Origin of the sequence: Chryseobacterium amylolyticum (assembly GCF_051011775.1) — a bacterium.
Taxonomy (GTDB): domain Bacteria; phylum Bacteroidota; class Bacteroidia; order Flavobacteriales; family Weeksellaceae; genus Chryseobacterium.
The window spans coordinates 634,388-749,730 of the sequence record NZ_JBPCHX010000002.1; the positions used below are offsets into that span (position 1 = coordinate 634,388).

The 115,343-nt window shown below is 35.3% G+C and carries 107 protein-coding genes and 1 pseudogene (2 of these 108 running past the window's edge); 74 read left to right on the forward strand and 34 right to left on the reverse strand.

Going from position 1 to position 115,343, the window contains the following annotated elements:
- The 31 genes from ACR1PO_RS08025 to ACR1PO_RS08175 all read left to right on the forward strand — a co-directional run.
- Nucleotides 1-2, forward strand: partial view of a polysaccharide biosynthesis/export family protein gene (locus ACR1PO_RS08025; RefSeq protein WP_433986419.1) — a 2-nt sliver only. It extends 823 nt beyond the left edge of the window; just 2 of its 825 coding nucleotides fall inside the window; its start codon lies off the left edge, out of view; the stop codon is cut by the window's left edge — 2 of its three bases fall inside, at nucleotides 1-2.
- 6 nt (nucleotides 3-8) lie between these two features.
- Nucleotides 9-2,417 carry a GumC family protein gene (locus tag ACR1PO_RS08030; protein ID WP_433986509.1) on the forward strand — a complete coding sequence of 803 codons (2,409 nt, stop codon included), beginning with the start codon at nucleotides 9-11 and terminating at the stop codon, nucleotides 2,415-2,417.
- Complete coding sequence (locus ACR1PO_RS08035) at nucleotides 2,401-3,696, forward strand: nucleotide sugar dehydrogenase (protein ID WP_433986420.1); 1,296 nt, start codon at nucleotides 2,401-2,403, stop codon at nucleotides 3,694-3,696. The genes ACR1PO_RS08030 and ACR1PO_RS08035 overlap by 17 nt, the downstream gene beginning before the upstream one ends.
- Before the next feature lie 6 nt (nucleotides 3,697-3,702).
- A complete protein-coding gene (gene lhgO, locus ACR1PO_RS08040) occupies nucleotides 3,703-4,893 on the forward strand; it encodes an L-2-hydroxyglutarate oxidase (RefSeq protein ID WP_433986421.1) in 1,191 nt (396 codons plus the stop codon).
- Nucleotides 4,894-4,927: 34 nt separating this feature from the next.
- A complete protein-coding gene (locus ACR1PO_RS08045) occupies nucleotides 4,928-6,052 on the forward strand; it encodes a DegT/DnrJ/EryC1/StrS family aminotransferase (RefSeq protein ID WP_433986422.1) in 1,125 nt (374 codons plus the stop codon).
- 12 nt (nucleotides 6,053-6,064) lie between these two features.
- Nucleotides 6,065-6,637, forward strand: a complete 573-nt coding sequence (locus tag ACR1PO_RS08050; protein ID WP_433986423.1) for an acyltransferase — start codon at nucleotides 6,065-6,067, stop codon at nucleotides 6,635-6,637.
- Between the two features lie 9 nt (nucleotides 6,638-6,646).
- Entirely contained in the window at nucleotides 6,647-7,657 is a 1,011-nt protein-coding gene (locus ACR1PO_RS08055; RefSeq protein ID WP_433986424.1) for a Gfo/Idh/MocA family protein, read from the forward strand.
- A 15-nt stretch (nucleotides 7,658-7,672) separates the two neighbouring features.
- Nucleotides 7,673-8,938, forward strand: a complete 1,266-nt coding sequence (locus ACR1PO_RS08060) for a lipopolysaccharide biosynthesis protein (protein WP_433986425.1) — start codon at nucleotides 7,673-7,675, stop codon at nucleotides 8,936-8,938.
- On the forward strand, nucleotides 8,935-10,248 hold the full coding sequence (locus ACR1PO_RS08065; RefSeq protein WP_433986426.1) for a hypothetical protein: 1,314 nt from the start codon (nucleotides 8,935-8,937) through the stop codon (nucleotides 10,246-10,248). Before ACR1PO_RS08060 ends, ACR1PO_RS08065 begins: the two co-directional genes overlap by 4 nt.
- The gene (wecB, locus tag ACR1PO_RS08070) at nucleotides 10,220-11,296 is read left to right on the forward strand and encodes a non-hydrolyzing UDP-N-acetylglucosamine 2-epimerase (RefSeq protein ID WP_433986427.1); all 1,077 of its coding nucleotides are present in this window, start codon (nucleotides 10,220-10,222) and stop codon (nucleotides 11,294-11,296) included. Before ACR1PO_RS08065 ends, wecB (ACR1PO_RS08070) begins: the two co-directional genes overlap by 29 nt.
- 2 nt (nucleotides 11,297-11,298) lie before the next feature.
- The gene (locus ACR1PO_RS08075) at nucleotides 11,299-12,498 is read left to right on the forward strand and encodes a glycosyltransferase family 4 protein (RefSeq protein ID WP_433986428.1); all 1,200 of its coding nucleotides are present in this window, start codon (nucleotides 11,299-11,301) and stop codon (nucleotides 12,496-12,498) included.
- 2 nt (nucleotides 12,499-12,500) lie between these two features.
- The gene (locus ACR1PO_RS08080) at nucleotides 12,501-13,715 is read left to right on the forward strand and encodes a glycosyltransferase (protein WP_433986429.1); all 1,215 of its coding nucleotides are present in this window, start codon (nucleotides 12,501-12,503) and stop codon (nucleotides 13,713-13,715) included.
- A 156-nt stretch (nucleotides 13,716-13,871) separates the two neighbouring features.
- Nucleotides 13,872-15,248, forward strand: coding sequence for a right-handed parallel beta-helix repeat-containing protein (locus tag ACR1PO_RS08085; RefSeq protein WP_433986430.1), 1,377 nt, complete (start codon nucleotides 13,872-13,874; stop codon nucleotides 15,246-15,248).
- Nucleotides 15,248-16,393: an N-acetyl sugar amidotransferase gene (locus ACR1PO_RS08090; protein ID WP_233333921.1), complete on the forward strand. Its 1,146-nt coding sequence runs from the start codon at nucleotides 15,248-15,250 to the stop codon at nucleotides 16,391-16,393. The genes ACR1PO_RS08085 and ACR1PO_RS08090 overlap by 1 nt, the downstream gene beginning before the upstream one ends.
- On the forward strand, nucleotides 16,390-17,004 hold the full coding sequence (gene hisH, locus ACR1PO_RS08095; protein WP_433986431.1) for an imidazole glycerol phosphate synthase subunit HisH: 615 nt from the start codon (nucleotides 16,390-16,392) through the stop codon (nucleotides 17,002-17,004). The genes ACR1PO_RS08090 and hisH overlap by 4 nt, the downstream gene beginning before the upstream one ends.
- A gap of 6 nt (nucleotides 17,005-17,010) precedes the next feature.
- Complete coding sequence (locus ACR1PO_RS08100) at nucleotides 17,011-17,775, forward strand: AglZ/HisF2 family acetamidino modification protein (RefSeq protein WP_433986432.1); 765 nt, start codon at nucleotides 17,011-17,013, stop codon at nucleotides 17,773-17,775.
- Between the two features lie 96 nt (nucleotides 17,776-17,871).
- Nucleotides 17,872-18,906, forward strand: coding sequence for a polysaccharide biosynthesis protein (locus tag ACR1PO_RS08105; protein WP_433986433.1), 1,035 nt, complete (start codon nucleotides 17,872-17,874; stop codon nucleotides 18,904-18,906).
- 16 nt (nucleotides 18,907-18,922) lie between these two features.
- Entirely contained in the window at nucleotides 18,923-19,345 is a 423-nt protein-coding gene (locus ACR1PO_RS08110; RefSeq protein ID WP_433986434.1) for a WxcM-like domain-containing protein, read from the forward strand.
- Nucleotide 19,346: 1 nt separating this feature from the next.
- Nucleotides 19,347-20,465 (forward strand): polysaccharide biosynthesis C-terminal domain-containing protein, encoded by a 1,119-nt coding sequence (locus ACR1PO_RS08115; RefSeq protein ID WP_433986435.1) that lies wholly within the window; start codon nucleotides 19,347-19,349, stop codon nucleotides 20,463-20,465.
- A 1-nt stretch (nucleotide 20,466) separates the two neighbouring features.
- Entirely contained in the window at nucleotides 20,467-21,681 is a 1,215-nt protein-coding gene (locus tag ACR1PO_RS08120; protein WP_433986436.1) for an O-antigen ligase family protein, read from the forward strand.
- Nucleotides 21,629-22,762, forward strand: coding sequence for a non-hydrolyzing UDP-N-acetylglucosamine 2-epimerase (wecB, locus tag ACR1PO_RS08125; RefSeq protein ID WP_433986510.1), 1,134 nt, complete (start codon nucleotides 21,629-21,631; stop codon nucleotides 22,760-22,762). The genes ACR1PO_RS08120 and wecB (ACR1PO_RS08125) overlap by 53 nt, the downstream gene beginning before the upstream one ends.
- A 4-nt stretch (nucleotides 22,763-22,766) precedes the next feature.
- Nucleotides 22,767-24,011, forward strand: a complete 1,245-nt coding sequence (locus tag ACR1PO_RS08130; protein WP_433986437.1) for a glycosyltransferase family 4 protein — start codon at nucleotides 22,767-22,769, stop codon at nucleotides 24,009-24,011.
- Between the two features lie 13 nt (nucleotides 24,012-24,024).
- Nucleotides 24,025-24,807 carry a methionyl-tRNA formyltransferase gene (locus ACR1PO_RS08135; protein ID WP_433986438.1) on the forward strand — a complete coding sequence of 261 codons (783 nt, stop codon included), beginning with the start codon at nucleotides 24,025-24,027 and terminating at the stop codon, nucleotides 24,805-24,807.
- The gene (locus ACR1PO_RS08140; RefSeq protein WP_433986439.1) at nucleotides 24,804-25,649 is read left to right on the forward strand and encodes a polysaccharide deacetylase family protein; all 846 of its coding nucleotides are present in this window, start codon (nucleotides 24,804-24,806) and stop codon (nucleotides 25,647-25,649) included. Before ACR1PO_RS08135 ends, ACR1PO_RS08140 begins: the two co-directional genes overlap by 4 nt.
- Complete coding sequence (locus tag ACR1PO_RS08145) at nucleotides 25,639-26,472, forward strand: NAD-dependent epimerase/dehydratase family protein (protein WP_433986440.1); 834 nt, start codon at nucleotides 25,639-25,641, stop codon at nucleotides 26,470-26,472. The genes ACR1PO_RS08140 and ACR1PO_RS08145 overlap by 11 nt, the downstream gene beginning before the upstream one ends.
- A 38-nt stretch (nucleotides 26,473-26,510) precedes the next feature.
- A complete protein-coding gene (locus ACR1PO_RS08150) occupies nucleotides 26,511-27,455 on the forward strand; it encodes an MraY family glycosyltransferase (protein ID WP_433986441.1) in 945 nt (314 codons plus the stop codon).
- 19 nt (nucleotides 27,456-27,474) lie between these two features.
- Nucleotides 27,475-28,020 (forward strand): dTDP-4-dehydrorhamnose 3,5-epimerase, encoded by a 546-nt coding sequence (rfbC, locus tag ACR1PO_RS08155; protein ID WP_374465091.1) that lies wholly within the window; start codon nucleotides 27,475-27,477, stop codon nucleotides 28,018-28,020.
- A 95-nt stretch (nucleotides 28,021-28,115) separates the two neighbouring features.
- On the forward strand, nucleotides 28,116-29,417 hold the full coding sequence (rimO, locus tag ACR1PO_RS08160) for a 30S ribosomal protein S12 methylthiotransferase RimO (protein ID WP_433986442.1): 1,302 nt from the start codon (nucleotides 28,116-28,118) through the stop codon (nucleotides 29,415-29,417).
- Nucleotides 29,418-29,860: 443 nt separating this feature from the next.
- Nucleotides 29,861-30,463, forward strand: a complete 603-nt coding sequence (locus ACR1PO_RS08165; RefSeq protein WP_433986443.1) for a phage tail-like protein — start codon at nucleotides 29,861-29,863, stop codon at nucleotides 30,461-30,463.
- A gap of 33 nt (nucleotides 30,464-30,496) precedes the next feature.
- Nucleotides 30,497-31,204, forward strand: coding sequence for a phage tail-like protein (locus tag ACR1PO_RS08170; protein WP_433986444.1), 708 nt, complete (start codon nucleotides 30,497-30,499; stop codon nucleotides 31,202-31,204).
- A 553-nt stretch (nucleotides 31,205-31,757) separates the two neighbouring features.
- The gene (locus tag ACR1PO_RS08175) at nucleotides 31,758-32,129 is read left to right on the forward strand and encodes a septal ring lytic transglycosylase RlpA family protein (RefSeq protein ID WP_433986445.1); all 372 of its coding nucleotides are present in this window, start codon (nucleotides 31,758-31,760) and stop codon (nucleotides 32,127-32,129) included.
- Nucleotides 32,130-32,198: 69 nt separating this feature from the next.
- Here the strand turns inward: ACR1PO_RS08175 and ACR1PO_RS08180 are convergent, their stop codons facing one another.
- From ACR1PO_RS08180 to ACR1PO_RS08190, 3 genes are all read right to left on the reverse strand, one after another.
- Nucleotides 32,199-32,963 (reverse strand): exodeoxyribonuclease III, encoded by a 765-nt coding sequence (locus ACR1PO_RS08180; protein ID WP_433986446.1) that lies wholly within the window; start codon nucleotides 32,961-32,963, stop codon nucleotides 32,199-32,201.
- Nucleotides 32,963-33,253 carry a YciI family protein gene (locus ACR1PO_RS08185; RefSeq protein ID WP_433986447.1) on the reverse strand — a complete coding sequence of 97 codons (291 nt, stop codon included), beginning with the start codon at nucleotides 33,251-33,253 and terminating at the stop codon, nucleotides 32,963-32,965. The genes ACR1PO_RS08180 and ACR1PO_RS08185 overlap by 1 nt, the downstream gene beginning before the upstream one ends.
- A 109-nt stretch (nucleotides 33,254-33,362) precedes the next feature.
- Nucleotides 33,363-33,536, reverse strand: a complete 174-nt coding sequence (locus tag ACR1PO_RS08190) for an MliC family protein (RefSeq protein ID WP_433986448.1) — start codon at nucleotides 33,534-33,536, stop codon at nucleotides 33,363-33,365.
- Nucleotides 33,537-33,988: 452 nt separating this feature from the next.
- Between ACR1PO_RS08190 and ACR1PO_RS08195 the strand changes: the two genes are divergently transcribed.
- The gene (locus tag ACR1PO_RS08195) at nucleotides 33,989-35,662 is read left to right on the forward strand and encodes a hypothetical protein (protein WP_433986449.1); all 1,674 of its coding nucleotides are present in this window, start codon (nucleotides 33,989-33,991) and stop codon (nucleotides 35,660-35,662) included.
- 355 nt (nucleotides 35,663-36,017) lie between these two features.
- On the opposite strand, the gene porX is transcribed toward ACR1PO_RS08195, so the two are convergent.
- Nucleotides 36,018-37,562, reverse strand: a complete 1,545-nt coding sequence (porX, locus tag ACR1PO_RS08200) for a T9SS response regulator signal transducer PorX (protein ID WP_002977126.1) — start codon at nucleotides 37,560-37,562, stop codon at nucleotides 36,018-36,020.
- Between the two features lie 410 nt (nucleotides 37,563-37,972).
- On the opposite strand from porX, the gene ACR1PO_RS08205 reads away from it, so the two are divergent.
- From ACR1PO_RS08205 to ACR1PO_RS08245, 9 genes are all read left to right on the forward strand, one after another.
- The gene (locus ACR1PO_RS08205; protein WP_433986450.1) at nucleotides 37,973-39,199 is read left to right on the forward strand and encodes an HD domain-containing protein; all 1,227 of its coding nucleotides are present in this window, start codon (nucleotides 37,973-37,975) and stop codon (nucleotides 39,197-39,199) included.
- 71 nt (nucleotides 39,200-39,270) lie between these two features.
- Nucleotides 39,271-40,302: a UDP-3-O-(3-hydroxymyristoyl)glucosamine N-acyltransferase gene (gene lpxD / locus ACR1PO_RS08210; RefSeq protein WP_374465666.1), complete on the forward strand. Its 1,032-nt coding sequence runs from the start codon at nucleotides 39,271-39,273 to the stop codon at nucleotides 40,300-40,302.
- Nucleotides 40,295-41,692, forward strand: coding sequence for a bifunctional UDP-3-O-[3-hydroxymyristoyl] N-acetylglucosamine deacetylase/3-hydroxyacyl-ACP dehydratase (locus ACR1PO_RS08215; RefSeq protein WP_002977133.1), 1,398 nt, complete (start codon nucleotides 40,295-40,297; stop codon nucleotides 41,690-41,692). Before lpxD ends, ACR1PO_RS08215 begins: the two co-directional genes overlap by 8 nt.
- On the forward strand, nucleotides 41,693-42,487 hold the full coding sequence (lpxA, locus tag ACR1PO_RS08220) for an acyl-ACP--UDP-N-acetylglucosamine O-acyltransferase (protein WP_002977135.1): 795 nt from the start codon (nucleotides 41,693-41,695) through the stop codon (nucleotides 42,485-42,487).
- Between the two features lie 22 nt (nucleotides 42,488-42,509).
- Entirely contained in the window at nucleotides 42,510-42,845 is a 336-nt protein-coding gene (locus ACR1PO_RS08225; RefSeq protein ID WP_332385085.1) for a hypothetical protein, read from the forward strand.
- A gap of 15 nt (nucleotides 42,846-42,860) precedes the next feature.
- The gene (efp, locus tag ACR1PO_RS08230) at nucleotides 42,861-43,427 is read left to right on the forward strand and encodes an elongation factor P (RefSeq protein ID WP_002977139.1); all 567 of its coding nucleotides are present in this window, start codon (nucleotides 42,861-42,863) and stop codon (nucleotides 43,425-43,427) included.
- A gap of 67 nt (nucleotides 43,428-43,494) precedes the next feature.
- Complete coding sequence (locus ACR1PO_RS08235; RefSeq protein ID WP_433986451.1) at nucleotides 43,495-44,397, forward strand: UDP-3-O-(3-hydroxymyristoyl)glucosamine N-acyltransferase; 903 nt, start codon at nucleotides 43,495-43,497, stop codon at nucleotides 44,395-44,397.
- 90 nt (nucleotides 44,398-44,487) lie between these two features.
- Nucleotides 44,488-45,360: a succinate--CoA ligase subunit alpha gene (sucD, locus tag ACR1PO_RS08240; protein ID WP_034735515.1), complete on the forward strand. Its 873-nt coding sequence runs from the start codon at nucleotides 44,488-44,490 to the stop codon at nucleotides 45,358-45,360.
- A 23-nt stretch (nucleotides 45,361-45,383) separates the two neighbouring features.
- Complete coding sequence (locus ACR1PO_RS08245) at nucleotides 45,384-46,055, forward strand: porin family protein (RefSeq protein ID WP_433986452.1); 672 nt, start codon at nucleotides 45,384-45,386, stop codon at nucleotides 46,053-46,055.
- 123 nt (nucleotides 46,056-46,178) lie between these two features.
- On the opposite strand, the gene ACR1PO_RS08250 is transcribed toward ACR1PO_RS08245, so the two are convergent.
- The 3 genes from ACR1PO_RS08250 to ACR1PO_RS08260 all read right to left on the reverse strand — a co-directional run bounded on the left by ACR1PO_RS08250 (nucleotide 46,179) and on the right by ACR1PO_RS08260 (nucleotide 48,863).
- Nucleotides 46,179-47,489 carry an ABC transporter permease gene (locus ACR1PO_RS08250; RefSeq protein ID WP_433986453.1) on the reverse strand — a complete coding sequence of 437 codons (1,311 nt, stop codon included), beginning with the start codon at nucleotides 47,487-47,489 and terminating at the stop codon, nucleotides 46,179-46,181.
- Nucleotides 47,490-47,493: 4 nt separating this feature from the next.
- Nucleotides 47,494-48,405, reverse strand: a complete 912-nt coding sequence (locus tag ACR1PO_RS08255; protein ID WP_433986454.1) for an ABC transporter ATP-binding protein — start codon at nucleotides 48,403-48,405, stop codon at nucleotides 47,494-47,496.
- A gap of 107 nt (nucleotides 48,406-48,512) precedes the next feature.
- Nucleotides 48,513-48,863 carry a T9SS type A sorting domain-containing protein gene (locus ACR1PO_RS08260; RefSeq protein WP_002977152.1) on the reverse strand — a complete coding sequence of 117 codons (351 nt, stop codon included), beginning with the start codon at nucleotides 48,861-48,863 and terminating at the stop codon, nucleotides 48,513-48,515.
- Between the two features lie 118 nt (nucleotides 48,864-48,981).
- Here ACR1PO_RS08260 and hemB point away from each other — a divergent pair, with 118 nt between their 5' ends.
- A complete protein-coding gene (hemB, locus tag ACR1PO_RS08265) occupies nucleotides 48,982-49,971 on the forward strand; it encodes a porphobilinogen synthase (RefSeq protein ID WP_433986455.1) in 990 nt (329 codons plus the stop codon).
- Between the two features lie 76 nt (nucleotides 49,972-50,047).
- Here the strand turns inward: hemB and ACR1PO_RS08270 are convergent, their stop codons facing one another.
- Nucleotides 50,048-50,341, reverse strand: coding sequence for a TM2 domain-containing protein (locus ACR1PO_RS08270; protein WP_332385088.1), 294 nt, complete (start codon nucleotides 50,339-50,341; stop codon nucleotides 50,048-50,050).
- A 187-nt stretch (nucleotides 50,342-50,528) separates the two neighbouring features.
- Between ACR1PO_RS08270 and lptB the strand changes: the two are divergent.
- Together lptB and ACR1PO_RS08280 are read left to right on the forward strand one after the other, a co-directional pair.
- A pseudogene (lptB, locus tag ACR1PO_RS08275) lies at nucleotides 50,529-51,254 on the forward strand (LPS export ABC transporter ATP-binding protein); the annotation flags it as partial.
- Nucleotides 51,255-51,758: 504 nt separating this feature from the next.
- The gene (locus ACR1PO_RS08280) at nucleotides 51,759-53,486 is read left to right on the forward strand and encodes an ABC transporter ATP-binding protein (protein WP_433986511.1); all 1,728 of its coding nucleotides are present in this window, start codon (nucleotides 51,759-51,761) and stop codon (nucleotides 53,484-53,486) included.
- A gap of 53 nt (nucleotides 53,487-53,539) precedes the next feature.
- On the opposite strand, the gene ACR1PO_RS08285 is transcribed toward ACR1PO_RS08280, so the two are convergent.
- The gene (locus ACR1PO_RS08285) at nucleotides 53,540-54,004 is read right to left on the reverse strand and encodes a carboxymuconolactone decarboxylase family protein (protein WP_332385090.1); all 465 of its coding nucleotides are present in this window, start codon (nucleotides 54,002-54,004) and stop codon (nucleotides 53,540-53,542) included.
- A gap of 178 nt (nucleotides 54,005-54,182) precedes the next feature.
- Nucleotides 54,183-54,755 (reverse strand): Crp/Fnr family transcriptional regulator, encoded by a 573-nt coding sequence (locus tag ACR1PO_RS08290; RefSeq protein ID WP_433986456.1) that lies wholly within the window; start codon nucleotides 54,753-54,755, stop codon nucleotides 54,183-54,185.
- A gap of 89 nt (nucleotides 54,756-54,844) precedes the next feature.
- On the opposite strand from ACR1PO_RS08290, the gene ACR1PO_RS08295 reads away from it, so the two are divergent.
- Entirely contained in the window at nucleotides 54,845-55,798 is a 954-nt protein-coding gene (locus ACR1PO_RS08295) for a helix-turn-helix transcriptional regulator (RefSeq protein ID WP_433986457.1), read from the forward strand.
- Nucleotides 55,799-55,863: 65 nt separating this feature from the next.
- On the opposite strand, the gene ACR1PO_RS08300 is transcribed toward ACR1PO_RS08295, so the two are convergent.
- Nucleotides 55,864-56,355, reverse strand: a complete 492-nt coding sequence (locus ACR1PO_RS08300) for a DinB family protein (RefSeq protein WP_332385095.1) — start codon at nucleotides 56,353-56,355, stop codon at nucleotides 55,864-55,866.
- Between the two features lie 170 nt (nucleotides 56,356-56,525).
- On the opposite strand from ACR1PO_RS08300, the gene ACR1PO_RS08305 reads away from it, so the two are divergent.
- From ACR1PO_RS08305 to ACR1PO_RS08330, 6 genes are all read left to right on the forward strand, one after another.
- Nucleotides 56,526-57,110 carry a hypothetical protein gene (locus ACR1PO_RS08305; RefSeq protein ID WP_433986458.1) on the forward strand — a complete coding sequence of 195 codons (585 nt, stop codon included), beginning with the start codon at nucleotides 56,526-56,528 and terminating at the stop codon, nucleotides 57,108-57,110.
- A 335-nt stretch (nucleotides 57,111-57,445) separates the two neighbouring features.
- A complete protein-coding gene (locus tag ACR1PO_RS08310) occupies nucleotides 57,446-59,866 on the forward strand; it encodes a TonB-dependent receptor plug domain-containing protein (protein WP_433986459.1) in 2,421 nt (806 codons plus the stop codon).
- A gap of 152 nt (nucleotides 59,867-60,018) precedes the next feature.
- The gene (locus ACR1PO_RS08315; protein ID WP_034699206.1) at nucleotides 60,019-60,588 is read left to right on the forward strand and encodes a cob(I)yrinic acid a,c-diamide adenosyltransferase; all 570 of its coding nucleotides are present in this window, start codon (nucleotides 60,019-60,021) and stop codon (nucleotides 60,586-60,588) included.
- Nucleotides 60,578-61,207 carry a thiamine diphosphokinase gene (locus ACR1PO_RS08320; RefSeq protein ID WP_433986460.1) on the forward strand — a complete coding sequence of 210 codons (630 nt, stop codon included), beginning with the start codon at nucleotides 60,578-60,580 and terminating at the stop codon, nucleotides 61,205-61,207. The genes ACR1PO_RS08315 and ACR1PO_RS08320 overlap by 11 nt, the downstream gene beginning before the upstream one ends.
- 91 nt (nucleotides 61,208-61,298) lie before the next feature.
- On the forward strand, nucleotides 61,299-62,174 hold the full coding sequence (locus ACR1PO_RS08325; RefSeq protein ID WP_433986461.1) for a tyrosine-protein phosphatase: 876 nt from the start codon (nucleotides 61,299-61,301) through the stop codon (nucleotides 62,172-62,174).
- 122 nt (nucleotides 62,175-62,296) lie between these two features.
- The gene (locus ACR1PO_RS08330; RefSeq protein WP_142724824.1) at nucleotides 62,297-63,691 is read left to right on the forward strand and encodes a type III PLP-dependent enzyme domain-containing protein; all 1,395 of its coding nucleotides are present in this window, start codon (nucleotides 62,297-62,299) and stop codon (nucleotides 63,689-63,691) included.
- A gap of 113 nt (nucleotides 63,692-63,804) precedes the next feature.
- Here ACR1PO_RS08330 and ACR1PO_RS08335 read toward each other — a convergent pair whose 3' ends face one another.
- The gene (locus tag ACR1PO_RS08335) at nucleotides 63,805-64,464 is read right to left on the reverse strand and encodes an HAD family hydrolase (protein WP_433986462.1); all 660 of its coding nucleotides are present in this window, start codon (nucleotides 64,462-64,464) and stop codon (nucleotides 63,805-63,807) included.
- A gap of 184 nt (nucleotides 64,465-64,648) precedes the next feature.
- Here ACR1PO_RS08335 and speB point away from each other — a divergent pair, with 184 nt between their 5' ends.
- From speB to ACR1PO_RS08350, 3 genes are all read left to right on the forward strand, one after another.
- The gene (speB, locus tag ACR1PO_RS08340) at nucleotides 64,649-65,506 is read left to right on the forward strand and encodes an agmatinase (RefSeq protein WP_002977181.1); all 858 of its coding nucleotides are present in this window, start codon (nucleotides 64,649-64,651) and stop codon (nucleotides 65,504-65,506) included.
- A gap of 69 nt (nucleotides 65,507-65,575) precedes the next feature.
- A complete protein-coding gene (locus tag ACR1PO_RS08345; RefSeq protein ID WP_332385101.1) occupies nucleotides 65,576-66,418 on the forward strand; it encodes a bifunctional helix-turn-helix domain-containing protein/methylated-DNA--[protein]-cysteine S-methyltransferase in 843 nt (280 codons plus the stop codon).
- A 386-nt stretch (nucleotides 66,419-66,804) separates the two neighbouring features.
- A complete protein-coding gene (locus ACR1PO_RS08350; RefSeq protein ID WP_433986512.1) occupies nucleotides 66,805-67,413 on the forward strand; it encodes an alpha-ketoglutarate-dependent dioxygenase AlkB family protein in 609 nt (202 codons plus the stop codon).
- Between the two features lie 235 nt (nucleotides 67,414-67,648).
- On the opposite strand, the gene ACR1PO_RS08355 is transcribed toward ACR1PO_RS08350, so the two are convergent.
- From ACR1PO_RS08355 to ACR1PO_RS08370, 4 genes are all read right to left on the reverse strand, one after another.
- Nucleotides 67,649-69,508 (reverse strand): CocE/NonD family hydrolase, encoded by a 1,860-nt coding sequence (locus ACR1PO_RS08355; protein ID WP_433986463.1) that lies wholly within the window; start codon nucleotides 69,506-69,508, stop codon nucleotides 67,649-67,651.
- Between the two features lie 234 nt (nucleotides 69,509-69,742).
- Entirely contained in the window at nucleotides 69,743-72,511 is a 2,769-nt protein-coding gene (locus ACR1PO_RS08360) for an outer membrane beta-barrel protein (protein WP_433986464.1), read from the reverse strand.
- 96 nt (nucleotides 72,512-72,607) lie between these two features.
- Nucleotides 72,608-73,027, reverse strand: a complete 420-nt coding sequence (locus ACR1PO_RS08365) for an SH3 domain-containing protein (RefSeq protein WP_202838807.1) — start codon at nucleotides 73,025-73,027, stop codon at nucleotides 72,608-72,610.
- 6 nt (nucleotides 73,028-73,033) lie between these two features.
- A complete protein-coding gene (locus ACR1PO_RS08370) occupies nucleotides 73,034-73,522 on the reverse strand; it encodes a BON domain-containing protein (protein ID WP_332385106.1) in 489 nt (162 codons plus the stop codon).
- 229 nt (nucleotides 73,523-73,751) lie between these two features.
- Here ACR1PO_RS08370 and ACR1PO_RS08375 point away from each other — a divergent pair, with 229 nt between their 5' ends.
- Nucleotides 73,752-75,002, forward strand: coding sequence for a dicarboxylate/amino acid:cation symporter (locus tag ACR1PO_RS08375; RefSeq protein WP_433986465.1), 1,251 nt, complete (start codon nucleotides 73,752-73,754; stop codon nucleotides 75,000-75,002).
- An 8-nt stretch (nucleotides 75,003-75,010) separates the two neighbouring features.
- Nucleotides 75,011-75,736, forward strand: coding sequence for a phytanoyl-CoA dioxygenase family protein (locus ACR1PO_RS08380; protein WP_433986466.1), 726 nt, complete (start codon nucleotides 75,011-75,013; stop codon nucleotides 75,734-75,736).
- A gap of 191 nt (nucleotides 75,737-75,927) precedes the next feature.
- Here ACR1PO_RS08380 and ACR1PO_RS08385 read toward each other — a convergent pair whose 3' ends face one another.
- Both ACR1PO_RS08385 and ACR1PO_RS08390 read right to left on the reverse strand, forming a co-directional pair.
- Nucleotides 75,928-78,729 carry a GH92 family glycosyl hydrolase gene (locus tag ACR1PO_RS08385; RefSeq protein WP_433986467.1) on the reverse strand — a complete coding sequence of 934 codons (2,802 nt, stop codon included), beginning with the start codon at nucleotides 78,727-78,729 and terminating at the stop codon, nucleotides 75,928-75,930.
- A 194-nt stretch (nucleotides 78,730-78,923) separates the two neighbouring features.
- A complete protein-coding gene (locus ACR1PO_RS08390) occupies nucleotides 78,924-79,379 on the reverse strand; it encodes a hypothetical protein (protein WP_332385109.1) in 456 nt (151 codons plus the stop codon).
- Nucleotides 79,380-79,530: 151 nt separating this feature from the next.
- Here ACR1PO_RS08390 and ACR1PO_RS08395 point away from each other — a divergent pair, with 151 nt between their 5' ends.
- Together ACR1PO_RS08395 and ACR1PO_RS08400 are read left to right on the forward strand one after the other, a co-directional pair.
- Entirely contained in the window at nucleotides 79,531-80,637 is a 1,107-nt protein-coding gene (locus ACR1PO_RS08395; RefSeq protein ID WP_002977210.1) for an Mrp/NBP35 family ATP-binding protein, read from the forward strand.
- Nucleotides 80,638-80,684: 47 nt separating this feature from the next.
- A complete protein-coding gene (locus ACR1PO_RS08400; protein WP_002977212.1) occupies nucleotides 80,685-80,933 on the forward strand; it encodes a NifU family protein in 249 nt (82 codons plus the stop codon).
- A gap of 163 nt (nucleotides 80,934-81,096) precedes the next feature.
- Here the strand turns inward: ACR1PO_RS08400 and ACR1PO_RS08405 are convergent, their stop codons facing one another.
- The 6 genes from ACR1PO_RS08405 to ppk1 form a co-directional block, all read right to left on the reverse strand.
- Nucleotides 81,097-81,489 carry a DUF3060 domain-containing protein gene (locus ACR1PO_RS08405; protein WP_433986468.1) on the reverse strand — a complete coding sequence of 131 codons (393 nt, stop codon included), beginning with the start codon at nucleotides 81,487-81,489 and terminating at the stop codon, nucleotides 81,097-81,099.
- A gap of 170 nt (nucleotides 81,490-81,659) precedes the next feature.
- Nucleotides 81,660-84,698, reverse strand: a complete 3,039-nt coding sequence (locus ACR1PO_RS08410) for a choice-of-anchor I family protein (RefSeq protein ID WP_433986469.1) — start codon at nucleotides 84,696-84,698, stop codon at nucleotides 81,660-81,662.
- A gap of 137 nt (nucleotides 84,699-84,835) precedes the next feature.
- Complete coding sequence (locus ACR1PO_RS08415) at nucleotides 84,836-84,985, reverse strand: hypothetical protein (protein WP_433986470.1); 150 nt, start codon at nucleotides 84,983-84,985, stop codon at nucleotides 84,836-84,838.
- On the reverse strand, nucleotides 84,982-85,635 hold the full coding sequence (locus ACR1PO_RS08420; RefSeq protein ID WP_433986471.1) for an NAD-dependent epimerase/dehydratase family protein: 654 nt from the start codon (nucleotides 85,633-85,635) through the stop codon (nucleotides 84,982-84,984). The genes ACR1PO_RS08415 and ACR1PO_RS08420 overlap by 4 nt, the downstream gene beginning before the upstream one ends.
- Before the next feature lie 302 nt (nucleotides 85,636-85,937).
- A complete protein-coding gene (locus ACR1PO_RS08425; RefSeq protein WP_374463842.1) occupies nucleotides 85,938-86,822 on the reverse strand; it encodes a Ppx/GppA phosphatase family protein in 885 nt (294 codons plus the stop codon).
- A complete protein-coding gene (gene ppk1 / locus ACR1PO_RS08430) occupies nucleotides 86,819-88,891 on the reverse strand; it encodes a polyphosphate kinase 1 (RefSeq protein WP_433986472.1) in 2,073 nt (690 codons plus the stop codon). The genes ACR1PO_RS08425 and ppk1 overlap by 4 nt, the downstream gene beginning before the upstream one ends.
- A gap of 232 nt (nucleotides 88,892-89,123) precedes the next feature.
- Here ppk1 and ACR1PO_RS08435 point away from each other — a divergent pair, with 232 nt between their 5' ends.
- Both ACR1PO_RS08435 and dnaK read left to right on the forward strand, forming a co-directional pair.
- The gene (locus ACR1PO_RS08435; protein WP_433986473.1) at nucleotides 89,124-89,828 is read left to right on the forward strand and encodes a hypothetical protein; all 705 of its coding nucleotides are present in this window, start codon (nucleotides 89,124-89,126) and stop codon (nucleotides 89,826-89,828) included.
- Between the two features lie 200 nt (nucleotides 89,829-90,028).
- Nucleotides 90,029-91,927, forward strand: coding sequence for a molecular chaperone DnaK (gene dnaK / locus ACR1PO_RS08440; protein ID WP_374463845.1), 1,899 nt, complete (start codon nucleotides 90,029-90,031; stop codon nucleotides 91,925-91,927).
- 309 nt (nucleotides 91,928-92,236) lie between these two features.
- Here dnaK and ACR1PO_RS08445 read toward each other — a convergent pair whose 3' ends face one another.
- The gene (locus ACR1PO_RS08445) at nucleotides 92,237-94,432 is read right to left on the reverse strand and encodes a prolyl oligopeptidase family serine peptidase (RefSeq protein ID WP_433986474.1); all 2,196 of its coding nucleotides are present in this window, start codon (nucleotides 94,430-94,432) and stop codon (nucleotides 92,237-92,239) included.
- A gap of 136 nt (nucleotides 94,433-94,568) precedes the next feature.
- Complete coding sequence (locus tag ACR1PO_RS08450) at nucleotides 94,569-94,739, reverse strand: hypothetical protein (protein WP_433986475.1); 171 nt, start codon at nucleotides 94,737-94,739, stop codon at nucleotides 94,569-94,571.
- A 255-nt stretch (nucleotides 94,740-94,994) separates the two neighbouring features.
- On the opposite strand from ACR1PO_RS08450, the gene ACR1PO_RS08455 reads away from it, so the two are divergent.
- From ACR1PO_RS08455 to ACR1PO_RS08505, 11 genes are all read left to right on the forward strand, one after another.
- Nucleotides 94,995-96,719 (forward strand): helix-turn-helix domain-containing protein, encoded by a 1,725-nt coding sequence (locus ACR1PO_RS08455; protein WP_433986476.1) that lies wholly within the window; start codon nucleotides 94,995-94,997, stop codon nucleotides 96,717-96,719.
- Between the two features lie 241 nt (nucleotides 96,720-96,960).
- Entirely contained in the window at nucleotides 96,961-98,136 is a 1,176-nt protein-coding gene (locus ACR1PO_RS08460; RefSeq protein WP_433986477.1) for a peptidase associated/transthyretin-like domain-containing protein, read from the forward strand.
- Nucleotides 98,114-98,953, forward strand: coding sequence for a GLPGLI family protein (locus ACR1PO_RS08465; RefSeq protein ID WP_433986478.1), 840 nt, complete (start codon nucleotides 98,114-98,116; stop codon nucleotides 98,951-98,953). The genes ACR1PO_RS08460 and ACR1PO_RS08465 overlap by 23 nt, the downstream gene beginning before the upstream one ends.
- Nucleotides 98,954-99,025: 72 nt before the next feature.
- Nucleotides 99,026-99,220, forward strand: coding sequence for a class I lanthipeptide (locus ACR1PO_RS08470; protein WP_332385127.1), 195 nt, complete (start codon nucleotides 99,026-99,028; stop codon nucleotides 99,218-99,220).
- Nucleotides 99,221-99,259: 39 nt separating this feature from the next.
- A complete protein-coding gene (locus ACR1PO_RS08475; RefSeq protein ID WP_255816415.1) occupies nucleotides 99,260-99,445 on the forward strand; it encodes a class I lanthipeptide in 186 nt (61 codons plus the stop codon).
- 66 nt (nucleotides 99,446-99,511) lie between these two features.
- Nucleotides 99,512-100,753, forward strand: a complete 1,242-nt coding sequence (locus ACR1PO_RS08480) for a lanthionine synthetase C family protein (protein WP_433986479.1) — start codon at nucleotides 99,512-99,514, stop codon at nucleotides 100,751-100,753.
- Between the two features lie 14 nt (nucleotides 100,754-100,767).
- Nucleotides 100,768-102,996 (forward strand): lantibiotic dehydratase family protein, encoded by a 2,229-nt coding sequence (locus ACR1PO_RS08485; protein WP_433986480.1) that lies wholly within the window; start codon nucleotides 100,768-100,770, stop codon nucleotides 102,994-102,996.
- A gap of 4 nt (nucleotides 102,997-103,000) precedes the next feature.
- Nucleotides 103,001-103,879 (forward strand): thiopeptide-type bacteriocin biosynthesis protein, encoded by an 879-nt coding sequence (locus ACR1PO_RS08490; protein ID WP_433986481.1) that lies wholly within the window; start codon nucleotides 103,001-103,003, stop codon nucleotides 103,877-103,879.
- A 9-nt stretch (nucleotides 103,880-103,888) separates the two neighbouring features.
- Nucleotides 103,889-106,075 carry a peptidase domain-containing ABC transporter gene (locus tag ACR1PO_RS08495; RefSeq protein ID WP_433986482.1) on the forward strand — a complete coding sequence of 729 codons (2,187 nt, stop codon included), beginning with the start codon at nucleotides 103,889-103,891 and terminating at the stop codon, nucleotides 106,073-106,075.
- A complete protein-coding gene (locus tag ACR1PO_RS08500; RefSeq protein ID WP_433986483.1) occupies nucleotides 106,065-107,369 on the forward strand; it encodes an HlyD family secretion protein in 1,305 nt (434 codons plus the stop codon). The genes ACR1PO_RS08495 and ACR1PO_RS08500 overlap by 11 nt, the downstream gene beginning before the upstream one ends.
- A gap of 112 nt (nucleotides 107,370-107,481) precedes the next feature.
- Nucleotides 107,482-108,717, forward strand: coding sequence for an erythromycin esterase family protein (locus tag ACR1PO_RS08505; protein WP_433986484.1), 1,236 nt, complete (start codon nucleotides 107,482-107,484; stop codon nucleotides 108,715-108,717).
- 150 nt (nucleotides 108,718-108,867) lie between these two features.
- On the opposite strand, the gene ACR1PO_RS08510 is transcribed toward ACR1PO_RS08505, so the two are convergent.
- On the reverse strand, nucleotides 108,868-109,236 hold the full coding sequence (locus ACR1PO_RS08510) for a winged helix-turn-helix transcriptional regulator (RefSeq protein ID WP_332385141.1): 369 nt from the start codon (nucleotides 109,234-109,236) through the stop codon (nucleotides 108,868-108,870).
- Between the two features lie 93 nt (nucleotides 109,237-109,329).
- Here ACR1PO_RS08510 and ACR1PO_RS08515 point away from each other — a divergent pair, with 93 nt between their 5' ends.
- Nucleotides 109,330-109,773: a DUF3291 domain-containing protein gene (locus ACR1PO_RS08515; protein WP_332385142.1), complete on the forward strand. Its 444-nt coding sequence runs from the start codon at nucleotides 109,330-109,332 to the stop codon at nucleotides 109,771-109,773.
- 113 nt (nucleotides 109,774-109,886) lie between these two features.
- Nucleotides 109,887-111,029: a cytochrome-c peroxidase gene (locus tag ACR1PO_RS08520; protein ID WP_433986485.1), complete on the forward strand. Its 1,143-nt coding sequence runs from the start codon at nucleotides 109,887-109,889 to the stop codon at nucleotides 111,027-111,029.
- A gap of 37 nt (nucleotides 111,030-111,066) precedes the next feature.
- Here the strand turns inward: ACR1PO_RS08520 and ACR1PO_RS08525 are convergent, their stop codons facing one another.
- From ACR1PO_RS08525 to ACR1PO_RS08540, 4 genes are all read right to left on the reverse strand, one after another.
- Nucleotides 111,067-111,420 (reverse strand): cupin domain-containing protein, encoded by a 354-nt coding sequence (locus ACR1PO_RS08525; protein ID WP_433986486.1) that lies wholly within the window; start codon nucleotides 111,418-111,420, stop codon nucleotides 111,067-111,069.
- 12 nt (nucleotides 111,421-111,432) lie between these two features.
- Nucleotides 111,433-111,858 (reverse strand): DoxX family membrane protein, encoded by a 426-nt coding sequence (locus ACR1PO_RS08530; RefSeq protein WP_433986487.1) that lies wholly within the window; start codon nucleotides 111,856-111,858, stop codon nucleotides 111,433-111,435.
- Nucleotides 111,859-112,023: 165 nt separating this feature from the next.
- Complete coding sequence (locus tag ACR1PO_RS08535; RefSeq protein ID WP_433986488.1) at nucleotides 112,024-112,815, reverse strand: helix-turn-helix domain-containing protein; 792 nt, start codon at nucleotides 112,813-112,815, stop codon at nucleotides 112,024-112,026.
- A 45-nt stretch (nucleotides 112,816-112,860) separates the two neighbouring features.
- Complete coding sequence (locus tag ACR1PO_RS08540) at nucleotides 112,861-113,436, reverse strand: hypothetical protein (RefSeq protein WP_433986489.1); 576 nt, start codon at nucleotides 113,434-113,436, stop codon at nucleotides 112,861-112,863.
- Nucleotides 113,437-113,517: 81 nt separating this feature from the next.
- Between ACR1PO_RS08540 and ACR1PO_RS08545 the strand changes: the two genes are divergently transcribed.
- Nucleotides 113,518-114,030 (forward strand): thioredoxin family protein, encoded by a 513-nt coding sequence (locus ACR1PO_RS08545; RefSeq protein WP_433986490.1) that lies wholly within the window; start codon nucleotides 113,518-113,520, stop codon nucleotides 114,028-114,030.
- 72 nt (nucleotides 114,031-114,102) lie between these two features.
- Here the strand turns inward: ACR1PO_RS08545 and ACR1PO_RS08550 are convergent, their stop codons facing one another.
- From ACR1PO_RS08550 to ACR1PO_RS08560, 3 genes are all read right to left on the reverse strand, one after another.
- A complete protein-coding gene (locus ACR1PO_RS08550; protein WP_433986491.1) occupies nucleotides 114,103-114,693 on the reverse strand; it encodes a hypothetical protein in 591 nt (196 codons plus the stop codon).
- 134 nt (nucleotides 114,694-114,827) lie between these two features.
- On the reverse strand, nucleotides 114,828-115,223 hold the full coding sequence (locus tag ACR1PO_RS08555) for a DUF7674 family protein (protein WP_332385153.1): 396 nt from the start codon (nucleotides 115,221-115,223) through the stop codon (nucleotides 114,828-114,830).
- Between the two features lie 51 nt (nucleotides 115,224-115,274).
- Nucleotides 115,275-115,343 carry the 3' portion of a hypothetical protein gene (locus ACR1PO_RS08560; RefSeq protein ID WP_332385154.1) on the reverse strand. It continues 63 nt past the right edge of the window, so 69 of the gene's 132 nt are visible here — the last part of the coding sequence; its start codon lies beyond the right edge, outside the window; the stop codon is at nucleotides 115,275-115,277.

A 115,343-nucleotide genomic window follows, 5' to 3' on the forward strand; every position in this document is an offset into this window, starting at 1 on the left:
AAAGATTGATGGATAACCAGCGAACTTCACAATTTTCAGAAACAGAAAATAGCTCAAATAATATTAACATAAGTGAAATTATAAAGCCATATTTGAGAAAATGGCCTTGGTTTATTATAAGTGCATTTATAGTTTTGGTAATAGGTTATATATCGCTCAAGTTTATGACACGGATATATAATGTTCAAACTACAGTTCTGATTAAAGATGCGAGAAACAATTCTTCACCTATATCAGGAAGTGATTTGGGCGTATTGCCTGATTTATCTGGGTTAGGAGGTCTCAAAACGAATAGTATTGCAAATGAAATAGAGATACTGAAATCTAAAAAGATGATGCGTGAGGTTGTTATCAACCAAAACTTACAGGTAAATGTTATAGGAAAAGGCAGGGTTACTAAAATAGAGTTATATAAAAAAACTAATCCTATAGATGTCAAGGTTATTGAAGAAAAGAAAACTGATAAACCTTCCGGTCCTATAAATCTTACCATTGATAAGGATAAACTTATACTTGACTCAAAAAGCCTGTCAAAGGAAATTATTACAACATACGGAAAAACAATAAGTTTACCATTTGCTAATATAATCATAACAAAAAATAAAGAATTCGATCCGGGTAATCTAGGCATTAATATGAAGAACCTGGAGCTGCAGATTTCTACGGTAGATGCAAAAGTAAATGATTTACAAGGAGGATTAAGTGTAGATCTGGTTAATAAAGAAGCTACTGTACTAAAATTAGGGCTAAATTATCCACAGATAGTCAAAGCCCAGGATATTCTGAATAATTTAGTTGTGGCATATAATAATGATGCCATATCTGATAAAAATTTAGAATCCAAGAAGACACTGGATTTTATTGAAGACAGAATCAAAAAATTATCGGGAGAACTTGGAGAAGTTGAAAATCAGAAAGAAAGCTTTAAATCCAAAAATAATATTATCGATATAGAAACTGAGGCTAAAATAGGTTTAGAAAGTTCTGCAGCTGCGAGAGCCAAGCAATTGGAGATAGATGGGCAATTAGAGCTTACAAACTCTTTGATCAATTATGTTTCAAACCAAGGTCAGTATCAGGTTCTTCCGGTCAATGTTGGACTTAATAATGCGGAAGCAACAAATGGAATTTCTGCATATAATCAATTGGTATTACAAAGAAACAGACTTTTGGAGTCTGCAACCCCGGAAAACCCAACAGTTGTAGATGTTACTAAACAGATTAATGCTATGCGTAGTTCTATTATGCAAAGCCTTCAGAAAAACAAAACAGGACTTCAACTGGCAAGAAATGAATATTTAGGAGAACAAAATATAGTTTCTGGAAAGATATCAAAACTTCCTTCCATTGAGAAAATGTTCAGAAGTATTGAAAGGCAGCAGCAGATTAAAGAAAATCTATATTTATTATTACTTCAAAAAAGAGAAGAAACTGCTATCGCCCAATCTATTAGCGCACCAAAGGCAAAAATAGTTGATGCAGCTTATTCTTCCGGAGCACCTGTCTCACCAAAGCGCGGGGCTATTCTGGCAATTTCTTTCATTTTAGGATTATTAATTCCTTTTGCTTTTATTTATTTAAAGCAATTATTCAATAATAAAGTGGTTACAAAACATGATCTTGAAAAATTAGTACATGCACCAATAATTGCCGAATTGCCAAGTCTTGAAAAAGGAGATTCCGAAATCGTTAAAATGAACGATATTACTCCTATGGCGGAAGCATTCAGAATTCTTATCACCAATATGAATTTCATGCTTTCAAAAGAGAAAAAAGGAAAGGTTGTATTTGTTACTTCTACAGTAAAAGGAGAAGGGAAAACATTTACGTCTGTGAATCTGGCTCTTACACTGGCAAACCCCAAGAAAAAAGCAATCATCATAGGATCTGATATCAGAAACCCCCAGCTTCAGAGATATAATCCAGCAAGAAAAGGACTTGCAGGACTTACAGAGTATCTTTACAATGATGAGACAAAACTTGAAGATATCATTCATGTATCTTCCTTTAACCCGTACTTGGATGTAATTTATTCAGGAATGATTCCTCCTAATCCAACAGAACTATTATCCAACGGTCGTTATGAGACTCTTCTGGATCAACTGAAGGAAAAATATGAATACATTATTCTGGATACAGCACCATTGCTGCTTGTTACAGATACCTTCCTTATTGCGGAACTTTCTGATATTACTATCTATGTATCCAGATCTAAGTATACTGAAAAGGCATTGTTAGACTTTGCCAACAGCAATATTGATCAGAAAAAAATCACAAATGTAGGGTTTGTACTTAATGATGTAAGCAGGGAAAATTTAGGATATAGCAATAAATATGGTTATGGCTATAACCACCATGCAGAACAATCATGGTTTCAAAAAATAAAAAATAAATTTAGCAATGACAACAACATATAAAATAGCGATAATTGGTCAGGGTTATGTAGGCCTTCCTTTGTCTCTGGAATTTGCAGATCATTATCCTGTCTTTGGATTTGATATTAATGCACAACGTGTTGATCAGCTTAATAACGGAAAGGATATAACGCTTGAAGCAGATATTGATAAATTAAATAAAGGACTGAAAAAATATAACGAATCCAATGGTTATTTAGGCTATAAGGCTACAAGCCGGTTATCTGATATTGCGGAAGCCAATATATTCATCGTAACTGTTCCTACTCCTATTGATAAATATAATGCCCCGGACCTGACTCCATTGATTTCTGCATCAAAAATGTTGGGAGAAATTATAAAGAAAGGGGATATTGTTATTTATGAATCCACAGTTTTTCCCGGTTGTACAGAAGAAGAATGTGTGCCGGTTCTTGAAAAATATTCAGGACTTAAATTTAACGAAGACTTTTTTGTAGGATATTCTCCGGAAAGAATTAATCCGGGAGATAAAGTAAATACACTTACAAATGTTAAAAAAGTAACTTCAGGTTCTACAGAAGAGATTGCTGAACAAGTAGACCTATTATATAAAAAAATTATCACAGCTGGAACTTATAAAGCACCCAGCATCAAAGTTGCAGAAGCCTCAAAAGCTATTGAAAATGCACAAAGAGATGTTAATATCTCCTTTGTTAACGAATTGGCCTTAATTTTCGACAGAGTGGGAATTGATACCAATGACGTATTGGAAGCAGCAGGTACGAAATATAACTTTCTTAAATATAAACCCGGATTGGTAGGGGGGCATTGTATTTCAGTAGACCCTTATTATCTTGCGCACAAAGCAGAACAGCTGGGATATCACCCTGATGTTATTCTATCCGGCAGACGTGTCAATGATTCTATTGCAAAATTTGTTGCTGCTAAAGTAGTGAAGCTACTTATCGCAAAAGGCGGAGTGATTAAAAATTCTAATGCACTGATTTTAGGAGTCACATTCAAAGAAAACTGTCCGGATGTCAGAAATACCAAGGTCGTGGATATCTACCGGGAACTTGCTGATTATGGGGTAAATGTGGATATTTATGACCCATGGGCAAGCAAAGATGAAGTAAAGCACGAATATGGAATTGATATTCTGGATACCCTTCAGGAAGGGAAAAAGTATGATTCCTTAGTGATTGCAGTATCTCATAATGAATTTCTGGAAATGGATCTGGATCAGCTTAAAAAAGAAAATGCTGTGGTTTTTGATACCAAAGCATGTCTAGACAGAAATCTGGTAGATGCAAGATTATAAAAGATCATGAGTTATGATATCATCATCATTGGTGCAGGTTTGGTAGGATTGGCTACAGCCTATCAGACTAAACTGAAAAATCCTGATTCTAAGATTCTGATTTTAGAAAAAGAAAACGATGTGGCATTACATCAATCGGGACATAACAGTGGTGTGATCCATAGCGGGATTTATTATAAACCGGGTAGCCTTAAAGCTAAAAATTGTATTGAAGGATACAATTCGGTGATTAATTTTGCTGAAAAATATGGAATAAGATATGATCTTTGCGGAAAAATAATTGTAGCTACCTCACAGGAAGAGTTACCACTTTTAGATAATATCTATAAAAGAGGAGTCGAAAACGGACTACAGAATTTAAAGTACCTTTCAAGAGACGAATTCCGTGAAATTGAACCCCATTGTGAAGGCGTAAGAGCCATCAGAGTCCCTCAAACCGGAATCATTGACTATCCTGGAATAGCCCAAAAAATAAAAGAACTTTTTGAGGAATTAGGAGGAGAAGTAAGATTTAACAATGAAGTAAAAAATATCCTTGATAAAGGATCGGAAATTATTGTCACTACCAATATTTCCGAATTTAAGACCAAGAAACTGATTTCCTGCGCAGGATTGTATTCTGATAAGGTAACTAAAATGACCAACGAACAAAATGACGTGGTCATTATTCCTTTCAGAGGAGAATATTATAAAATCAAGGATGAAAAAAAATACCTGGTAAAACATCTTATTTATCCGGTACCTGACCCTAGCTTTCCGTTTCTTGGCGTCCACTTTACCAGAATGATTGATGGAAATATCGAAGCCGGTCCCAATGCCGTTCTGGCTTTCAAAAAGGAAGGATACCATTTTTTTGATTTCAATTTCAGCGAAGCCATGCAGACCATGTTATGGCCGGGATTCAGAAAAATTGTTGCAAAATACGGAAAAACAGGAATGGGAGAAATGCATCGTTCACTTTCCAAATCTGCTTTTACAAAAGCACTCCAAAAACTTTTACCGGAAATACAGGAAAATGACCTTGTGCCAGGAGGCGCAGGGGTAAGAGCCCAGGCTTGCGACCGAAACGGAGGGTTGATCGATGATTTTGATATAGTGAAAAATAGGAATATCATTCATGTTAGAAATGCACCTTCTCCGGCCGCCACTTCCTGCCTTTCTATAGGAAATAAAATAAGTGAGCTTATCACAAGTTAAAAAGACACCTGTAAATACACTCAAAAACTAAAAGATGAAAATTCAAATGGTTGATCTTAAAGGTCAATATCAGAAAATAAAAGAAGACATAGATGTCGGTATTCAGGAATGCATAGACAGTACAGCATTTATTAACGGCCCTGCTGTAAAAGAATTTCAACACGATTTCGAAAGATATCTTGGGGTAAACCATGTTATTCCTTGTGCCAATGGAACAGATGCTCTTCAAATTGCCATGATGGCCCTCAACCTACAGCCCGGTGACGAAATAATCTGCCCTGCCTTCACTTATGTAGCAACTGCAGAAGTCATAGGTCTTTTAGGATTAAAACCTGTAATGGTAGACGTAAATGAAAATACTTTTGATATACAGCTGGAAGGTCTTGAAAAATATCTTACCCCCAACACCAAAGCGATAGTTCCTGTTCATTTGTACGGCCAAAGTGCTGATATGGAACAAATTCTTAAATTTGCAGAAAAATACAACCTTTTTGTTATAGAAGATAATGCTCAGGCAATCGGCTCTGATTATATATTTTCAGATGGGAAAGTAAAGAAGACCGGAACTATCGGACATATCGGCTGCACTTCATTTTTTCCATCAAAAAACCTTGGATGTTATGGTGATGGAGGAGCTTTGATGACAAATGATGATGAATTAGCCTTCAAAATCAGAATGATTGCCAACCATGGCCAGGAAAAAAAATACTATCACAAAGTTTTAGGTTGTAACTCAAGATTAGATACCATTCAGGCTGCTGTATTGAAAGTTAAGCTTAAGCATCTGGATGAATATTCAGCTGCCCGAAACAGAATGGCAGATTATTATGATAAAAACCTTACGGGTATTGCTGAAATTCAGATTCCTGAGAGAGCAGGAAATTCTACACATGTATTTCATCAGTATACCCTTAGAGTGAAAAACGGACAAAGAGACGGATTACAAAAGTATTTGGCAGAAAAGAATATTCCAAGTATGATATACTATCCTTTGCCTCTTTATAAACAGGAAGCTTTTCTTCAATATGTGGATGAAAGCTTTAGCCTTCCGGTTACAGAACAGCTTTGCAAAGAAGTTCTCTCTCTTCCTGTTCATACAGAATTTGACCAGGAAGTACTGGATGTTATTATTATGGAAATTAAGAATTATTTTAACTAATATAAAGCAGATATGTCTGATTTTTTTGCACACGAAACTGCCGTTATTGACGAAGGATGTCAAATAGGAAACGGAACCAAAATCTGGCACTTTTCACATCTTATGACAGGTTGCATTTTGGGAGAAAAATGTAATATTGGACAGAATGTTGTTATTTCACCTAAAGTAGTTTTGGGGAAAAACGTGAAAGTTCAGAATAATGTTTCTATCTATGAAGGAGTAACATGTGAAGATGATGTGTTTTTAGGACCTTCAATGGTTTTTACCAATGTAATAAATCCAAGAAGTGCAGTGAACAGAAAAAATGAATATCTGAAAACACATGTTGGAAAAGGCGCCTCCATAGGAGCTAATGCCACTATTGTTTGTGGGCATAATATAGGTCAGTATGCTTTTATTGGCGCAGGAGCTGTGGTTACCAAAGAAGTTCCTGACTATGCATTGGTAGTAGGAAACCCTGCCAGACAGATGGGATGGATGAGCGAATTCGGGCACAGACTTCAGTTTGACGCAGAAAATATTGCCGTTTGTGAAGAAAGCGGAGAAAAATACAAATTAGAAAATAATAAAGTTTCAAAAATTTAAAACATACAAATGAGTGAAAAAATAAAATTTGCAGTAGTGGGCTGCGGGCATATCGGAAAAAGACATGCCGAAATGATCTCAAGGAATGACGAATGTGAACTAGTAGGATTAATTGATGTTAAAGATAAATCTGTCCTTGGAATTGAAAATTATAATGTTCCCTTTTTTGCTTCACTGGATGAATTCCTGACTTCCGGGATTGATGTGGATGTTGTTAATATTGCTTCTCCAAACGGATTCCATTTTGAGCAGTCTTATAAAGTAATAGACGCTGGAAAGCATGTAGTAGTAGAAAAGCCAATGGCTCTTAAAAAACAACATGCTGAAAAACTTATTTTTCAGGCTCTGCACAAGCATAAACAGGTTTTTGCAGTAATGCAAAACAGATACTCACCACCTTCTGCATGGATAAAAGAAATGGTAGAGAGCGGAAAACTTGGTAAAATATACATGGTTCAGCTTAATTGCTACTGGAACCGTGATGAAAGATATTATAAACCTGAATCATGGCATGGGAAGCTTGATCTGGATGGAGGAACGCTATTCACACAATTTTCGCATTTTATCGATATTATGTACTGGTTGTTTGGTGATATTACCAATATTCAGGCAAAATTTGCAGATTTTAACCACACAAATCTTACTGACTTCGAAGATTCAGGCTTTGTGAACTTTGATTTTGTAAACGGTGGGATGGGGTCTCTAAACTATTCTACTTCAGTATGGAATCAGAATCTTGAAAGTTCTATGACCATTATTGCTGAAAATGGCGCCGTAAAAATAGGTGGCCAATATATGGATAAAGTGGAAATCTGTAAAGTGAAAGATTATATAATGCCGGAGTTACCCCCTACAAACCCGGGGAATGATTATGGAGCATATAAAGGATCTGCAGCCAATCATCATTATATTATTGAAAATGTAGTAGATGTATTAAAAGGAAGGAATACTATTACAACCAATGCACTTGAAGGGATGAAAGTTGTAGATATTATTGAACGAATCTATCAGTTAAAATAAGAATTTTATTAAATCTTGAAAGCTTTATTCAATACAATATTAAATAATCCTTTTTTTAGGAATGTTACAACATTAGCTTTAGGTACAGTTGTTAGTCAGGCAATTGTTCTAGCAACTTCACCACTATTATCCAGATTGTTTTCTGTTGCAGATTTTGGTGTGTTATCTGTATTTACTAGTATTTCAGTTTTTTTTGCAGTACTATCGACAGGCAGATATGAATTTGCAATCGGTTTACCAGAGAATGATGCAAAAGCAAAGCTAATTTTTTTACTTATTGTTAAATTAGGTTTTACTATATCAATATGCTATTTTGGAGTTATTTTTCTTTTGAAAGACATTTTTAATATCCAAGATAGTGCTGGGTTTTTAAAAGAAAGAACAGCATGGTTATCGCCGGTATATATCTTCTTTATTGCGGTTTATTCAGGATTGGGATATTGGTTTCAAAGATTTAAAAAATATAAGGAAATAACATTCGCTAATGCAATTCAAGTTTGTTGTACAGCATTATTTAGTTTAATATTTGGATATCTGCATGTTAAATCAGGAATGATTTTTTCTCTAATTATAGGAGTAATTTTATCTTGTTTATTTTTAGTAATACGATCACACGAAATTTTTTGGAAGGACTTTTTTAAACTGTCTACTTTTGCTATAGCTAAAGAATATAGTTCTTTTCCTCGATACATGATTCTTTCAGATTTGTCTCTTACTGCAAGCCAGCAATTTATCCCCATTGTATTTTCAGTACTTTATAACACAACAATAGTAGGTTTTTTTGCTATGGCAAATAGAATGCTTAGATTACCTAATATTATTATTACAAGTTCAATAGCCAATGTCTTTAGAAATGAAGCTATAGATGAATTAAGAGACAAAGGTAATTGTAAGAATCTGTATATATCTACTTTTAAAAAGTTAGCAGTTATGTCTTTTCCTATATATCTAATAATATTTATATTTTCACCATTTCTTTTTGAATGGTTTTTTGGGAAAGATTGGTTGCAGGCAGGTTATTTTGCAAGAATTTTATCTGCATTGCTTATGGTAGAATTTATAGCAACTCCATTAAATAGTATTTTTTATATAGTTGAAAAACAGAAACTTTTGATGTGGATTCAGATTTTACTAGCATTAGGTGGAATTTTTATGATATATTTAGGATATTCAATTTTCAAAGACCCATACTATTCCTTAATACTTTTTTGTATTAATTCTTTATTCTTTAATATAGTATTGTTATATTACTCTTATAACTTCTCAAAAAAAGGATTATGAAGATATTTGAAAAAAGAACGGCATATTATTTAATAGCCTTGTTATATGCAATACTTTTTTATCAGGGATATATGATATTTCTGAACCCTTTTTTTGGTTATGCGGGGTTTGAAGTAAATGAATCAAGATTGACAAACTATTCTTTTATGATTTATAGCTTTGCCTTGTCTATCTTACCTATCTATTTATTTCGTGGGGTGAGTACAATCTCTGCTTTTATTTGTATTTTTATATTTTTTTTATTATATATCCCTATACAGATAACTTTTTATATTGATTATGATGGTGATGATTCCTATGTAGCCTATCTTCAGTTTTTATATTGTTTTGGGATGTGCTTATTGTTTTATGCAGACCGCGTGACATTTAAAACGAAAATTGTTATCCCTTCTAATATAGATTTTTTTAAAGTATTGCTTATAGCTACTATTTTATCCACGTTATATATGATTGTCAAATTTGGAAGTAGTTTAAAATTAGTAGCTTTTGAAGATGTCTATGAGCAGCGTTCTGCAACATCAGAATTAGGGGCTGATGTTTTTACAGCATATATTTCCTCATGGCTGGCGTATATGTTTATTCCTGTTTGTTTAGCTTATGGCTTATTTTCTAAAAAGAAAATATACATTATTGTAGGGCTGTTAGCAAGTATAATTATTTATATGGCATTTGCCTCTAAAACGGCGCTTGTGTTTCCTTTTGTAATCTTTATTATGTATAAAACCCTTAAAAATAGAAGCTTAAAATCTTCTTTTACTTTTATGGGATTAGGCCTAATTATAATTATGACTATTACATTAGTACTTGATTTTAATTCAATTACAGCCTTATTTTGGATGAGAACCATTGGAAATAGTGGTTCATTAACACTTCATTACCATTATTTTTTTACGGATCATCCTCATACATATTTTAGTCACATTAATATTATTAATTTTCTTAGTCAGTCCTATCCTTATCCTGGAAAGGCTTTGGGGCAGGCAGTCGGAAATTATTATTGGGGAGATGAAATGAACGCTAATGCTAACTTTTGGGCAACTGATGGAATAGCAGCTGTAGGAGATTTGGGAATTGTAGTATCAAGTGTTATATTATTTATAATTTTTATTTTTTTTAACAGGATTAGTAAAAATTATAATTTACTTTTTTTAATATTAACATTAATCCCCTATATAATTTCTGTTCTTAATACGTCATTATTCTCTTCTTTATTTACAGGAGGAGCTTTATTCTTATTTTTAATATTAATGTTTAATACATCAATAAATAACCCATATATTAATGAAAATCCTAACAATAATAGGGGCTAGGCCTCAATTTGTAAAAGCTGCTGTGCTTAGCCGTCTAATTGCCGGGCAAGAAGGTGTAGAAGAAGTTCTTATCCATACAGGACAACACTATGACAGCAATATGTCTGATATTTTCTTTGAAGAGATGAATATTCCAAAACCTAATTATAATCTGCAGGTGAAAAGCAAATTTCATGGTGAAATGACGGGGAAAATGATGGCTGAGATCGAAAAAGTGGTACAACAAGAAAACCCAGATTGGATTTTAGTATATGGCGATACAAATTCTACTTTGGCAGGAGCATTAGTAGCTTCAAAAATGCATATAAAACTAGCACATGTTGAGGCAGGGCTTAGATCATTTAATAATAGAATGCCAGAAGAGATCAACAGGATATTAACAGACAGGGTAAGCAATATTCTGTTTTGCTCTACAGACAATGCAGTGAACAACTTAGTTAATGAAGGATTTGAAAAGTTTGAAGATAAAAAAATATTTAAAACTGGCGATATCATGTTAGATGCATCTATTTATTATGCACATAAAAGTCGTAAGCCAGATTTTAATTTGCCTGAACAATTTAATCTTTGTACGATTCATAGAGCCGATAATACTGATAATGCCCGAAGGTTATCAACTATTTTTGAATCTTTAAATGAAATTGGCTCTGAAACAAAAATAGTATTACCAATACATCCGCGTACTAGATTACTTTTATCAGAGTTAAATGCCGATTATGAAAAAGAGTATGCTAATATTTTATTTTTTGAACCTTTTGGGTATTTCCAAATGATTTGGTGTCTTCAGCATGCAAAATTTGTAATTACTGATAGCGGAGGGTTGCAAAAAGAAGCTTATTTCTTCAAAAAGCCTTGTCTGATATTGCGTGATCAAACAGAATGGGTTGAATTGGTGGATTATGGCTATAATGTATTATCCAAAATCAACAAAAAGGATATTTTAGAAAACTACCATCAAATTAAAACTATCAAAAAAGATTTTAATGATCAGCTTTATGGTGATGGAAAAACGGGAGAATTAATTTTAAAAGAACTTCAAAATTATTGAAAATGAAATTTGTACATGTTGAGGATTTTGTACATCCGGACGCAGGCTATCAGCTTAATCTATTAGGTAGATTGCAAGTGAAACAGGGTCATGAAGTCATTATTGTAACATCTGAACTGGATAATGTACCCGATTTTTTAGTTAGTTTTTTTGGTAAAGAAAATATAAAAGAAAGAGACGAGAAATATTATCAAGAGACTGGAGTAAAGATATTGAGATATCCGACTTATTGTTGGTATAGTAGCAGAGCAATATTTAAAAAAGGACTTAATAAATATATTAAGTCTTTGAATCCTGATGTCTTATTTATTCATGGCGAAGACACATTAACTGGGATGAATTTGTTATGGAACTATAAAAAAATGAATGTTCCATATGTACTGGATTGTCATATGTTAGAGATGGCTTCTAAAAATAAATTAAGAGAAGCCTTTAGGACTTTTTTTAGAACATTTATTACTCCCATAATTTTAAAAAATCAAATCCCACTCATTAGGGTTGTGGATTCGGATTTTGTTGAAAAACATTTTAGGATTCCATTAGAAAAAACGCATTTGCTTTCTTTTGGTACAGATACAGATTATTTTAAACCTGATGCTGAAAAAAAAGCAATTTACAGAAAAGAAATGGGGTTGTCTGATGATGATTTTGTTGTATTATATGCGGGAAAACTTGATGTTTATAAAGGAGGCTTATTTTTAGCAAATAGTTTAAAACATAAATTTAAACTAAAAACTAATAAAACTTTAAAAATTATAATCGTTGGAACTACAGCTAATGATGATTATGGACATTCAGTAGAAAAAGTACTTTCAGAATCTGAAAATGATATATTAAGATTTCCTACGCAGACTTATGCTAATCTTGAGAAATTTTATAAGGTTGCAGATATAGCTGTTTTTCCAAAACAATGTAGTATGAGCTATTTTGAAGTTCAATCTAGTGGAGTTCCAGTTGTTTTAGAAAAGAATGAAATTAATGTAGACAGAGTTTCTAATAACAAAGGACTTATTTTTGAGGAGGGAAATATCGAAGACTTCAGAAATAAAATTATTCAATTTGCAGAGATGGATCCTAATCTTTTCGAACAAAGCCAAAAGAATGCTAGAGCAAATATTTTGGAATATTACAATTATGTGCCAATAGCTCAGAGTTTTACAGATGTTATGGTCAATGAATATAATAAGTTTCATAGAAAATAAATATGTCTATAAAAGTCTTTCAGATCAGTAGTGAGTTAAATGTAGGTTCTGTTGGACGAATAGCAGAGCAAATTGGAGAAGCAGTTTTAGTTAATGGCTGGGAAAGTTATATTGCTTATGCAAGAGATCATCAGCCCAGCAGTTCTGTTTCTTATAAAATAGGTTCAGCGAAAGATCTTTACTATCATGTAATTTATACCCGATTAACAGATAAGCACGGGTTTGCTTCTAAAAAGGCTACAAAAAAACTTATTGATAAAATAAAAGAAGTTGATCCGGATATTATTCATTTACAGCATGTTCATGGATATTTTATAAACATTGATATTCTATTTAATTTTCTTAAACAGGCAGATTTACCTGTTATTTGGACCTTTCACGATTGTTGGTCATTTACTGGCCACTGCGCACACTATGAGTTTGTAGGTTGTCAAAAATGGCAATCTCAATGCAAGGAGTGCCCACAGATTTCTGAATATCCGAAATCTTATAAGGATAATTCATATCAAAATTATATTGATAAAAAAAGACTATTTAATTCTGTCAAAAATTTAACAATTGTTCCGGTATCCAATTGGTTAGGGGACGAAACCAAAAAATCTTTTTTACAGAAAAATCATATTGAAGTAATTCAGAATGGCATTGATATCGATACATTTTTCTACAGAGACAGTAGTTTATTAAAGGAAAAGCATTTGTCTTCAGGAAAATTTGTTATACTTGGTGTAGCAAGTCCATGGACTGAAAAAAAAGGATTACAATATTTTGTAGAGCTTGCAGGAAAACTGAATTCTGATTTTCAAATTATTTTAATAGGACTGAGTAAAAATCAAATTAGAAAACTTCCTTCCAATGTTATTGGGTTGGAACGTACGGAGAATATTCAGGAACTTGTCGGGTATTATTCCTTAGCGGATGTCTTTCTAAATCCGACATTAGAAGATACTTTTCCCACTACAAATTTAGAAGCTCAGGCATGTGGTACACCTGTGATTACATTTAGATCGGGAGGGTCTCCGGAAGCTGTGAATGAAAAAACAGGTATTGTTGTAGATAAGCAGAATGCTGATCAGCTTATAGAGGCTATTTATGAAATTAAAAGTAAAACAAAAAAATATTATTCAATTCACTGTCGTTCAAGGGCTGAAGAGTTATTTGATAAAAGAAAAAATTTTACAAAATATATTGATTTATACAAGAGAAAACTAGGAATTTAAAATATCATCATATCTTTTGAAGTTTTAATTAATGAATTTATGAGAGTAAACAGAAATTATAAAAAAACGCATACACACAGATTTTGCAAAATCATATTAAGTATTCTCTTTTGTGGAGTTATTCTGTTGGTTCAGGGGCAAACTAATCAAGAGGTATTGAAAATTGTTGTTAAACCCGGAGCTAATGATTTTCAAGCTATTCAAAATGCTATGGATAACAATACTTCAAAAAATCTAACCATTATTTTAGATGGGAATTTTGTAGTAAATCAAACATTAGTTTCTAAAAGAAATAATACTACCATAGAATTTACCAAAGGATCACAGATCACCACAACATCCAACGAAAATGGAATCTTACTTTTTATTCATAATAACTGTGTCGTGCAGAATGGTAAATTTATAGGAAATGGAAAGTCTGCAACAACCTATTATACAGGATTTGGAGTCCAGTTAGCAGATACCGATAATTGTAAAGTAGTCAACTGTTCTTTCGAAAATATAAGCGGTCTTTCAATATTTCTGTCATACAGTAAAAAAGGATGTAAAAATAATCTGATAAAAGGAAATCACATTTCTAAACCTGCCATGTATATGAAAGAAATTGGAGATGAAGCAGGGATTATGCTTGGATATTCTGGAGATGGATACTTTCATGAAAATAATCTTATTACTCTCAATGAAATAGATGGAAACAATGTTTTAAAAATAGGAGCAGGTATTATTGGACATGGTAAGAATAATACATTTTCTTTGAATAAGATTTCCAACTGTTTGAATTATGGAATTATTTCGTATGAATCAGTCTATACAGATATTTCCCTTACAGGAAGTAAAATATTGGATAATGAGATAAGAAACATAGGAGAAACAGGGAACAGACTCACTGTAAAAGGAATGGGAATCTATTTGATGAAATCGATGAACTCTCTTGTAAAGGGAAATAAGGTTTACAATACACTACGAAATTCAGATAAAAGCGAAAGTCTTCCTGCAGGTGCTATCTCAACAAGTGGATCAGTGAATACAACTGTTGAAAATAACATAATAGACGGATCTTACATGTATGGATTTGTGAATGACTATAGCTTTAATTCTAATTTTAATTCTAATTTTGTAAAAAATACAAGACGTTCAGGAGCATATTTTGTGAATGTAAACGATGTAACGGTAAAAGATAATCATTTTGAAAATATTGGGGAAGTTGTATTTAAAGGTTATTTTGAAAATACTGGACTTCAGTACATCAAGGATCAATGGAAAATAAAAGACTATTTGAATCAATCTACCGGAAGTAATATAAGAATAGAAAATAATTATATTGTTTCTGATAAAGATTTATTGTTTTTTAGAGGAACAGGAAAAAAAGAAAAACAAATAGAAAATAAAATTAAAAATAATACTTTTGTGAATAACATTATTAAAAGAAGTTCAGGGATATCTGTGACAGATGAAAGTATAGCATTTCGAGAAGTTGATGGAAATACCAATGTTATTTCAAACAATAAAATTGAAAAAAATAATCACAAATAATGGAACAAACGAGACCATATCAGATCTGTACAAAAACTATAATGGACACTACAGACCCTAATATTATTTTTAATGAAAAGGGAGAAAGTGATTATTATACCAATTTTAAAGAAAATATAGAACCCAACTGGCATACAGATCAGCAAGGATACGATGAGTTGATGAAAATTGCTGATAGAATCAAAAAAACATCTAAAAATAAAGATTTTGATTGTATTATCGGTCTAAGTGGAGGATTAGACAGTTCTTATGCGGCTTATATAGCAAAAGAAGTTATGGGGATTCGTCCTTTGATTTTTCATGTTGATGCAGGATGGAATACAGATAAAGCAGTGGGGAATATTGAAAAACTGATCAATGGTCTGAATCTGGATTTATATACTGAAGTAATCAATTGGGAAGAAATGAAAGACCTGCAGGTTGCATTTCTGAAATCTCAAATCTCTGATCAGGATTTACCGCAGGATTATGCTTTCTTTTCTGCCTTATATAAATTTGCAAAAAAAAATAAAATCAATTACGTACTTACAGGAAGTAATTTTTCTACAGAATGCTGCAGAGAGCCTGAAGAATGGGGAGGCTTTCCCGGGATTGACACCACCTTAGTAAAAGATATTCATTCGAAGTTTGGTAAAAGACCTCTTAAAACATTTCCGTTGGTTGATATTCTTTCCTATAAAATTCTCTACAAATATGTATATGGAATGGAAGTATTCAAACCTCTGAATCTTGTTCCGTTTCATAAAAAGGAAGCCGAATCTCTTTTAGTGGAAAAGTTTGGTTGGGAACCTTTCCAGCATAAGCACCACGAATCAAGATTTACCCGTTTTTATGAAGATTATTGGTTGCCGAGAAAATTCGGTTACGAAAAAAGAAAAGCACACTTTTCTTCACTGATTCTTACGGGACAGATGACCAGGGAAGAAGCTTTGGACAGAGTTTCAAGACCCGAACTTTCAGAAGAATTCTTGCAGAAAGAATTTGAATATGTTGCGAATAAGCTGGACCTTACGAAAGAAGAACTGCAACAGATCTTCGAAGGAAAAAATAAAACATATAAAGACTATAAAAATAAGATGGGCATTATCAAATTTGGTGCTCAGACTATGCAGAAGTTGGGCTTAGAAAAGAGATTATTCAGATGATTACAATTATCGATTACGGGGTAGGAAACATTAATGCTTTTGTAAATGTTTACAAAAGAGTAGACGTGCCCGTTAAAGTTGCCAAAACAAAAGAAGATTTAGAAGGAGCTCAAAAATTGATTTTGCCGGGCGTAGGGCATTTTGATCATGCAATGACCCAGCTGAATAATTCGGGAATGAGGGAAAAGCTTGATGAGCTGGTACTCAATCAAAAAGTACCTGTTATTGGCATCTGTGTAGGAATGCAGATGATGGCAAACAGAAGTGATGAAGGAATCATGGAAGGCCTTAAATGGATTGATGCTACTGTTAAGAAATTTGACGAAACAAAAATTCAGCAGGTAACCAGATTACCTCATATGGGCTGGAATGACGTGAAGCCTGTGAAAGATGTAGGGCTTTTTGAAGGATTACAAGATAATTCAATATTTTATTTCCTTCATACCTATTATTTTGAATGTAATAATAGCGAAGATATCATGGCGGTTACAGAATATGGAGGAGAATTTGCTTCTGCTGCCCATCATGAAAATAAATTCGGAATACAATTTCATCCGGAAAAAAGTCACCATTATGGTGAGATTTTGTTACACAATTTTGCAAAACTTTAAGAGTCCATGTTAAGACCCAGAATTATACCTTCCCTTCTGATACAAGATAACGGACTTGTAAAAACCGTCAATTTTAAGAATCCCAAATATGTAGGAGATCCCATCAATGCAGTAAGAATTTTCAATGAAAAAGAAGTTGATGAACTTGCTATATTTGACATAGACGCTACTGTAAAAGGGCTGGAACCTAACTATAGTCTGATTGAAAGAATTGCCAATCAATCCAGAATGCCCCTTTGCTATGGAGGTGGGGTAAGAACTGTAGAGCAAGCCCAGAAAATTTTTGGACTTGGAATAGAAAAAATTGCACTTTCTTCTGCTGTTCTTCAAAATCCTCAGTTGATCACTCAGATTGCAGAAAGAGTAGGTTCACAAAGTGTTATCGTTGTTTTGGATGTAAAGAAAAAATTATTTGGCGGATACGAGGTTTACACTCACAATGGCAAAAAATCCACTGGAATTAATCCTTTTAAATTTGCAGAAGAAGCTCAGAAACTGGGAGCCGGAGAAATTATCATCAATTCAATTGATCAGGACGGTGTAATGAAAGGATATGACATGGGATTAATAGATAAAATAAGAGAGAAAATTTCATTGCCTCTTACGGTTTTAGGAGGAGCGGGATCTTTAAATGATATAAAGCAGATAATAGATAAGCATGGTATCATTGGTGTTGCCGCGGGAAGCTTATTCGTATTTAAAGGAGTGTATAAAGCTGTACTCATTAATTATCCTTCCTTTGAAGAAAAAGAAAAATTAAGACACAAATAACTAATCATCATATGAAATAATTCTTCTGAGATCGATGCTTGTTTCCCTCAAAGCTTTCTTGAAAATTATCAATATGATAAGGAAAAAAATATTACTATGCATATAAAAGATAAAATACTTCTTATTACAGGCGGAACAGGCTCATTTGGGACAGCTGTTTTAAGAAAGTTCATCAATACAGACCACTTTAAGGAGATCAGGATTTTTTCTCGTGATGAGAAAAAACAGGATGATATGAGAAATCAGTTTAAAAATGATAAACTCAAATTTTATATAGGGGATGTAAGAGATTATAACAGTATTGAACCAGCAATGAGAGGTGTGGACTATGTTTTTCATGCAGCAGCACTGAAGCAGGTTCCATCATGTGAATTTTTTCCGATGCAGGCCGTAAAAACAAATGTAGAAGGAACACAAAATGTTATTGATGCAGCTGCAAGGAATAAGGTGAAAAAAGTGATCTGTTTAAGTACAGATAAGGCTGCCTATCCAATTAATGCAATGGGGATTTCCAAAGCTATGATGGAAAAAGTTGCCGTAGCAGCATCCAGAAATCTTGAAGAAACCGTCGTTTGTCTTACAAGATACGGAAATGTAATGGCTTCAAGAGGATCTGTGATTCCTTTGTTTATCAAACAAATCAAAAGCGGAGATCCGATAACTGTTACGGATCCTAATATGACCAGATTTTTGATGTCTCTTGAAGAGGCGGTGGAGCTTGTATTATTTGCATTTGAACATGGTAACTCCGGAGACCTGTTTGTCAACAAAGCCCCGGCAGGAACTATCGGTGATCTGGCACAGGCTTTAAAAGAAATGTTTAAGGCTGAAAATCAGATTAAAATAATAGGAACAAGACATGGTGAAAAACTGTATGAAACGCTATGTACCCGTGAGGAAATGTTAAAAGCCGAAGATATGGGAAATTTCTATAGAATTCCTGCTGATAACAGAGATCTGAATTATGCACAGTTTTTTTCAGAAGGGGTAGAGGACATCTCAAAAATAGAAGACTATCATTCCCATAATACGGAACAGCAGGATGTGGAAGGGATGAAGAAACTGTTATTAAAATTACCTCTGATCCGTAAAGAAGTTTTAGGAGAAGATTTATTACAATACCCTGATTAATAAAATATAATATCTAATGAATGTACCTGAGGTTTTCATAGGAGGGAAATATTCGGATGAAAGAGGAAGTCTTTTCTTTAATAATAGCTTTGATGCATCTGAAATTAAAAGAATTTACTATATAGAAAATACTGATCCGCAGTTTATCAGAGGATGGACAGGACATAAGGTTGAGCAACGTTGGTTTTCGGCTTTGTCAGGAAGTTTTACTATAAGGTTAATCAAAATTGATGACTGGTCTATGCCTTCCAAAGGATTAGAAATTTTAGAATATCAGTTAGATGCCGGCAAATTGGATGTGCTCCACGTTCCCGCAGGCTATGCAAGTGCTATTCAGTCCGGAGAAAAAGCATCAAAATTATTAGTAATGGCAAATTATTCTTTAGGGGAAATACATGATGATTATCGTTTCCCTATAGATTATTTCGAAAATTTATAAAATGAAAAGAATAGGAATTACGGGACAGAATGGGTTTGTAGGATCCCATTTATATAATACATTAGGGTTAAAACCGGAAGAATTTGAAAGAATCGAATTTAAAAAGGAATTTTTCAATAACCCTGAGAAATTAGATCATTTTGTGGAGCAATGTGATGTTGTGGTACATCTGGCGGCCATGAATCGTTATCCGGATCCAGAAGTTATTTTTGAAAATAATATCAATTTAGTTAAAGAATTGATCGCTTCTTTAGAAAGAACAGGATCAAAAGCTCATGTTCTGTTTTCATCCTCTTCTCAGGAAGAAAAAGATAATTTATATGGAAAGTCTAAGAAAGAAGGAAGAGAGCTATTTTCAGAATGGGCAAAAAAATCCGGAGGCATCTTTACAGGACTGGTAATTCCGAATGTTTTCGGACCTTTTGGGAAACCAAATTATAATTCCTTCATTGCAACTTTCTGCCATAAACTTACTCACGGTGAAACTCCGGGTATTGATATTGACGGAGAAGTCAGACTTATTTATGTAGGAGAACTTGTTCAGGAAATTATAAATAATATCTATACAGGGCAAACCAATGAATTGTACGAAGTTTCCCATACTTCTGTCAATAAAGTTTCAGAAGTACTGGAAAAATTAAATCACTATAAGCATCTTTATTTTGAAAACGGAGAAATTCCGGAACTAAAAACCAAATTTGATTTAAACCTGTTCAATACTTTCAGATGTTATTTTGATGTTAAAAATCATTATCCTGTAAAATTTACACAGCATGTAGATCCAAGAGGTGCTTTTGTAGAAGTAATTCGTTTAGGAATCGGGGGGCAGTGTTCTTTCTCTACAACAGTTCCCGGAATTACAAGGGGAAATCATTTCCATACCAGAAAAATAGAAAGATTTGCAGTGATTAAGGGACAGGCTTTAATACAGTTAAGAAAAATAGACACAGAGGAAGTGCTGGATTTTTATCTGGATGGTAATGAGCCTGCTTACGTAGATATGCCTATCTGGTATACCCACAATATTAAGAATATAGGCAATGAAGAGCTCTATACTATTTTTTGGATCAATGAACCATTCAATCCGGAAGATGCGGATACTTACTTTTTAAATGTCTAATATGATCACGATAAAGAAAAATTATATTGAGTATATTTTTATTTTTTTTCTGACTTTTGGGTATATCTTTTTCTACTCACTCGCAGTTCCTTTTAATGCCCCGAATACACTCTTTTCGGTTCCTTTTCGTGTTATTCTGCTCTTTATAAGTTTTTATCTTATTTACGTAAATTTTGACACGATAAAGAAAAGGAAGACCACCGTTGTTTTTACGATTCTTTTTTGGCTGTTTTATTTTATAAAAGCAGTTTATAGTTTTAAAACAGATACTTATTTACAGAAAACATTAAATAATGAACAGCAGATTTATATCAGAATTATTTGTCTGAATCTTATACCTTATATTGCTGTTTTAAGTATCAGTTTTTCAAAAGAGATTGTCGTAAGGCTGAACAGTTTAATATTTAATTTCTTATTAATTATATTAGGAATAAGCTGTATATATACCATAATAGTCTTCCAGGCTTTTGAAAAATCAAGTGGGATATTTGCCGGATATTATATTAGTACCGGACATTATGGCTTATCTTTATTGATAATATCTGTATATTATTATTTTCTTTCACCACAAAAGATTAAACCTGTTTTAGGGATACTTATAGGGGCCTTTACTGTATTTAGTTCCTCCGCAAGAAGCCCTATGCTGGCTGCCTTCATTATTTTATTTATAATACTATTGTATGTTAACAAATTAAAATACTGGTTGGCATTAATTCTTGCTACACTTCTTTTTATTATAGGTATATATGTTTTAAATAAGACATATTTAGCTAATTTTGAATTTGTTGAAAGAATGTATAGTGCTATTTTTGAAGGAGGAGGATCCGGAAGATCATATTACTTAGCAAAAGGCTGGGATGTTTTTAAAAATAATATACCTTTTGGGGGACGTATTTTATTTGAAGATGGACTGTATCCGCATAATATTTTTGTGGAAATTCTGATGAGTATGGGAATGGTCGGAATTATTCTGTTCTTTTTTTATTTTAAGGATCTATGGAAGTTCAGGTTAACTTTTATTAATAAGAATAGATACTACTTGCCGTTTATTTTGTTTTTTATACAATATTTTGTTCTTGTCCTGACTTCCTACAGTCTCTTTGCCAATTTGGAATTCTGGACTTTTTCAACGGTATTTATATCAATAATTTTATTTTGTAATGATGAAAAAACTAAAAGTAATGACCGTCGTGGGAACACGGCCGGAAATCATTAGATTATCAAGAGTATTATCAGCATTGGATACATCCGAAGCTGTAGAACATATCATTGTCCATACAGGGCAGAATTACGACTATGAGCTTAACCAGATTTTCTTTGAAGATCTTGGATTAAGAAAGCCCGATTATTTTCTGGAAGCAGCCGGGAAATCAGCTACAGAAACAGTTGGGAATATCCTGATCAAGATTGATCCGCTTTTAGAAGAATTGCAGCCAGATGCTTTCCTTGTTTTAGGAGATACCAACTCATGCCTCTGCGCAATTCCGGCTAAAAAAAGACAAATTCCTATTTTCCATATGGAAGCCGGTAACAGGTGCTTTGACCAGAGAGTGCCGGAGGAAACTAACCGTAAAATTGTTGACCATACATCAGATATCAACCTTACCTATTCTGATATAGCGCGTGAATATTTGTTAAAAGAAGGATTGCCTGCAGACAGAATTATCAAAACAGGATCTCCGATGTTTGAGGTGTTAAATCATTATTTACCACAGATAGAAAGTTCTGATGTGCTGAAAAGATTAAATCTGGAAGAAGGAAAATATTTTGTAGTTTCATCGCACAGAGAAGAAAACATAAATTCTGAAAAGAATTTTCTGGGATTGATGGAAAGCCTTAATGCAATTGCAGAAAAATTCGGATATCCGATCATTGTTTCTACTCATCCAAGAACGAGAAATATGATTGATAAAATGAAGATATCTGTAAGACCTGAAATACAGTTTCTAAAACCTCTGGGTTTTCATGATTATAATGCACTTCAAATGAGAAGTTATGCGGTATTATCAGATTCAGGTACGATCTCGGAGGAATCTTCGATTCTTAATTTCAGAGCGCTTAATATCAGAGAAGCACATGAAAGACCTGAAGCAATGGAAGAAGCATCGGTGATGATGGTAGGCTTATCTCCCGAAAGAATTTTACAGGGACTGGTTCAGCTTCAGCAGCAAAAAACAGGTAATGAAAGAAATTACAGACCGGTATCAGATTATTCTATGCCGAATGTTTCTGAAAAGATGGTAAGAATCATCCTTAGTTATACCGATTATGTAAACAGAGTGGTCTGGAGAAAATAGAGTTATGGCTAAAAAAGTACTCATCCACAGTATTGTTTTTGCTCCTGATGCTGTTTCTACCGCTTATCTTTATAATGATATTGCATATAATTTAAAAAAGAACGGCTTTGAAGTAGAAGTTCTTTCAACAATGCCGCATTATAACAAGGTTGATCAGGGCAAAACAAAATTTAAAAAAAGATTTCTAGGCCTTTATTATTCCAGTAATTATAAAGGTATCAAAGTATATCATGTGCCTCAGAAAAAATATGAGAGTGTTCTTTTAAGAGGCTTTATTATGATTTACTGGCATTTGCTATCTTTTTTTCTTGGAATGCGAATTAAAAATGTTGATGTTATTATCAGCCCTTCACCACCTCTTACTATTGCAGTAGTATCTATTGCATTGGCAAAACTAAAAAAGGCGAAGTTTATCTATAACGTTCAGGAAATTTATCCCGACTTTTTTGTGAACCAGGGTAAAATGAAATCTCAGTTTGTTTTAAATATTCTTAAAAAGCTTGAAAAGTTTGTTTATAAACACTCAGATTCATTGGTAACGATTGATCAGAATTTTAAAAATACATTGATTCCAAGAGTTGAGAACCCTGATAAGATTGAGATTATTGCTAATTTTGTAGATACGGAACTTTATCATCCAATAGAACATCCGGTAGTTGACGCTCAATTATTTCCCGTTAGCGATAATTTGAAAGTAATGTATGCCGGAAATATTGGTTTTGCCCAGGATTGGATTCCACTTATAGAAATTGCAAAAAAAACAAAAGCAATGCCTGTCAGTTATTTTGTTATTGGAGATGGAGCCTGTAGATCATGGCTTAAGGCACAAATTGAAACACATAAACTGGATAATATAAGTTTAATTGATTATCAGGCGAGAGAGACGATACCTCATATGATTAATTATGCAGATCTGCATTTTATTTTTATGAATAAAAAATTGGAAAAAGATGGTCTTCCCTCCAAAGTCTATACAATTATGGCCTGTAAAAAACCTTTACTGGTAATCAGTAATAAGAATACACCTCTATATGATCTGCTGGAAAATACAGATGCTGCGTTTTTGATTGAAAATTCGTCGAATAATGTTAATGAAGAATTGTTTAATGTACTGCAGGACGCCTTGAATCACAGAAATAAGCTAAAACAAATGGGGGAGAAAGGATTTAATATGGTACAAAAAGATTATACCAAAGAAAAGGTTACTGAAAAATATTATAAACACATCAATAGTATAATAAATAATTAATCAAAAAACAACGATGAAAATAATAATTATTACTCAGGAGGATTCCTTTGTTGTTCCCAAAAATATTGAAAAGATTCTGCGTCTGGAAAACGTAGAACTTTTAAAAGTAGTGGATATAGATTCTAATTACAGTCTCGTTAACAAGAAATCCTACTTTATTAAAGGTTTTGGATTACTGCAGACTGTAAAAATGGGCCTGAAAGTAATCTCGGCAAAAGTCTTGAATAGTATCGATATCTCTACCTCTTACAAACTTGCTATCAAACCCAAAAGTCTGAAAGCGGTTTCGGGACGATACAATATACAATTTGAAAGGATAAAAAATCCTAATTCAGCAGAATTTTTAGAAGAAGTAAAAACTTTACAGCCGGACCTTATTGTGTCCTACTCTGCACCTGTGGTATTTAAAGAACCTTTATTGAAGATTCCTAAACACGGATGTATCAATTTGCACTGTTCATACTTACCTCAATATGCAGGAGTAATGCCCAGCTTCTGGACACTGTACAAAAAAGAAAAAACAACAGGAGCTACAGTACATTATATGGATTCAAAAATTGACAATGGTGCCATCTTAAAACAACAGGAAATCCAGATTTCGCCTAATGAAACTATGTTTTCCTTAATTTTAAAAAGCAAAGAAATCGGTGGAAATCTAATGTGTGAAACCATTCGTGATATTCAAAATTCTAATGTCAGAATTAAAGAGAATTTTGCTGAGAAAGGCAGTTATTTTACCTGGCCTACGATTGACCAATTTCAGGACTTTACTAAAAACGGAGGAAAATTAATATGAATAAGTATGCTGTGCTTAGTATGGATGTGGAAGAATGGTATCATCTGGACTATTTTACAAAAGAAGAATGTGAGTTGAGTCAGTCAACTTTAGATGGATTAGATATTTACCTGGATATTTTAGATCAATATGATATTAAAACTACCTTTTTTATTGTAGGAGAACTTGTAGAAGTTTTAAAAGATAAAATTAAATACATAAAATCTAAAGGACATGAAATCTGTCTTCATTCATATGCCCATAAAAGACCTCTTCAGCTTAGTCTTGATGGGTTTAGAGAAGACACAATAAAAGGGATTGATTCGTTCAGAGAATTTACAGGACTTGAAGTAGATGGATACAGAGCTCCATGTTTTAGTTTAGACAGGCCCCGGCTGGAGATTTTAAGGGAATTGGGATTCTCATTTGACTCCAGTAAAATAAAATTTGATGCCCATGACTTATATGGAAGTATTAATCTCGATGATTTTGAGGAATTTCACCCAACAATATATAAAAAAGAATCATTTTATGAGTTTGAGGCTTCTACTGTAGAAGTGCTGGGAAAAAATCTGCCGGTTTCAGGTGGAGGATATTTAAGAATTTTTCCCTGGGCACTGACGAAAATGCTCCTGAAAAAATATTTTAAAAAAAATCAACATTATTTCTTTTATATCCACCCATTTGAATTTTCTAAAAATTATAATATTACTGTTCCGGAAAATACAGATTTTAAAACAAGAATCAGATTTAATCAGGGAAGGAAGAGCGTTGAAAATAAAATGCATAAACTGATTAAATTGTTGAAAGAGAATAACTATAAGTTTGTTACATTTAACCAAATTATAAAAAATGAAGGCTAAGTTGCTTTTGACAGGAGCAAGCGGATTTATAGGCTCACAAATATATAAAGCGCTGAAAGAAGACTTTGATGTTACTGCTATTTCTTCTTCTTTGGGAGCGGAATATACAACGCTTAATCTTTTGAATGAAAATGACTGCAAAAATTTTTTCAGAAATAAAAAGTTTGATTTTATTATTCATGCAGCAGCAATAGCCCACGGCAAAAATAAAAATGATATAATGAAGGTGGGGGAAGCCAATATTGTAATGACAAAAAATATTTTTGATTCTCTTGATGTAAAAAATACAAAGGTTATTTTTTTAAGTTCGGTTTCGGTATACAGCTTCAAAAACAAGAAAGAAATAATTTCAGTAAAGGATCAGCCATTACCGGTTACAGAATATGGAAAAAGTAAATTGATATGTGAAAATTTGTTAAAAGAGAAAAAACCTGTATCATTGCATATTTTACGGTTGACCCCTGTTTATACAGAAAATAATTTAAAAGATTTAGGAAAAAGAGTCTTCCTGCCTGTATTGAAGTTCCCTTTCATTACAAAGCAAGCAAGAACTTATTCATTATGTCACGTTGATGTGGTAGTTAATGAAGTAATCAATTCGATGAATGCAGATCAGGACTCATTAAAGATTGTAAAAGATTCTGAAGATCATACTCAGGAAGAACTGTTGTCATTTTTTAAAATTGAAAAACCACAAATGATTATTAATCAAAGTATTGTAAAACCATTGTTTTTTGTATTAAGATTAATCCCCGTTTCGAAGTCGAATATTATAAGGGATATGTTTACTAAGTTATTTTATTCGGCCGTATATATTAATTAATTTTACTTTTGATGAAAGAATTTATTTATTTAGTGATAATGTTATTACTTTTTTGGGCTGAATTGATTTATTTCAAAATAGCTGATCAGTATAATATTATAGATAAGCCTAACCATAGAAGCGCCCATACGCAGGTTACTTTAAGAGGCGGGGGAATTATATTTCCAATTGCTTTCATACTTTTTAGCCTTTTCAATTTTTGTGAAGCAGTTAAAGATTACTGGGCTTTTGGTTTAGGAATGCTTGCTATCTGTACCATTAGTTTTATAGATGATGTTAAGCCATTATCAAATAAAATAAGACTTACGGTTCAGTTTATTTCTGTTGTTTTACTTTTGGACTTTGTCAATGCATTCGCTTTGATGCCGTTCTGGATATGGCCCATCATGTTTATTGTGATTGTGGGAACCTTGAATGCCTATAACTTTATGGACGGAATCAATGGTATGACAGGGTTATACAGCTTGGTTACAATTTGTTCTCTTATTTATATTAATAGGAATATTTTTCAATTTACCGATAATAAATTTATATACTATGCGGCTCTGGCATGTATTGTATTTCTTTTTTTCAATTTTAGGAAAAAGGCAAAATGTTTTGCAGGAGACGTTGGGAGTATGGGAATTGGTTTCTGGATAATAGGGCTTATTACTTTACTGATCATGAAAACTCAGGATTATAAATACATACTATTATTATCTGTTTACGGAATTGAAGTCGTTCTGACAATCATTGAAAGAATTATGCTGAAAGAAAATATTTTTGAAGCACACAGGAGACATCTGTATCAGCTTCTTGCCAATGAGAAAAAAATTCCCCATTTATTAATAAGTTTTGTATATTCCTTTTTCCAACTGCTAATAACTGTTTTTTTAATACATTCCTCTTCCCCGTTATGGATCGTTGCTCTCATTGTGTTTTTACCTGTTGGAGGACTGTATCTGTTATTAAAATGGAGCATTAAGAAACAATATAATCTCTAAACTTTTTTAGAAATAAATTATGAAAATTAAAGAAACACCGCTTAAAGACTGCTACATCATAGAGCCTACTATATTTGAAGATGAAAGAGGCTACTTCTTTGAAAAGTTCAACGAAAAAAAATTCGAGGAACTTACCGGAATGAACGGGCACTTTGTACAGGATAACATTTCTAAATCTTCTTATGGAGTATTGAGAGGATTGCACCTTCAGAAAGGAGAGCATGCCCAGGCGAAATTAGTTTCCTGTCTTGAAGGAAGTGTTTGGGATGTGGCTGTAGACCTTAGAGAAGATTCTCCTACATTCGGTAAATGGTTTGGAATAGAGCTTACCGCTGAAAATAAATTACAGCTGTATGTACCGAGAGGTTTCGGACATGGTTTTTCTGTATTGAGTACCCATGCGGTATTTTCTTATAAATGTGATAATTTTTATAACAAAGAATCAGAAGGCAGCGTAAAATTCAATGATCCTGATCTTAATATCGACTGGAAGCTGGATGAAAAAGATGCCATACTTTCAGAAAAAGACCGGAATGCTCCTGGATTTAAAGAAAAAAACTTCTAAAGTATATTCCTGAAAACCACTTTTATAAAGTGGTTTTTATTTTTTAATTCTAACTCTCTAATATTTTGTATCTTTGCAGACTCAAAATCAAAACGATGCGTACAAAATCTGTAGGGAAGAAGAAAATCAATGTAGTCACTCTTGGATGTTCCAAGAATGTATATGATTCTGAAGTATTAATGAGCCAGCTGAAAGCCAATGGCAAAGAAGTGGTTCATGAAGACCGTGGGGACATTGTTGTGATCAATACCTGCGGATTTATTGATAATGCAAAGGAAGAATCTATCAATACTATTCTTGATTATGTTGAGGCTAAAAACAGAGGTGAGGTTGAGAAAGTATTTGTTACCGGATGTTTATCCGAAAGATATAAACCGGACCTGATAAAAGAAATTCCGGATGTAGATCAGTATTTCGGGACAAGAGACCTTCCGGTACTCTTAAAACATCTTGGAGCAGATTATAAACATGAGCTGGTAGGAGAAAGATTAACGACAACACCGAAACATTACGCATACCTTAAAATTTCTGAAGGCTGTGACAGGCCGTGTTCTTTCTGTGCTATTCCATTGATGAGAGGAGGACATGTTTCAACCCCTATCGAAAAACTGGTTTCAGAAGCTCAGAAACTGGCAAAAAAAGGAACAAAGGAATTAATTCTTATTGCCCAGGACCTTACTTACTATGGTCTGGATCTTTACAAAAAAAGAGCATTGGGAGATCTTTTAAAAGAACTGGTAAAAGTAGAAGGAGTAGAATGGATTCGTCTTCACTATGCTTTCCCAAGCGGTTTCCCGGAAGATGTTCTTGATATTATCCGTGAAGAGCCTAAAGTATGTAATTATATAGATATTCCTCTTCAGCACATCAATTCAGATTTGTTGAAATCAATGAAGAGAGGAACTACCCATGAAAAAACTGATGCTCTTTTAGGAAAATTCAGAGAAAAGGTTCCAGATATGGCAATCAGAACAACGCTTATTGTTGGATATCCGGGAGAAACAGAAGAAAGATTCCAGGAGCTTAAAGACTGGGTAAGAGAGCAGAAATTTGACAGATTGGGATGCTTTACCTATTCTCATGAGGAGAATACAACTGCTTATGTTTTGGAAGACGATATTCCACAGGAGGTAAAAGAGGCAAGAGTAGAAGAAATTATGGAATTGCAGTCTCAGATTTCTTGGGAAAAGAACCAGGAAAAAGTAGGCAAAGTATTCAGATGTATTTTCGACCGTAAAGAAGGGAATTATTTCATCGGAAGAACAGAGTATGATTCACCGGATGTGGATAATACAGTTCTAGTTTCTGCAGAAGATACTTACATTTCTATCGGTGAATTTGCGGATGTCAAAATAACTTCCGCTGAGGAGTTTGACTTATATGGAGAATTGGTATAGTTAAATGCTTATTAATCATTTGAAAATAAGGCCGGTGGAATTAATTTATTAATTAAAATTAACATAGAATTTTTTCGGCAGCTTATTCTTATGATTCTGAAAATCAGATAATTAATATTATATATAATTAAGAATTTTTAATTTTTTATTTATAAAGCATATAAAATCAAAAATTATATCTTAAATTTGCGCAGGAAGCAATATTTTTAAATGATGTACTTTCAACAAGTTAATCATTAAAATGAGACTAAAAGTCTATTGAAATAATTATTTGATCGTTTTAGTTTCATTTATAATATTCACAAGTTGGGATACATGTTCCTTTTTGGAAATATTGATGAAAAAATGTAATTAAAAATCTTTAAAAACTTATGAAAAAATTTTTATTAACAGCAACTATGCTTGTTGGCCTTTCGGCCCTTTCTAAGGCTCAAGAGGGGCGAGTGGGGATTAACACAACCACACCAGCCGCAACCCTAGATGTAGTAGCAAATACTACTGATAATGCTAGACCTGACGCCTTATTAGTCCCTCGTTTGACAAGAGCACAATTATTGGCTAAAGATGCAGCTTATACTGCTGCCCAAAATGGAGCACTTGCTTTTGTTACTACAATTGATGGTACAGCAACTCCTAAAACAACCAATGTTACTACAACAGGTTTTTATTATTATGATGCCCCAAATTCAGTATGGAAAGGTGTAGGTGGGGGAACATCTACTCCTAATTTCCAGATTCAAAAGGGAAGACTTCATTCAGCTAACGCTCCTATTGTATGGGCTTCTGATGACTATTCTGTTGTTACAACAGCAATGGGAGGAACAAGCCAGTTATTACTACCTAACGCAACAGGATTACCTCTTAACTCTGTAAGATGTGTGTCTGCTAACGGACCTGGAAATGTGGGATGGGATCCTGCAGCAGTTGCTGGTGCTACAAGACCTATTAACAATTTACCAAGTACAATTACTTCAGGAGGATCTTTCTGCTTTATTGTAGTTGATCAGGCAGGTACAAATGTTTGGGCTATGCTTTCCGGTAGATAATAGAATTTAGTTGTAATATTTAATTTAAAACAAATGAAAAAAATAATATTTGCGCTTTTTATAGCTTCAGGTACATTAGTAAGTGCTCAGGTTTTATCCAATGGTGCTATTGCCAATCAGTTCCCAAATGAGAATGTATTTTTAGATGCTTCTACAAATAACAATGCTACAGTTAGTGATGGTAAAGGTTTATTATTCCCTTCCACTGATTTAACTCAATTTACTTTTAAAACGGCTAGTCTTGATGGGATTAACTTTCCGTCTGCTTACGATGGTATGGTAGTCTATAATACTGCTACTGGTAATACTGTAACAGGAAATGGCGTAGTAACTGCTGTAGTTCCGGGATTTTATTACTTTTCAAACCCTGGTCAGTCTACAAGTGTAGCTTCAGGTAGATGGGTACCTGTGGGAGGAACAAGTAAAGTAACGATCGGTACTGCTGAGACAACAACTAATACTATTATTAATACTACAACTGGAGACAAGCAGCTTTATGCTATTAAAGGAACTTTTACGGCAAGTGGTACTTCTACAGCTGTAAATATCCCAGCTCCTACTGGAATGTCTGCAATGTACGGAATTACGATCTATAAAGCTGGTACAAATACAGTATATGATAGAAGCCTGTATTCTTATACAATTGCTACAACTGCAGGTAATGCAATTACTGGTTCTCCAAGCATGTCTGTGGTTTATCCTTCCGGAACATATGATTATGTACTGGAATATTTAAAATAGAAAAGTATTAATTACATAATGAAAACCAATGAGAAATCATTGGTTTTTTATTTTTTATAGAGGAGCGTTCTTTTTACTTATTTGATATAAAATAATTTGATTTGATTTGATTTTTCAGTTATAATATTATATGATTAGATCAACCCAAAAATTTAACAATATATCAGGCTGTTAAAATTTTCTTCAGAATAATGACATAGCTGGCTTAAACAGGTTCTGAAAGTCGTTTTCTTACATTTATAATTTAAGAATTTTAATTTCAAAATGTATTTTTTTAATTCGGCTCTTAACATTGCTTGTTTTTTAATCTGCTGATTATCAGGTTGTTTTAAATTGTGTTTTTTTAAATTATGCATGAATTAGTTAATTATATTAACTTTTTAAATCTTTTTTTAACATTTTTTAACAGTATAGCTTAAAATCCCTATTTATAGGGTGTTGCAAGGATTGTTAACATTTTATTAGTGTTTTGTTAACTGTTTTTAACGTATGGAGTAGGGTTTTATAAAGATTCCTGATACATTTGCTCCGTCAAAACCAATAAAAGTTCAAAATGATGAAAAGATTCATTCTCGTAATCATAATGATGATTTCAACCCTGGGTGTTTACTCTTTTACGAATAACACCTTAGATGCGAAAAAAACAAGTTATGCATCGTACTACCACGATAAATTTAACGGTAGAAAAACCGCTAGCGGAGAAATCTTTGATAATTCAAAGTTTACTGCAGCAAACAGAACGCTTCCATTTGGAACAAACGTTAAGGTAACAAACCTTAGAAATGGTAAAGAAGTAATAGTGAGAATTAATGACAGAGGACCTTACCATTCATCAAGATCTTTAGACATGTCTAAAGCAGCGTTCGATGAGATCGGAGATATCAATCGTGGTACCATTCCGGTCGAATATGAAATTGTCGATTAAATTTTATGATTTAAATTAAAAAAAGCCAGCTGAGTCAGCTGGCTTTTTGTATGGGCAATATCTGTTTGATTATAGGTCCAGTTCCAATAAGGCAGGACAATGATCAGAATGTACAGCTTCCTTTAAAATAACGGCTCTGCTGAGCTTATCTTTTAAACTATAGGAAGTGAAGTTATAATCCAGTCTCCAGCCTTTATTCCTTTCCCTTGAGTTTTGTCTGTAGCTCCACCAAGTGTAATTATCGGGTTCATTGTTGAAGAACCTGAAACTGTCAATAAGTTCACATTCATTAATGAAATTGGTCATCCATTCCCTTTCCATAGGAAGGAATCCTGAAACATTTTTCAGCCCAACCGGATTGTGAATATCAATAGCCTCGTGGCAGATATTGAAATCACCCGATATAATCAGGTTGGGGATTTCTTTTTTTAAATTCTTGATGTATTCAAGGAAATCATAGCAGAACTGCATTTTAAAATCCAGTCTTTCAATATTGGATGCGGAAGGTACATATACAGAAATAGCGGAATAGCCGTCAAAATCTGCGCGGATGATTCTTCCTTCATTATCATAGCTTTCTATCCCACAGCCATACTCTACATGGCTGGGTTTTATTTTTGAAGCAATTCCGACTCCGCTGTAACCTTTTCTTACTGCCGAGTGCCAATAACTATGGTATCCTAATTTTTCAAGGCTTTCGATGTCAATCTGGTCGTTTCCGGCTTTGCTTTCCTGAATACAGATGATGTCCGGATCTGCAGTCTTCAGCCAGCCCAGAAAATCTTTTGTGAAAGCTGCCCTGATTCCATTGACATTGTAGGTAATTAATCTCATTAGTTTTCTATAAAAATTTTAAAGTTTTCATTATACTTTGACGGGATAAATTCTGTGATAGTGTAGTCAGCAACTCCATGAATATAAAAAGGATCTTCAGAGATGATCTGCTCTGCTTCTTTTTTAGACTCTGCGTTGGTGATAATAATCCCTCCCGTTCTGGGTTCTTTTCTTCCCGAGGCAATAAAACGCCCGGCTTTATAATGTTTGTCAAGGAAAATATTATGCTGTGGAATAAGCTGTTCTACCTTTTCAATAGAACTTTTATAAGTAAGCGAAATAATAAACATGATTTATTTTTTACGAAGATATGAACTATAAAAAAGAGGCGGAAATAAAAAAGCCGGTTTTGAATTTCAAAGCTGACTTTTTATAGTTTAAGTAAGTGATTTTATTTTTTTAAAACTGTTTTACCATCTTTTGTAAGCCTATTTCTTTGCCCTTACCTCTTAGCTCATAATGATCATGCCTGTACCATATTCCTGATGCGGGTTTTTGTCCCTGCAGTTCAATTGTTTTATTATTGAAAACTACTGTAGCTGTATTTTTGGTATTATTGAAAGTCATATCCAACGTTTTTCCACTGCTGTCTTTTGAAGTACTTTTTACAATTTCATCCTGAGCTCCTGAACAGCTGCTGAATCTGACAGCTTAGAAGCAACAAGATTATATTTATTAAGGTTGTCTTCTGGTATACAGAATGAGTGCCTTAAAATAAAAGTAAATCCATTAGCTATGATAGCAATATCGTTCCTTCTCTCCGGATTACAATACTAAATGAATAGTTGTGCGGTAAATATATTTACAAATTTCTATGAAACAGAATGAAACAAGCATAGCTCATTCACTACAGTCTATTTAGATTTAATACTATATTATTCATTATTTATTCCTACAATTAATAATTTTTCACAGACCGGATTTATTGGATATTTGCAGAGCAAAAACTGAAAGTAAATCAGAAAATTTTTTGTAATAGATCTCCGAGGATGAAATTATCTAATTAAAAAATACCAGTTTATACCATGTTTAAATATATAGTACTTCTGGTAACAGGGACATCCTATATTCCTATTAACGGGCAGGTAGGAGTCAATAATCCATCTCCTAACGTTACGTTGGAAATTACCGCAAAGAAAACAGATGGCAGCCGTCCTGAAGGAGTGATTTATACCTGCCTATCGGGAGACGCACTTTATGATGCCGGCCAAAATGGAGTGTATGGCCAGAAGCAGGATGGAGCGATGACTTTTGTGACGGCTGCTCCTTTACCAGAAAAAAGGGTGGGACAGACCATTGATATCGATGCCCGTGGATATTATTATTATGATTATCCTGCCAATAAATGGATTAAAATGCATGGTTTCAATACGGCTGCTGCCGCAGCAACTACCCTTAATTGTACTGAAGTTACAAGAATAGGAAACCTTAGGTATGGAATCGCTACATCAGGAGTGAGCTTTGAACTTCCCTACAGCGGAGGAAACGGATCAAATTATAATGCACAGGAAATCGTATCCACAGGAGTTATGGGGCTTAAAGCTACTTTGCCTGCCGGTACCATTGCTGTTGGCAGTGGCAAGCTTACCTTTACCATAAGCGGAACACCAGATCGTGCAGGAACTGCAACCTTTCCCATTGATTTTGGAGGAAAGCATTGCGAAATTACAATGGTGGTAGCCAATCCTAACCCAGTAGCGACAGGTCTCAATTGTGCTGGAGTAATTAAACGAGGTTACCTTACCGAAGAGATCGCAGCGTCCGGAGTGAGTTTTGAACTTCCTTACAGCGGAGGAAACGGAGCAGATTATAGTATGCAGGAAATCGTATCTGCGGGAGTTATGGGGCTTAAGGCTACCTTACCTGCCGGCACTATGGCTGTTGGCAATGGTAAGCTTACCTTTATCATAAGCGGTACACCACAACCCAACAGCACAGGCGTCGCAAAGTTCCTGATTAATTTTGCAGGCAAGAGTTGTGAAATCAGCCTAAATGTATGGTTGAATGCAAGACTGGGGCATCTCAATTGCAAGAACATCGCTATTACAGGTACTTTGACCGCAGGAGTCGCAGCATCAGCCGTAAGTGTCAGTCTTCCATATGTAATGGGTGATGCAGGAAACGCCGGAACTTACAAAGGGGAAAGCATACCTTCTACAGGAGTGACCGGACTTACAGCTACATTAGCCGATGGCTTGATTTATCAGGCGCAGAATCTTCCCTATTGGGGAGATTTCACCTATACCATAAGCGGAACACCTGCAGGTGCGGGAATAGCCAACTTTCCGATCACTGTTGCAGGACAAAGCTGTACAATGGCTGTTCCGGTAGGAAATCCTAATACTACTGCTGAAGTGAGCAATCTTAATTGTACAGGATCAGTTATAACTGGTACTATTACTGATGGAATTCCCGTTGCCGCAGGAGTGAAATTCGAAATTCCTTATAGTGGAGGGAATGGAAAAAGTTATCCCGAGCAAAGTATTCTATCTTCTACTATTGTGCTTTATCCTCAGGGGCTTACTGCCAAATTAGCTGCCGGCACAATTGCGGCAAACGGGATTCTTACTTATACCATAACTGGAACAACATTAATTTCAAGGCCTCTCGTCGGTAATTTTTTTCCGGTTAATTTCGGAGGAAAAAATTGTCGGGTTCCTTTTACGGTAACCCCGAGGCGGCCTGGAGATGGCTTCTGATGTTGGACTTTATCCTCAAGGACTTACTGCCAAATTAGCTGCCGCACAATTGCGACAAACGGGATTCTTACTTATACCAACTGGAACAACATTATCTTTAAGGCCTGTCATCGGTAATTCTTCCCTGTTAATTTCGGAGGGAAAAATTGCCGGGTTTATGTTTCGGTAAGCCGGAGGCGGCCAGGAGATGTTTATAACCTGACAAAGAATGAAGATAAACCCGATGGCTACTCTTTGAGCGTTCCGTAAACCCTTAGAAGTTTTCTAAGCATCCTTGTACTTTATAAAAAAAGCGGAAAAAATCGCAAGATTTTTTCCGCCTTTAAACCCAAAATTAAATAAACTATGAAAAAAACTACTTGGGTTCTAAAATACTGATAGGAATAATACACTCTTCCAGTGAAATTCCCCCATGCTGATAAGTTTCTTTATAGTAATTAACAAAATGATTGTAATTCTTAGGATAAGCCAGGAAAGTATTGTTTTTAGCAAAAATATACTTCGAGCTCAGGTTTCCTTTTGGAAGGAAAAGTTTTTCAGGGTTGGTAATTGCCCATACATCACTGTCGTCATATGTTAAGCTTTTACCGGTTTTATATCTGATATTGGTAGAGGTTTCTCTGTCTCCCACCACTTTACTTGGTTTTTTTACGTACACCGTTCCATGGTCAGTTGTAATGACCAGTTTGTACCCGTTTTCTGCAGCGGCTTTTATAATCTTCATTAATGAAGAGTTTTCAAACCAGTTGAAAGTAAGGGAACGGAAAGTCTTATCATCACGGATCAGCTGATCTACAATATGGTTGTCTGTTTTCGCATGGGAAAGGATATCAATAAAGTTGTAAACAATTACCAGCAGGTCATTATTTTTATGCTGGTTAAAATCATCATAGATCTTTCTTTCAAAATCCGCATTCAGTACTTTAAGGTATTTCATAGATTTTGATCCAAGACCAATTCTCTTCATCTGATCCTCAAGAAAATCACGCTCAAACTCATTTTTGTTTCCTTCTTCATTGTCGTTAAACCATTTGTCCGGGAAACGTTTTTCAATTTCAGATGGCATTAATCCTGCAAAGAAAGAATTTCTTGCATACTGTGTTGCCGTAGGAAGGATACTGTAATAATAGTCTTCCGATATTTTATTGTAATATTTTGTAAATAAAGGTTCGATAACCTTCCACTGATCATAGCGAAGATTGTCTACCATCAGAAGAAGAACTTTTTCTTTTTCAACTTCAGGTTTTACTTTCTCCTTGAAAAGCGTGTGGCTCATCATCGGTTTATCTGAATCTGTAAGCCAGTTTTCATAATTCTTCTCAATAAACTTTGCAAACTGAATATTGGCTTCTTCTTTCTGAGACTGCAGCAGATCGGCAAATTCATTATCTGCCACTTTATCAAACTTGATTTCCCAGCTCAGGATTTTTTTATAGTATTCAGCCCATTCCTGATACGTTCTCAAATAAGAAAGTTCCATAGAAAGGTTTCTGAATTCTTGCTGGTACTGTAAAATAGTTTTCTGTTCAACAAGATTATCCTGCTGAAGGTTTTTCTTTAAGGAAAGTAATATCTGATTAGGATTTACAGGCTTTAATATATAGTCGGCAATCTGGGAACCGATAGCCTCTTCCATAATGTGTTCTTCTTCGCTTTTGGTAACCATAACGATTTTTAAGGCATTATCTTTTTCCTTAATCATAGGAATGGCCTCCAGACCGGAGATCCCTGGCATATTTTCGTCAATTAACGTTAAAGCGAATTTCTCTGAATCCATAAGTTCCAAAGCCTCGTTCACATTGTTAACAGGCGTTACCTGGTAACCTTTCTTTTCTAAAAATACGATATGAGGTTTAAGTAAATCTATTTCATCATCAATCCATAATATCTTTTCTGACATAATTTATTTTTTACATGGTTATTGTATCAAAATGTTGACCAAATCCTTTTAAAATCTCACAAAATCGAAATATTAAAAGTTAAATATTAGTTAAATGGAAATACTAGGGTTGATTTCACATTTTGCCCCATTTAATCACGGGTTTGTAAATACTTCAAAGCCTTCCAATACTTTATCTTTATTAAGGATCGTGCTTTCTCTCAAAGGTAATCCTTTAATACAAGAGCTGCAAACCGTTTGTAAAGAAAATCTGAATTGATGGGTAAATAACTCAGAAAATTTTTATGGCTGCCTGAAGATGTTTGGTTAAATACAAAGTATTAGGGATGCTTGGCGCAATTTTTTAATGGTAATTTAATAAAAGGCTCAATTTTAAAATGCCTAACTTTGTTTACTAATATTGAAGTTCAATGCAGAATAAGCTAAAAATCATCAACGATCCTGTTCACGGATTTATCAAAATTCCACACGAAATTTTATTTGATATCATTGAGCATCCTTATTTTCAAAGGTTGAGGAGAATCGGGCAGACCGGTCTTTTGAACCTGATATTTCCCGGCGCTACCCATACAAGATTTCACCATGCTCTGGGAGCAATGCATTTAATGTTTACAGCCCTGGAAACACTAAAACAGAAAGGAGTGAAGATTTCTGAAGAGGAGGAAAAAGGAGCGATGCTGGCTATTCTGATGCATGATATTGGTCATGGTCCGTTTTCCCATGCGCTGGAAAGTATGCTGATGGACGACTGGCACCATGAAACTCTTTCTTTACTGCTGATGAATAAGCTGAATGAAGAGTTTAAAGGACAGCTTTCCATGGCTATTGAAATGTTTCAGGGAAAATACCACAGAAAGTTTTTCAACCAGCTGATCTCTTCCCAGCTGGATGTTGACCGTCTGGATTACCTTAAAAGAGACAGCTTTTTTACCGGAGTATCTGAAGGAAATATTAATACCCAAAGAATAATTTCTATGATGAATGTCTGTGAAGAAGGCGAGCTGGTAATTGATGCAAAAGGAATTTATTCCATTGAAAATTTCCTGACTGCCAGAATGTTTATGTACTGGCAGGTGTATTATCATAAAACGTCGGCTTTGGCAGAGTTTCTTTTGGTGAAAATCCTTGAAAGAGCAAAATATCTGGTTTCCCAGGGTATAGAACTCCCTGCAACCGATAATCTCAGATATTTTTTATATCGGGAAAAAAGTGCTGCAACGGATGAAGATATAGAAAGATTTACCAGACTTGATGACAATGACGTGATTCAGGCAATGAAAGAATGGCAGCATTCAGATGATTTTGTGTTGTCATACTGGTGTAAATGTGTAATTCAGAGAAATTTGCCTAAAACTATTATTTCGTCACATCCGTTTGACCAGAAAATAATTGATGAAAAAATAAAAAAGAGCAATGAATTTTTCGGAATCAATAATGGTAATGAATTGGTTCATGAAATTAAAAGAAAACTGCTCCCTTATCATGCCGAGAAACAGCCGATCTATCTGCTGCAAAAAAATGGTAAAAGAACAAGGCTGCATGAGTCAGAGGATCAGCTTTTATCAGGGTTGATGGTGAATAAGACAACCCGCTATATCCTTATGTTTCCAAGAGATATCTCCGGAATGGATTCTTAAAGAATATTAAAATTTACGATCTGAAACTAAAACGTGTTTGCAAATTATAGAATTTCTTATCTTTGCAGAATATGGAATTCACAGCTTCGCAAATTGCAAGTTTTATTGACGGAAAAATAATAGGTGACGAGAATGCGCTTATTACAGGAGTTTCACCAATTGAAAATGGGGAATCAGGACATCTTTCTTTTATAGCACAAGATCGGTTTTCTCATTTTTTGGATAGCTCAAAATGTTCTGTTATCATCGTTTCGGAAAAACTTCTGGAGAAAAATCATTATAATCCTACCCTAATCGTTGTAAAAGATGCCTATCTTTCTTTTCAGATTCTGATGAATTTATATCAGGAAATGCAGGGGAGAAAAGAAGGTATTGAAAATGGTTCTTCCATTCACGATACAGCTGTCATAGGAGATAAGGCCTATATCGGAGCATTTACTTATGTTTCCGAGAAAGCCAAAATAGGGGAAGGGTCACAGATCTATCCGCATGTATATATAGGAAAAGGAGTAAAAATCGGTAAAAACTGTAAGATAGACAGTGGTGCCAGGATTTATGACTATTGTATTATCGGGGATAACTGTGTAATTCATTCGAATACGGTAATTGGCGGAGACGGATTTGGTTTCCAGCCAACAGCCGAAGGCTTCAAAAAAATACCGCAGCTTGGGAATGTTATTATTGAAGACGATGTTGAAATCGGTTCAAACTGTAGTATTGACAGGGCTACAATAGGTTCTACCATTATCGGTAAAGGAACCAAAATTGATAACCTTATTCAGATTGCCCACAATGTGAAAATTGGTCAGAACAACGTAATTGCAGCCCAGGCAGGAATTGCAGGTTCTACCACAATTGGTGACTGGAACCAGATTGGCGGCCAGGTAGGCGTTGTAGGACATATTAAAATAGGAAATCAGGTAAAAATCCAGGCTCAGAGCGGTGTAAATTCCAGTGTTAACGACAGGGAAACATTGTATGGTTCGCCGGCAATCAGTTATAATGACTATTTGAGAAGCTATGTTCATTTCAGAAACCTGCCTGGAATAGTAAGTAGAATAAATAATCTTGAGAATAACTCAAAAGATAATACTAATGAGTGATATGCAAAAAACACTTCAGCAAGAGGTAACTCTTTCTGGAATTGGTCTTCACACGGGTAAAGAAGTAAAACTTACCATTAAACCTGCCAAAGAGAATACAGGTTTTGTTTTTGTAAGAACAGACTTGGAGGGACATCCTCAGGTAGAAGCAGATGTAAATTATGTTGTAGCAACAGAAAGAGGAACTACATTAGAAAAATTAGGGGTAAAAATTACCACTTGCGAACACCTTTTAGCAGCCCTTGTTGGTTGTGATATTGATAACGCAATCTTAGAAATGGATGCCTCTGAACCTCCTATTTTGGATGGATCTTCAAAATACTTTGTGGAAGCTATCGAAAGTGTTGGAGTTGCAGAACAGAGCGTAGCAAGAGAGTATCTTGTTGTAAAAGAAGTTCTTACTTACAGTGATCCGGCTACAGGTTCGGAAATCACAATCATTCCTTCAGATACTTATGAAGTAACTACAATGGTAGATTTTGGGACTAAAGTATTAGGGACTCAAAATGCCACTCTTAAAAATATTTCAGAATTTAAAGACGAAATCTCATCAGCAAGAACATTCAGCTTCCTGCACGAGTTGGAAATGCTTTTAGATCACGGTTTGATCAAAGGTGGAGATATTTCCAATGCCATCGTATATGTAGATAAAGATCTTACTCCTGAAACTACAGAAAAATTAAAGAAAGCCTTTGGAAAAGATAATGTATCCATCAGACCAAACGGTATTCTTGACAATCTTAATTTAAACTATCCTAACGAAGCTGCTAGACACAAATTACTGGACGTAATCGGTGACCTTGCTTTGGCAGGTGTAAAAATAAAAGGTAAAGTTATCGCAAACAAGCCTGGGCACTATGTGAATACTCAGTTTGCGAAAAAACTAAACCGCCAGTGGAAATTGCAGAAAAAGAAAAACGTTCCGGATTTTGACCTTACCAAGGAGCCGGTATTCGATATCAACGGAATCATGAAGCTTATGCCTCACAGACCTCCGTTCTTATTGATTGATAAAGTTCTTGAACTTTCAGACTCACATGTAGTAGGCCTGAAAAATGTGACAATGAATGAGCCGTTCTTCGTTGGACATTTCCCTAAAGAACCTGTAATGCCTGGAGTTCTTCAGGTAGAAGCATTAGCACAGACAGGAGGAATTCTTGTACTGGCCAGCGTTCCGGATCCTGAAAACTACTCTACCTATTTCATCAAAATTGATAAGGTGAAATTCAAAAGAAAAGTAATTCCGGGAGATACGCTGATATTCAAAATTGAATTAATAGAGCCTATCAGAAGAGGAATTGTTCATATGCAGGGGTATGGATATGTAGGAGACACTGTAGCAGTAGAAGCAGAGCTTATGGCTCAAGTTGCAAAAAATAAAGTTGATTAAATGATTCATCAATTAGCAGCCGTTGATAAACGTGCGAAAATCAGCAAAAATGTAATCGTAGAACCTTTCACTACCATTGCAGGGGACGTAGAAATTGGAGAAGGAACATGGATTGGTCCGAATGTTACCATCATGGATGGAGCAAGAATAGGGAAAAACTGCAGGATTTTTCCCGGGACAGTAATCTCTGCAATTCCTCAGGATCTGAAGTTTGACGGTGAAGATACCCAGGTGATTATCGGTGATGATACAACCATCAGAGAGTGCGTTACCGTAAACAGAGGGACAAAGGCTCTGGGATATACTAAGATAGGTGCTAACTGCCTTATTATGGCTACTTCGCATATAGCCCATGATTGTGTTATCGGAGATCACGTTATCATTGTAAACGGTTGCGGTATTGCAGGACATGTGGAGATCGGAGATTATACGGTAATGGGAGGATTATCAGCCGTTCACCAGTTTGGTAAAATCGGAAAGCACGTAATGATTTCCGGAGGTACTTTGGTGAGAAAAGATATCCCGCCTTATGTAAAAGTAGCAAGAGAACCTATGTCTTATGCAGGGATCAATTCTGTTGGTTTAAGAAGAAGAGGATTTACCAATGAGAAAATCTTCGAAATCCAGAAAATCTACAGAGCTATTTTCCAGATGAAGATGAACGTTTCTCAGGCTATTTCACATATTGAAAAAGAAATGCTTCCAACGGCTGAAAGGGATGAAATCTTACAGTTTATTCAAAATTCACCAAGAGGTATTGTAAAAGGGTACGGTACCGGAAAGGACAGGGAATAATGTAACCTAATACTATCAGACAATGAAAAGCTTAATTCTACTTACTGCACTTTCTGCGACATCTTTTTTGTTCGGACAACAGACAGAAAAAACTGAAACAGTAAAAAAAGAAAAGCCTTTTACCATAGAAAGAAAGCTTTCCGGAGAGTCTAATGATAGTATTGCAAAGAATAATTTAAAGGGTATTCTGAAACAGAAAAATACAGGAAATTCCATTTTCGGAACAGCCGATCAGTATAAATCTGATATTCAGATGAATGTAAACAGATTGAATAACAATGTGAATACGTTCAATAATAATATATTTAACAGAATGATGCCTCAGGGGCAGGGAATACAGTTTAATAAAAGAAAATAAATATTTACATAATTAATGGCAACAAGTAACGATATCAGAAAAGGGCTGTGCATAGAGTATAGCAATGATATTTATAAAGTAATCGAGTTTCTTCACGTAAAACCGGGAAAAGGACCTGCTTTCGTAAGAACAAAATTAAAGTCAGTAACTAATGGTAAAGTAATTGATAATACTTTCTCAGCTGGACACAAAATTGATGAAGTAAAAGTAATCACCAGAAAATTCCAGTATCTGTATGATGATGAGAACGGATTCCACTTTATGAACAATGATGATTTCTCTCAGCTATACATCAACAAAGAAATGATTGAGAACTCTCAGTTTATGAAAGCTGGTGAAGAAGTAACCATTATTCTGAAAGAAGCTGATGAGACTCCGCTTTCTGCTGAACTTCCACAGTCTGTATACCTTGATGTTATTGAAGCTGATCCGGGAGTAAAAGGAAACACTGCAACAAACGCTCTTAAAAACGCAATCGTTGAAACCGGAGCAAGAGTAATGGTTCCTTTGTTCATTGAACCGGGAGACAGAATTAAAGTAAGCACTGAAGACGGAAGCTACTTAGAAAGAGTAAAAGAATAAATAAAATTTACATAAATTCGGTTTGCATCAGCACTCCGAATTTTGTTTTATAAGAAAATCTATTGTTATGAGATTCCATTCTCCGCAAAAGCTTAAAACCATTGCAGATTTAATAGGCTCAGCATTTGTAGGGCCTGAAGATTTTGAAGTATTGGGAACCAATGAAATTCACATGGTAAAACCAGGTGATATCGTTTTTGTGAATCACCCTAAATATTATGACAAAGCATTAAACTCGGCAGCGACTATTATTTTAATTGATAAAGAAGTAGAATGCCCGGAAGGCAAAGCGCTTTTGGTTTCTGAGGATCCTTTCAGGGACTTTAATAAAATCAATACTCATTTCACCAGAATATATAACTTTACAGAAGAACTTCACGATGTTGAAATAGGAGAAGGAACAAAAATTCATCCTTCTGCAGTAATTGGAAACAATGTGAAAATTGGAAAAAATACCCTTATTTTTCCAAATGTTGTTATTGGAGACCGTACGGAAATCGGTGATAATGTGATCATCCAGTCCAATACCGTTTTAGGAGGTGATGCATTTTATTACAGAAAATTAAACGGAAATTTTGACCGACTGATTTCTGTTGGAAATGTTGTTATTGAAAACAACGTGGAAATCGGAAACGGCTGTACCATTGACAGAGGAGTTACAGACTCAACCATCATTGGAGAAGGCTCCGTTTTGGATAACCAGATTCAGATAGGACATGATACCGTTATCGGAAAAAAATGTCTGATTGCTTCTCAGGTGGGAATTGCAGGTTGCTGCATCATCGGTGATGAAGTGACATTATGGGGGCAGGTAGGAATTGCTTCCGGCAATAAAATTGAGTCTGGATCAGTGCTTTTGGGAAAAACAGGAGTCAACAGAGATCTGGAAAAAGGAACCTATATCGGGATGTTTGCAGAAGATTTCAAGACTTATCTGAAAAAAGAAGTAAAGCTGAGAAATCTCAAATAAACAATTCCAAAGGTTTTATCCGAAATCAAAGAAATTTAAGTAAATTTGTGAGCATTAATAAAATAATAAATAAATTAAAACAACAATAAAATGTCAATTTTAGTAAACAAAGATTCTAAAGTAATTGTACAAGGATTTACAGGGAACGAAGGAACTTTCCATGCTGGTCAGATGATTGAATACGGAACAAACGTAGTAGGTGGTGTTACTCCGGGAAAAGGAGGTAGCGAGCACTTGGGAAAACCGGTATTCAATACAGTAGCTGACGCTGTTGAAAAAGCAGGAGCAAACGTAAGTATCATTTTCGTACCACCGGCATTTGCAGCAGACGCTATTATGGAAGCTGCTGAAGCAGGAATCAAAGTAATTGTATGTATTACTGAAGGTATTCCTGTAGCTGATATGGTAAAAGTAAAATCTTATATCGCTGACAGAGACTGCAGATTAATCGGACCAAACTGCCCTGGAATCATTACTTCTGAAGAAGCTAAAATTGGTATTATGCCAGGTTTCGTTTTCAAAAAAGGAAAAGTAGGTATCGTTTCAAAATCAGGTACTCTTACTTACGAAGCTGCTGATCAGGTTGTAAGAGCAGGTTACGGTATTTCTACTGCAATCGGTATCGGTGGTGACCCAATCATCGGAACTACTACCAGAGAAGCATTAGAACTGTTTATCAACGATCCTGAAACTGAAGCTGTTGTAATGATCGGTGAAATCGGTGGAGGTCTTGAAGCTGAAGCTGCTAGATGGTACAAAGCAAGCGGATCTACTAAGCCGGTTGTAGGTTTCATTGCCGGACAAACGGCTCCGAAAGGAAGAACAATGGGACACGCTGGTGCTATCGTAGGTGGTGCTGAAGATACAGCTCAGGCAAAAATGGAAATCATGAGAGAAAACGGTATCAACGTAGTAGATTCTCCAGCTGATATCGGTGCTACTGTAGCAAAAGTTCTAGGATAACATAAAAATTAAAATCACAGCATATGAAAAAACTTTTATTAGCCTCAACTTTGACCCTTTCTGCTTTATCTTTTGCACAAGTGCAATGGAATAACACAAGATTCGGTGTTACAGGAGGTTTAAACTACTCCAGAGTATCCAATGCCCATAACCCTTCAGGGCCGAGATATACTTTCCAGGCTGGAGCTTTGGCAATGATTCCCGTAGGAAAGGCTAACCAGTTCTTTATTCAACCTGAAGTTCAGTACTATGGTGCAGGAGAAACAGGAAAAGATAAAGATGCTAAAGGAGTAAGCGGTTATGATGCAGTATATGCAAATAACTACCTGAGCGTGCCTCTTTATTTCAAAGGATATTTTTCTGAAGCAGAATCAGAATTCTTTGGATTGATAGGACCAAGATTTAACTTTTTGCTAAGTCAGAACGTTAAAGATGTTCCTGTAAGCAGACCTTATTATGACCCGGATGTTACCGATCCTAATCAGCCGGCAGGCGTAAACGGAAAGGCAAACAGCTTTAACTGGGGACTAGGACTGGGAGTAGGATATAGCTACAAAAGACAACTGGAGGTCGCTTTAAAATATGACTTAGGTCTGGGAGACACTTATCCTGGTCTTGCTAAAGAAACCAAAGGTACTGATAAGAAAAAATCAGAGCAGGTAATTGCCCTTACTTTAAGCTATATATTCAAATAGAAATATTTCAGAATAAAAAAATCCCGGAAACGAAGTTTCCGGGATTTTTATTTTATATATCTTTTGGACAATCGAATAATTTTCTCAGCCTTTTCGCTGTTACGATTTCACCATTTAGCATAATTACCCTTTAATCCACTTCCAAAGCTCTTTTAAAGTAGCCTTATTTCCGTACATCAAAATACCCACACGATAAATTTTTCCTGCCAGAAAGATCATAAAAATAGTGGTTGCCAGCAATAGTACAATAGATAATACTATTTGCCAGACAGGGACTCCAAACGGGATTCTGGCAATCATAGCCACCGGTGAAGTAAACGGAATAATTGACAGCCAGAAACCTAACGGACCATCAGGATTATTCATCAAAGAAAAACTTCCATACATCCCTAAGGTCAAAGGTAAAATCGCAAATAAGGTAAATTGCTGCGTCTCTGTTTCGTTATCCACAGCAGAACCGATTGCAGCATAAATAGAACTGTAGAAGATATACCCTAAAAGGAAGAAAACGATGAATACAAAGATGATTAGCGGGAAGTTCAGCTCCAGTAAGCTATGAGAAATCTGGGTAGCAAGCTGTCCTACATCCAGTTTGCTTGCAAGTTCTTCATTTCCTCCCGGAATATTTTTCTGAATAGGAGAAAAACCTGTATTTAATACCAGTGCACCAATTACTGACATTGTAATCCAGATTATAAATTGTGTCAGTGCAACCATCGTTACCCCTAGAATTTTGCCCATCATCAGTTCAAAAGGCTTTACAGAAGAAATAATGATTTCCACAACACGGTTATTCTTTTCCTCAAGCACACTTCTCATTACCCTTACCCCATAAATAATGATGAACATGAAAGTGACATACATCAGCACCATGCTCAGCCCGGATTTAACTCCAAAGACAAGATCAGAGTCCTCTTTATTGTTATCTGTAACATTGATGGTTTTTAAGGTAAAGCTTTTATCCAGATTATTCAATTGAACTTCCTGGATACCCAGCTGCTTGATTTTTTCTTTTCTGACAACATTGCTGATGTCAGATACAATTCTCTGTTTCGTATCAAATCCTATTTTGCTGTTGATGATCAGTCTGGTATCATTTTCAAGCTCGTCAAAATTCTGGTTTTTCAGTTCCGGGAGAATCAGGATGCCATCCAGAGATTCATTGCCTTTTAAATTGTTAATTTTGGATTTTTCGTCGGCTGCAGAAACAAAAACGTAATTTAATTTATCATTGGATTTCAGCTGGTTGGTAAACAGTCCGCTCTTGTCAACCACCTCTATAATACTATGTGACTCGTTTGCCTTAAACATTAATCCGATCACAGCCCCGAAAGCAATGATCATGATAGGAGCAAGCAGGGTCAATATAATGAAAGATTTTTTCTTAACCTGTGTCAGAAATTCTCTTTTGGTAATTAAAAAAATATTATTCATAAAATTAAGAATGGTTACTTACAGCATTAATAAACACTTCATTCATACTTGGGATTCTTTCGTCGAATGATCTTACTTTACCTACCTGTACAAGGTCAAGGAGAATACTATTCTGGCTTTCTTCATTTTTCAGGTCAAAGGAAACAAGATTGTTTTCATTTGATACATTGAAAATCTCATATTTGTTTCTGAAATTTTCAAACTGATCATTACTGACTTCAGAAAGAGTAATACCGAAGATATTTTTCTTGAATTTTTCTCTTACATCAAAAACCCTTCCGTCAATGATTTTTTTCGAATTGTTGATCAAAGCCACATAATCACACATTTCCTCCACACTTTCCATCCTGTGGGTAGAAAGAATGATGGTTGTACCGTTATTTTTAAGATCAATGATCTGATCTTTGATTAAATTGGCATTTACCGGATCAAAACCTGAAAAAGGCTCATCAAGAATCAAAAGGTGCGGTCTGTGAAGAACCGTAACTACAAACTGAATTTTTTGCGCCATCCCTTTAGAAAGTTCTGAAAGCTTTTTCTTCCACCATTGGTCAATATTCAGTTTTTCAAACCATTTTTTGGCTTCATTCAAAGCATCACTTTTGGTCATGCCTTTCAGTTCACCGAAATAAAGGATCTGATCTCCAACCGTCATGTTTTTATACAGCCCTCTTTCTTCAGGCATGTAGCCAATATCTTTAATATGGCTTGGGTTCAGTTTCTGTCCGTTAATAAAAATATCGCCTGAGTCTGCCTGAGTAATTTGGTTAATGATACGGATAAAAGAAGTTTTTCCGGCTCCGTTAGGACCTAAAAGGCCGTAAATACTGGCTTTTGGTACATGGATGCTGAAATCATCCAGAGCGACCTTTTTTCCGGCATTATAGGTCTTTTTAATATGTTCAGCTTTTAGCATTAAATTGTTCTTTTTACAATTAGTATAAAAAAGTTCCGAAAGTTACGGAAATATTAAAACAGAATTAATGTAAAAGAAAAAATCCTGATGATTATCAGGATTTTAATTTATTGTTTCACGATTTGAGTAACTTTCTGCGTGTTGTCACTTAATATATAACGGATCATATACTTTCCGGGTTTCAATTTTTCAATATTGATCTCTCCGGAATTCATGTTCACAGTATAATTGGCAACCTGCATACCCAAAATTGAATAGAAAGTCACACTTTTGATCCTTAAAGAAGAATCTTTTGCCTTAATAATAAGGAAATCCTTTGCAGGATTTGGATAAGCAAGCAATACACCATCATCCGCCTTTTGAGTGATGGAACCCGGCTCCCTAAGCTGAGCTTTAAAATTGTTGGAAAATCCAACAAAAGTGCCTACAAATAGAAATAAAAGTAAAAGTTTTTTCATCAAATTTATAATTTCTCGAATATATATAACAAATGTAATACATTCTGCAATTTCATACAATAGTTTTTTGCAGAACTTATATTAAATTTGTAGAAACTTATTCAAAAAGTATTCCAAAATGATACATTCAAGAAATAGAAGACTTAGAGTTAATGAATCTATCAGAAGTCTGGTAAGAGAAAGTGTGCTTACAACTGATGATTTTGTAATGCCGATCTTCGTAATGGAGGGCGAAAACAAGCAGGAGGCAATCCCGTCTATGCCGGGAATTTTCAGGCGCAGTGTAGATTTAACAGTGAAGGAATGTAAGGAATTATTTTCTTTGGGAGTAAAAGCTGTCAATTTGTACATGAAAGTGTCAGAACATGTGAAAGACAATACAGGAAAAGAAGCATGGAACAAAGACGGATTGATGCAGAACACGATCAAGGCCATTAAAGATGCCGTTCCGGGGATGGTAGTTATGCCTGACGTAGCGCTGGATCCTTACTCGATCTATGGACATGACGGAATCATTGAGAACGGAAAAGTCCTGAATGATGCCACCAATGATGCACTGGCAAGAATGTCAGTATCTCACGCAGAAGCAGGAGCTGATCTTGTGGCACCAAGTGATATGATGGATGGAAGGGTACAGGTTATCCGTGAAGCATTGGAAGAAAACGGATTTACAGACGTAGGAATTGTAAGCTATGCTGCCAAATATGCTAGCTCTTTCTATGGGCCTTTCAGAAGTGCTTTAGACAGTGCCCCGAAAGACAACATGGAAATTCCGAAAGATAAAAAAACCTATCAGATGGATTTTCACAATACCCGTGAAGCATTGAATGAGGTATTTAAAGATATTGACGAAGGGGCAGATGTTATCATGATCAAGCCGGGATTGCCCTATCTGGATATTGTTTCCAAAGTGCGTGAAGCCATTGATCTTCCGATCGCAGTATACAATGTAAGTGGTGAATATGCCATGGTAAAGGCAGCTGCTCAAAACGGCTGGCTGGATAACGACAAAACAATCATTGAAAGCTTAACGTGCTTCAAAAGAGCAGGGGCAGATATGATCTTTACCTATTTTGCAAAAGAAGCGGCGGTCTTATTAAACAAATAAGATGATATTCATTCAAATAAAAAGCCGGCTGTTCTGATCAGAACAGCCGGCTTTTTATTATTAAGTTCATTATTTCTTATAACCATCCTTTTTTGCCATACACATACGTGTCATCGAATTGCTTGTCACTCATAAAGAGGTATAAAATACCTTCAATAAAAGGGATAACAGAGGCTGCTCCAAAAGTGACAATGTTAAGGACCAGCTGAATAACAGCTTCTTTCTTATAGCCCAGGTAAAATTTATTTAAAGCCAGCCAGCCTACGAGAATTCCCAACAGAGCAGCAGGGATTTTCTTTTCCGAACGGTAAGGGACACCGCTTTGCTGGTTTTGTACATCTTCTGTTTTTGTGTAACCGTAATTTTCCATTGCTTAGTATTTTGTAATTGATTGATATGTTTTATAATAAGTAGTTTAAAATGATAAAAAGTTACAGGAAGCAAAAGAATGGAAAGCCGAAATTGCCAATTCACTTAATTCCCCCTCTGCTATTTGTCTTTTAGCCTTTTTGTTTTTTCGCCTATCTGCGAGTTTATATTTTTGATATATTTGCCCTATGATTTTACGAGGAGAAAACTTAATCAAGGAATACGGTCCTAAAAAAGTTGTAAAAGGCGTTTCTGTACAGGTTCAACAGGGAGAAATTGTTGGTTTGCTGGGTCCTAACGGAGCAGGAAAAACCACATCGTTTTATATGATCGTAGGGTTGGTTAAGCCAACTTCAGGAAAGATTTTCCTGGATAAACAGGAGATCACTACGGATGCTATGTACCGAAGAGCTCAAAAGGGAATCGGGTACCTTGCTCAGGAAGCTTCAGTGTTCAGAAAGCTTTCTGTGGAGGAAAATATTATGGGAGTATTGCAGCTGACCAAGCTTTCAAAACGTGAGCAGCAGATCAAATGTGATGAACTGATAGAAGAATTCTCTTTGCAGCATGTTCGTAAAAACAGGGGAGATCTTCTTTCCGGAGGAGAAAGGCGTAGAACAGAAATTGCACGCTGTCTTGCCACAAGTCCGAACTTTATCCTTCTGGATGAGCCTTTCGCCGGAGTAGACCCTATTGCTGTGGAAGATATCCAGAAAATTGTAAGAAGTCTTGTTGATAAAAACATCGGAATCCTGATTACCGATCACAACGTACAGCAGACCCTGGCAATTACCAATAAAACGTACATTATGTTTGAAGGAAAGATCCTTAAAGAAGGGCTTCCTGAAGACCTAGCGAACGACCCGCAGGTAAGAGAGGCTTATCTGGGTGAAAACTTCGTATATCAGAGTATTTTAGATAAGCCTAAAAAGAAAAAATATGCCTATAACATCTGGGCAGGAAACTTTGATTCAAAAGCACAGCTGCAGGGATTTGTGGATGAAAATTTCAAACAGTTTGATGATCTGAGGCTCATGTATGGCTTCGAGGATATCAGTTTTGCTTCATTAGCCAACTCTGAAATTGAACATATCTTTAATGATGTTGTAGATAAGAATGCCAACAACTCCTTTGTTTTCCAGAAAAAAGAAATCAACAGCCAATATTCTCTTGAACAGGCGGAAGCAGAATCTAAAGAAGCCAGCAGAAAAGAACTGCATTACCTTACGACTTATATGTATGAAGGATAAAATATAAAGCATTTATTTGCTGAACATGATAATAAAACGTACCTTTTTCTTTTGAAAGCGGTACGTTTTTCATTTAAAATGATTTCTATGGCTAAACCTTTTAACAGAACCGTTACCTTATTCGGAATTTATAAGCAGCTTGTCCCGTTCATCAGACCTTACCGATTAATGATCTACGGAACCCTGTTTCTTACTTTTCTCGGCGCTCTGGCCGCACAGGTCAACCCGATTGTTTTAAAATACACGGTAGATGAGGTTACCAAGCTTACGCATCTCCCACATCCGATGTCGGAAGGGATTCATATTCTTATCATTATTTCCGTTATTTTATTGGGAAAGGAACTTTTGAATATTTTTATCAATTTCGGACAGAAATTTTATGGGGAAAAGATCAGGATCAATGTCAGTTCTGTGCTGGCACAATCGGCGATTGATAAAATTTTGACTTACAGAGTTGCCTATTTTAATGACGAAAACCATGAATCCGGAAAATTACAGATCAGGATAGACCGTGGAATAGAAAGCCTTACGAGACTGGTACAGAATTTTTTTATTGATATTTTACCATTATTTTCCAATGCCATCATAGCGCTGGTTATTATGTACATGCAGAATGTGTATGTGGGGCTTGTTTCCACTATTATTGTTCCTATCTATTTCTACATCAGCTCTCTGCAGGCTAAAAAACTGAGCGGGGTCCGCCGTCAGCTTAGAAATCAAAGGGAAAGAAAAACGTCAGGACTTCTGAACCTGATCAATTCGATTATGGTGATTAAAAGTTTTGTCCGTGAAAAATTTGAAGGAAAGAAACAATATGATCTTCAGATGGAGCTCATGGAAAGCCAGATGGTGACAAGAAGAACCAACTTTATTTATGATGGGTTGAAAACCTTTATTGAGCAGTTCGGGGTGGTTTTGATCATTCTTTTAACCGTTTATCTGGTTCTTGATCAGCAAATGACTATTGGTGCTATTATGCTTCATATCATGCTTTTTAACAATGTTTCGGCACCCATCCGCCAGCTGCACAGGATTTATGATGATATGAATGATGCCATGATTTATGCCGAAGGTTATTTCGATATTTTAAATGCTGATGACGAAGCTGAACCGAATGGAAATTTTGCAGAAAGAGAAATCAAAGGAACTTTTGAATTGAAAAATGTTGATTTTACCTATCCCAACGGTACAAAGGCTTTACATAATGTTTCCATGAAAATTGAAAACGGGAAAACAACAGCTTTGGTAGGGCTGAGTGGCGCAGGAAAATCAACAGTCATCAATCTTTTGTGTAAATTTTACCTTCCCGATTCGGGAGAGATTGTATTGGATGGAGTAAACCTTAATGAATATGACAATACTTTCCTGAGAAGTGACCTGGGGCTTGTTCTTCAGAAAAATCATATTTTCCAGGGAAGTATTGAAGATAATATCCGGTATGGAGATATGAATGCAAGTTTTGAAGAAATTCAGGAAGCCGCAAAAAAAGCTTATCTGCACGAGCAGATTATGGATCTTCCCGAGAAGTATCAGCATGATGCAACGCAACTTTCCGGAGGACAGCAGCAGAGAATTGCCATTGCAAGGCTGTTCCTTAAAAATCCTCCTATCATCTTTCTGGATGAACCGACCGCCAGCCTGGACGCCATTGCTACGGAACAGATTAAAAATTCTCTGGATGCGATAAAAGAAGGAAGAACAGTTATCATTATTTCTCATTCCCTGTCACAGATACTGGATTCTGATATCATTTATGTAATGAAAAAAGGAAGAGTAGTAGAGAACGGAACGCATGATGAACTCTACAATAAAGAAGGTACTTACCGTGAAATTTTTGATGCTTCCGCCCGCAGCCTGAATCTGGATAAACTGGTCAATACTTTTAAAGAAAATTAAAAAAACTCAGCGGTCAGGCTGAGTTTTTACATTTTTTAGATTTTTAGAATTGTTTACTGGGCTTTTTCAGAAACCTGATAGGCTCCTACATCCGCTCCAAAGGCAATATTGATTCTGTTGTAGCTGTTAATCGCAATGACAGCCATGGTTAAATCTACCATTTCGGTTTCGGAAAAGTAATGACTTACTTTTGTATAGATTTCATCACTCACTTCTTTACCATTTAAAGCCGTTAAAGTTTCTGCCCATAATAATCCGGCTTTTTCTTTATCAGTATAAAATGAGCACTCTCTCCATGCACTTACCAGAAATATTCTCTGTTCCGTTTCTCCTTTCGCTCTTAATTCTTTGGAATGCATATCCAGGCAAAAAGCACATCCGTTCATTTGGGAAACCCTGAAATACACCAGTTCAAGAAATGAATTATCCAGTGAAGAGTTCTGTACCTGAAATCCCATGTTGTGAAGGGCATTTACAGCTTTGTTTCCTACCGCAAATGCGTTGATTCTTTGTGACATAATATTTGTTTTTTTGATTAATTATGTGACAAATGTAGAACTGTATTTTCCTGAATTTTTTTACAAATGATAAATTTTAAAAAGAAAGATTTTAAAAACTGGATGTTAGAAGTTACTATTAGGTAGATGATATATATTCGGTTCAATAACTTTCCTCTTCCTGCCTCCAGCTTCCTTTCTAAAACTTCTGTGCCCTGATCCTGCTCAAAGAAACCTGAGTGATTCCGATATAATCTGCAAGATCTCCAAGGCTGATGCGCCGGATAAGATCAGGTCTTTGTTTCAGAAAATTATGATAGCGTTTTTTTCCGTCATCTTCCAGCATTTCACTGATTCTTCCCATCATATTGACCGGAGCCTTTGAATACAGTTTGCTGAAAAGTGTTTCCGCTGTGTGATACTTTTTACACAATCCTTCAACAACGTCTCTATGCACACGCAGAACATCAGTAGGTTCCAGAGCTACGATCATATATTTCGACGGCTGCCCTGTAAGAAAACCACTCAGTTCAGCGAAGAATGCATTTTCTGCAAAAAATGTCATGATGAAATCTTTATCACCATTATCAAAAAACAGCTTTACCAATCCTTTTTCAATAAAATAGAAATACCTGCAGGTTTCATCGGCTTTGAGCAGAAAATCCCCTTTCCTGTAAGTTTTAGTTTCAAGATGAGAAACAAGTTCGTCCATGACTGCCTGTTCCGGTTTCAAAATTTTTTCAATAGACTGAACAAAATGAGTATGAAGCATAAAGAAAGAGTCTGTTTTGCAAAATAAATTTAATAAAAAACCTGTCATATGTATAAGTTACCAAAAAAGAATTTTAGCTTTGTTACCTAATGAACGACCACTACCTTAAAAAACTTGATCGGGTAACGTCTATCCTTACCCAGTTACAGTCTAAACCTGTTGTGCGGGCACAGGATCTGGCTGAAAAGTTCGATGTAAGTATCCGAACCATTTATCGTGATGTGAAAACCCTGGAAAATGCAGGGATTCCTATTGTCGGAGAGGCCGGTAACGGGTATTCTCTAATGGATGGTTACAAGCTTCCTCCGATTATGTTTACCAAAGAAGAGGTCTTAAGCTTCATTACTGCTGAAAAGCTGATGCAGAAATTTTCCCATCAAAGTTTGGGAAATCATTATCAGGCAGCCATGGAGAAAGTACGGTCAGTATTGAAATATTCTGATAAAAACCTGATCAAAAATATAGAAAAGCAGATTGACGTTTTCAGCTTTCATACGGATTCCGGAGACTCACTGAAAAATGTAATTCCTATTATTCTTGAAAGTATCGCAGAGAAAACACAGCTGATTATAAAGTATCAGACGGTAGACGGAAGAGTGAACCACAGAACCATTGAAACCGTCGGGATGTTTTTTGAATTTAATTTCTGGTACATCATGGCGTTTTGTACTTTAAGGAAAGATTTCAGGCAGTTTCGTATAGACCGTATCCTGGAAATTTCAAAAACACAGAATCCTTTTTTGCAGGAATACGGCCAGGTGAATGATTACCGTAAAAAATCCAATGGAAATAAAGAAAGAGCTAAACTTCTGGTGGATAAAAAGGTCATGTCTCACCTGGTGAATTCTAAAAAATATTACGGACTTATAGAAGAAGTGGAAACCGAACAAGGAGTAGAACTCACTTTTGAAACAGAATGGATGAGCGATGGTTTCCCCCGCTGGCTCATTACTTTTGCAGATTATGCTACTGTGCTTGAACCGGATAGTCTTCGCATACGATTGAATGAACTGCTGAGAAAAATGACAGAAAGACATCAATAAAACCCCAACAGATATCTGTTGAGGTTTAAAGACTTAATTGAGGCAAATAAATGAAATGGCTTTTATTAGAATCTTTCCCAGAAGAAAGGCGGTTCAATACCTAAAGCTCTTAGGTAAACATATCCCTGGCCGCGGTGGTGGATTTCATTGTCAATGAAATAAAGGATATTTTCATACACCGGAAATTCATATTGTCCGAAAAGGTTAAATACCTCCTGGAAACGTTCTTCTGAAATCTGATTGAAATAGTGGTTGATTACTTCTGTCTCTTCATCCCATTTTTTTAACAGCTCTTCCTTAGAAGCAGGATTGAAGCCGTCTTCACTATAACCTTCCATATTTCCTTCAATAATCCCTTTCAAAGCAGGGCCTGCAATGTTGATCATCTCTGTGGCAAGTTTGGCAAAAGGCCTCATACCTCCGACAGAAAATTCAAATAATTCTTTTTCAGGAAAAGCTTCAATTACTCTTCTTGTAAGATTTCTGTGTCCCTGCCAGTCTTTTAGTAACTGATCTGTGGTCATAAATTGCTTAGTGGCTGTGGCTGTAGTTGTCATAATATTATTGTTTTTGTTTGTTGTTGATACAAAGGTAAGATGAGGTAATGACAACAGTTTGTCAGTAGGATTTCCGGGATTAAAAAAATATTTTTTCCTTTGCTAAAATATCCTGACTTACTTTTCCGTTAGAAGAAAGGATATTAATAAAAATCGCTATTATTAGAATTATGAAGAAGTATATTTTGCCTGCTATCACCACTTTTTTATTAGTATCATGCAATAAGATTGAGGAAAAAATAGACCAGACTGTTCAGAAAACAACCGAAACCGTACAGCAGAAAGCGCAGCAGGCTGTAGAAGAAACGGTGAAAAAAACGGTCAATGAATCTGTGAATTCTTTAATTAATTCCGAAGACGTTAAGTTTAATACTGTTTTTCCAGGTAAAGGACCTTCCATTGTTTCCGAAGAGAAAGGAAAAAAGATTAAAATTCCGGGAAGGCCGGAAGGCTATATCTTTAAATATAAAGCGGATATTGCTGTTTTACTGCCGTTTTTAGAAGCGCAGCCCACCTCCGATGAAAGCAAATCTGATAAAACTGCGCGTAAGATTGACGGACAAAGTATTGTAGATAAAATAAGCTTTCTGTCGAAATTCCTTCCTGACAATACATTTGATGCCAAAATTCTTGAAGATATTAAATCCGATAAGAATATTCAGTATTATAAGCTGAAAAGATTTCCCTACAGCAGTACCATTATCTACAACCCAAAAAATCAGACCATCATACAATACGTAGAGGTAAATAAATAATTTGGATATGGCCGGTTTCTCCCGGCCATTTTTTATTCCCATTCATTGCAAGCCATAAACGACGCGATCTCAACCCGTTGAAAACTACTTATCAGAATGAATGAACTCCTATTTATTTCTGATGTTAACTAATTAATTTTTTTATATAAATATGGTGTTATTGATTTATTTTTTTTCATATTATTAATAAATAACCTTATGTTTTCTAGATCAATTATTGTTTTTGTGAAATGGTATAGTTTTCGCAATTATGAAATAGAATTGTTATTATATATTTTATTTTTGTGATTAATATTGATTTTTTTATTAGATTTATTGAATATTTAATAATTGATATGAAAAATAATTTATTTAATGGTAAAATCTATGCATTAGTATTAAGCGGAGCTGGTGCTATGGGATATGCTCAGGACAGCATAAAACAAAATAAAATAGATGAAGTTGTGGTTACAACGGGTAGAACTAAGCCAAGAACCATCATTACCTCAGCAATTCCTATTGATAATATTTCTGCTGTACAATTAAAATCTACAGGGCAGGTTACTTTTGACAAAGCTTTAACCTATGCTGTTCCCTCTTTCAATTCATCACAACAGACTGTTTCTGATGCAACGGCTCATTTCGATCCGGCTGATTTAAGAGGATTAGGACCATCCAGAACATTAGTGTTAGTCAATAATAAAAGAAAAAATCAAAGTGCTCTTATTTATGTAAATGATACACCTGGAAAAGGTGAAGTAGGTACAGATCTGAAAAGTATCCCATCAGCAGCTTTGCAGAATGTAGAAGTATTAAGAGATGGGGCATCTGCACAATATGGCTCTGATGCTATTGCAGGTGTAATCAATATTATTCTTAAAAACAGCGTTGGAAAAAGCACCGTCAATCTTTTTTCAGGGATTACTTCAAAAGGAGACGGCTTTAATATCGGAGCAGATTTCAACACAGGAATCAGGGTTGCAAAAAATGGAAGTTTAAATCTTACACTAGGATTTTCATCTCAAAATAAAACCAACCGCGCAGGTGCTGTTACAAAAGATGAGCTTTTTGGTGTGGATAATGCCTGGACGCAGGCTAATCCTGGTTTAGGAATGATTATCGGACAGCCGGAAACAAAAGTTGCCAATATGTTTGTAAATTTTGAATTGCCGACTAGTGAAACGGGTAAATTTTATGCGTTTGGTGGTACAACTTACAGAAATGGGACCAGTTTCGCTTTGTATAGAACACCTTATTGGGTATCTTCAGATTTTGGATTATTAACTCCAAAAGGACAGCCTTACAATGGATTTCAGCCGGAATTTAAAACAGATGTTTATGATTATAATTTAACCTCCGGTTGGAAAGGTATGTTTGGAAAATGGAATTTTGACGGGAGTGCAACTTTTGGCTCTAATGCAGTAGATTATGTTGTAGGCAACACTATTAATGTTTCTTTGGGTGCAAATTCACCAACCCGTTTTAAAGCTGGTGGCCATCAGTTCAGTAATATTATAGGGAACATAGATATCAGCCGGGATTTTGGTGCGCTTGTTTTAGGAGCCGGAGCAGAAGTGCGTAATGAAAACTATCAGGCGAAAGCAGGAGAAGAGGCATCTTATACAGGAAGTGGCGCAGAATCATTTCCAGGGCTGCAGCCTCAAAATGAAGTTAATAAAAATCGTCAGAACATTGGAGCTTATGTGAATGCTGAATGGGATGTTACGAAAAACCTGTTGCTTGGAGGAACTGTGAGATATGAAAACTTCAGTGATTTTGGAAATAATGTTTCCTGGAAAGGAAATGCGAGATATAAGTTCCTGGATGATAAATTAGTTTTCCGTGGATCTGTTTCTACGGGATTTCGGGCACCTTCATTACATCAGATTTATTATTCCAATGTTCAGACCAAAATTACAGGGAATACTGTAGCTAATCAGGGTACTTTTAATAATGACTCTCAAATTGTAAGATCTGATCTTGGCGTACCAAAATTAAATGCCGAAAAAGCCTTTAACATTACCGGAGGATTTGCAGTAAAACCTTTTAAAAACCTTACTATTACAGCGGATTATTATAGAATAAAAATTAAAGACCGGGTACTTTTCTCAGGAGATATTGGTTACAAAACCGGTGCTCCGGGGAGTCCGGATTTAACAAATCCTGTGGAAGTCATATTAAACAATAATAAAATAACATCCCTGAAGTTTTTCACGAATGCTGTAAATACAGTTACTCAGGGGATAGATTTCGTTGCCAATTATTATACTTCTGCTATTGGAAAAGGAAGATTGGGAGTTATTGCTGCTTTCAATTACAATGAAACTAAAATAGTGGATAATATCGCCGTTCCACCTATTTTGGCTCAAAATGGTTACTCAGAAAACTTTTTTGACAGAAAAGAGCAATCCAGAATTATCTCTGCAAGGCCAAAGACAAAAACTATTCTGAGCCTTTCGTATGACATTACAAAGTTTAATTTTAACTTAAATAATACTTATTTTGGTTCTGTTACCTGGCAGCACGCTACAGATCCTGCCAAAGATCAGACGTTTTCCGGTAAGGTAGTTACAGATGTAGTTTTAACCTATAAAATCACGAATGATCTTAAAGTTTCCGGGGTCGTAAATAATTTATTTAATATTTATCCGGATGTAATAGACAGCAAAGGAGATGTGGTAACAGATCTTGGAGGGAGGTTCAGATATCCCTGGGAGGTCAACCAGTTCGGATTTAATGGGACAACTTTTCAGCTCAATGTCAATTATACTTTTTAATCTAAAGAGAAAGTATCTCAAAAGACATAAAACCTGCCTATGCAAATATTAACTGACATTAATTTCTAATGTCAGTTTTATTTTTTCAGACAGGATGAAAGCTATACTGCATTTTACTTTTTACATTGTATAAAAAAAGGTATTTTAGTACTATGAAAATTTACACAAAGACAGGAGATAAAGGTCAGACTGCATTGTACGGCGGAACGAGGGTTTCCAAAGCCAGTGCCAGAGTAGACAGTTATGGAAATATAGATGAACTGAATTCATTTATCGGAATTGCAAAAAGCCATATTGAAGATGAAGAAGTATTGAGGCAACTGAAAAAGATCCAGTTTGATTTATTTACAGTAGGTTCAGAAGCCGCAACACCGGTAGATAAACTGATGCTGGCCAACGGGAAATCACGTCTTCCGATCATCATTTCAGAGACAGAAATTGAAGAACTTGAACAATGGATGGATGCTTTCGATGAAAAGCTGGAACCGCTTCAATATTTTATTCTTCCCGGAGGAGGAAAATCCGCCACTTTTTTACATGCGGCAAGAACAATCTGCAGAAGAGCGGAACGTTCATTGGTTTTCCTGAATGAATCAGAAGAAGTACGTCCTGAACTGATTAAATATTTAAACAGGCTTTCAGATTATCTTTTCGTGCTGGCAAGATATATTTCAAAACTGAACAACGAACCGGAAGAATACTGGAACCCGAATGAAAGATAAAGCATTACTTTTCATCAACGGAGATGCCCCCAAATCATTGCCCGATCTGAATAATTATGGATTGATAGCCTGTACAGACGGCGCTTTTCATTATTTGAAAAGAATGGGATTTCCCATGGACAGGCTGGATTTTATATCCGGGGATTTCGACTCACATTCCGGTTCTGATGAAAATATTTATGACGAAAAATTTATCCATACTCCGGATCAGAATCAAACCGATTTTTACAAAGCTTTGGATATCATCCTAGAAAGAGGCGTAAAAAAAGCCGATATTTTGGGCGGAAGCGGGGGAGAGCAGGATCATTTTCTGGGAAATCTTACGGTTGCCTATGCTTTCAAAGAGCGTATGGAGCTGAAGTTTTATGATGAATATTCAGAATATTATTTTATTCCTAAAAGCTTTAAAGTGGAAGGGGTACAAAATAAAATGATTTCCTTATATCCTTTTCCTATAGCGGAAAATATTACGACAAAAGGCTTGAACTGGCCGTTGGAAAATGAAAATTTATCCATTATTTCAAGGATTGGAACCCGGAATTTTGCTGTCGAAAACGAAGTTGTTATCGGATATGAAAAAGGAGATCTGTTGATCTTTATAGGAACAGATTATTTATAATGACCGGATTTGTTGTTCTGTTATAAGGAAGAGTAACAGCGACCGGAGGAATCAGAAAAATTTATCAACGGCTTTAGCCAAAATCTAACATTTGAATACATTAGTCAGAATATCAGTTTTCACCATTTCATTATGCTGCATTTTATCCTGTAAAACACAGCATTTTGAAACTCCGGAATATGGAAAAAATGAAACTGAAAAAGTGATCCGCCTTAAGAAAGTAACCAATTTCCGGACTGTAGGAAATATCAAAAATACGGAAGGAAGAACATTAAAAGAAGGAAAGCTGTACAGGAGTGCCCATCTTCATAAGCTTAAAAAGAAATCTTTTGACCGTTTTGATGAATTGGGCATCAGAGAAGTTATTGATCTCAGGAATTCAAAGGAAATCGCTCAGAAACCTGATCAGATTCCTGCAGAAAACACATATAAGAAATATTCAGCGTTTGAAGATGAAGGCGATCAGCTTGCCCAGGCGAAAAAACTGGTCCTTAAAGGTAGAGTGAACGCTTCTGATGCTGATAAAAGAATGATTGGTTTTTACCGTGAGTACGTTACAGAAAGCCCGGAAACTATAAAAACAATTATCACCGAGGTGCTGGAATCCAAAGACCCCGTTCTTTACCACTGTACTGCCGGTAAGGACAGAACCGGGATTATTACAGCGCTGATCCTCACGATTCTGAAATTTGATAAAGAAACTATTTACAACGATTATCTTTTATCCAACAATTACAGGAAAGACCTTGTTCAGAAAAGACTCCGCCTTGCGAACAGGTTACATTTCCTCTATCCGAAGATGGATTTACAGGTGCTGGAGAAACTGAGCTGGGTTGAAAAAAGATACCTTGATGCTGCTTTTGAAGGGATCAATAAAAAGTATGGCTCTACAGATGCTTATATTCAGCAGGTATTGGGAATTTCAGATACCAAAAGAAATGAATATATTCAGAAGTTTACCTATTGATTATCAGAAGTAAATTTTTCTAAGATCCAATATTGGGTGCTAATTTAAAATTATAATAATTTTAACACCTAAAAATGAAACTTTTTTAGCAATTTTGCATTTCTTAATTCACTTGTTTAGAAATGAAAATAAAGTACTCGGAACTTATTGATCAGACATTATATTTTCCTACGGAGGAATTTAATGTTTCTGAGAACAATTTGTTGTTTCACGATATTCCTTTGATGGATGTTGTTGAACAATTTGGCACCCCGCTAAAGATTAGCTACCTGCCGAGAATTTCTCAAAATATTCAGAAAGCGAAAGGCTGGTTTAAAGAAGCTTTTGAGAAAACCGAATATAAAAAGAATTATACCTACTGTTACTGTACCAAATCCAGTCATTTCAATTTCGTATTGGAAGAAGCTCTGAAGAATGATATTTCCATAGAAACATCATCTGCTTATGATATGGATATTGTAAAATCTCTTTATGAAAAAGGTAAGGTAGATAAGAATATTGAAGTGATCTGTAATGGTTTTAAAACCGATGATTATCTGGCTAAAATATCAGATATGATTAATAACGGATTTGAAAATATTACCCCGATTCTTGATAATTACAGAGAGCTGGATAAGCTTACAGAAAGTATTGATTCTACTTTTGATATCGGAATCAGAATTGCATCGGAGGAAGAACCAAAGTTCGAATTCTATACTTCAAGATTAGGGATCGGATATAAAGATATTATTCCGTATTACAGCCAGAAAATTGCAGAACATCCGAATGCAAGACTGAAAATGCTTCATTTCTTTATCAACACAGGGATTAAGGATACAGCCTATTACTGGAACGAATTGTATAAATGTCTTCGTGTATATGCACGTCTGAAGAAAATTGCTCCTGAAGTGGATTCTCTGAACATCGGAGGTGGTTTCCCAATCAAAACATCTTTGAACTTCGATTACGATTATCAGTACATGGTAGAAGAGATCGTTTCCCAGATTAAGAAATTCTGTGAAGAAGAAGGAGTAGAGGAACCTAATATCTATACTGAGTTCGGAAGCTTTACCGTAGGGGAAAGTGGAGCAAACCTTTATAAAATCATTTCTCAGAAACGTCAGAACGACAGAGAAAAATGGAATATGATTGATTCTTCTTTCATGACCACTCTTCCGGATACATGGGCCATCTCAAGACATTTTATCATGCTTCCGCTTAATCGTTGGGAAGATACTTATGAAAGAGTATTCTTAGGAGGACTCACTTGTGATTCCGATGATTATTACAATTCTGAACAGCATACGAATGCGATTTATCTGCCGGTTTTCAGTGATACAAAACCTTTGTATATCGGGTTCTTCCATACCGGAGCGTATCAGGAAACTATCGGTGGATACGGTGGAGTGCACCACTGCCTGATGCCTCAGCCGAGACACGTCCTGATTCAGAAAGATGAAAACGGTGAATTACAGTACGAAATTTTCCGTGAAAAACAGGAACCGGAAGATGTATTGAAGCTTCTTGGGTATAAATAATTTTATGATCAATAGAAATGGGTTTTAGCCCATTACATCAATAGAAAAGTCCATTGGCTTTAGCCAAAACTTATACAAAACAAAAGCTCTCAGTTTTTCTGAGGGCTTTTTATTTAAAAATATTTTGAAACTTTATCCAGTTCTAATTCCTCATAATCAGAAACTACCGTGTCTGCCAAAGTGTAATCCTGGTTCTTTGAATGCGGGCTTCTGTATGCCGCACAGAAAATTTTAGCACGGTGTGCAGCAAGAATTCCATTCGTGGAATCTTCAATCACCATACAGTTTTCAACAGGTTCTCCAGCCATTTCTGCAGCCAGAAGAAAAACTTCAGGATGAGGTTTTGATTCCTTTAAATCTGCCCCGCTGATCTTCCCGCTGAAATAAGGCTCCAGTCCGAATTTCTCAAAAACCATATTGATCGTTACCATTGTAGCAGAAGACGCCAGAATAAGTTTTATCCCATTCTCATGATAATGCTCGATCAGTTTTCTTACTCCCGGAATTAAGTCAAACTCGTCGTCATTGTAAAAATAATCCTTGAAATGAGATCTTTTGATTCCTGCGATTGTTTCGTAAGTCTGATCTAAATTAAATACACTGATCAATGTTTCAGAAACTCTTTTGGTAGAAGCTCCGGTAAAAGAGGTATACAGTTCTTCAGAAACTGCAATTTCCAGTTCTTCAAATGTTTTGAAATAGGCTTTTCTATGCAATGGTTCAGTGTCTACTATGACACCATCCATATCGAAGAGAACAGCTTTTAAAGGCATATCAGGAGTTTTATACAAAAATAACTTTTAAAATTTAAACATTAAAGGATTTAAAATTTAAAAATCAGGATAAGGTTAAAAATTCATAACAAACCGTTCATTACTTATAACTCAGGTACTATTTTGTATCTTTGCGGAATCGTTTAATCTTTCAATCATTTAATTTTTTAATTAATAATTATATATGAAAACATACGCAGGAATTCCCGAGGAAAACGCAACGTTAGAGAATTCGAAAGTAATGTTGGTAACTGTTCCTTACGATGGAACTTCAACATGGGGTAAAGGAGCTGATAAAGGTCCGGAATTATTCTTAAACGCTTCTGAAAATATGGAGCTTTATGATATCGAAACACAGACAGAACCTTACCTTCAGGGAGTTTACTTAGCAGGAGAAGTGTCTGAAAATTCTTCTCCGGAAGCAATGACGGAAGCAGTTTATCAGAAAACCAAAGAGCTTTTGAATAATGAAGGTAAATTATTTACTCTTTTTGGTGGGGAACACTCTGTTTCTATCGGTTCTATTCGTGCGGTAGGAGAAAAATTTGAAAATTTAACGGTTCTGCAATTAGATGCCCACACAGATTTACGTCCTGAGTTTCACGGTTCTACTTCAAACCATGCTTGTGCGGTTTTTGAAGCTAACCAGAAACATAATCTAGTACAGGTGGGAATCCGTTCTATGGATGCTGAGGAAGCACAATACTTGCCGGAAGGAAGAGTATTCTTTGCTCACGAAATCGCGAACAATGAGAACTGGATCAATGATGTATTGGAGAAAGTATCAGGAAATGTTTATATCACGATTGATTTGGATGCTTTCGATCCTTCTATTGCTCCATCTACTGGGACTCCTGAGCCAGGTGGGTTACAATGGTATCCAACGCTTGAACTATTGAGAAAAGTATTTGAAAAATGTAACGTTGTAGCATTTGATATTGTAGAGTTAATGGATTCTCCAATGGCTAAGCCAACTGCTTTCTTATCTGCGAAGTTATATTACAAAATGCTTGCTTACTACGATATTTATAACAACAACTAATATTCCGCAAGAATCGGATTTTTTCTGCCGTATATTCTTTGGAAATTTGTGAGGTAAAATCATAATACAATGTCCACACAAAGTCAGATAGATTATAACAGAATTGCCAAAGCGATAGAGTATATCCGGAGCAATTTCAGGCTTCAGCCAAGTTTGGAGGAAGTGGCAGAGAATATTCACTTAAGTCCGGCCCATTTTCAGAAGATCTTTACAGATTGGGCAGGAACAAGTCCGAAAAAATTTTTACAGTTCATCAGCCTGGAACATGCTAAAAATTTATTGAAGGAAGAAAAAGCAAGTTTGTTTGATACCGCCTATGAGACAGGACTTTCAAGCACCAGCAGGCTTCATGACCTGTTTGTGAAGATAGAAGGAATGTCTCCGGCAGAATATAAAAACGGAGGAAAAAGCCTTAATATTCATTACAGTTTTTCCGAAAGTCCTTTTGGAAATATCTTAGTAGCTTCTACAGAAAAAGGAATCTGCTATATGGCTTTTGAAGACGATAAAGAAAAAGCATTCGGGGAACTGAAGCAAAAGTTCCCTAATGCTTCTTTTATTGAGCAGCAGGATGCCCTTCAGAAGAATGCCATGTCTATATTTGATAAAGACTGGACCCAACTCAATACCATAAAATTACACTTAAAAGGAACCGATTTTCAGCTGAAAGTCTGGGAAAGCTTATTGACGATTCCTATGGGTAAACTTTCTACGTATGGCAGCCTGGCTGAAAAAATAGGAAATCCTAAGGCATCCAGAGCTGTGGGAACAGCCATTGGAAGTAACCCGGTTGCATTCCTGATACCTTGTCACCGTGTAATTCAGTCTACCGGACACCTCGGCGGTTACCGATGGGGAAGTGAAAGAAAACAACTTATTGTAGGCTGGGAAGGTTCACAGATGTACTCGTAATATATTTTTACCACAAAAGACACAAAAGGATTTTTGAGAGATGGATAATAAGATTAAAAATTATCTGTCATAAAGTTCACAACAAGAAAATCAAAGATATTCGAAGGCTTTAGTATACTTTTAAGTATGAATCTTGTTAGTTAAATAGCAATGTATTATAACTTTTGTGATTTTTTCGGTTGAATAATATTGAGCCTTAAGTTTTGGCTAAAGCCAATGGATTAACTCTCTTTTTATTAAACGGACTTTAGTCCGTTTCTATTGATACAAAAATTACGGTGTGATTTGTGAAAATATTGGTGGTATTTGTGTTTAATTATTAAGATCATAAATACATTTTACATTGTACCTTTACAAAATAAAGCATTTAAATTAAAAAAACGATGATGAGTCTCTTTGAAGAAATATCAGATTATCCCCTCAACATACTTCCGCATGATGGAACCGTTCATTATTATGGGAAGGTTTTCTCAAAAGAAAAATCCGATTTTTATTATGATTATCTGCTCAATCAGATTCCATGGGAGAATGATGAAGCCGTAATCTTTGGGAAACTGATTTTAACCAAAAGAAAAGTAGCCTGGTTTGGAGAAAAAGCTTTTGAATATACCTATTCGAAAAGAACAAAATATGCCAGATTCTGGACTCCCGAATTACTGGAACTGAAGAAAAAATGTGAGGAAGTTTCAGGTGAAACTTACAATTCTTGTTTGCTTAATTTATACCATGACGGAAGTGAAGGAATGGCCTACCACAGCGATGGTGAAACAGATCTGAAGAAACATGGGGCAATTGCTTCTCTGACCTTTGGAGCAGAAAGGAAATTTTTATTTAAACATAAAACAACCAAAGAAAAAGTTGAAATATTTCTGGAAAACGGCAGTCTGCTGATTATGAAAGGAACCACCCAGGATCATTGGCTTCACAGGCTTCCACCCACTACAAAAGTGAAAACCCCCAGAGTAAACCTGACCTTCAGAACCATTGAAGAGTAGTTGTTAAGAGAAATTTTATCCATAACATCTGTAACTCCGTAGAGTCTCAAATGGCGCTCATCTAATGGCAAACCGATTATGCAGATTTAGAGGATCACGCTTATCATTCCATCAGTAGAAGCGGGCTTTAGCCCGCCTGAATAAAAATAATAATTCATCCGGCTTTAGCCAAAGCCTAAAAATAAACTTCAGGCCCTCAAAAACAAAAAGCTGTTCGTCTGAACAGCTTTTCAATTTATTTTAAAACATCAGCTTCAATGGAGCTGTCATCATATACTTTGATGAATGCTTTGGTGTAATCTTCTTTGTTGGCAAAATTCGGATTATCCATAAACTTTTGCGGGTTAATGGCGAAAAGCGGAAACCAAGTACTGCTGATCTGAATCTGGATTTTATGTCCTTTTTTGAAGGTATGAACCACGTCCTGAAGCCTGAAGTTAACAGCCGTTTTCTGGCCGGGAACCAGCGCCTCTCCCTTTTCTTTCGTATTTCTGAATCTTGCAGGCATAATTTCACTTCTTACCATCTGGTGATAGTTTCCATAGATAACGCCTTCTTTCTTTTCTGCAGGCTTGAAATCTTCAGGATAAACATCAATCAGTTTTACTGCAAAATCAGCATCTGTAGATGTGGAAGCAATATTCAGTTTAGCCATGATCTCTCCGGCAAAAGTGATATCTTCAGTAAGTACATCTGTTGTGAACGTTAATACATCAGGTCTTCCGACAGCAAACCTCTGGTCTTCTGACATATAATTCCTTGGAGTGAAACCATTGAAATCTTTTAAGTGATCAGAGCTTAAAACAGGATTGTTCGGGTCACTGTAATATTCGGAATATCCTTGCCCTGATGATTTTTTTAAGGTTTTATCCGCCAGATAGAAATTCACTTTCTGAGCATTTTTAGGAGGGTAAGAAGCAAATTCTTTCCATTCTTTAGCTCCGGTGTCATACATCAGCGCTTCAGGAAGTCCTGCATCCTCTTTGGTATTGCCTTTCAGGTAGTGGTTGAAGAATTTAGTTTCAATATTTTTCTGATAATATGTTGCAATGCTGTCGCCAAAATAGGTTTCACTATGGAAATGTTTTCCCTGTTCCTGAGACCAGCCGCCATGAGAGAATGGTCCCATTACGATGGTGTTTTTAGCTTTAGGGCTTGTTTTTTCGATGGTTTTATAAATGTTCAGCGGCCCGGAAAGATCTTCTGCATCAAACCATCCTCCAACAGTCATTACAGCATGATTGATGTTTTTTAAGTGGGGAAGAAGCCCTCTTTTCTGCCAGAATTCATCATAGTTGGGATGATTCATAATTTCTGTCATGAAGAAGTTATTCTTATAATACTTTTCATACCCGTCTTTCAGGGTACCCATTTCTCTGTAAAATTTCAAACCATCCTCAGAAGTCTGCTTGATGAAAGAATCCATATACCAGGCCTGCTTTTCCGGTTGTGTTTTTTGAACACCAAAAACGGGAAATGTTCTGAAATAGCCCAGCATAAATCTTCCGTTGTGAAGGAAATCATCATTCCAGAAATCAGAAATTGGTGCCTGCGGAGAAGAGGCTACCAAAGCCGGGTGCTGTGACAACGTTCCTACAGCAGTATAAAATCCGGGATATGATGTTCCAAACTGGCCTACTTTACCATTGTTATCCTTCACATTTTTCAAAAGCCATTCGATGGTGTCATAAGTATCCGTACTTTCATCAACATCTTTTTTCGTTTTACGCTCTACCTGTGGTGTCATATTGGTAAAAGTGCCTTCACTCATATATCTTCCGCGTACATCCTGGTACACAAAAATATACTTGTCTTTCATAAGATACGTGTTGGGGCCTACCTTTGTTTTATATTCAGTTTCTCCGTAAGGGGCAATGCTGTAGCAGGTTCTCTGCATCAGGAACGGATATTTGTTCTTGTTCGATATATCTTTCGGGATATACACCGCAGTGAAAAGTTTCACTCCATCACGCATTGGAATATAAAATTCTTTCTTGGTGAAATTGTCTTTAACGAAAGTATCTTTCTGTTCCGTTTTCTGAGCTTTTCCAAGAATCAAAAAAAGAATACATAATACTGAAATATGGATTTTCATAAAAAAAATTTGCTGCTAATTTAAAAATAAAAACAGGTTTATTTGTAAATCTTGTTTAAAAGGTTGTTGTAAAAAAACACTCCCTCAATAATTCTTTGAATTTTCGCCACTCCTCCAAAGGAGGGGAATTTTGCGTCTCCGGTTATCACGGCATTCAGTATTGGAATTCAACATTCATAAAAATAGCCGGGAAAGATCCGGCCATTATCAAAAATTATAAAAGGATGGTGTTGCTTATTGCGTCTTTTTTCCTGCAAACTTATTCAGTTTCATGCTGACGGAGAACATGATGTACCGTTTCAGGATAAGATCTTCACGGTCTTCGAAATAAGAATCGGTGATGGTTCTTCTCACACTTTGATTTTGGTTCAAGACATCATAAATCTTCACTTTTGCCGTAAACTGTTTTTTATAGAATGAATATCCAAGGCTGGTATTCCAGAAGTAAAAATCCTTTTTAAAGCCCGGAGCAATATTGGAATTGGTATTGTATTCAAAATCGTTTCCAAATACCAGTCTCCCTTGCAGCATATAATTGGTCAGCTCCAGTTTTAAGGCTTGATTGGCTGTATTTACATTCGTTACATTGTAATTGGTATAATTTGAAAAACTGTATCCAAGTCTGTAAGAAGGTTTGATGGTCATTTTATCCTTGATTTCATAAGTAAGATTAAGCCCCGGATTAAGACTGTATGAGTTGCTGGTAAAGGCCTGTCCGTCAATAAAACCATTATTGTAAGCATACACCATGCTGAATCTCGGGTTGATGGTAAGTTTGTTGTTTTTCCACTTCAGGGTTTTACTGAATCCTCCGCCTGCGTTGATATTTTTATTTCCGCTTACGTTGCTGTAGGTAATCACCTGCTTTCCTGCGTTATCATAGGTGGAAAAATTGATGATGTCGTTATTTCTGTACGTAAAACCGATATTGAAATAGTAACTGAGGTCTTTTACTTTATTATAATTATTGAAATACAGATAAAGATTGTTGATCCACGTATTTTTCAGATCAGGGTTTCCCTGATAGGTAATCAATGGATTTGATTCATCTTTATAGGGAGTAAGCTGTTCTGCAGTAGGAATATTGAAGTTGGAGTAGTTGTAAACACTCAGAACTTTTCCTTCTCCCAGCTGATAGTAAAGATTGACATTATATTGGGGCAGTACAAAATTTTTCTGTAAATCATATTGCTGTCCGTTATAGACAGAGTTTACTTTCATGTCTGAGATGTCAAGATTCATGGAAGCCCAGAAATTCAGTTTCTTTTTATTAAGCTGGTACGTGAACTCAGGAGAAATCTGATTGATTCTTTGCTTCATATTGTTGGATAAAAGCTGATTGAATTTAGTGTAATCCCCGGTTGCATTATCAAAATCATTTACATTCCTCAAATCTCTGGCAGATCTGGTTTCATATTTTATTTCAAAACTTACACTTGAAGAATCGGAAACAGGCTCTGTATATCCGGCAGTGAAATTAAAACTGCTGTTCTGATTTTTATTCCTGGCTAACTGGTCCCTGTTGTCTGCAGTTGTTCCGCCGGACTGATAGAACGTGTTTTGGGACTGGTTCAGGTTATCTCTTTTTGATTCAGAGATGGAACTGTTTATATTCGCTGAAATCGAGCGGCCTTTTTTTCTGAATTTTCTTGAAAAATACAGATAAGGATTAAATGAATTACTTTCCGAATCATTACTTGAATACGCATTGCTTTCATTCAGAAGCTTGCCGTTATTCAAAGTAGAGGAGCGTGAATTATTAAAATTAAAGCTGCTGTTTTTTGTAAATCTTGGAGAAAGGTAGATACTGGTCATAGAATCCAGTTTGATTTTAGCTGAAGTATCAAAACTGTATTGCTTGGATTCATTTTCTCCGTTACTTTCAGAATTGGTCTGAAGCGTATAAGTAGGTAAAAGGGTAGACCTTGAAACTTTGGATCTTGTTTCCATATTGGAATCGGAATGCATCAGACTGAAAGAATCCAGATCGGCATCTTTTCCCAGTTTGTCACTGTAGTTTAACCCAATGGTTGTAGACCTTTGAATTCCTTTTGTACCGCCTCCCTGGGTGAAATAAGTCATATTTCCTACCGTTGAAAAAGATCCTCCCTGCATCATCCAGGCATTCCGGCCATTTCCCATACTGTCAAAAACCTCATCCCTAGAAAACCCCTGGGAATTGATATTATTGGAAGAAGCCAGTAAACTTATTTTAGTGTCACCTTTAAAGTAACTGGCCAGTCCGCTTGCTTCATACCGCTTATCTGATCCATAACCGACGGTAAGCCTTGTCAGTAAACCTTTATTTTTCTTTTCATCAATATTAAAGTTGATGGTGGTATTCTGAGATTTGGCTGTTTTTCCGCTTAATTCTTCCTCCTTCGTTTTGGTGGTGGTAAACTGAATATTTTTGATGATATCCGCAGGTAAGTTCTGAAGGGCAATTTTACCGTCTTTATCAAAGAAAGGTTTACCATTAATCATGATCTGGTCCACATCTTTTCCGTTTACCGTAATTTTTCCCTCATTGCTGATTTCCACACCAGGAATCTGCTTCAGAAGCTCCTCTATTTTACTGTCCGGGCGTACTTTGATCGCTGCTGCATTAAATTCAATCGTGTCTTTTTTAATTTTTACCGGGGAAACCGTAATTTTTACCTCATCGATAGCATTCACCAGACCTTGTTTCTCAAGCTGAATATCTCCCAGGGATAACGACTGATCTATTCTATCAAATTTTTTTGAATAGGAAGATAATTTGTCGGCGTCAATTTTAAGAACGGAGGGTTCTTTCACCTCATCAATTTTCAGAGAAAATTTTCCCTCTTTATTGGTTGCTGTATAATTGACGATAGATGAATCCTTTTGTTTTAAAAGATAAACGGTAGCGTTTTCTATCGCTTTCTTTTCAGAATCTGATATTTTTCCGTCAATGTGTAGTTTTTGGGCGTGCAGAATAATGACTGTGAACATCAAAGTCAATAGCAGCAGAGTTTTCTTCATTAGTTTTTTTTTCAGAGCCGTAAAAATATAAAAACATCCCAAAGCTGGGATGTTTCTAGGCTTTTTTTGTGAAAATTTATTATTTTTTAATAAAAATTATGCTCTTAAATATCTTGAATAAGCATATCCTTCCTGGCCATCTGCATTTTTCACTTTCCACCAGTCATCAGAAGTCTGCTCAATAAGCGTTACAGAAGAACCTTTTGCAGCTTTACCTACAACGGCAGCTTCAGTAGAAGGCTCCTGTCTGATATTAAGGTTAGATTCTTCAGTAGCCACGGTTAAAGAAGCTCCAGCAGCAAGACCTGCAACCTGCACATCAATATTGATATCTGAAGCAGAATAAGTAGAATCAATAGCTCCTAAAGCATTCCATACGGCATCTTTAGCTGCAGTATTGGAAGCATTTCCGGAAACATAAAGAATCCCGTCCTGCTCCTGAACCTGAAGATTGGAAATCCCTGCAGACTGTGCTGCTGAAACTACGCTTGAATATTTATCTTGTAATTCGCTCATCTTTAATTATTTTACGATTAGGTTGTTGTTATACTTTCCGATTTTCAAAGCATCTACAGATTCTTTGATTTTTCTTGCCTGTAAGCTGGAAACATTTCCTGTAAGCGTAAGCTGCCCGTTTACAACTTCTACTTTTACAGAAGGGAAATCTTTTACCGCATCCTGAACTTTTTTCTGAACAGCAGGATCTACAGCAGATGCCGTTTCAACCGGTGCTGCAGGTGCAGGAGCTGCTACTGTAGACATATCCATTACGTCTTTTACTCCGTTGATTGCTTTTAATTTTGCAATCATCGCGTCTTTAGACTGTTGATCTGCGAAAGTACCGCTTAAGTGTGCCACACCTTCTTTTACTTCAACAGAAGCATTGGGATTAGAAGTTACTATAGTTGTAGCCTGAGTCTGAAGGTCGGCATCAGAAACTTTCTTTTTACAAGAAATAGCACCGAAAGATACAGCTACAGCTAATGCAGCCATTGCAATAGTTTTTTTCATATTGTATATTTATTTAATGTTGTTATACACTCAAATGTAATAATAAAATTTGTACCAAAAGAATAAAAATTCAATAAATGTTTCTTAATTTTTTTACAAGATTTTCTAAACCAGGGTTTTAATTTTCATGGATTTAAAACCCAGTGAAGGAAATGTGAAAATTATCCATATTAAGAAAATCTTCTGCCAATTGAAAAACCATTATATTTGCGCAAATTGAACTATATATATGAAAGGACAGAATAAACTTTTTATAGCAATTATCATTGCCCTTCTTCTGGGAGTAGGAATCGGAGGTATTGTACATGTAAATTACCCGGATAGTGCCGAACCTTTTTCCAAAAATATAAAACTGCTGGGGACGGTTTTTATCAGATTGGTACAGATGATTATTGCGCCATTGGTTTTTACGACATTGGTAGTAGGGATTGCTAAAATGAGCGATATCAAAATGATCGGAAGAGTAGGAACAAAAGCGATGCTTTGGTTTATTTCCGCTTCTCTGATTTCCCTTTTTATCGGGTTGATGCTTGTTAACTGGCTGGAGCCGGGGCATGTGACAAAACTACCTATTCAGGATGTAGCTTCTGCTGATGAACTTCTTAAAAGCAGCAAAAGTTTTTCCATGGAAGATTTTGTAAAACATATGATTCCTAAAAGTTTATTTGAAGCCTTTGCAACCAATGAAGTATTGCAGATTGTTGTATTTGCGGTAATGTTCGGAGTTGCGCTGGCTAATTTAGGAGAAGAATATTCAAAACCTGTTGTAAAACTTTTTGATATCATTGCTCATGCTATCCTTAAAATGGTAGGATATATCATGTGGTTTGCACCGCTTGGAGTATTGGGGGCCATTGCAGCCGTAGTGGCAACCAACGGTTTTGAAATCTTTAAGGTATATGCTATTTATTTAAGAGATTTCTTCTTTGCGATAGCTGTTCTTTGGCTGGTCCTTTTACTGGTAGGATATCTTATCTTAGGAAACCGTCTTTTTGACCTTTTAAAAAGAATTAAAGAGCCTTTGCTAATCGCTTTCTCTACTACAAGTTCAGAAGCCGTATTCCCGAAACTGGTGGAAGAACTTGAAAAATTCGGTTGTAACAGCAGGGTAGTATCATTTATTTTACCTTTAGGATACTCATTCAACCTGGACGGAAGTATGATGTATATGACATTTGCTTCCATCTTTATTGCTCAGATCTATGGAATCGAAATGACGCTTGGGCAGCAGATCACGATGCTTCTGGTATTGATGCTTACCTCAAAAGGAATTGCAGGGGTTCCGAGAGCTTCTCTGGTAATCATTGTGGCAACCTGTTCCATGTTCGGTATACCGCCGGAAGGTATTGCTTTAATCTTACCAATTGACCACTTTTGTGATATGGGTAGAAGTATGACCAACGTGTTAGGAAATACACTGGCAACTTCAGCGGTTTCAAAATGGGAAGGACAGTTAACCGAGCCGTTAGACAAAATTTAAAACAATTCATGAGTTTACATCACTTAGACAATCATAAAGGCCATATTCAAGAATATGGCTTTGCTGTTATCAATAATGTGTTTTCACAGCAGGAACTTGAAGAAATTGATTATGTTCTACAAAACATAGATACCTCAAAAGAAAATTTCAGAAAATCGGAAGACCTGTTCGCTATAAGACAGTTTTTTAAAGAAGTTCCGGAAATTAGAGACCTTATTTTTAATGAAAATATCAGGAACGTGATTAAGGAAATATTCGGGGAAAAGTATTTTGTGGTCAAAAGTATTTATTTTGATAAACCTGAAACTTCCAACTGGTATGTAGCCTATCATCAGGATCTGACGATTTCTGTAGATAAAAAGCTTGAGCTCCATGGTTTTGGTCCATGGACAACCAAACAGAATCAGTTTGCTGTACAGCCTCCTGTGGATATTCTGGAAAATATCTATACCATCAGAATCCACCTGGATGATACTGATGAAAATAACGGAGCCCTGAAAGTAATTCCAAAATCTCATGCAAAAGGCATTTACAGGCCGGAAACCATCGACTGGACTATAGAAACAGAAGAGCTATGCAACGTAGAAAAAGGTGGAGTTATGATCATGAAACCTTTAACGCTTCACGGTTCCAACCGGACAACTAACGGAAGGAAAAGAAGAGTAATCCACATAGAATTTTCTGATATCGAACTTCCGGAAGTCCTGCAATGGTCTGAAAGAATGAATGGATAAAAAACGCCCTTCGAATTTTCGGAGGGCGTTTTTTTGGCTGGAAGATGGATGCTGGAAGAAGGAAGTTTCTGAAAGCCTAAGTACTAAGATCAGTTGATTGATTAAATTTTTGAAAATCAAATTCTCTAACAAACGGACTTCAGGAAGTAATTCGTCAAATAGAAACTTCCATCTCCCTTCTCCCATCTTCCTTACTTTATAGAAATCTCATCAATAAAGATATAAGCATCACCTCCCGCTCCCTGATGCCATTCCGGAAGTTTTCCGAAGTAATGGGCTTTTACTTTGATATACCGGGCTTCAGTAGGGAGAATTTTAGTTGAGAAATCTTTGATCTGAACTTTCTCATCTTTAGGATCAATATCATTATCAATGGTTTTCAGAAGAACAAAATCTTTTCCGTTCATAGAAGCATAATATTCTACTTTTTTAGGCATCAGAATCCATGCTCTGCTATCCTGAAGATAGGTAGAGGACAGGGTGGTGATCTGCTGGGGTGATTTAAAGTCAATGATAGCCTCAAAATTCTGTCCCTGATATCCGTGCCATTCACCTTTTCTCCAGTTGATATCCCCTCTGATTCCGTCAATAAGAGCAAGATTTCCGGTTGCACTGTATTGAGGAGTTACTTTTGACAGAATATTAATATCCCAATAATTGGGTCTTCTGTTGAAATGAGCGGTTGTCACAGAGCTTTTTTCACCGTTTCTTTCAGCATATGCCATTACCTGAGTTGTTTTGGTGATGGTAAACGCACCTTTGTAAGTACTGAAAGCCTTTCTTTTAGTACTGTCATTTTCATCCATTGTCATATAATATACCTTGTCGCCTGGGTCCAATGGAGTGATCTCAACTTTGGTAGAAAAGTCGAAGATTCTGTCAGCCGCAATTACCGGTGAAGCTGTCTGTTCAGTATATTTAAAATCTTTAACAGGTTTTACATTTTCAAACCCTAGTTTTTTAAGTTCAGCCCGGCCTGTCGTTTTTGTAATTGTTCTTGTAGTGCCGTCTTCAAGATGAATTTTAATTTCGTCAAAATAAGGCGTTGTAGTTTCCCATTCCGGTAACCCTGGAGTTACGGAATAAATTCCCATAGAACTTAAAATATACCAGGCACTCATCTGGCCGCAGTCTTCATTCCCGATAAGTCCGTCGGGTGTGTTTTTGTAAAAGTTATCAAGGATGTATTTTATTTTGGCATCTGTTTTTTCTGGCTTGTCTACGAAATTGTACAGATAAGCAATGTGGTGGCTCGGTTCATTTCCCTGGGCATATTGTCCCATTAACCCTGTAATGTCAACCTGCTCTCTGCCTGTGGTTTTATCAGGAGCGGTAAAGATGGCATCTATGAACTGCTCAAACTTTTCTTTCCCGCCGTGAGCTGCAATAAGCCCCGGAATGTCCTGCTGTACAGAATAGGAATAGTGCCATGAGTTTCCTTCCGTATAATTATTGTTGACTTCTCTCGGATCAAATGGCTCATACCAGTTTCCGTTTTTTCTTGGCTGCATAAAACCCGTCCTGGGATTGTAAAGATTTTTCCAGTTCTGAGAACGCTTCATGAAATACTGATACTCTTCTTTTTTGCCTAAAATTTTTGCCATCTGGGCAATACACCAGTCATCATAAGCATATTCTACGGTTTTGGAAACGCTTTCATGCTCATCATCTATGCTGATATAATTATTTTGTTTATAAGCATTCAATCCAAAAATATCCTGCATAGCAGAAGCTTTTGCTGCCTGAAATGCCTTCTCGTAATCAAACCCCTGAATTCCTTTAGCCATAGCATCTGCAATGACAGAAACAGAGTGGTAGCCAATCATACATTCCGTTTCATTGGAAGCCAGTTCCCATACCGGAAGTTTTCCTCCCTGTTCGTATTGTTTAATGAAAGTATTGATAAAATCAGCAGTTCTTTTTCTGTCGATTAAAGTCATTAGCGGATGAGCGCCTCTGAAGGTATCCCAAAGGGAAAATACCGTATAATAATCAAAACCGTTTGCCGTATAAAGTTTGTTATCCCTGCCTCTGTACTTTCCGTCAACATCCATATTGATATTGGGCTGTGTGAAAACATGATAAAGAGCAGTGTAAAAAACGGCTAATTTGTTTTTATCATCAGACTTCACTTCAATCTTTGAAAGCTCTTTGTCCCAGTCAGATTGAGCCTGTTTTCTTACCGCGTCAAAATCTTTCGTCTGTCCTTCTGCCAGCATATTCTTTTCTGCTCCTTCGTAACCGGTGGGAGAAACAGAGACCTTTACGTTGATTTTTTCTCCTTTTTTAACATTGGCTGAAAATGCCAGGGCTAGCTTTGTTCCGGTAAAAAGATTGTTTTCCTGTTTTCCGCTGACTTCCTTTTTTGAAATTTTCATCGGTTTTGAAAACTCAATTCTGGCATAGATATATTGGTTGGTTGCCCATGCCTCACTTCTTCTGAAAACTTCGATGGTTTTATCATCAATGATTTTTACCTCACCTTCCAACAGTTTATCCCTGTGGTTGAGGTCCAGGATAATATTGGCGTTTCCTGCGTTGTTGAAGGTGTATTCATGATAGCCGACTCTTTTGGTAGCGGTAAGACGGACATCAATATTATTCTTATCTAATTTGACAGCGTAGAATCCTGCCTTTGCTTTTTCATTTTTATGCGAAAACCTTGACGAATAATCCTTGTTGTTAAGACTGGGATTTCCCATCGTAGGCATCAGCATAATGTCTCCGTAATCCGAAACTCCCGTGCCGTTCAGGTGGGTATGAGAAAAACCGTAGATTACAGAATCCGAATAATGATATCCGCTGCATCCGTCCCAGCTGCCGTCAATCCTTGTATCAGGAGACAACTGTACCATTCCGAACGGAACAATAGCACCGGGAAAAGTATGGCCATGGCCTCCGGTTCCAATAAACGGATTGACATGTTGAGAATAATTCTGTGCAGAAATAATCTGGGTAATACCTATAGAAAATGCAATAAGCGTTTTTTTCATGTTTTGATTTTATAAAAGCGAAGATATTGAAAACAGTAAATACAGAGCCAATAAATCATTTGAATTTAGGTCATAAAGCATTCTAATGCTTAAGTTGTTTCTTAAGACTCATGTCATTCTGAATGAAATGGACTGGAATGAAGAATCTCATCATAAGAAGAAATTCCTGCTTCATCAAATGACAAAGCAAAATATTACACTTCTCCTTCAAAGAAATCATTCAGATATGCATCTTTATCCTTTTCTTCCCGTCCGGAACCCAGATATTTTTTCCAGGACTGGGATTCATGATAAACAATTCCCATTTCCCATACACAGTATGTTGGCAGATGGGTTTTGTTTCTGTTCCATACTTCAAATTTTCCGGAACCGTCATAATATACGCTTTCCCAAAGTTCGTTTTCGCTTCGCCAGGTACAAACAAGCAGGAGATAATTTTCTCCGCAACGGTGTAAAATAACAAATCCCAGATCATCAATGTTTTTAAAATTTTCTTCAGCATCGTCAATACATTTTTGGGCATTATCAATGTCCTGTTGGGAAACTTCTGCAGGATCATTAGCCAGGTCATACCATTTGAATTTTGTTTTTCCAACGGTGAAAATCCCTTTTGGCTGTGCATATTTGGAAGGATAAGACGGTATTTTCATATCAATTATTTACTGAGGGGTGGGGTGGCATCAGGACATAAAACACAAATAAAAAATTTTTAACGATCTGATTTATCACCTGATATTATAGATTTTATTGATTCTAAATTACCGAAAAAAATGCGTAAATTTGTAAACAATTTATATTTATATGTTGACGAAAGAAAAGGTTCAGGAATTCCTTAAAGAAATAGAAGTAGACGATTTGGTGAATAATCTTCAGATTATGGGTGATGATGTTTATATTGACATGACTGCTCATTCACCTGCAATGCACGAAAAGAAAAAGCTGGAAGCTGCCATGAAACAGGCCTTTGCCAGTGAGTTTGGAGAAAACGTTCATTTAAAACTTAAAATCGTTTCTCCGGAGCCTAGTGAAATTCAGCAAAGTCAGATCAAAGGAAAACAAATTCCCGGGATTCAAAATATTATCGCTATTGCTTCCGGTAAAGGAGGGGTAGGAAAATCTACAGTTTCTGCAAATATGGCAGTAACGTTAGCTAAAATGGGCTTTAAAGTAGGATTACTGGATGCCGATATCTATGGTCCTTCGGTGCCTACCATGTTTGATACAGAAGGCGAGAAACCCATTTCTGTAGAAGTTAATGGTAAGAACCTAATGAAACCTATCGAGAATTATGGGGTAAAAATGCTTTCAATAGGATATTTTTCAGGAGCTAATCAGGCAGTAGTGTGGAGAGGGCCAATGGCTTCAAAAGCATTAAACCAGATGATCAGAGATGCCGCATGGGGAGAACTGGATTTCCTATTAATTGATCTTCCTCCGGGAACAGGGGATATTCACTTATCCATTATTCAGGAAGTACCGGTAACAGGAGCGGTGATTGTAAGTACGCCCCAGCATGTTGCACTGGCAGATGTAAGAAAAGGTATTGCTATGTTCCAGATGGAAAGTATTAACATTCCGGTGCTTGGTTTGATAGAAAATATGGCGTATTTTACACCGGAAGAACTTCCTGACAATAAATATTATATCTTTGGAAACCAGGGAGCACAATATTTGGCCGAAGATCTTGGAATTCCTGTTTTGGGAGAAATTCCGTTGATCCAGAGCATCAGAGAAGCAGGAGATGTTGGAAGACCGGCAGCACTTCAGGAGGGATCTAAAATTGAAGAGATCTATACAGAAACTGCCAGAAAGATGGTTGAAAGCTTAGTGGAAAGAAATAAAAACCTTCCGCCTACTGAAGCGGTGAAGATTTCCACAATGGCGGGCTGCTCGCCAAAAGCAAAATAATAATAATTTCAATAAAATTTGAAAAAAACCGAATTGAACTGAAAAATATGGAAACAAACATAACGCACGAAGATACAGTAACAAGAGTAATGGAAGCTCTGGAAAGCATCAGGCCGTTTTTGAATAAAGACGGAGGTGATATTGAGCTTATTGATGTGAAAGATAATCAGGTGTTTGTGAAGCTTTTAGGTAACTGTTCCGGGTGTTCATTGAATTTTTCAACCTTAAAGCTGGGTGTGGAGAATACAATTAAACAACATGCCCCGGAAATAGAAAAGGTAATCAACGTAGAGTAAAATTATATCTGAGATATTTTAAAAAGACAGGCTTTTTAAGGCCTGTCTTTTTATTTGGATTAATACAATAAGTTTGACCCGCTAAGCTTAGCCAGACCTGCCAGGTTTCCGATGATAAAATCAGTTCAGGAAAACTTTGATATTATCTTTCACTTGAATACTCTTATTGTTTGACAACCTTATTTCCTACTCCTGTACTGGAAATATCCGGTCTTCCTGATTTTGTCCCTGATGTTTTGTAGTATACTGTGTTATCGGCACCTTCTAGGGTTACTTTATCCACCTTATCAATATATACTTGGTTACCTGTCCCTGAAACAGCAATCTTTTTTGCACTTCCTTTAATTGTTACGGTATTGCCGCCTCCCTGTACTTTGGCATTTCCTCCGTTAAGTGTATAGCTCAGCTTGTGGCCTACACCTTCTACCTGTACAATCTTATCATGGTCTGTTTTTTCTACTCCTTTTGCAGATTCTGTTTTTCTGGATTGTGAGAAAGCTGTACCTGTTCCTAATAACAGGAAAGCAAGAATCCCTGCAGTTTTAATATTTTTCATTGTGAATTTGGTTTTGTTGGGTTAAATATAGATATAAAAAGCTTCCTTCAGGCATTTCGAAAGTTAAATCATCTTCAATAAGAGTCTTCATACAGTATATTGCAGATTACAATAACAAAAAAGCTCCGGAAATCCGGAGCCTTAGATAGAATGATATATTATGATTGATATTACTTTACAATGACTCTTTTGGTTTGTCCTTCAGATGTTTTTACAAGATAAACACCTGTGGACAGATTGGAAGTACTTATTGTTAAAGCATTTTTTTCCTTTCCAATAAGTTTTCCGGACATATCATACAATTCGTAATCCTGTTTTCTGTTGAAATAAAGAGTGTTTCCTTTAGTGACAGGGTTTGGGAATACATTGAATGTCGGCTGCTCAGCTTTTATTTCACCGGTGCCAAGTGTTGCCGGCGCAGCTACTTCAAACGTGGACAGCGTTCCGCTGATTTCGTTGGCAACAATCACATAGCCTTTATTGGTTGTTGTATTTTCAGGGGCAATGTAAATGATTCCCTCAGGGCCATTATCACCTCCGTAAGCGGATGTAGAGCGGGAGTGTTTATAATCGGTGAAAGTAGGGTTGTTAGGATCTGTGATATTATATACCATAACACCGCCGGTTCTTTCCAGCGTGATGAAAGCGTAAGTCTGCCCGTTAATCCTTCCCAGTGCGACACCCTCCGGTTCAGGACCTTTTGCACGGCTTCTGTTTTTAACTGTATTCGACTCATTATCCGCATTGAAAATTAAAGGATGATTGGCGGCAATATATCTTTCAAACTGATCTCCGCTGTCATATACCATCTGTTTGGTGTCTGCATTGAAAATAGAGAATGAGCGTGCTCCTAAAGCTGCTATTTCTTCAAACTCTGTATCTCCATCCGTATTTCCCGTAGCAGATGAAACCCTGAATCTTCCCAGGTTATGTGAAGCTTTTAAAATTGCTGAATTCGGAAACAATACAGGATCTAAAACATAACTGTTTGCACCCACAGTAGTTCTTTCACTGAAGCCGGAAAGATCTTTTTCATCTCCTTCATTGGCTGTTACAATATAATTGGTATTTCCTACCTTATAATTCTGTACGGCATCAGGAACATAATAGGCTTTTACCGGCCAGTTGGCAATAACTACTTCACCGTTATTGTCAGAAGCATCAAAACCATTCCCTGGCAGGCTCATATCTTTTTTACCCAATCCCCAGATTCCTGTGATGGTTTTAGTTGCCAGATTTATTTCTGCAACAGCATTATTTTCCTGCAGTGTTACCCACGCTTTCTGGCTGTCTGCACTGATGGTAACATATTCCGGCTCCAGATCCTGGGAAAGCGTATTGTTGGTTCTTACTTTTCTTAAACCGGTTGCGGTTAATGCTGCCAGTTGAGACTCAAAACTGTTGAAATTAAGCGTTGTCACATTGGTTTGAGTAAGATTTGCAATACCTCCTGAAATATCAATAATACTGATTGTTCCTTCAGGATCTACCGTGTATGCGTCATTAGGCTCACCTTCGTTGGCAGTAACGACTTTTGTTCCGTCGGGGGAGAATGTGATCATGTCTGGTAAAGCTCCCACGGTTACCTGTTTCAGGAAGTTTCCGTTAATATCAAAGAATACTACAGAACCGTTTTGCTGAGGGTCTGTATTCGGAGAAGCGGCTGCGATAATTCCGTTTTTTACGGCAATACTTGTAATTCCGCCATACGGGGCCATGTTGACTGTTTTTACAACAGACAGCATTTCCGGATTACTGAAATCGATAATGTCAAAAACATCCGTAATGGAACTGATTGTAAATAAACGTTGTGTGGAGACATCATGCACCACAATTTCCGTAGAGCTGTTATTGTTTCCCGAAGGATCAAAACTTCCAAGATAATTGAGTTGGATCTGATGCGAAGGAGCCGGTGCCGGTTTATCATTATCGATAATATAAACGGTTGCAGAGTTGTCTCCTGAAATTGTTGCTCCAGCAGGATTTTCAAGGCTTACCACAAAATACTCGGCTTCCTGTTCCTGCATTGTATCATTAATAATCGGGATATTAACAGTGTAGCTCGTTGTAGCTGGAGTAATGTTAATAGTTTGATTTACCAGGCTGAAATCATTAGCGTCAGCTGTACTGAAAGGTGCCGGTTTTACAACCAGATTTACAGTGGATGCCGAAGGATTGTTAATATTGATTTTAAATGCAAGACTTCCTGCATTTTCATTGACTTTAATAAAATTCTTTTCCAGAGAAATTGTTGTTCCTGCAGTAGTAAATGTGCTGGAAGTAACGGTTGTAATTCCATTATCACTGAAGTCTTCCACTGTATTCGGTTTCAGCGCCAGGTAATACGTCTGGCCCGGCACCATTCCGGAAGCAGGAATTACTGTAATTGTATTGTTGCTGAAAGTTGTAGTAAAAGGGATCTGGGCACCCGAAGCATTTCCAAGACGGAAATCTATGAGGTTTTGTGCATTGGAATCGTTGATCGCGGAATTATCTGTTAACCTTATATTTTCGTTAAAGGATAATGTTGGATTTACAGTAGTTGACGCATTATTAGTATTGTTGGCCGGAAGATAAGTAACCGTTGGCGGAATGGTATCAACACCTCCGGCAGGAGTAGCATCTACCGTAAAGTTATCAAAACGGTTATTTCCTCCGGTTCCGCCTCCTGTTGCGGAGAATTCAACCTTTAATTTAAAATCAGGATTGTTGTTAGCTCCCTGAATGGCAGAAAAATCCAGGGTGATCAGTTGTGGATCATTATCCTGAGGATTTACAGTCTGGAATGGTACAAACGTAGTTCCGTCCGTTGAATAAGACCATGTCTGTGTTCCTGCTCCCTGTGCAGATCTTCTGGTGGTAAATTTAACAATAATATTATTGTATCCTGTTGTAGGTAAATTAAACTGTAAAGCTCCACCAATCGGATTATTGAATCTTAAATGGGTTCCGGATGCATCCCCGTTTCTTGCATTTAAATTCTGCAAACTAAAATTCTGGCCGGTACCACCAGTAAAATCAATGACACTTGCACCTCCCGCTATGGCAGCAAGGGAACCGTTCACCAACGTGGAAGATGGTGTGGTAATAGCTGCGGCAGAAGTATTATTATTAAAATTCCAGTAATGAATCAATGTCTGTCCGAAAAGGCCGCTCTGAAAAAAGAATGCGGCAATCACAGACCCTTTGAGTAAGTAGTTGTTGATCATTTTTGCTTTTGTTAGATAAATGCAAAAATGAACTTTATGTTTCGCAACTATTTTAATGGAATTTTAAGAAATGTTTAAAAAATAGGTCTGTTCCGATAAAAGATAAATTATATTCAAAGATTATTTTTATAATTCAGCTAGTTTCCTGACTTGCCTGAGAAATTTAAAATCTTTCCTGATTTATTTCCTTCCAGAGGATGTTTCTGCATATAAAAATATCCTGAAACGGCAGTTACAAGCAAGAGTACAAAAATAACCAGAACAATTCTTTTTAACATGTCTCTCATATCGCTAAATTTTTAATATCTCTAATTTCTAAAGTAGATGTAGGGTAACCTTTTTGTGTTACATTGATCATTGCTCTACCTACTTCCTGTAAAGTTAAGGATTTTGATTGAAAAAATACAGGAAAAATCCAAATAAAAGGTTTAAAAAACCATTTTACATTGGATTGACCTTCAACGGGTTTCATAAATCCTGGACGGAAATTATAAGCGCCTTTAAAGTTCATTTTTTTCAAAGCATTCTCTGTTCTGCCTTTTACACGCGCCCACATCAGCTTTCCGCTCTCTGTGCTGTCTGTACCTGCTCCTGAAACATAGCTGAAAACCATTTCAGGATTTTGGTTCAGCACCGCTTTTGCAAAATGCAGGGTGGTATCGTAAGTGATTTTGGTGTAGTCTTCTTCATTCATCCCTATACTGCTGATACCCGCACAGAAAAAACAGGCGTCATACCCTTTTAATTTTTCATCATGAAGATCTATTGTCAGGAAGTCAGAAATAAGGTATTCTTTCAGTTTGGGATGCTTTTTTCCTGATGGCTTCCGGCTTATGCTTAGTACTTCAGAAACACCAGGGTTGTCAAGGCATTCCATTAAAACACCTTCACCTACCATTCCTGTAGCACCTGTGAGAATTATTTTGATCGGGTTCATTGTTTTGCTATTGATATTGGTATGACGGATGGGGATGAGGTTTTACTTTAAAAATTTAGATAAAAGATAAAAGAGGTTGCTGCTAAATTCAACAGGGTGGGGTTTAACCCGCCTTTAAAAATGGGAAATCTTCTCATTGGCTTTAGCCAAAACTTAATATGGGGAAAGGGACTGTTTCGTCGCTTATGAACTATGTTCGCAGGCCTTCAGCCTGTTCGCAATGACAAGAGAATCAGAAACAAAATGTATCCGAAAATAAAAGCCAGCTCAAAAATGGCTGGCTTTCAATATGTCGTAAATTGTTATTTTTTATGCTGCAGCTGACTGTAAATATTATGAATCAATCCGTCTGCTACCGAGATCTTTGGAACAAAAATTCTGCTGATGTCGGACCAGGACATGACATTGTTGAAAATACCCAGAGCATGTACCAAAACATCGGCACGGTCTTCTCTCAGGTTATATTTTGTCATTCTTTCTTCTACAGAGAGTTCATTAAACTCTTTATACGTTTTTTTCAGGTGAGACAGAGACATTGGCTTTCCGTCTTTCGTTTTGCTCATGGAGAATACTTTATTGATGTTTCCCCCTGACCCGATAGCAACAATAGGTTTTTTGCTGACGATATTTTTCTTGATCTCGTCCTTCATCTCTTTCCAGTTATCCATTGTCACAAGGTTGTTAAGGAGACGGATGGTCCCGATATTAAAAGATTTTTCATAAACCATTTTACCGTTTTCGTAAAATGTAAGTTCGGTAGAACCTCCGCCAACATCGATGTATAAATAGGCAAATTCTTTATCAAGACCTTCCGCAACATGATTTTCGTATATAAGGGTTGCTTCTTCGTCACCGGAAATGATTTCGATGTTGATTCCGGATGTTTCTTTTACCTGGCTGATGATTTCATTGCCGTTGGAAGCATCACGCATTGCACTGGTAGCACAGGCTCTGTAATGATCTACTTTGTAGATTTTCATCAGGTCACTGAAGATTTTCATAGAATCAATGACCATTTTTTCTCTTTCCGGACCAATCTTGCCAATGGTAAAAACATCCATTCCCAGTCTCAGGGGAATTCTGAGAAGGTTCAGTTTAATGAATTCAGGTTTCCTGTTATTGATCTTTACTTCATTGATAAGAAGGCGGGCTGCATTACTCCCTATGTCTATCGCTGCTATCTTCATTTTTTGCTTGTTTTAGCTTTTAAATATTTATAGGTTTCTATCTGTGAACGGCACTCTTTTTTATCATTTCTTACATACTCATTACTCAGCTTTTTGTCTAAAATTCTGGCTTTTACATTGTCCCTAAGCTGAATATCAAGAATATCTTTTAATTCTTTCTTAAGATTTTTGTCTGTTATTTTAGCAGCAGCTTCAATTCTGTAATCAAGGTTCCTTGTCATCCAGTCTGCGGAAGAAATGTACATATCCTCGGCTCCTTTATTATAAAAATACATAACTCTGGCGTGCTCCAGATATTCATCTACAATACTGATGGCTTTTATCTTCTCTTTGAATTCCTTTTGATTGACGGCACAGTAGATCCCTCTTACGATCATTCTGCTCACCACTCCGGCTTTTGCAGCTTCATATATTTTCTCAATCAGGGAGCGGTCACTCATTGAGTTTACTTTTACGATGATTTCTGCTTTTCGTCCTGCTTTGGCTTCCTCAATTTCTTTATCGATATGGTGAACAATCTTTTCACGCATAAACTGGGGGCAAACTAATAAATTTTTACACGTTTTCAAAACCGGAAGGTAATCATCTTTTGGTTTTTTCAGTACATTGAAAACTTTATTGATATCTGCCATGATGCCACGGTCGGCTGTCATCAGCAGATGGTCTCCATATATTCTTGCCGTTTTTTCGTTGAAATTCCCTGTGCTTACAAAGCCATACTGAATGGTTTTGTTATGGGCTCTTTTCTTGATAACACAAAGCTTGGCATGCACTTTTTTGTTTGGGAGTCCTATCAGAACAGTAATTCCTTCCGGTTCCAGCATATCTTTCCATTCAAGATTGGACTCTTCGTCAAATCTTGCCTGAAGTTCCAGCATTACGGTTACCTCCTTACCATTTCTCGCAGCATAGATCAATGCATTAATGATTTTTGAGCTGCTTGCCAGTCGGTACGCTGTAATCTGTATTGATTTTACGTCCGGATCCATCGCCGCTTCACGGAGAAGGTCAATCACCGGATTGTATTTATGATAGGGGAATGTAAGCAGAACATCTTCTTTTAAGATAACATCTGTTACTCTTTCTCCATGTTCAAACGCCTGGTGGGTAAAAGAAGTTCTTTCCACAGGTCTTTCATACGCCTCAAAAACATCAGGGAAGTCCATGAAGTGCTTGAAGTTGTGGATTTTTCCTCCTGGGATGATACTGTCTTTCTTGGTTAAATTCAGTTTTCTGATCAGGAGTTCCAGCAAAGCCTTATCCATATCCTTATCAAACACGAAACGCGTAGGCTTTCCTTTTCTTCGGTTTTTGAGTCCTTTTTCTATTTTTTCTGCAAAGTTGGTCCTGATGTCATTATCCAGATCCAGCTCAGCATCTTTTGTTACTTTAAAAGCATTGGCGGCAAATTCATCATACCCGAAATAAGAAAATATATGGGGAAGATTAAAAGTAATCACATCTTCCAGCAGCATTACATTTTTTTCTTCCGGATCTTCTGTTGGCAACAATACGAAACGCCCCACAAAGCGGGAAGGAATTTCAATGATTGCATAATTGCTGGAGTACTGCCAGTCTTTTTTTCTCATCGCTACACCCAGATAGAGACTTTTGTCCCGTAAATAAGGCATAGGAGTATTTTCATGAAGAAGAATCGGGATCACATTGGACTCTACCACTTCATCAAAATATTGTCTGACAAATTCTTTCTGCTTGGCGGTCAGGTTTTTGGCATTTTTAATAAAAACTTTATGATCAGCCATTTCGGCCTGGATTTTTTTCCAGGTTTTATCGAAATTCAGCTGTTGTTTCATCACTACTTCATTAATTCGCTGAAGGATTTTAGATGGCGGCTGATAGAAAGATTCGGCAATCACCTTTTCCTTAAAATCCATAGCACGTTTTAATCCGGCAACACGCACTCTGAAAAATTCATCCAAATTATTGGAGAAGATGCCAAGGAAACGTATTCTTAAATGTAAGGGAACTTTTTCGTCCATGGCTTCCTGCAAAACTCTTTCATTAAAGGCGAGCCATGTAATATCTCTAGGATTAAAGTGTAATGACATTCTGAATGTGTATATTTTATCAAAAATAATAATTCATGAAGATTCTTTCTCTATTTCTTAGGTTAAACTTTGATTAATTTTTGAAGATTTAGTGAATTATTATTTTTAATTATCGTGTTTTATTGTAAAGTAATTGGTTTTCAGTATATTTATGTTGTGAATAACCTGAGGTTACCCCAGGATGTTTATTTTTTTGAGAAATATTTCAAGGAATCATAAAAACTTTTTAACCATGAAAAAATTGATAACCATACTTCTGCTGCAGTTATCTGGTTTGATATACAGTCAGTATGTAGAGATTCTGAAAAAAGGACAACTGGAGAATTTATCATCCCAGAAATTCATGATTCCTTTACAGAATCAGGAAAACTATAAATCTGCATTTGTAGGGCAGTACAAAGCACATTATCCCAATACCTATATGGGGCATTTATTTACAGCCATTGCTGATGAAGCAAAAAATTCAGGGGCAAATGCTTATCACATTGTGAGTTTCAAGGAAGGAGATTCCCAAAATGAATCTGAACTGGTATTGGATACTTACCACATTCAGGATTCTGATATCAAGTATCAAAGTACACTGATTGAAAAGAATAAAGTATATATCATCGGAGAACCTGTTGTAAACGGTGGAGATACTTCAAAATTTAAAGTAAACGGAGAGAAAAAAGAAGTAAAAGACAATACGTTTGCCGCTATAGCTCTAAAGGACAACGAAGAAGTGAAAATAGTAAAAGGAGGGATTACAGGAATGGCAGTCTGGGTAAAATGGAAACCGGAACAGTTTAATAAATTCTACAGCTTTTCAGGCATGGGTTTAGATGGAGCAGGTTTTGGATCTAACGGAGCGGGAGTTGCCATTAATACAGGAAGAATATATCCTGTAGATCCGGATCTGGGATATTTTTTAATTCAGGTTTTAAAAGAAAGTAAATGAAATCTCAGATTGGATGGACTAAAGTTGACATATCTATGTTGAAAAAAATGATTTTTTTTCCTGAATACAATTTCAAAAACCCCATTATAAAGGGGTTTTTATTTTTATTGTGTCATTTTGTCATAATTCTTCAAATGGTACAGATATTGAGAAATTGAGAGTGTAAATTAAATTTTAAAATAGAAAAAATATAAAATATTATGAGTAAAATAATTGGAATTGACTTAGGAACAACCAACTCTTGTGTTGCTGTAATGGAAGGTAAAGACCCTGTTGTTATTCCTAACGCAGAAGGTAAAAGAACGACTCCTTCTATCGTAGCTTTTACAGAAGATGGAGAAAGAAAAGTTGGTGACCCTGCAAAAAGACAGGCGGTAACGAATCCAAAGAAGACAGTATACTCTATAAAAAGATTTATTGGAACTCATTTTAAAGAAGATGCTCAGGAAATTTCAAGAGTACCTTATGAAGTGGTAGCAGGACCAAATGATACTGTAAAAGTAAAAATCGACGATAGAGAGTATACACCACAGGAAATTTCAGCAATGACTCTTCAGAAAATGAAGAAAACAGCTGAAGATTATCTTGGACAGGAAGTAACAAGAGCGGTAATTACTGTTCCTGCATACTTCAATGATGCACAGAGACAAGCTACTAAAGAAGCTGGTGAAATTGCCGGCCTTAAAGTAGAAAGAATTATCAACGAACCTACAGCTGCAGCGTTAGCTTACGGTCTTGATAAAAACCATAAAGATCAGAAAATCGCAGTATATGACCTTGGTGGAGGTACTTTCGATATCTCTATCCTTGATTTGGGAGATGGTGTATTCGAAGTATTATCTACAAACGGTGATACACACTTAGGAGGTGATGACTTCGATGATGTGATCATCAACTGGATGGCTGATGAATTCAAAGCTGAAGAAGGTGTGGATTTAAAAGCAGATGCCATTGCTCTTCAAAGATTGAAAGAAGCTGCTGAAAAAGCTAAAATTGAATTATCTTCTTCTCCTCAGACTGAGATCAACCTGCCTTATATCACGGCTACTGCTACAGGTCCTAAGCACCTGGTGAAGACTTTAACGAAAGCTAAATTCGAGCAATTATCTGCAGACCTTGTAAGAAGATCTATGGAGCCTGTTGCCAAAGCATTAAAAGATGCAGGTTTATCAACATCTGATATTGACGAAGTAATCCTTGTAGGTGGTTCTACAAGAATCCCGATCATCCAGGAAGAAGTAGAAAAATTCTTCGGTAAAAAACCATCTAAAGGAGTGAACCCGGATGAGGTTGTAGCAATTGGTGCAGCTATCCAGGGAGGTGTATTGACAGGTGATGTAAAAGATGTATTACTACTTGACGTTACCCCGCTTTCTTTAGGAATCGAAACAATGGGATCTGTATTCACTAAATTAATTGAAGCGAACACTACAATCCCAACTAAAAAATCTGAAGTATTCTCTACAGCTTCTGACAATCAGCCAGCTGTAAGCATCAGAGTAGGACAGGGGGAAAGACCAATGTTCAATGATAACAAGGAAATCGGTAGATTCGATCTTACAGATATCCCGCCGGCACCAAGAGGAGTTCCTCAGATTGAAGTAACTTTCGATATTGATGCTAACGGTATCTTAAGCGTATCTGCTAAAGATAAAGGTACAGGTAAAGAACAGTCTATCAAAATCCAGGCTTCTTCAGGCCTTTCTGACGAAGAAATCGAAAGAATGAAAAAAGAAGCTCAGGAAAATGCTTCTGCTGATGCCAAGAAAAAAGAAGAAGTTGAAATCTTCAACAAAGCTGACGGATTGATCTTCCAGACTGAAAAACAATTGAAAGAATTCGGTGAGAAACTTTCTGCTGACAAAAAAGCGGCAATCGAAACAGCTCACACAGAATTAAAAGCGGCTTTCGAAGCTAAAAATGCTGATGACGTAAAAGCTAAAACTGAGGCGTTAGATGCAGCATGGATGGCAGCTTCTGAAGAATTATATGCAGCTGGTCAACAGCCGGGTGCAGATGCAGGTGCAGGTGCTCAGAATCCTGGTGGAAATACCGGAGCTGAAGATGTACAGGATGCAGACTTCGAAGAAGTAAAATAATGATTGTTTAAATAACAATTAATAAAATAAGAAATCCCTATAAGCAAATGCTTATAGGGATTTTGTTTTTTATATTCTGATTTCTTTTTTTTAGTAGGAAGGAAATGTGTGCTTTGATCTAGACTCCGAAAAACAATTTTATTTATGGAAGTAGCTGGATATTTAAAAAAAACAGAAAAAAATAAGTGCAGCTAAAATGCACTTATGGATATGATTTTCAGTAAATAATTATACTTGTACCTAAGCTTTTCTTTTTCAGGAAAGAAGGATAACAAGGAAAAAAATTAAGGAGTTAAGTTATAAACGTTTTTATTTGGTAATATCTCCGATTGGCTGATAAGCTGGCACTCCTAATTGCCATAAAGCAAACGCAAAAATATCTCCAATATTAGCATAACGCTGTGCTACAGGTATAGCACCTCCGTGACCTCCGGCATAATCTATTTTCAACAAAATAGGTTTGTCGGAAGAATTATCTGCTAACAATTTAGCGGCAAATTTAGCAGGGATCCAGGGAGCAACTCTTGGATCGTTAATCCCCGATGTGATTAGAGTTGCAGGATATTTAACTCCTTTTTTAATGTGATGGTAAGCATCCATTTCCAATAGTCCCTTAAAATCAGCCGGACTATTTAGATTGCCATATTCTTGAGCAGCAGATTTTCCTACGCCTCCAAACTCGTTTCTCAAAGTATTTAGCACTCCTGATTCTATAATTACCGCACCAAAAAGCTCCGGTCTTTCGGTCATTGCTCTTCCCATTAATATCCCACCTGCACTTCCCCCCAGGATGGCTATTTTCTTAGGTGATGTATAATTTTTATTAATTAAATACTCGGTACAGGCAATCAAATCTTTCCATGAATTTGGTTTTTTAGATTTCTGTCCATCAATATGCCATTGTTCTCCTTTTTCTCCACCTCCTCTTACATGCGGAACAGCAACAATTCCTCCTTGATTTGCCCACAATAAATAACTAACAGAAAAGTATGGAGAATATGACTCAGCGTAAGCACCATAACCATTCATAAGAACTGGAATCTCTCCATTCTTTTTAATGTTTTTATTGTAAATTAAAGATAATGGAACTTCTACACCATCGTGAGACTTTACCGTAATTTCCTCAACTACAATGTCCTTAAATTCAGGATATTCAATGAGCGGAGCAATATTTTCTGGAGTAAACTCATTTTTTTGCAAGTCATATTTAAATCTTTGCTCATCATTTGCCCAGCCTGAACAACTAATCCATATATCCGAAAAATCTTTTCCTTTCGCTTCCAAATATATATTTCCTGATACAAATGGAGTTTTTATATTTCTTTCTTTTCCATCTTTGTACAAATATAATTTTGCTTCTACACCGTTTTTTGTTCTGGTATAATATATTCCATCTTTCGTTACAGCATATCCTGTTATCACTTCATCTGCCATCTCAGGGACCAATATTTGCGGATTTTTGAAGTTTGGATTCTTAGCGCTGGTCTTACAGAGTTTGTAATTCAAAGTATTATTATAGCCGGATAAAAAATAGATATCATCTCCGGCTAACCGCATATATGGTATTTTATCTTCTTTCGTATATAAAGGTTTCCAGGTTTTTTTACCATTTAATAAATCTTCTTTACTGATAATAAATGTTCTCCTAAAGTCTTCTGAATCTACTAAATTTCCTATGTAATACTTATCATCAGCATTAAATGCCATAATAGCCGGGTATGTGTTTTCCTCTATATTTAAATTCGGATTATTAGATCTGGAAAATACATTATTCAATTTTTTGGGATTTTCACCTATTCTATATAAGATTGCTTGAACATTTTTTCCATAATCTTTAGAATTACTGTCAATGACAGGATAATAAACATAAAAAAATCCTGAATTATCCTGTAACCATTTAATACCTCCAATGCTGGAAGGATTAGTGTTAGTCACAACTTCCGGATGAACATATTTATTTTCTACATCTATTACAATAATTTGAGAAATTTCTTTACCATTTTCCGTCAATGAAACAGCCAACCTGCTTCCGTCCCAGCTGGGACTTAATAGATTGACTAAAAATTGATGTTTAGATTTATCCGAGGAATCTTTAAAAGGGGATATGAATCTATCCGGGTCGTATAGTAATTGTTCCGTTCCGTTAATCCCATTTCTATAGTAAACTTTTGAAGTTTTCTCTTCAGAACCTTTTTTCAGATAAAAATATCTGTCATTATTCGTTATTACGAAATCAGATACTGAATAGCCTTGCCTTTTATCAAATTCTAAACGTTTTTTAAGGTAATAATCTCTATTTGGAATTTTATTAATCAAAAAATTAGTGTAATCTGTCTGAGATTTCATCCATTGAGCGGTTGCAGAGTCCTTTAAATTTTCTAGATTTCTGTAATCATCAATGATTTTAGTGCCAAAATAATGATCAGTAGCAGGTACAGAAGGTGCTAAATTTGTTTTTTGCGCACCCAAGGATAGTGAAAAAAAAATAAATATATATATTTTCATTTGATATTAGAATAAACAACCCCGGGGTAAGGCTACTGGGGAATTACTGAAAATAATTTTTTATTTCGATGAAAAGCTCTGTGTCTTTTCAAACCTTAACTCTTCTTCCCCGAGGTAAAATTCAAAAATTTTTTGATTAAATTTTGATCGGTTCCTGTGGATCCTTACTAGCATTATCTGGAAAAGCACAAGTCCTAATCTTTTCTTCTAAACCTATTATTCCCCCCTTAATAGAGTTTAAATTGTTAATTTTTGAGATTTTTACTTTGTTAAGCGAAAGCTTTTTCTCATTAATGTTCTTCTTCATTTTGAAATTTTTAACTTATTTAATTATGCAAATAAAATGATATTTTTCGAATCCTGCTGGAATTAGAGCTATAAATTTATAAATCTATAGTTTTTTATTTATAAAGATTTGAGTATTGTAAATTGAATTTTTTTAGAATGATAATTTTCAATTGTAGTATTAAAAAATAAATTTCATTTATAATACTAAAAATAGCTTTTATTATATTACTTGTGATCAATAAAATGGATATTTTTGTACCGCATACTTTAGTTTATGAAAAGCCTAAAATATTTTTTCTTTCTTTTATTAGCATACAACCAATATTATTCTCAAAATAAAGTTTTAATTGATACTTTGTCTAAGTATGACTATTTGGAATTAGAAGAAAAATTCTACAATTACAAGAACAATAATAAAATTAAAGAATCTAAAATCATTGCTGAATACTACCTGAAAAAGGCAAAGAAAGAAATGATCATTAATAATATTGCTGAAGGGTATGTATTCATGCAGTATAATCAAAATTTAGCGACCTCCTTAAAATACATAGATAGTTTAGAATCCATTAGTAATAGACTGCATGATAATAGATATCCTGCTCGTATCTATCTGCTAAGAGGCAAATTGTATTTTGATTATGACAACGAAAAATTAGCCTTGGATAATTTTGTAATTGCGTTAAGCCATGCCAAGGAAAATAACAATAAACGACAGATTGCTATCGCTGATCTTCAAATTGCTTATCTAAATGGATATATTGGAAAACATAAAGAGACCGTGAAGGTTCTGGAATACTATTACGGACATCCTGAATTTTTAACTCCCCAAGATATTGAACACATTCAAATAAGTCTGGCAGATGCATATATTGATATTTATGAGTATGCCAAGGCATTGAAATTAATAGAAAAAGGACTTAATGATGCATCAAAAAATAATGAAATAAAAAGATATAACAAGTATTTAATTTTGTTGGGCAGATATAATTTGGAAACCAAAAATTACTCCAATGCTATATCCAACTTAGAAATCTGTAAAAAATATTTTTTAAAGAATAATCTTGATTTTGATGCTAATTATACCATGTTATACTTAGGAGAATCATACTTAAGTTCTAATGAAAAAGATAAAGCTGCAGAGAATTTTGTTAAAATTGATTCTATTATTCAAAAAACTAATAATACTTTTCCCGAGCTCCGTGATGTTTACACTTATCTTGTAGATTATTATAAAGAGAAAAGAGACAAAGAAAAACAACTTTATTATATTGAAAGGTTCTTAAATGTTGATAAAACTCTTGATTCCCAATTTAAATACATATCTAGAGAACTACCAAGAAAATATGATGCCCCTAAACTCTTAAAAGAAAAAGAAAATATTATCAACGATTTAGAAAAAAAGAAATATTTTTTGTTTTCTGGTCTGGGAGTTTTGTTCTTGGCACTAATTGCTGTAGGATTTTTCTTTTATAGATCTAAAAAGTCAGAAAAAAAATATCGAAAAATTGCTCAAGATTTAATAAAATCTATTAATGAGAAGAAATCAGAAGTAGAGGAAAAGGAAGAAAAAAGAGATTTTATTCCTTCTAAAATTGAGGCCGCTTCAAAGATTGAAAAATCTGTAATTAGAAATATTTCAGAGGATACTGTACAAAAGATTCTGAAGGAATTAGAACGATTTGAGAATAACGAATTATTTTTACGAAAAGGTATTACTTTAAACAGTCTTGCAAAAGATTTTAAAACCAATTCTGCTTATTTGTCTGATGTGGTTAATACTTATAAAGAAAAGAACTTTGCTTCTTATCTCAATGATCTTCGAATAGATTATGCCCTGAACAGATTAGTACAGGATAAAAAATTCCGTTCTTATAAATTAACTGTTGTTGCTGAAGAATTAGGTTATAATAATGAACAGGCTTTTGCCTCAGCTTTTCGAAAAAAGACCGGAACCATTTTGAGGACTTATATCAAAGAAATTAACCAGTCTCAGGAGTAATTCATCATTTTTATATGTAAAAATTTTCGTGTAAAATGACATTCTTTTATTGAGGGAATGTGTTGTGATTCTATTGTCTGATAATCAATGGAATAATTAATGTTTTACAGGCTGGTTTTAATGAATTACAGCCATTATAAGGTATAGATTTATATATCAAATCTATAAATTTATAAATCTATATTTAAGTTTTTTTGTGACTGATTATAACGGTGTATGTTTGCAATCGAAACGAGTAAACATGACACAAGCAAAATTCTACAGTATTCTTCTTCTCTTTTTAATTTTAGGATTTTTTCATGCACAATCTTTGAAGTTAAAAATTGTAGATTCAGAAAGCGGTAATCCAATTCCACACGCAAGAATTATTTTATCAAATACAGTGTTATACAGCAATGATGATGGTTTTATTTTATTGCCTGAAAATGCAAACAATTTGGAAGTTTCAGCGTCTGGTTATGAAATGGAAAAATTTGTTAATTATAGTTCAATTATAAAATTAAAACCATTATATAAAGATATTGATGAAGTTAAAATAATAAATATTGATATCAAGAAGATCTTTTCAGATGTTTTAAAAAATTATGAGAAACGATATTATGATCAACACTCTCTATATGATATACTTTACAGACAAAAAAATAGCGATGATGATAATTTAAGCTTCCTTCTGATAACCAATGGTAAACTTTGGATGGAGTCCAATACTTACAATTATAAGGAAGCTTTTAATAAAAGATTTGATAATTTCATCCAAATGGAAATAGATTCTGTAAAATATTTCAAATCTACTATTTCCGAAAATGATTTTTGCAAAGGACAATCTTTGAACCAGTCCAAAGATTTTGTTGGAAACATTTTTTTCAAGTACGAACTAGCCCGGGTTAATTATTATTTCAAGACAAAAGATGCAAAATTCTCAGGCAGAATTGTTGATGATTCTAATGATGAACAGACTATTGTTTATAAAATCAGTAACCCGGAAATAGAGGTTACAGGAACAATTGTGTATCAAAAAATGGATAAAACCATTATTCATTATGAACTGCAATATGATCAAAGCAAGTATCCGTCTTATAAAGTAAAAACTAAAAATGGATTAGAGTACGAATTCAAAGTCGGAAACGGTGTTACCTACTATGATTTTTACAAAATAAACGGAAAGTATGTTCCTTCTATTTCAGGAACCAAAGGTTTTAGTTATTGTACCTATGATGGAAAGAAGCAAAAAAACAGCTTTAGCAGAGAAATCATCTTTCAAAAGTTTACTGAGACAGAAACAACCGGTCTTCAGAAAAAGATTGACCTGACCAAAAGAATATGGGAGAATATTCCTAAACTGGAAAAGCAAAATAACAGCATATTATTATCAGAAGAAGAACAAAAATTTATAGATGAAAAATCATATCAGGAATAGTTTTTTATTAATGTTATTATCATTTTTTTTCGCCAATTCTCAAACACACAGATTTGTTTATGATGTTGAATACAAAAAGGATTCAACTTCAAATCTTACCGCAAAAGAGAATTATCTTTTAGACATTAATAAAAGTGAAGTGCTGTATTATACAAGAGACTTTTTTATTGCAGATTCTTTAATCAGCCATAATATCCCTTTTCCAAAAAATATGAAGTTAAATACTTCAACCATTATCACCCATAGAATTGGAGACAATAATTATAATGAATATGACTTACTGGAAAATACGATTCTAAAATTACAAACAAAAGATTTCCAAAACTGGAAATTGACTGGTGAAAAAAAGAAAATCAAAGAACTGTCGTTGCAAAAAGCAGTAGCCACTTGGGGCGGACGAAACTGGACAGCCTGGTTTACTACAGAAATCCCTTTTCAGGATGGACCCTATAAATTTCACGGATTACCTGGTTTAATTGTAGAACTCTATGATGATAAGAGTAATTATAGATTTGAACTGGTAAAGTCTGAAAAATACAATGGAAAAAAAGAAAATCAATTTATAGAAATATCCAAACAGCAGGCCATTGCTGTTGAATGGGAGAAATACAAAAGTACCAAGATAAAATTTTATGAATCCCCGGTGAATTTTATTCAAAATAGTGTTGGTGATTCTAAAAATGAAGAATTCTTTTTGAATGATGGTACAAAAGTAAACGCTGTAAATATGAGGGAGATCAATGAATCTTTACGAATGAATATAAAAAAATACAATAACCCTATTGAACTCAATCGAGCGATTGTATATCCTAATTAAATTTTATCCGGATCAAATAACTATATAAAGTCGACTTTTATTATTAAAAATCAACAATTAAATTTTCAAACTATGAAACAAAAATTAAAATTAAACAAAGAGAAAGTCAGCAAACTGACAGATCTTCAATCTTCCACTATAAAAGGTGGAAAGGAACTAGCAGTAAGTACAAGACATAATTTTACTTGTGGACTTTGTACTGGAGGTGATGGTACAAAAGATTCTTGGAATACTTGTGCTGTTTCTGAATGCTTTGCATGTAGCTAATTATAGAATTTAAAAACTAGAACTATTAAATTTTTTATCATGAAACAGAAAAAATTATCATTAAACAAAGAGAGAGTTGTAAAATTAACAAAAGAACAATCTGCTTCTATTAACGGAGGTAAAGCTTCTGCAAGCAGTTCTTGGAATGATTTTACTTGTTGTTGGTGTACTAATGGAGGTGATGGGCCTTCTAAAACTAACAACTGTATAGAGCCTGCAAACTAAACATTGGATAAAAACTATTAACCAACAAGCTCTATAATTTTATAGAGCTTGTATTATAAACGCGTAATGAGTATAAAGAATAAATTATTAGAGATAGAAAGTGTAATAAACCAAAGCTGGCATAAAGAACCTTATATTTCAGATCTTTCTTTACTTACGGGAATTAGTGGTATTCCTATCTTCTATTATATGTTATATAAACACTATAACGAACCAAAATATCTGAATAAAATAGAAGAGGTACTCAATGTTATTTTTGAAAGATTAAATGAAGGAGAGGAAACCATTCCTAAAACTTATTGCCTGGGACTTGCAGGAATAGCCTATATGCTGAATTTTTTAGAAAAGTCAGGAGACATCAATATTGATCTCTCCGAAGCTCTTGAAACATTCGATGAAATCTTATTAGATACTGTAGACCACTTTCTTTCCTACATAGATAATATCGAAAGTAAATATATCATGGAGCAGGTAGATTTTCTTCATGGAGTTTCCGGCCTTGCCCATTATTTTCTTTCCAGAGAGAGAAAAGAAATCTATTCCGAAAAAATCATAATCTTATTTGAAAAACTATCAGAAATAGTAGAATGCGATTATAGAAGAGCATTAGAAGTTAAAGATATCGAACAAACTTCAACGGATTTGCACAAAACAAATCTTGGCCTGGCACACGGGCATATTTCATTTATTTTATTATTTTCAAAGTTTTTAGAAGTTTTCCCTCATAACAAGAAAGTGAAGGAAGCGTTAGAAAGCAGCGTAAAGACAGTTTTACTATTTAAAAATGAACAGGAAGACGGATTTTGCTTATTTCCAAGCATAGCAGTGAATAAAAAAACAGCGCTTTACAATATTCACTTAGGCTGGTGCTATGGAGATCAATCAGTCTCTTATGGACTTTATAAGGCTGGGAAGACATTAAATGATGAAAATTTAATTAATATTTCTAAGGAAATAGCTTTATCCACATTGAAGAGAGACTCCCTTGGAACAGCATTATTACATGAAGAAAGTTGTGATCCGGGATTTTGTCACGGAACCATTTCCGTGGCTTATTATCATAAAAAATGGTATTTAATGACTGGAGATACTAGATTTTTGGAGTTATACAAAAAATTTACTCAACTCACTTTATCTCTTTCTACTGAAAAGAAAGGTCTGGCCGGTTACCTAAAGAATACAGGCACAGGAGGTAAACAAGCTGCTTTAGGACTTTTAGACGGAATAGCAGGAATAGGAGTTTTTTTTGTTGATAACTTATTAAACAGTTCTTCAATACAGTGGGATTCTATTTTCCTGTTAGAATAAATTTAACATTGATTATGAAAAGATCACAATATCTTCCTTTTGAAAAGTTCGTATTAAGAACACCTCTTTTATCATTAGATTTTTTTAAAGATTTAACATCAGCAGAAATCATATCCGATCAGCAATTGATTGATACTTGCCAAAATGAAACCATTCGTGAAGCCATATTTTTAGCATCCCCTTCTCTTTCTTCTCAAATTGATAGATGGATAAATGGTGAAATTACTGATGCTGAGAAAAAAATAAAATTAAAACACAGCATTTTAAAATATCTTTCAAGAATGTCCTCCAGATGTACTCCATATGGATTATTTGCAGGTTGTTCTGTTGGAAGTTTTTCTGACCAAACCCAAATAATACTGGATAACCCAACAAACCATCAACGCCATACCAGGCTGGATATGAATTATGCAGTGGCTTTATCTGATAAATTGTTAGAGATTAAACAGATAAGAGAGTGCTTGAAATTCTATCCTAATTCCAGTATTTACAGAATTGGGGACAAGTTAAGATATATAGAATACTTTTATAAAGACAATATCAGACATTATGACATTGTTGCTGTTGACTTTTCGGAATATTTAGAAGAAATTATAACTATTTCTAAAAGGGGATTATATATTAATGAGATTATTGACAATCTGGTTGAGGAAGATATTGACTATGAAGAAGCCAAGGATTTTGTAGAAGAGTTGATTGAAAACCAAATTCTTGTAAGTGAAATTGAACCGTCTGTATCCGGACTTGAATATATTAATCAGCTCATTAATGTGTTAAAAGACAAATTTGAATCTCAGAATGAGTATCTCACATTTATAGATTCAATTGAAAAAGAGTTGGAGAGTATAGACCAGGTAATTGGCAACTCATTAGAAAAATACATTGATATAAGTAATAAGATTGGAAAAAAAGAAATTCCTTTTGATCTTAAATACCTTTTTCAATGCGATTTAGTGATTTCAACTCAACATAATTCCATTGATAAAAAAATTATAAAAGATATTGAACAGGCTATCAGATTTGTTAATCGACTAAGAAAAAATAAAGCTAAAAATTATTTGGATCAATTTAAAGAAGGCTTTTATGAAAGATATGAAGATTATGAAATGCCTATATCTAAAGTTTTAGATCCGGAGATAGGTATTGGATATGGTTTTAATACACAATCCAATGATGACAATCCTTTAATTGATGATTTATTAATCCTGCCCCCGGACAAAGACATAAAGGAGCCAAAAGAAATAAAATGGACAGTAATTGATGATATCATTCAGAAAAAGATAATAAGTGCTATTCAACAAAACCATTTAATAATAACATTAGAAGATAAGGATTTTTCCTTTCTGCCTGAAGTTACGTATGAAGATTTACCTGAAACAATATCTCTAATGATTGAAATTGTTGAAGAAAACAATCTTTCCAAGATAAAATTCTCAGGTGGCGGAGGAGGGAGCGGAGCCAATTTATTAGCAAGATTTTGCCACAGTGATGAGAATATAAATAAATTGGTCAACGAGATCATTCATTTCGAAACAGATTATAACTCAGATAAAATTATTGCAGAGATAGTTCACCTTCCGGAAGCAAGAGTTGGGAACATCTTATCCAGACCAGATTTTAGAAATTTTGAAATTCCGTATTTGGCTCGTTCGAACAAACCTTTAGACAAACAGATAAGTCTAGAAGATATCATGGTATCCGTGAGAAATAATAAAATTGTTTTGCGATCCAAAGCTCATAATAAAGAGATATTGCCGAGATTAACGAATGCCCATAATTATTCCAACAGTAATACTCTTCCCATCTATCATTTTTTAAGTGATATGCAATTGAATAATTATTCTGCATTATATATCGATGTAAGCAATTTTGATCACTTATATAAATTTATTCCCAGAATAGAATATAAAAATATCATTCTTTCCTATGCTTCTTGGAATTTTAGTATTGATGATATAAAATCTTTAATTGAAGGGAAAAAGCAAAACAATCTGCAAAAAAAGGTAGAAAATTTCAAGGAGCAATTTTCTCTTCCTGATTTAATCCTTTTAAGTGAAGGTGATAATGAGTTGCTTATCAATTTAAACAACCTGACCTCTGTGGAGATGTTTATTGAAACGGTCAGAACCAGACCAAATTTTAAGTTGACTGAATTTATTTTTAATCAAGACAAACAAGTCGTTAAAGATTCTTCCGGACATAACTTTTCCAATGAAATTATAATGTCATTTTACAAAAATTAATAGTATGCACAACAATATGAGAGCATATAACATACCTGGAGGGAACTGGATTTATTATAAGCTGTATATGGGGACAAAATCTGCTGATGAAATACTTGTAGATAAAATCAAGCCTCTTGCAGATCAACTCATTGAAGAAAATGTTATAGATCAATGGTTTTTTATTCGATATAATGATCCAAAATATCACTTACGCATAAGATTCAAATGTACTGATCCCACTCTTTTACATGAAATTACTTCAAGAATGCACCCTATTTTATTGCCTTTAATTGAAGAATTTATTATTTGGAAAGTTCAGCTGGATACTTATAATAAGGAAATAGAAAGATATGGTCTTAAAACAATGGAGGTTTCAGAGCAATTATTTTTTTTGGACAGTGTGATGACTGTAAATTATTTGGAAAACTTTAAGGACGAAAATCTAAGATGGCTATTCGGTTTAAAGGCAATTGATGATTTTTTAAATCTATTTCAGTATCAATTGTCTGATAAAAAGAATTTTATGGAGCAGTTAAGTATTGCTTTTAAAACAGAATTTGGAAAAACAAAAATTTTGAATTCTAATTTGAGCGATAAATTCAGAGCCAACAGGCAGGATATTACAAATACAATTGAGGGTAAAAATACAAATAATATTTATGAAATAATTAATGAAAGAAATCAGAGAATTATAAATTTAAAGGATGAAATTTTAACATTGCATAATTCAAAATCCTTAGATGTTAATATCAATAATCTTATGGCAAGCCACATTCATATGATGATGAATCGTTTGTTTAAATCTAAAAATAGAGCACATGAGATGGTTTGTTATGATTTTCTATTTAGATATTACAAATCGAAGCATGCCATAGAAAACAGTGTGAAAACTCTTCCATAAAAAACTCAAATGTTTCCTTCATATAAACAACCAGACTTCAAAGACTGTGGTCCTACCTGTTTGCGAATTATCAGTAAGTATTATGGTAAGGCCATTCAGCTCCAGCAAATAAGAAATTTATCAGAAACAACAAGAGAGGGCAGTAGTTTACTAGGACTAAGCAATGCTGCTGAGAATTTAGGATTTAAAAGCCTAGGGATAAAAACTGATTTCCAGACATTTGTGGAAGAAATTCCTCTTCCATGCATTGTCCACTGGAATAAAGTTCATTTTGTAGTTGTGTACAAAATTGACAAATTACAAAAGGTATATGTTTCTGATCCAAGCTATGGGTTAATAACCTATGAAAAAGAAGAATTCATTAAATTCTGGATAGGTGAAAATGCTAATGAAACCACAGAAGAAGGGGTTGCATTACTATTGGAAACAACACCCGCCTTTTATCAGAATGAATTTGATGAAACTAATAACAAAACCAGTTTTAGCTTTTTATCCAGGTATTTATTGAAGTATAAATCGCTGGTATTTCAGCTGTCCGTTGGTTTGTTGGCAGGGAGTTTATTATCACTAATTCTCCCATTTCTTACCCAAAGCATTGTAGACGTAGGCATACAGAATCAGGATCTTAATTTCATTTATTTGGTTCTGCTGGCTCAGATTATGGTATTTTTAGGCAGGACAGGTATCGAAGTTATCCGAAGCTGGATTTTACTACATCTTTCTACAAGGATCAATATTTCCATCATCTCCGATTTTTTTATCAAATTGATGAAACTTCCTATCAGTTTTTTTGATACAAGAATGACAGGAGATATTATGCAGAGAATCAACGATCACCACAGGATTGAGCAATTGCTGACCAATTCTTCGCTCAATACATTATTTTCTTTGGTTAATCTCATTATTTACAGTATCGTTTTACTGTTTTATGATTATAAATTGTTCTTGGTGTATTTGGCGGGTGCTGTTTTATATATTGGCTGGATTACTTTTTTTCTCAAAAAAAGGAAAGAGCTGGACTACAAAAGATTTTCTCAGGTTTCGCAGGAACAAAGCAAAGTGATCGAACTCATTAATGGAATGCAGGAAATCAAAATGCATAATGCTGAAAAGCAGAAACGCTGGGACTGGGAATTTCTGCAGATCAAATTATTTAAAATCCAGATCAAATCGCTATCCCTGGAGCAATGGCAATCAGTCGGCGGAAACTTCATTAATCAGATGAAAGATATTTTGGTAAGCTTTCTTTCTGCTAAACTGGTGTTGAGCGGAAATCTGACCCTTGGAATGATGCTTTCGGTTCAATATATTATTGGACAGCTGAACAGTCCGTTATTTCAATTAGTAGATTTTATCCGCCAGACTCAGGACGCTAAAATTTCACTTGAAAGATTAGGTGAAATTCATGATAAAGAAGATGAAGAAAGTACTGATGAACAATACATAACAGAAATTCCCCAAAAAGATTGGGAAATACAGGATGTTTCTTTTCGGTATATTGGTGCTAATTCTTTTGTTTTTGAGAATCTGAATTTAACAATTCCTTATCAAAAAACTACTGCTATTGTGGGAGCTAGTGGAAGCGGGAAAACCACTTTACTAAAGTTATTAATGAAATTTTATGAACCCAATTCAGGAGATATCAAAATAGGAAATACTGATTTAAGAAATATATCACCAAGGTTTTGGAGAGATCATTGTGGAGTTGTCATGCAGGAAGGTTATGTTTTCAATGATACGATTGCTAATAATATCGCTATTGGTGAAGATTATATTGACAAATCAAAATTAAGAAAATCTGTTGAGATTGCCAATATTAAAGATTTTGTGGAAGACCTCCCTCTAAGCTATAATACCAAAATCGGTAATGAAGGGGTTGGGGTCTCAGGGGGACAAAAGCAAAGGCTTTTTATAGCAAGGGCGGTTTACAAATCTCCGGAATATATCTTTTTTGATGAAGCAACTTCTGCTTTGGATGCCAATAATGAAAGAGTTATTATGGAAAATCTGGAACAATTCTTCAAAGGGAAAACAGCAATTGTTATTGCGCACCGTCTTTCCACTGTAAAGCACGCCGATAAAATTATTGTTCTGGATAAAGGGAAAGTTGTGGAACAAGGGAATCACACAGAATTAGTTGCACTGAAAGGTGAATATTACAGACTCGTTAAAAATCAACTGGAACTTGGAAACTAAAAAAGACATATTAGATAGTATTGAACTGCGGTCAGAGAGCGTTCAGGATATTCTGACACAACCGCCGCACTGGATGATCCGTTGGGGAAACTCTGTTATTTTCATTATTCTTGTAATGGTTTTGATCATGAGTTGGTTTATCAAATATCCGGAATTTGTTCCGGCCCCGATTACTGTTACATCAAAAGAACCACCAGAAAAGCTTCAGGCAAGAATTAATTCTAAGATCGAAAAAATTTTAATTAAAGACCATCAGGAAGTCAGGAAAAATGACGTTTTAATGGTTTTGCAATCCACAGCTAATTATCAGGATATTCTGAAACTTAGAGAATTGATAGGTTCCACTGCTCCGGATCAGGTATTTTCTTTTCCGGTAGGTGAAACCTCCGGTTTTAGATTAGGTGAGCTCCAGGGCGATTTTAATCAATTTTTAAAAGCTTTGCAGGATGAAAAAATGTTTACAAAATTACAGCCTTATGCTCCGGAAAACCTCGCGGCCAGCCAGAATTTATCTGAATTTAAAAACAGAATTGCCACTTTACAGCAACAGAGAAACCTTGAAATGGTAAAATATGAACTGACAAAGAAAAACTACCAGCGTTCACAAAGTTTACACGATCAGGGCGTGATTGCCACAATGGAACTGGAAAATGAAAAAGTTAAATTTTTACAGGAAGAACAGAATTTAAAAAATATCACTATTTCTTTATCACAGTTACAGGAGGGAATTTCTAATCTTAACAAAACCAAAAGTGCTGCAAATATCAGTTCTGAAAAAGACAAGATCAATTATTCTTCCCAAGTGGTACAGCTTTTTGAACAGCTCAGAAAATCCCTGGAGCAATGGGAGCAAAACTACCTCGTTACCTCTTCAACCGATGGAATCGTAAGTTTTCAGCAGTTCTTTGGTGAAAATCAGTTCGTGAAATCCGGAGATGTTATGGTAACCGTTTTACCTAAAAACAAAGATGTGTTGGTTGGAAGAATGCAGATTCCTTCTGTCAATTCAGGTAAAGTTGCTTCAGGGGAAAAAGTGCTGATAAAACTGGATAACTACCGTTTTCAGGAATATGGTATTGTAGAAGGGAAAGTACAGAATATCTCTATTTCTCCAGACGAAAGCGGAAATTATTACGTTGATATTATCCTTCCAAAAGGGTTGAAAACATCTTATAACAAAAAACTTCCTTTTGACAAAGAACTCAGAGGCAATGCAGAAATCGTCACAGAAGATCTTAGGTTGATTGAACGCTTTTTTTACCAGATCAGAAAACTGTTAGGCTATCAGTTATAACAAATGATTTACGACTTAAAAAATAAGTGCTGGTATCGAGCATTATTTAAACTTATACTGGATTTTTTAAGTAATATTTTTTGTAAAATTGTAATCTAATTATAAGTAGTAAATGAATTTGAAATTATCCTTTATTTTGGTTCTGTTTTTTGTAACCATCAGTGCACAATCAAAAAATGATTTAAATCCTGAAGAGAAAGAATACATTTCAAAGTTTATATATCCTATAAAAACTTTTAATCCTGACGAAAAAGATAATAGTGATTTGCTCATCTTAAACAAACTCATTGGAAATTCTAAAATAGTTGGATTAGGAGAATCTACTCATGGTTCGAGTGAAATATATCAAATGAAATATAGAATAAGTGAATATTTGATAACCAATAAAAATTTCAATGTCTTTTCACTCGAAGCCAATATGCCTGAAAGCTTTTTAATGAATCAGTATATTCAGGAAGAAAAAGAAAATCCCAAAGATATTCTAAAGGGAATGTATTTTTGGTTGTGGCAAACCGAAGAAACCTTAAATTTCGTTGAATGGTTAAAAAAATACAATGAAAATCATGATTCAAAAGTTTTTTTTGATGGCTTTGATATGCAATATGCTAAAGGAGCGATAGATCAAATAAGAAAAACATACCAGGAAAATCAGTTGCCTGAGCAAGAGATTAATGATCTGGAAACAACTTTAAAGGAAAACAACAGAGGTTTCAGGACTTATTCTAAAAAAAGCCAAAAAATTTTATCGGAATATCTGTTTTTAATAAAAGAAAAAAGTACATCAATAAAAAAACCGGAAGAAAAATCGCGCTTCCTGCAAAATGTAGATATTGTTAGACAATACATCCAGCTCAATTTTATTAGGAGAGACAAATTCATGGCGGAGAATATTAAATGGTTAAAAGAAAACTATTTGAATTCTAAGGTAATTGTCTCGGCTCATAATTATCACATTGCAAAATTAAATTCGGACAGAATGGGTTATTGGATCAATGAAGCATATGCTGACGATTTTGTAAATTTTGGATTTGCTTTTTATGAAGGTACTTATTCTGCAAGTATTGATGGGAAGATCGGTACCTATAATTCAGAAAAAGCAGGTCCCGGAACATTAGAATATAGGCTTAACTCACTCAATATTCCAATTTTTATTCTGGATCTAAAGGCAATCAGAAAGGATAACAACAAACTTGGTAACTGGATTTTGGAAGATATTCTATTTCGTAAAACAGGATCAGGTACAGATAAAAATGAATTTTTGAAAACCAATGTTGCTAAATCTTTTGATTATTTGATATTTATAAATAAGTCAACAAATTCAAAGCTTTTAAATGGTAACTCAAAATAAAGACCGTGCAGCCAACGGGACATCGGCGTAAAATTTTCTCAAACTTGGATTCATAACTTGGTACTGATTACAATGAGATATTGTAAGAAATTTTCCACAGGAAAATCAATAAAGGAAATCTACTTATCTAGATATATCCCATGCATTGTGTCAATTTTTATGACTTTTTCTATTTTCCAGAATCATTTTACCCCAGTCATTGATATGATCCAGTAAAGGGATAAATGAAAGACCCAGATCTGACAGACTGTATACAACTTTCACGGGAGGTTTCGTTCCGAAGACTGTTCGTGTTATTAACTGATCTCTTTCCAGTTGTCTCAGCTGAATACTTAAGGTGGTTTCTGTAATAAAAGAAAGCTCTTTCTTGAGCTCGCCAAACCTTTTATCCCCATTCTTTAAATGGCAGAGGATAACTCCTTTCCATCTTCCTCCAATGAGATCCATGACGAAACTTACTGCGCAGGGATAAGATTTCTGATCAACATTGATATAGGAAAGCTCACATTCTTTTTTCATTTTTTAATAGTATCTATATGGATAGTTATTTCATGCTAACAGTGCAGGATTTATTTTTACACAATATTAATCAGAATAATAAAAATAGAAAAAATGTACCACTTAGCACAAATTAATGTTGCCAGAATGATTGGAACCAACATTGAAGACCCTGTAATGAAAGAGTTTGTGAACCATCTTGATTCGGTAAACCAATTGGCAGAGGAAAGTGATGGCTTTATCTGGAGGCTGAAAGATGATGAAAATAATGCTACTGGCTTTAATCCATTAAATGACGAGCAGGTTATCATCAATTTATCTGTATGGAGAAATATAGAATCGCTGGAATATTTTACTTATAAGACATTCCACGTTGAGTTTCTGAGAAGAAGAAAAGAATGGTTTCAAAAATATGGAAAAGCTTATTATGCACTGTGGTGGATTAAAAATGATGAATATCCAGGTATTGATGAAGCATTGAAGCGCTTAGAATATTTACAGGACCATGGTCCCTCTTCCTATGCATTTAATTTTCAGAATGTTTTTCAGGCACTATAGCTGTAATGTAAGACCTTTATATCTGATATTTTTAATAGGGCAGTGCTGAAAACCTTTGCAATAAGTATGTTAATAAAGTTATCTTTGTGCAGTTCAGTATTGTATTGAAATAAATGAAAGACAGATATATCGCTTTTCTGGCGGTTGCCGGAATCATATGCTTACTAAGTTATACTTCTAATGATCCTGCAGGATATACAGTGGAAGAACTGCGTACGTTATACAGCAGCGGAGATCAGAGTAAATGGCCGGCCCCTCACTTATTTGAAGAAGCGAAAGGAGGTTTTCAGGATATCGGGCCTTTGCCTGAGATGAAATTTCCTGAAGATAATCTATATTCTGAAGATAAAATGGAACTGGGAAGAATGTTATTCTTTGATCCGAGATTGTCAGGAAGCGGACAAATTTCCTGTGCAAGCTGCCATAATCCGGAAACAGCATGGTCAGACGGAAGCAGGGTTTCTGTTGGACACAATAAGCAGACCGGAACCAGAAATGCCCCTTCTTTGATCAATATAGGATATGCTAAATCATTCTTTTGGGACGGCCGTGCCGCAACTTTGGAGGAGCAGGTGAAAGCACCTATTGAAAGCCCGGTAGAGATGAATCTTCATATGTCAATGGCTGCAAAGAACATCAGTAAGATTGAAGAATATAAACCCTATTTTGTAAAAGCGTTCGGAAATGGAGAAGTGACAGAAGAGAAGATTTCAAAAGCTATTGCTACATTCGAACGTTCTCTGGTAAGTCCGCCTTCAAGGTTTGATCAATTTGTTAGTGGAAAGAAAGATGCTTTAACAGATTCTGAAATCAACGGTCTTCATTTATTTCGAACCAAGGCAAATTGCATCAATTGTCATAATACACCCTACTTCTCTGATCAGAAATTTCATAATCTGGGATTAACTTACTACGGAACGCAATATGAAGATCTGGGAAGATATCTCGTTACTGAAAGAAATGAAGATATAGGAAAATTCAAAACACCTGCATTAAGAGAAGTTGCAGAGAACAAACCTTATATGCATAACGGACTTTTTCCTGAGCTGGCGAACGTTGTTATGACGTACAATGCCGGAATGGTAAAAGAAATTCCGAAAGGAAATCAGATCAATGATCCTAAATTTCCTTTCAAATCCGGAATGATACAAAAGCTGAGCCTGACAGATGACGAAGTTTTTGATATCGTAGCATTTTTGAAAACCCTGAACAGTTACAAATACAAAATGCCCCCTCCGGTGTTACCTAAGTCATAAAAGCCACAGTAACTTTTACTGTGGTTTTATAATCGTCTTAAAGAATTTCCACTTCTTCCGGTACTACAAAAAGAATGATACAGCCGTGCTCAGATTTTACAGAATGCTTAAAATTTGGCGGAGTATACAGGTAATCTCCTTTTTCAAGCCGGGCTCCGGCAATAGCAGCATCACCTTCCATAATAAATAGTTCCTCTCCGGCAGGATGATTATGATAAGGATAGCTGGCTCCGGGCTCAAATTTTAAAAGTATGCTGGTAGAGCGGTTTTTTTCAGGATCAAATTTTAAAGATTTTACAAAAATACCTTCATAATGAATCCCTTTTTCAATTAAAGGATGCCAATCTTTTTGCTCTGTTTTTACGATGTAATCGTGGATGTTGGTGTTCATGATATATAAATTTTAATTGTTATTGATGTAAAGCTGGTCTAAACTCCATCCGTAGCGGGCAAAAGTACTTAATAGAAATGCTCCGGCACTGAATGCAAAAACCGAATAATCCAGAGGTTCTTTAATGCCGTAAGAAATACTCATCGCAACAGCAAATAATAAAGTAAGAATGGAGGCCCACAAAGCTGTCTTTTTTAACTGATATCCCAGAAGCAGAAAGATACCTATTGAAAGTTCAGCTGTAGTAGATAATACAGCAATAGCAGGCGCCCAGGATTGGGGTAAAAACGAATTCGTTTCAGCAGCATAGTTTACAAATCTTTTCCAGCCGGAAGATTGAGCTCCCCAAAGACTAAGCCTGCTTGCCACTGCAGATAAAAATCCGATAGCCAGAGCTATTCTTAATAGAAAAACGGCGATATCCTGTTGCGTTTTCATACATATAATTTTTTGGTTTTAATTACAGTACAAAGTTCAGCAAAAGCCGTTGCCTAAAGAATAGACAATTCCGGGAAAAGCATGTAATATTTGAGAGGGAAGAAGGGAACCGGAAAGTTATTGTAAAGTTATTTATTTTTTAGAGTAAAACCCTTTCTGACTGTTTTAGATTTCCTTTACGGTTTTCTGATACTCTTTGGGAGAATGTGAAGTATGTTTTTTAAAAAAGTTCGAGAAATAAAAAGGATCATTGAACCCAAGTTTGTAAGCAATTTCTTTTACGGTCAGTTTTTCATACATCAAAAGTCTTTTGGCTTCAGAAATGGTAAGGCTGTAGATCACATTCTGTGCAGTTTTGTTGGTATGAAGCTTTGAAACCTCATTCAGTTTGGCTTCGGTAGTCCCGAGGAGATCAGCAAAATCAGAGACCTGATAATTGTTTTTAAAATGATCTCTTACACTTTCAAGGAATTTTAAGAATAAAGCATCCGGTTTCCAGATTTCATCACCATTGGCAATTTTACTGCGGTTGATTTCTACCAGCAGCAATTCAACCAGCGAATGGATTGAGATCAGATATTGGTAAGGCTGTTCCTGAATCTCTTTTTCAATCGTATTCAGGGTTTCAGTGAAAAATGCAGGATGCCGTACGGTGATCATTTCATTCATTCCGAAATGGCAAAAAAGCCCGTTGTGGAAAATAAGCTCAATATCACTGTCGCTTTTACAGAAAAAATCCAGGGTAAAATTCAGGGCTGTAAGTTCTCCTTCAACAGATTTTAACTGATGAAACTGTCCTGATGTAATGGTTACGGTCTGACCGGTTTTCAGAATGAAAGTATTTTCGTCGATCAGGATTTCAGCACTTCCCTGACTGCACCAGAATAAGGTGTATCTGATGACCCGTCGCGGTTCAGGATATCCTGCCTGACTGGAGTATTTTCTTATTTCAATCATTGTTTGATCTGTTAAAAGTTGAATATTAACTTGAACGGATAAATTTTATTTTGATTTTTCGTTATCAATTTTTTCTAACTGCTTTTTTATTAAGTTTACATTTTCTTCCGTAAGTTTGCCATAGCCGTGATCCTTGATTTGGCTTAGTTGTAATTTTGATATTTCATCTTGCTTATCTTTATTTTTTAATAACTGATCCCGTAATGAAATATAATTCTGGGCCGAATATACTTCATCTTTCAAAAGCTCTGAAATATTTTTATTTTCTCCGGCACACCCTAGAGTATATTTCATGATGAAAGGATGGTTAGAATAGAAGGTATAGACATCTAAGAATCTTTTATCATTTCTTTTAAATAATTCTTTGCCGGAATAAACCTTTAAAGCATTGCTGCCATTCATCGCATAATAATAGAGCTCATCATTACTTGCTATTTTGGCAATTTTTTTAAATTGGTTATAAATCTTGCTTTCTTCACCTCCAACTCCAATATTAGGTGACTCTGCATATGAGATATTGTCTAAAGGCTGTGCCAGTTTTTTTACCTTATCAGAAACCTGGGCGTTATACCCTATGCAACTGAAGGTGATTAAAAATCCATAAAAATATTTATTCCTCATTATTTATAAACTATTTAAAGTTAAATAAAATAATTGAACGATTAAATACCTAAATTCGTGTAGACTTAAACAAAATTCAGAATGAAATATTCAAAAATTATTATCGTTGTAACCCTGTTGTTATTTCAGTTGGGTGCAGCTCAGGAAAAAGCAGATGTTGTAGTAAATAAAGCTTTTACGGAAGCTAAAGCTGGTAAGAAAAATGTTCTACTGGTGTTCCATGCTTCATGGTGCAAATGGTGCAAAATGATGGAGAAAAATATGGACCTTCCTGAAACCAAACCTATTTTTGACAAAAGGTTTGTCACAGCATATATAGATGTGCAGGAAAGAGGAGATAAAAAAAGCCTTGAAAATCCTGGCGGACAAGAGCTGATGAATAAATATAATGGCGAAAATGCAGGGCTTCCTTTCTGGCTGATTCTGAACCCGAAGGGAGAAGTGCTGGCTGATTCTTTTGATGCCAAAGGAGAGAATCTGGGCTCACCGGCAACACCGGAAGAAGTAACGGCTTTCATTGCCAAGATTGAAAAATCTTCAAAATTGAGTAAAGAAGAAGCACAGGCAATAGAGAAAGTGTTTGTGAAGAAATAAAACAAAGAAAAGTAATCCCCCAAAATAGATTCATTTTGGGGGATGTTTTATATGGTAACCTGCAGATTGCAGCTATTTATAATAATATTCAATATTACTCCATAAAACCTGATCTCCCGATTTTATCATTTCAGAAGGAGTGGTAAACAGGATTCCAAACATATTGTCATATTGTGTCATACCGAAAGATACGTTCTGAACAATTGTAAGGCCATTACCGTTATCTCTCGGTTCACGTTTCATGTACTGCAATGTTCTCTTTAAAGTAAAAGTGGAGCTCTTTTTATTAAAATCACCTATATACCTACTCTTCGAAGCTTTATCATTAATCAATACGGAATCGTTGCTGATTCTGATATTATAGACCGCATCAGCAGAATTTCCGGCAATCAGTTGTATAGAGCTATTTTTAAGATCGAGAACAATTCTCTTCCATGCCGGTTGCTGATAGGTACTCCAGTAACTGCTCAAGAAAGATTCCTGAGGATGAGTCTTACTCCCGGATGTCCCTGTATAAAGAATAGTTTCCTTTACTGCATAACTTTTGAAATCAAATTGGTACACCTCTTTTTCAATCGGTCTCGGATCTTCAATTACATTGTCATTATTTCCACATGAGATCAGGGATAGCGAAATCAATGGGGTATAAAAAAGATATTTCATGGTTATTTTTTACAAAAATAGGGTTTTTGCACGTGATGGTGAAATAGGTGAGCTGGAAATTCCCTTTAACAGAGCGAAAAAATAAAAAAAGCGAAAGGGTAAATTGAGTTCACCTTTTCGCTTTTGTTTAAAATTTATTTTCCAAAATACATCTGATCCTGTTTCTGCTGTTCATTATAAATGATCTGGAAACTTACAGGCATATATTGATAAAGAAGTTTCCAATGCTGGATCTTTGCGTGTTTTTTGAAACTTTCAAAAGATCTTACGAACAGATTTTCAATCATGGTTCTTACATAGGAATTTCCGTTTCTGTAAAGCCAGTCCATCAGCTTGATGTGATGGGCAATGATATTGATCTTCGATTCCTGCAGCAGTTTTTTCAGATAATTTACAGTAGCCTGCATGATTCCGGCGAAATTGTCCTGTACGGACAACTGTGTGATTTCATTGCGAAGTGGCGGATAGAAAAATTTTAAGTATTCAACAGCTATTTTTTGATTAATAGTTTGCATTTGTACTTTCATCATAATTAAGAATTTTTCAAACACTTTGTATTGCAGCGAAATGTATACCAAAATTTAAAGACAGGCTGCAAAAATAAATACTCCAACGATCACTGCGATGTGAGTGAGTAATATCTCTGTATT

What these genes read in the sequence shown, in the direction of transcription:
- ACR1PO_RS08030 (WP_433986509.1), top strand. Translation starts at nt 9, where the DNA reads ATGGATAACCAGCGAACTTCACAATTTTCAGAAACAGAAAATAGCTCA.
- ACR1PO_RS08035 (WP_433986420.1), top strand. Translation starts at nt 2,401, where the DNA reads ATGACAACAACATATAAAATAGCGATAATTGGTCAGGGTTATGTAGGC.
- lhgO (WP_433986421.1), top strand. Translation starts at nt 3,703, where the DNA reads ATGAGTTATGATATCATCATCATTGGTGCAGGTTTGGTAGGATTGGCT.
- ACR1PO_RS08045 (WP_433986422.1), top strand. Translation starts at nt 4,928, where the DNA reads ATGAAAATTCAAATGGTTGATCTTAAAGGTCAATATCAGAAAATAAAA.
- ACR1PO_RS08050 (WP_433986423.1), top strand. Translation starts at nt 6,065, where the DNA reads ATGTCTGATTTTTTTGCACACGAAACTGCCGTTATTGACGAAGGATGT.
- ACR1PO_RS08055 (WP_433986424.1), top strand. Translation starts at nt 6,647, where the DNA reads ATGAGTGAAAAAATAAAATTTGCAGTAGTGGGCTGCGGGCATATCGGA.
- ACR1PO_RS08065 (WP_433986426.1), top strand. Translation starts at nt 8,935, where the DNA reads ATGAAGATATTTGAAAAAAGAACGGCATATTATTTAATAGCCTTGTTA.
- wecB (WP_433986427.1), top strand. Translation starts at nt 10,220, where the DNA reads ATGAAAATCCTAACAATAATAGGGGCTAGGCCTCAATTTGTAAAAGCT.
- ACR1PO_RS08075 (WP_433986428.1), top strand. Translation starts at nt 11,299, where the DNA reads ATGAAATTTGTACATGTTGAGGATTTTGTACATCCGGACGCAGGCTAT.
- ACR1PO_RS08080 (WP_433986429.1), top strand. Translation starts at nt 12,501, where the DNA reads ATGTCTATAAAAGTCTTTCAGATCAGTAGTGAGTTAAATGTAGGTTCT.
- ACR1PO_RS08090 (WP_233333921.1), top strand. Translation starts at nt 15,248, where the DNA reads ATGGAACAAACGAGACCATATCAGATCTGTACAAAAACTATAATGGAC.
- hisH (WP_433986431.1), top strand. Translation starts at nt 16,390, where the DNA reads ATGATTACAATTATCGATTACGGGGTAGGAAACATTAATGCTTTTGTA.
- ACR1PO_RS08100 (WP_433986432.1), top strand. Translation starts at nt 17,011, where the DNA reads ATGTTAAGACCCAGAATTATACCTTCCCTTCTGATACAAGATAACGGA.
- ACR1PO_RS08105 (WP_433986433.1), top strand. Translation starts at nt 17,872, where the DNA reads ATGCATATAAAAGATAAAATACTTCTTATTACAGGCGGAACAGGCTCA.
- ACR1PO_RS08110 (WP_433986434.1), top strand. Translation starts at nt 18,923, where the DNA reads ATGAATGTACCTGAGGTTTTCATAGGAGGGAAATATTCGGATGAAAGA.
- ACR1PO_RS08115 (WP_433986435.1), top strand. Translation starts at nt 19,347, where the DNA reads ATGAAAAGAATAGGAATTACGGGACAGAATGGGTTTGTAGGATCCCAT.
- ACR1PO_RS08120 (WP_433986436.1), top strand. Translation starts at nt 20,467, where the DNA reads ATGATCACGATAAAGAAAAATTATATTGAGTATATTTTTATTTTTTTT.
- wecB (WP_433986510.1), top strand. Translation starts at nt 21,629, where the DNA reads ATGAAAAAACTAAAAGTAATGACCGTCGTGGGAACACGGCCGGAAATC.
- ACR1PO_RS08130 (WP_433986437.1), top strand. Translation starts at nt 22,767, where the DNA reads ATGGCTAAAAAAGTACTCATCCACAGTATTGTTTTTGCTCCTGATGCT.
- ACR1PO_RS08135 (WP_433986438.1), top strand. Translation starts at nt 24,025, where the DNA reads ATGAAAATAATAATTATTACTCAGGAGGATTCCTTTGTTGTTCCCAAA.
- ACR1PO_RS08140 (WP_433986439.1), top strand. Translation starts at nt 24,804, where the DNA reads ATGAATAAGTATGCTGTGCTTAGTATGGATGTGGAAGAATGGTATCAT.
- ACR1PO_RS08145 (WP_433986440.1), top strand. Translation starts at nt 25,639, where the DNA reads ATGAAGGCTAAGTTGCTTTTGACAGGAGCAAGCGGATTTATAGGCTCA.
- ACR1PO_RS08150 (WP_433986441.1), top strand. Translation starts at nt 26,511, where the DNA reads ATGTTATTACTTTTTTGGGCTGAATTGATTTATTTCAAAATAGCTGAT.
- rfbC (WP_374465091.1), top strand. Translation starts at nt 27,475, where the DNA reads ATGAAAATTAAAGAAACACCGCTTAAAGACTGCTACATCATAGAGCCT.
- rimO (WP_433986442.1), top strand. Translation starts at nt 28,116, where the DNA reads ATGCGTACAAAATCTGTAGGGAAGAAGAAAATCAATGTAGTCACTCTT.
- ACR1PO_RS08170 (WP_433986444.1), top strand. Translation starts at nt 30,497, where the DNA reads ATGAAAAAAATAATATTTGCGCTTTTTATAGCTTCAGGTACATTAGTA.
- ACR1PO_RS08175 (WP_433986445.1), top strand. Translation starts at nt 31,758, where the DNA reads ATGATGAAAAGATTCATTCTCGTAATCATAATGATGATTTCAACCCTG.
- ACR1PO_RS08180 (WP_433986446.1), bottom strand. Translation starts at nt 32,963, where the DNA reads ATGAGATTAATTACCTACAATGTCAATGGAATCAGGGCAGCTTTCACA.
- ACR1PO_RS08185 (WP_433986447.1), bottom strand. Translation starts at nt 33,253, where the DNA reads ATGTTTATTATTTCGCTTACTTATAAAAGTTCTATTGAAAAGGTAGAA.
- ACR1PO_RS08195 (WP_433986449.1), top strand. Translation starts at nt 33,989, where the DNA reads ATGTTTAAATATATAGTACTTCTGGTAACAGGGACATCCTATATTCCT.
- porX (WP_002977126.1), bottom strand. Translation starts at nt 37,562, where the DNA reads ATGTCAGAAAAGATATTATGGATTGATGATGAAATAGATTTACTTAAA.
- ACR1PO_RS08205 (WP_433986450.1), top strand. Translation starts at nt 37,973, where the DNA reads ATGCAGAATAAGCTAAAAATCATCAACGATCCTGTTCACGGATTTATC.
- lpxD (WP_374465666.1), top strand. Translation starts at nt 39,271, where the DNA reads ATGGAATTCACAGCTTCGCAAATTGCAAGTTTTATTGACGGAAAAATA.
- ACR1PO_RS08215 (WP_002977133.1), top strand. Translation starts at nt 40,295, where the DNA reads ATGAGTGATATGCAAAAAACACTTCAGCAAGAGGTAACTCTTTCTGGA.
- lpxA (WP_002977135.1), top strand. Translation starts at nt 41,693, where the DNA reads ATGATTCATCAATTAGCAGCCGTTGATAAACGTGCGAAAATCAGCAAA.
- ACR1PO_RS08225 (WP_332385085.1), top strand. Translation starts at nt 42,510, where the DNA reads ATGAAAAGCTTAATTCTACTTACTGCACTTTCTGCGACATCTTTTTTG.
- efp (WP_002977139.1), top strand. Translation starts at nt 42,861, where the DNA reads ATGGCAACAAGTAACGATATCAGAAAAGGGCTGTGCATAGAGTATAGC.
- ACR1PO_RS08235 (WP_433986451.1), top strand. Translation starts at nt 43,495, where the DNA reads ATGAGATTCCATTCTCCGCAAAAGCTTAAAACCATTGCAGATTTAATA.
- sucD (WP_034735515.1), top strand. Translation starts at nt 44,488, where the DNA reads ATGTCAATTTTAGTAAACAAAGATTCTAAAGTAATTGTACAAGGATTT.
- ACR1PO_RS08245 (WP_433986452.1), top strand. Translation starts at nt 45,384, where the DNA reads ATGAAAAAACTTTTATTAGCCTCAACTTTGACCCTTTCTGCTTTATCT.
- ACR1PO_RS08250 (WP_433986453.1), bottom strand. Translation starts at nt 47,489, where the DNA reads ATGAATAATATTTTTTTAATTACCAAAAGAGAATTTCTGACACAGGTT.
- ACR1PO_RS08255 (WP_433986454.1), bottom strand. Translation starts at nt 48,405, where the DNA reads ATGCTAAAAGCTGAACATATTAAAAAGACCTATAATGCCGGAAAAAAG.
- ACR1PO_RS08260 (WP_002977152.1), bottom strand. Translation starts at nt 48,863, where the DNA reads ATGAAAAAACTTTTACTTTTATTTCTATTTGTAGGCACTTTTGTTGGA.
- hemB (WP_433986455.1), top strand. Translation starts at nt 48,982, where the DNA reads ATGATACATTCAAGAAATAGAAGACTTAGAGTTAATGAATCTATCAGA.
- ACR1PO_RS08270 (WP_332385088.1), bottom strand. Translation starts at nt 50,341, where the DNA reads ATGGAAAATTACGGTTACACAAAAACAGAAGATGTACAAAACCAGCAA.
- ACR1PO_RS08280 (WP_433986511.1), top strand. Translation starts at nt 51,759, where the DNA reads ATGATCTACGGAACCCTGTTTCTTACTTTTCTCGGCGCTCTGGCCGCA.
- ACR1PO_RS08285 (WP_332385090.1), bottom strand. Translation starts at nt 54,004, where the DNA reads ATGTCACAAAGAATCAACGCATTTGCGGTAGGAAACAAAGCTGTAAAT.
- ACR1PO_RS08290 (WP_433986456.1), bottom strand. Translation starts at nt 54,755, where the DNA reads ATGCTTCATACTCATTTTGTTCAGTCTATTGAAAAAATTTTGAAACCG.
- ACR1PO_RS08295 (WP_433986457.1), top strand. Translation starts at nt 54,845, where the DNA reads ATGAACGACCACTACCTTAAAAAACTTGATCGGGTAACGTCTATCCTT.
- ACR1PO_RS08300 (WP_332385095.1), bottom strand. Translation starts at nt 56,355, where the DNA reads ATGACAACTACAGCCACAGCCACTAAGCAATTTATGACCACAGATCAG.
- ACR1PO_RS08305 (WP_433986458.1), top strand. Translation starts at nt 56,526, where the DNA reads ATGAAGAAGTATATTTTGCCTGCTATCACCACTTTTTTATTAGTATCA.
- ACR1PO_RS08310 (WP_433986459.1), top strand. Translation starts at nt 57,446, where the DNA reads ATGAAAAATAATTTATTTAATGGTAAAATCTATGCATTAGTATTAAGC.
- ACR1PO_RS08315 (WP_034699206.1), top strand. Translation starts at nt 60,019, where the DNA reads ATGAAAATTTACACAAAGACAGGAGATAAAGGTCAGACTGCATTGTAC.
- ACR1PO_RS08320 (WP_433986460.1), top strand. Translation starts at nt 60,578, where the DNA reads ATGAAAGATAAAGCATTACTTTTCATCAACGGAGATGCCCCCAAATCA.
- ACR1PO_RS08330 (WP_142724824.1), top strand. Translation starts at nt 62,297, where the DNA reads ATGAAAATAAAGTACTCGGAACTTATTGATCAGACATTATATTTTCCT.
- ACR1PO_RS08335 (WP_433986462.1), bottom strand. Translation starts at nt 64,464, where the DNA reads ATGCCTTTAAAAGCTGTTCTCTTCGATATGGATGGTGTCATAGTAGAC.
- speB (WP_002977181.1), top strand. Translation starts at nt 64,649, where the DNA reads ATGAAAACATACGCAGGAATTCCCGAGGAAAACGCAACGTTAGAGAAT.
- ACR1PO_RS08345 (WP_332385101.1), top strand. Translation starts at nt 65,576, where the DNA reads ATGTCCACACAAAGTCAGATAGATTATAACAGAATTGCCAAAGCGATA.
- ACR1PO_RS08350 (WP_433986512.1), top strand. Translation starts at nt 66,805, where the DNA reads ATGAGTCTCTTTGAAGAAATATCAGATTATCCCCTCAACATACTTCCG.
- ACR1PO_RS08355 (WP_433986463.1), bottom strand. Translation starts at nt 69,508, where the DNA reads ATGAAAATCCATATTTCAGTATTATGTATTCTTTTTTTGATTCTTGGA.
- ACR1PO_RS08360 (WP_433986464.1), bottom strand. Translation starts at nt 72,511, where the DNA reads ATGAAGAAAACTCTGCTGCTATTGACTTTGATGTTCACAGTCATTATT.
- ACR1PO_RS08365 (WP_202838807.1), bottom strand. Translation starts at nt 73,027, where the DNA reads ATGAGCGAATTACAAGATAAATATTCAAGCGTAGTTTCAGCAGCACAG.
- ACR1PO_RS08370 (WP_332385106.1), bottom strand. Translation starts at nt 73,522, where the DNA reads ATGAAAAAAACTATTGCAATGGCTGCATTAGCTGTAGCTGTATCTTTC.
- ACR1PO_RS08375 (WP_433986465.1), top strand. Translation starts at nt 73,752, where the DNA reads ATGAAAGGACAGAATAAACTTTTTATAGCAATTATCATTGCCCTTCTT.
- ACR1PO_RS08380 (WP_433986466.1), top strand. Translation starts at nt 75,011, where the DNA reads ATGAGTTTACATCACTTAGACAATCATAAAGGCCATATTCAAGAATAT.
- ACR1PO_RS08385 (WP_433986467.1), bottom strand. Translation starts at nt 78,729, where the DNA reads ATGAAAAAAACGCTTATTGCATTTTCTATAGGTATTACCCAGATTATT.
- ACR1PO_RS08390 (WP_332385109.1), bottom strand. Translation starts at nt 79,379, where the DNA reads ATGAAAATACCGTCTTATCCTTCCAAATATGCACAGCCAAAAGGGATT.
- ACR1PO_RS08395 (WP_002977210.1), top strand. Translation starts at nt 79,531, where the DNA reads ATGTTGACGAAAGAAAAGGTTCAGGAATTCCTTAAAGAAATAGAAGTA.
- ACR1PO_RS08400 (WP_002977212.1), top strand. Translation starts at nt 80,685, where the DNA reads ATGGAAACAAACATAACGCACGAAGATACAGTAACAAGAGTAATGGAA.
- ACR1PO_RS08405 (WP_433986468.1), bottom strand. Translation starts at nt 81,489, where the DNA reads ATGAAAAATATTAAAACTGCAGGGATTCTTGCTTTCCTGTTATTAGGA.
- ACR1PO_RS08410 (WP_433986469.1), bottom strand. Translation starts at nt 84,698, where the DNA reads ATGATCAACAACTACTTACTCAAAGGGTCTGTGATTGCCGCATTCTTT.
- ACR1PO_RS08415 (WP_433986470.1), bottom strand. Translation starts at nt 84,985, where the DNA reads ATGAGAGACATGTTAAAAAGAATTGTTCTGGTTATTTTTGTACTCTTG.
- ACR1PO_RS08420 (WP_433986471.1), bottom strand. Translation starts at nt 85,635, where the DNA reads ATGAACCCGATCAAAATAATTCTCACAGGTGCTACAGGAATGGTAGGT.
- ACR1PO_RS08425 (WP_374463842.1), bottom strand. Translation starts at nt 86,822, where the DNA reads ATGAAGATAGCAGCGATAGACATAGGGAGTAATGCAGCCCGCCTTCTT.
- ppk1 (WP_433986472.1), bottom strand. Translation starts at nt 88,891, where the DNA reads ATGTCATTACACTTTAATCCTAGAGATATTACATGGCTCGCCTTTAAT.
- ACR1PO_RS08435 (WP_433986473.1), top strand. Translation starts at nt 89,124, where the DNA reads ATGAAAAAATTGATAACCATACTTCTGCTGCAGTTATCTGGTTTGATA.
- dnaK (WP_374463845.1), top strand. Translation starts at nt 90,029, where the DNA reads ATGAGTAAAATAATTGGAATTGACTTAGGAACAACCAACTCTTGTGTT.
- ACR1PO_RS08445 (WP_433986474.1), bottom strand. Translation starts at nt 94,432, where the DNA reads ATGAAAATATATATATTTATTTTTTTTTCACTATCCTTGGGTGCGCAA.
- ACR1PO_RS08450 (WP_433986475.1), bottom strand. Translation starts at nt 94,739, where the DNA reads ATGAAGAAGAACATTAATGAGAAAAAGCTTTCGCTTAACAAAGTAAAA.
- ACR1PO_RS08455 (WP_433986476.1), top strand. Translation starts at nt 94,995, where the DNA reads ATGAAAAGCCTAAAATATTTTTTCTTTCTTTTATTAGCATACAACCAA.
- ACR1PO_RS08460 (WP_433986477.1), top strand. Translation starts at nt 96,961, where the DNA reads ATGACACAAGCAAAATTCTACAGTATTCTTCTTCTCTTTTTAATTTTA.
- ACR1PO_RS08465 (WP_433986478.1), top strand. Translation starts at nt 98,114, where the DNA reads ATGAAAAATCATATCAGGAATAGTTTTTTATTAATGTTATTATCATTT.
- ACR1PO_RS08470 (WP_332385127.1), top strand. Translation starts at nt 99,026, where the DNA reads ATGAAACAAAAATTAAAATTAAACAAAGAGAAAGTCAGCAAACTGACA.
- ACR1PO_RS08475 (WP_255816415.1), top strand. Translation starts at nt 99,260, where the DNA reads ATGAAACAGAAAAAATTATCATTAAACAAAGAGAGAGTTGTAAAATTA.
- ACR1PO_RS08480 (WP_433986479.1), top strand. Translation starts at nt 99,512, where the DNA reads ATGAGTATAAAGAATAAATTATTAGAGATAGAAAGTGTAATAAACCAA.
- ACR1PO_RS08485 (WP_433986480.1), top strand. Translation starts at nt 100,768, where the DNA reads ATGAAAAGATCACAATATCTTCCTTTTGAAAAGTTCGTATTAAGAACA.
- ACR1PO_RS08490 (WP_433986481.1), top strand. Translation starts at nt 103,001, where the DNA reads ATGCACAACAATATGAGAGCATATAACATACCTGGAGGGAACTGGATT.
- ACR1PO_RS08495 (WP_433986482.1), top strand. Translation starts at nt 103,889, where the DNA reads ATGTTTCCTTCATATAAACAACCAGACTTCAAAGACTGTGGTCCTACC.
- ACR1PO_RS08505 (WP_433986484.1), top strand. Translation starts at nt 107,482, where the DNA reads ATGAATTTGAAATTATCCTTTATTTTGGTTCTGTTTTTTGTAACCATC.
- ACR1PO_RS08510 (WP_332385141.1), bottom strand. Translation starts at nt 109,236, where the DNA reads ATGAAAAAAGAATGTGAGCTTTCCTATATCAATGTTGATCAGAAATCT.
- ACR1PO_RS08515 (WP_332385142.1), top strand. Translation starts at nt 109,330, where the DNA reads ATGTACCACTTAGCACAAATTAATGTTGCCAGAATGATTGGAACCAAC.
- ACR1PO_RS08520 (WP_433986485.1), top strand. Translation starts at nt 109,887, where the DNA reads ATGAAAGACAGATATATCGCTTTTCTGGCGGTTGCCGGAATCATATGC.
- ACR1PO_RS08525 (WP_433986486.1), bottom strand. Translation starts at nt 111,420, where the DNA reads ATGAACACCAACATCCACGATTACATCGTAAAAACAGAGCAAAAAGAT.
- ACR1PO_RS08530 (WP_433986487.1), bottom strand. Translation starts at nt 111,858, where the DNA reads ATGAAAACGCAACAGGATATCGCCGTTTTTCTATTAAGAATAGCTCTG.
- ACR1PO_RS08535 (WP_433986488.1), bottom strand. Translation starts at nt 112,815, where the DNA reads ATGATTGAAATAAGAAAATACTCCAGTCAGGCAGGATATCCTGAACCG.
- ACR1PO_RS08540 (WP_433986489.1), bottom strand. Translation starts at nt 113,436, where the DNA reads ATGAGGAATAAATATTTTTATGGATTTTTAATCACCTTCAGTTGCATA.
- ACR1PO_RS08545 (WP_433986490.1), top strand. Translation starts at nt 113,518, where the DNA reads ATGAAATATTCAAAAATTATTATCGTTGTAACCCTGTTGTTATTTCAG.
- ACR1PO_RS08550 (WP_433986491.1), bottom strand. Translation starts at nt 114,693, where the DNA reads ATGAAATATCTTTTTTATACCCCATTGATTTCGCTATCCCTGATCTCA.
- ACR1PO_RS08555 (WP_332385153.1), bottom strand. Translation starts at nt 115,223, where the DNA reads ATGATGAAAGTACAAATGCAAACTATTAATCAAAAAATAGCTGTTGAA.